Genomic DNA, 97,838 nt, shown 5'->3' with positions numbered 1-97,838 from the left:
GCTTTGATACGTAAGACCGGACTGGCGAGGTCGAGTTTACCAGCGTTCACATCGGTACCGGGTTTTCCCAGTTCGGGTACGCCCGCAAAATTCTCGGCAAACACTTCGTACTTACCCGATGGACGACCGTCTTTTCCAAACGGAATAAATGCGACAAAATAGCCACCCTGTTTGAGAGGAGCGCGGTTCCAGGACCCGTGGAAGCACACAAAGGCCCCATTTTTGTAACGGGCCGGGAAACTGGTACCCGTATAAAACAAGAGATCATTCGGTGCCCAATGGCCCGGAAACGCCATAATGGGTTTGTCCTTCCCGGCGCAACGATCCACTTTCGTACCATCACCACCATATTCAGGAGCTAGTAATTTCTGTTTTTTCTCGTGGTTATTGTAGCAATACGGCCAGCCAAAATCAGCACCCTCCTTTACCATTAGCATTTCTTCAGACGGGAACTCGGCGCTATACTCATCGGTAAATACACCACCCCAGTTGTTCAGGTTATCGCGGCCGTGCTGTAACGCGTAGAGCGTATTGGTTGCCGTATTCCAGTCGAGCGCTACGGCATTCCGGATACCCGTTGCGTAGCGTTTCCCATCAGCCTTATGCTGGTTTAATTTGTTGGCATCGAACTGCCATATCCCTCCATACTCTTCCAGAATTGGACAGGGGTCCATCCCTTTGGAGCCCTTCTGCCGGTCTTTTTCCTGACACGCATTCGATGGGGCACCAAAATTCACGAACAGTTTCCCGTCGGGCGAGATCGCCATTGACTTACTGGCATGCTGACGTTGGAGCGTTAAACCCGAAACAATTGGTTCGGCGGGCGTTGTTTCCAGTACCTTGCCGTTGGTCAGTTTATAGCGGTAAACCGACGTATCCGACGAAGCATAAAGGTAGTTGTTGTAAATAGCCGCCCCCGTGCCCGTATTGGTACTAAACATAACGGTCTGATCGGCGCGTCCGTCGCCATTGCTGTCCGTCAGTTCAGCCAGACCTTTGCCGTCATTAAGTTTTTCCAGCTTCACAAAGACTGTCCCCTCTTTATTAACGGCAATGTGCCGGGCTTTCCCAAGGTTATCAGCGAACACCAATGCGCCAAAGCCATTAGCGAGTTTAAGGCCACCGTTGTCCGGATCTGGTGCTATTGATGAGGCACTAGACTGGGATTTTATAGGTTTTTTAGTGCCAGTAAAGGCGACAGTTACAGCCGTCAGTAAAAGCAGAGCTGCTTTCATAATGAAAATGATTAGGTTTTCGGTACGTGAGCTAAACGGGTGATTTATGTTAAAAGTTTTTTAATGAAATCTACAAACCAGTCTATTTCGGTAATTTTGACGGGTATCTAACTAAGCAGTGCTACTTTTCCCGGCATATGAATAAACTCGTTACATTAATTATCCGCCAAGTAGCGGTTCTATCGCTAGGCTGGCTCTTATCGGTGCCCCTATACGCACAAAGTGATTTACCCCCACTGGCGCTGTCCCAACTGACTAAACCTGCAGGCTGGCAGTTAGTAGGCTCGGTATCCCCGAATGCCGATGGTACATCCATGCAACCGAAACCCGGCAATACTGTGCTGGTAGGTTCCAGTGAGCCCTTAACACTCCTAACGCCCACGGCCGATTTCCGGCTTCGCTTCGATGTACTGATGACGCCCAATGCCGATGTAGTTCTGAACCTACCATCCGGACAGTCGATTAGTCTCGAACACTCACAGGAAATTGCCCGTTTATTAAAAGCACCCGGTCTCTGGCAAACCGTCGATTTATGGTACAAAATCGGTAGTTCAAAAGAGTCAGCCGTCCTCGAAAAGATGGCCATCAATGGCGTAACCGTTCGCGAAGGGCAGATGTTGGCGGGTAAGGCATTAAGCCCCCTTACACTATTGGCCAAATCAGGCAACGTTGCCATTCGTAATGTTGGCTATCGGGTTATGACACCCCGCACCGTAGCGCAATGGGTTGGTCCACTAAGCTATACCATTGTAGAAGGTGGCTATATTCAGAATCCAGACGATGCGGCCAAGAAGAAAGTCTTGAAACAGGACACAACCAGCCTGCTGAATTACGAAGTTTCCTATGGTCAGCCTCGTCAATACACGATCTTTTTTACAGGCAAATTAAACGCCTTACAAGCTGGTGATTACCGCTTCGACCTGAATCAGGGTGGGCTGGCTGCCTTATGGATCGATGGGAAAGAGGTGCTGCCAATCAATCACCTTGAATTGGGCATGCCGAATTCGAATACCATTCCACTAACGGCGGGCCCTCACGACGTGAAGGTGTATTTCTCGCGCTCCTGGTTTCGGCCGGGCCTGGGGCTGTATGTATCGCAGGCGGGTACTCGTCCGCAACCATTGCACGCACCAACGTCGCTTCCCGAACCAGACCCCGTTGCCGTTGTTAGCGTAAATCCCGATTTCAATGACGCTGGTAATCAGATTCAACGCATCCGCTCGTTTGTACAACTGCCCGGCGAGAAAACGAAACGCACCCATAGTATGTCGGTTGGATCGCCGGTTGGTCTCCATTACACCGTAGACCTGAACCAGATGGCGCTGATTCAGGCGTGGAAAGGTGACTTTGCCAACACCACTGAAATGTGGTACGAGCGGGGTGAGCCACAACTCCTCGCACCGCTGGGAGCACCCGTCTATTTGCCTGCTCAAACGCCACTGATGGTATTAACGAATGACGCAACAGCCTGGCCCGATAGCGTAGGTGAAAACGTCCTGCAATACAAAGGCCTGACCATTGACAAACAGGGCGTTCCAACGCTCAGTTATTCTCTGGCCGGAACTACGGTAACAGATGCCACTCGGGCAGAAGGAAATGCGCTGGTTCGGACCTTGACCCTGACAGGTTCGCCCGATGGTACCCCTTATTGCCGGGTAGCGGCAGGAACAGCCTTAGAGGAAGTTGGTAAAGGGTTGTATGCCGTTAATGACCGAAGCTATTTCGTTCGCTTCGATCCGAAAGCTAAAGTGAAACTCCGTCAGAGTAACGGTAAGCAGGAATTGCTTCTACCCGTTGATACGAAAAACGGAGCAGGTTCAGTACAATATTCGATTGTATTTTAAACTGGTCAGTCATTAGTAGCCATTCAGCTAAGACAATTAATGACGATCAATGACCATAATGACTACTAATGACAATCAATAACCAGATCACCTGGCCTGAGTTTGAGAAAGTGGAAATCCGCACGGGGACTATCGTTGCGGCAGAAGCCTTTCCAGAAGCCCGGAAACCAGCCTACAAACTGACAATTGATTTTGGCGAATTGGGCACCAAACGGACCTCGGCCCAGCTCACTAAACTGTATCAGTTGGATGACCTGGTTGGCAAGCAGGTGGTGGCGGTGGTCAATTTCCCGCCGAAACAGATTGCCACCTTTATGAGCGAATGTTTGATTCTGGGTGCCGTTGCTGATGATGGCTCCGTAACCCTGCTCCAAACCGAACGCCCAACCCAAAATGGATTACGAATTGCTTAAAACTAATTGACAATGTATACTGTACAAGGCAGAATGAGCAAACTAGTACGCATAACGATGCTTATATTCGCTCATTCACTCATTTACTCATTCACTCATTTCACCTTCGCCCAGCGACCGGCGAGTGAAGAAGATTACTACCGGATCGTTACCCTGCCGATTCCGGAAGACATTAAACTCGAAGTAGGCGGTCTGGCTCCTTTGCCTGATGGTCGGCTGGCGGTTTGTACGCGCCGGGGCGAGGTCTGGATTATCAGTAACCCTTATATGCAGGGTAGCCGGGTGGCTACCTTCAAAAAATTTGCGTCGGGCCTGCACGAGCCGCTGGGCCTGATGTGGCACCCAAAAGGGTATTTCCTGTGTACACAACGGGGCGAAGTCACGAAACTGGTCGATAAAGATGGCGATGACGTTGCCGACGAATACAGCTCGTTCTATAAATGGCCACTGTCGGGTAATTATCACGAATATAGCTACGGCCCACTGCTGCTCCCCGATGGCGATATGGTTATTACGCTCAACCTCGACTGGATTGGTTACGGTGCCAGCCTGGCTAAATGGCGCGGCTGGATGCTCAAACTGACCGAAAAAGGCGAGATGACGCCCTGGGCAACAGGCCTCCGTTCACCAGCCGGTTTCGGACTTCTGCGCGATGGCAGTATTCTCTATACCGAAAACCAGGGCGACTGGGTTGGCTCAGGCCGGATGACGCATTTGACGAAAGGCGCTTTTGCGGGTAACCCTGCCGGTCTTCGCTGGTCGGGGGAGCCAGGTTCACCGCTGGCACTTAAGCCTGAAAATGTACCAAGCACAGGCAAACCCATGTTTGAGGTGGCCAAAACGATTAAAGAGCTGAAGGTTCCGGCGGTGTGGTTCCCCCATACACTCATGGGTATTTCAACCTCAGACTTTAAACAGGACACGACCAATGGTGCGTTTGGTCCATTTACTGATCAATTATTCGTAGGCGATCAGGGACACAGCAAAATTATGCGGGTAGCACTCGAAAAAGTCAACGGCGAGTGGCAAGGGGCTTGTTTCCCGTTCCGCGAAGGTTTCGAGTCAGGGATTATCCGTACCGTTTGGGGACAGGATGGCTCTATGTTCGTGGGCATGACAAGCCGGGGTTGGGCCGCAACGGGAAAAGAACCGTATGGCATTCAGCGCTTAGTCTGGACCGGCAAAACACCGTTCGAGATGAAAACCATTACCTCTAAACCCGATGGTTTCGAGATAACCTTTACGCTACCCGTTGATCGTAAAACCGCCGAAAACCCCGAAAGCTACAGCCTCAATAGCTTCACCTATCGCTACCACAAAACCTACGGAAGCCCTATTGAAGATGCCAAACCTGTACCCATCCGGGGCGTTGTTGTGGCCCCCGATGGTATGAGTGCCCGCATTGTAGCCGATACCGTTCTTCGCGAAGGCTACATACACGAAGTAAAATTGGAAGGTGTTCGGTCAGCTTCGGGAAGTATGCCGTTGTTGCATGCAACGGGTTACTACACCCTCAACGCCATTGCGCCGGGCGAGAAGCTAACCTTGCCTGCACGGGCCGTTGCTATTGCCAAGCACGAACACGCCGATATGATGGCGATGGAGAAAAAAGCAGCTACGACCGCAAGTAAAAACGTGAAAGCAGTTAGTGCGAAACGCGTTGTTGCCATGCCCGCCAACTGGACCAATGGCCCCGACCAATCCCTGACCATCGGCACCAAACCTGGCCTGAAATTCGATGTCGACAAGCTGGAAGTGAAAGCGGGCAGCAAGATCAAACTTGTGTTCAATAACAACGACGACATGCTCCACAACTGCGTTATTACAAAGCCCGGTGCCGCTAATGCCGTCGGCGATGCAGCCCTTCGGTTGAATTTGAATGGCCCAAAAATGAACTACGTTCCAAATTCGCCAAACGTACTGTATCATACCAACATTCTTCAACCCGAAACGTCCGAAACGATCTATTTCCTGGCTCCTACCGAACCCGGCGATTACCAGTTTGTCTGTTCATTTCCTGGCCACTCCTCGTTGATGCAGGGAACGTTAAAAGTTGTGAAATAGATTAAGATAACTGGCATTTTCGGCCATTGAAGGCTACCTTCCGGTCAGTAAACAATGACGCCCCATATTGGAAGCGTCATTGTTTTTTATGTCACCAACTGCTAAATCGTGTTGTTTTCCCGTTGTATCCATATGCGAACCGCTTCACTACTCACGATACTCTTTTTTATTTCAGTAACCGTCCACGCTCAACGACGACGCGCCGACGACGATACATCCCATTACCGAACTGTGCCCGTTCCGGCCCATCTGCTGCCCATTGAACGAGCTTACGGGTCATCGTCGTTAGGAAGTCTCTATTTTTATGGGGGTAAAAAACTCTCATCACCCTATTCGCTGGAGATCCCGTTCTTCGAACTGAATGATCCGGATGTATCCCACCATTTTCAGGTCTTTCGAACCGTAACTACGTTGAGCCGATTAACAGCTTTAGTCCCGCTGGCCTATATTCTCCTGAGTAACAATCGAACCAATGGCGCATACTGGTCAGTATATGGCGGTTCCATAGCGGCTTCGTTAACACTGTCGATTATCGGTAACAGTCAGGTTAACAAGGCCGTTAAACGCTACAACGAAATGCTTCGGCAACCCCGAATCGGGTTTTCTGCCGACCCTGTCTCCCTAACGGGACGAACCGCCATAGGCGTGGGGATTTCGCTGGGATTCTAGTATAAGCCTCCTGGGTAATTCACAAATTACGTAACTGAATTTTCATAGGGCTACTGCCATTATCTTATTTGGCCCGATCATCAATTTGCAAAATATTAATCGGCTTTGGGCGTAGGCAGAAGCGCAAACTAGGCTGGTTTGCGCTTTTTTGTTAGTTTCGCTGACTCAATCAGCAAACTCATGCAAACGAAATCGTTACCGATCCTTTTTGTCTCATTCTTTCTCCTTTCTCCCCTACTCAACGCCCAAACTATTTTAAACCGAGATCCGCAAATAGCTGACCTGATTAGCCAGGTTTCAGCCGATAGTTTGCGGGCGCACATCAATGGTCTAGTTAGTTTTGGCACCCGTCATACGCTGAGCGTACCTGCCGACGCTTCCGCTCAGGTTGGTAAAAAAGGGCTAGGTGCCGCCCGCCAGTGGATTCTGGGCAAGTTCAATCAATACGCCAAACAATCGGGTGGACGAATGACAGCCACGCTCGATACCTGGACGCTCCAGCCCGATGGCAAACGCGTAGATAAGCCTGCCAACATGGGTAATGTAATGGCTACGCTCAAAGGTACCGACCCCACCGATACCCGCGTTTTCATTGTACAGGGCCATATGGATAGCCGGGTTACAAACGTCATGAACCGAGAATCCGACGCGCCGGGTGCCAATGACGATGGTTCGGGTACAGCCGCCGTTATTGAGCTTTGCCGGGTTATGAGCAAGTCGTCATTTCCGGCTACGGTTATCTTCGTTACACTGACGGGCGAAGAACAGGGACTGTTAGGAGCCGAGCATTTGTCGGAGCGGGCGATCAAGGAAAAATGGAATCTGGAAGCCGTGCTGAACAACGATATTATGGGTAGCAACAATAGCAGCGATACCCGCATCATTGACAACACCCGCCTGCGCGTTTTCAGTGAAGGGCTGCCATCTAGTTTACTCAAAGACACGACTGGTCGTATTGGCCAGATTCAGCGATTTGGGAATGAGAACGACGGTAAAGCCCGTACACTGGCCCGGTATCTGAAAGAAATTGGCGAACGCTACGTCGAAAATCTGGAAGTGGTAATGGTGTATCGCAACGACCGCTACCTGCGTGGGGGCGACCATACACCTTATGTGCAGCGTGGATTTGCCGCCGTGCGCATGACCGAGATGAACGAGAACTACGAACACCAGCACCAGGATCTGCGCACCGAAAACGGTACGGAGTTTGGCGACTATCCGAAGTTCATGGATTTCGAATACCTGCGTAAAAACACAGCGGTCAATCTGGCCACCCTTGCCAATCTGGCCAAATCGCCAACAGTGCCACAAAAAGTAACGGTCGATGTTCGGAACCTGACAAACGCAACGGTTCTTTACTGGCAAGCTCCCCAGGCTGGTAAAGTAAAAGGCTATTACGTACTGATGCGTGAAACCTACTGGCCCTTCTGGCAGAAGAAATTCTTCACGACGAAATTGGGTATGACGTTGCCTTACTCGAAAGACAATTACTACTTCGCCGTACAGGCAGTTAGTGAAGACGGAAACGAAGGCTTGCCCGTGCTACCCGTACCGAATCTGCGGTAAGATTTTTTTAACCACAGAGGCACGGAGATTTAACACAGAGAATAGGGGTGTGAATTCTTTCAAAAACCACTTAAATCTCTATTTTCTCCGTTAAGTCTCTGTATCTCTGTGGTTAAGTATTTCCCTCTAAATCCCTTCTCCTATGTCTCCTCTCTCTAAACGGCAATTTCTAAAATCCCTTGTTGGCACAGCCGCCTTGTCGACCTGGGCAGGTCTGGACGAGACGCTGGCTAAAGTGGCGCATATATCTCCAGCTACGCTGGCACAAAACGAAAGCTTTTGGTCTAATATAAGGTCGGCTTACCCCGTAACAAACGAGTTCATTCAGCTCGAAAATGGCTATTATTCATTGGCTGCTCAACCGGTGATGGATAGCTACCTGAAGCATATTCAGCAGGTAAATACAGTATCGTCCTATTACATGCGGACACGCCAGTTTGCCGACAAACGGGAGTCACAAACGCGACTAGCCAACTTGTTGGGTTGCTCCACGGATGAGTTGATCATTACCCGAAACACCACCGAATCCTTGGATACGGTTATTGGCGGACTGCACTGGCAAGCAGGTGACGAAGCCATTATGGCCCAGCAGGATTATGGCGCTATGCAGGATATGTTCAGGCTTCAGGCCCGGCGACACGGCATTGTGAATAAGACGCTTTCGCTACCCAATCATCCCAAGTCCGATGAGGAAATTGTGAGTCTGTATGAAAAAGCCATCACGCCCAAAACGCGGTTGCTGATGGTTTGCCACATGGTGAATATTACGGGTCAGATTCTGCCCATTCGCCAGATCACCGAGATGGCGCATAAACACGGCGTGGAGGTGTTGGTGGATGGAGCCCATGCATTCGCGCAGTTAAATTTCAAGATGAGTGACCTCGGTGGCTGCGATTACTACGCCAGCAGTTTACATAAATGGCTGGGCACACCGCTTGGCGCGGGTATCCTGTACGTGCGAAAAGACAAAATTGCCCCCCTCTGGCCGCTCTTCGCTGATAGCAGTGTTCCCGACAACGATATCCGCAAGCTGAATCATACCGGCACGCACCCCGTAGCCACCGATCTGGCTATTCAGGACGCGATCAAATTTCACACGGGAATTGGTATTGAGCGAAAGGAAGCCCGGCTTCGGTATCTGCAACATTACTGGACCGATCAGGTACATCATCATCCCAACATCGTCCTGAATACACCCGAAGCACCCGCTCGTTCCTGCGCCATCGCCAACGTAGGCATAGCTGGAAAACCACCCGCTGAACTGGCTAAAATCCTGTTCGACAACTACAAGATATTTACGGTAGCTATTGACTCTCCCCCTGTGCAAGGGGTACGCGTTACGCCCCACGTATACACAACGACAGCAGAGCTGGACCAATTCGTGAACGCATTGAAAGAACTGGCTACCTAATGTACCTACGGGCTTTAGCCCGCGTACTATCAGAATAAAGTACGGGATTATTGATTTGAACTAATTAACCGCCGTTTTGCTAGTCTTCAAAACCCCCAACCCCCTGAAGGGGGCTTTTCTCCCCAGTGAACTAAGCCCCCTTCAGGGGGTTGGGGGTTTTGAAAGCCCAAAAAGGACAAATTTTATGTAGGCAGTTATTTAATACAAATCAATAAGTCCGTAGGTACATAAATACCTTATAACCTTTACTATTCGTCACTATGAACCGCTCAATCCTCTTCATCCTCCTTACTATCTCAACCCTCGCCAGTCTGGCGCAGACGCCAGTTAAAAAGCGGCCGATGACGCCCAAAGACATTTATCGACTCCAAACTGTCAGCGATCCGCAGGTTTCGCCCGATGGCAAGTGGATTACCTATGGTCTATCAACCGTCGATACAACGAAAGATAAACGCAACGCCGATCTCTGGATGGTGAGCTGGGATGGCAAAGAGTCGGTTCAGCTCACCAACAGCCCCGATGGCGAATCCAGAGCGCGGTTCAGCCCGGATGGAAAATATATTTCGTTTGTATCGGCCCGGCAAGGCGCTACTAAAGGCCAGATCTGGTTGATGGATCGCCGGGGTGGTGAAGCTAAAAAACTCACTGAGCTGAAAACCGATCTGGAAGATTACGGCTGGTCGCCAGATGGGAAGAAGATCGCGATGGCGCTACGCGATCCTGACTACGCCGATTCGGCCAAAACCAAGGTTCGGAAACCCTATGTCCTTGACCGGTACCAGTTTAAGGCCGATGTAAAAGGCTATCTGGAAAAAGGCTCTGTTCACTTGTACCTCTATGACGTAGCGACGAAAAAACTCGATACGCTAACCACCGGTCTTTATGATGAAACGTCACCCGTTTGGTCGCCCGATGGGTCGCAACTGGCGTTTGTGAGTAACCGGACGGAAGATCCCGACAAAAACCAGAACACCAATATTTATATGATCGACGCTCGTAAAGGTGCGACTATGAAGCAGTTGACGACCTGGACCGGGGCCGACAATAACCCAGCCTGGAGTCCAGATGGCAAGCACATTGCCTATTTACGCTCGACCGCGTCGAGTAATTTTCTGATGTATGACCAACCGGTGCTGGCGGTACTGGACCTGGAGGGTGGAGAACCCATGCTACTCTCGAAAACGCTGGATCGCCCTGTTCGGAATCCAACCTGGACTAAAGACGGACGAACCATTGGTGTGCTGGTGCAGGACGACCGGCAGTCCTATGTTGGCCAGTATACCTATCCTGAAGGGAAATTCGCCAAATTAACGGGAGGTAACCGGGCCTTCAGTAATCTGGAAGCAGCCCCGGCCGACAACTGGGTAGCTTTATTAAGCGAGCCCCAAACCCCCGGCGAACTGTATGCCATTGAAAACGGGACACCCCGCCGACTTACACACGTACAGGACGATTTTCTGGTCCCCCTTGAACTGGCCACTGTGGAAGGATTTACGTCGAAGAGTAAAGATGGCGCACAGGTGTCGAACGTATTGTATCGGCCCGTCAACAGTCAGGCAGGCAAAAAGATGCCGACCATTTTCTACATTCACGGTGGGCCGGTGTCGCAGGATGAGTTTTCCTTTGATCTGACCCGGCAACTGCTGGCGGCTGGAGGCTATGCGGTTGTAGCCGTCAATTACCGGGGCAGCAATGGCCGGGGCCTCGACTACACCAAAGCGATCTACGCCGATTGGGGAAACAAAGAAGTGCTGGACATTCTGGGAGCCGCCGATTATGTTGTGGAGAAAGGTATTGCCGATCCCGACCGACTGGGTATTGGTGGCTGGAGTTATGGCGGCATTCTGACCAACTACACCATTGCTACCGATACTCGCTTTAAGGCCGCAGCCAGTGGAGCCGGGAGTTCGCTGCAATTGTCCATGTACGGCATCGACCAGTATGCCAATCAGTACGAAAATGAGTTAGGGACGCCCTGGAAAAACACAGATAAATGGTTGAAACTGTCCTATCCATTCCTAAAAGCGGACCGCATCAAAACGCCAACGATGTTTATGGCCAGTGAGAAAGATTTTAATGTACCTGTGGCAGGCAGCGAGCAGATGTTCCAGGCCCTGCGCTCATTGGGCATCCCAACTCAGTTAATCATTTACCCCGGCCAGTTTCACGGCATTACGGTACCTAGTTATCAGAAAGATCGGGTTGATCGGTATTTGCAGTGGTTCGACAAATATTTGAAGCCGAAGACACTCTAACACACCTTAATTAGTACATCACCATCTAGATAAACAATGGTTTTATACACTGATAGTGCATCGAAAAATCAGATTTCAGCGTACTATTGGTATTGTTCTATTCGTTTTTTCTGTAGTTTACGCTTTAATAATCCTTTAATATCCCCAATCGGCTAAAGTTCACCTGGTTATGAAACAGCTTCTATTATTTCTCAGCCTCTTGACGGCATCTGTCGTACTAAATTCCTGCTCAAAAAGTAGTGATCCTGCACCCGACCCAGTTGTGGGTACGTGGAAACTAGATCGGATCCGCACCAGTGGATTTGTAGCCCCTTTCACCACTTTATATCCTAATGCGGACAATGATCCATCAGCTTTTGATTATCAGGATAGTTTTACCACCAAAACCGATAAATCATTTTCGGGAACGGTTCGCACTAGTGGTCAAGTGATTGATTATACTGGCAACTGGGAGTCTACCAGTACTACGCTGACCTTGAAAGATACGCAGGGAAACACGGATACGTATACACTGGATGCCACTAAAACACCAAATCAGCTTCTTGGTGTGGTTATCGCTGCCAGCGATTCGCTAACCAATCCAACTACGAAAAAATTAGAATTGGTTAAGTATAACCTTCAACTTATTTACACAAGGCAGTAGTACAAACTCCGATTTATACGAAAAAGGCCACTGAGTACTCAGTGGCCTTTTTCGTGTCAACCTGCCCCACCGTTCACTAAATAGCTGATCAAACTCGGCTCAGAAAATAATCAGCATTTTTTATTTGGCAATTATCATATTTTACTCACATAAATTTTGATTACTATATAATAGTCAAAATTATTTGCATACAATTTCAACTTGAAGACTCTTTTTTGTGGGCATTAATTCGTACTTTCACAAAACCCTATCTACTAAGGACTTATATTTGTCTTTACTCTTATTTAATCCAGTATTAATACAAAAAACACATGTCATCACAACTATCTCGCCGGGACTGGCTACGCGCCAGCGGCCTTATCACAGCCGGTTTTGGTTTGAGTAGATTTACCCCTGCCGAAGCCAGCGTTCCTAATGCCCCATTGGTTTCTGGGTTTACCAATGAGTTCGCCTTCGCTGATGACCCATTCGACAAGATGCCTAAGCTTCGGGCACGGTTGTTCGCGAATGAGAACCCGCTTGGCATTTCACAGAATGCAAAAGATGCTCTTATAAAAGCCACTGAACTGGGCAACCGCTACGCCTGGATGGAATTCGGGCAATTGAAAACGCTTATTGCTACCGACGATGGTGTGAAACCGGCCAATATTATGATGTCGCCCGGCTCGTCGGATATCCTGATGGCCGCTGCTGATCACTTTGCGAAAAGCGGTGGTACGATCCTGACCAGCACCATGACGTATGACGACCTGCTCCAGCGGGCCGAGAAGTTCGGCGCAAAAATCAAGGCGCTGCCGATGACGAAAGAGTACAAATTTGACCTCAACGCAATCAAGGCGAACATTACGCCCGATGTGAAGATGGTCTATATCGTCAACCCGAATAACCCAACCGGCACCATCATTCCAACCCCAGAGCTGGAAGCGTTTATTCGCGAGGTGTCTCCTAAAGTACCGGTGTTCATCGACGAAGCCTATATCGACTTCTACGAACCTGCCGACCGCCCTAAACTGGGCAAACTGGTGGCCGAGGGCATGAACGTGATTCTGGCGCGTACCTTTTCGAAAATTCATGGTTTTGCCGGCTTGCGTCTGGGGTATGCCATCGCACAGCCCGACATGCTGAAAACACTAAAATCCTATACCAACGGTGATTTTGCGGTAAGCATTACTACGCTTATGGCCGGTATCGCCAGCTACAAAGACATCGAGTGGCAGAATCATTGCCGCGCCGAAAACGCGAAAGCCCGCGCCTATACCTCAAAAGCGCTGGCCGATCTGGGCTATGAAGTGATTCCCTCGTCCACAAACTTCATCCTGTTCCCAATCCGGATGAAAACCAAAGCCTTTGAGGGGCAAATGTTCGGGCAGGGAATCGGTATCCAGACCCGCGATTTCAACGGTCAGCCGTATTGCCGCGTTAGCGTAGGCACCATGGACGAAATGGCCATCTTCATGGATGGATTTAAAAAAGTAGTAGGGTAAACGGAAAGAGAGGGAATAAAGGGAGAAAGGGGAAGAGAGGGAATAAGGAGGAGAGAGATTAAAGGAAATATAGCTTTTCCCCCTCCTCCTTCCTCCCACTCCTCCCTTTATTCCCCCTCCTCCCTCTCCTCCCTTCTTTTTCTATGACAAGACGCGACTTCATCAATTCAACGAGTGCCAGTTATGCCAGCATGCTGGCGTGGGGAATGCTTCAGCCCGCGCCAGCATCGGCAATTGATTTACCTGCCAATGGGCTGAAAGCAGATGGCAAAGGGCGAAAAGTTATTGTGTTAGGAGCTGGTCTGGCTGGTATGACCACCGCTTACGAACTCGGCAAATTGGGCTATGATTGCACGGTTATTGAAGCCCGGTCTCGCTCAGGTGGGCGTGTCTGGACCGTTCGGGGTGGCACCAAGGAAACCGAATTAAATGGGGGTACGGCACAGACCTGCTCGTTTGAAGACGGCCTGTATTTCAACGGGGGAGCCGCCCGGATTCCGCACCACCACCAGATTACGCTGCACTACTGCCGGGAATTGGGCGTACCTCTTCAGATTTTTAACGGGGCAAACGAATCCGCTTACCTGTATAACGATGGTGGAACCGGCGACTTTGCGAACCGACGAATGCGGATCAGTGATTACCATCACGACATGCGCGGCTACACCTCCGAGTTGCTCGCCAAGGCGCTCGATCAATCGTCGCTGGATCATCAATTGACGAAGGAAGATGTTGAAAAGCTGATCGATTTTCTGAAAAACGAAGGTGATCTGAACACGGCTCACCTTTATAAAGGCACCAATCGCCGGGGGTATAAAGCCAAAAGCGATCCGGGTGCAGGCCACACCCCAGGCACGCTAACAGACCCCTACGGCCTTACCGATTTGCTACGGTCGGGCTTTATGCAACCGGTTTTCTACAACGTGGGCGATTATGCCTACGAACAGCAGTCTACATTACTGCAACCCGTTGGCGGCATGGATGCCATTCCGAAAGCGTTGGAGAAAAAACTACTGGGTAAAATTATCTTCAATGCGCCCGTTAGTGAACTCCGCAAAACCGAAAATGGCGTTCGGGTTGTGTATAAGAAGGACGGCAAGCCCGTTGAGCTAACGGGCGAATTCTGCGTATGTACGCTCCCGTTACCCATGCTCAAAAACCTCGAATCCGACCTGTTGGGAACGGTAAAGCGAGCCGCTGACTTTGTGCCCTACATGAAGACAGGCAAAATTGGCTTACAATTCAAACGGCGATTCTGGGAAGAAGACGATGGTATTTACGGCGGCATTTCGCGCACCAATATGGACATCAACCAGATCTGGTACCCGTCATTTGGGCTACAGGGCAAAAAAGGTGTACTGATCGGCTACTACAACTTTTATAGCCGGGCAGAAGCGGTGGGAGCCATGCCGGTTGCTGAACGCGAAAAAATTGCACTCGCCCAGGGAAGTAAAATCCACCCGCAATACCCGGCCGAATTCGACAATTCGTTTTCGCTAGCCTGGCACCGTTTACCCTACAGCGGAGGAGGCTGGGCCGTGTACGACGACAATACACGCAAGAAATATTATCCTTCCCTGCTGGAACCCGATGGTAACATTTATTTTGCTGGTGAACACACAACGTACCTGACCGCCTGGATGGCCGGAGCATTCACGTCTGCCCGCCGAACGGTTGAAGCACTCCACGCCCGAGTGGGCGAATACACGAAGAAGTGAAATTATAAATACCATGAAAAACAACCTGCTTTCTCTCCTAATTTTCCTCGTTTGCGCCATTACGACCCAGTTACTCAGTCAGCGCGTTTGGGCTCAATCAGCCTCAGCCAGCATGACGGTTGAGCAACTGAAAGCCGTGAAGGCCATTAAAATTGCGAACCTCGACAAAGACACCTATTTCAAATCGGGTGGGTTTATTCTGGATCGCTACGAGGAACGGCCTGCGTATGTGTTCACCTACAGCGATGGCATTACCCGGAAAATCTATCTCTATAAAGTGTTCACTGCCGAAGACACCAAAGAACTTGGTTTACTAGCTATTTACCAGAACACCAAAACCAATGAGGTAAAACCCTTCGTCATTCCCGGTGCCTCGGCCGACCGTAAAGCCTGGGACGCTTATATCGATGACCTCAAATATGTCGGGGAAAAAGAACCCGGTCTGATGTCGACCCTCACGTTTGTACTGTCGCGCGAGATGGCGAGCCTGATGTCGGGTGGTGGTGCCAAAACCGAGGAAGGTAGTGGCAAGAAAAAAGAAGAATACAACTTCTGCTTTTCGGCCGATGCCCCCGTAACCATGGCCGACGGTTCCTCGAAGACCATCAGCACGGTAGCTGTAGGCGACGTTGTACTAGGTTATGAGGCAACAACGAAAACCCTTGTCCCAACGCACGTTACCCGTGTAGACACCCACGCAGGTGACTTCGCGTTAGCTGGTGTTTGGCTGACGCCCGTAAACGAACTTACGGCTGACAATCGTAGCGCCATGACAGCCCCAACGCTGCTCGAAGCAACGGCGAATCACCCTGTTCTGACCGCCACGGGCCGTAAGGCGCTGGGCGACGTAAACGCAGGTGAGGTTCTGTATCGTTACGATGCTTCTTCAACTACAGTTTCGACCTATAAAGTTGTCCGGACAGAGAAAGCTGTTCGGTCGGTGAAGTCAGTGTATAATCTGGTGACTGAATCGGGAGCTTACCTGGTTGGCGAGACAGTCGTATTAGACAAGTAATCGCGGTCTCAACGAACTTTTTTTATCCTAACAGCGCCCTCTCGATCTTATCAGTAAGATCGAGAGGGCGCTGTTGTTTCTGCATGTTAGCGCATTTAGTACCCGGCATTTTGCGCACCAGCCCTATTGTCCCATTCCACTTTTGCCCGTACTTTTGTTTGACAGAATACTGTATGCTTGCATACTAATTTTTCAGCAAAATTATGGCCGAAGCCTTCATTTATGATGCCGTCAGAACACCTCGCGGACGAGGCAAAAGTGACGGTTCGCTGCATGATGTGCAGCCCATTCAACTTCTCACCAGCGTTCTGCGCGAACTCCGCGATCGTAACCAGCTCGATACATCACTCGTCGATGATGTAATTATGGGTTGCGTAACACCCATTGGTGAACAAGGTGCCGACATTGCTCGCACAGCCGCTCTTGAAGCGGGCTACGATGAGTCGGTGGCGGGGGTGCAACTGAACCGTTTCTGCTCGTCGGGGCTGGAGGCTATCAATATGGCAGCCGCTTATGTGATGTCGGGGCAGGTCGATGCGATTGTAGCAGGTGGCGTCGAGTCGATGTCGCGCGTACCGATGGGCTCGGACGGGGGCGCGTTGTTTATGAATCCGCAGATTGTAGCTCGCCATAACATTGTACCACAAGGAATTTCAGCCGATTTGATCGCGACTAAATACGGCTACTCCCGGAACGATGTCGATAGTTTTGCCGCCGAATCGTACCGCCGGGCCGTTGAAGCACAAGCAAACAATCGATTCGCCAGAACGCTCGTACCGCTCAAAGATGAAATTGGTGTAACCCTGCTTAACCACGACGAAGGTGTTCGACCCGGCACAACAACCGAGAGTTTGGGCAAACTCAAACCCGCTTTTGAAGCGATGGGACAGATGGGTCTCGATGCACTTGCCCTACTTAAATATGCCGAGTTCGATAAAATCAACCATGTTCATCACGCGGGTAACTCTTCGCAGATTGTTGATGGTGCCGCTGGTGTATTAGTTGGTAGCAGGGAGTTCGGAGAAAAAACTGGTTTGAAGCCCCGAGCTCGTATTAAAGCCTTCGCTATTGTGGGTTCTGAACCGACGATTATGCTTACGGGGCCGGTTCCGGCAACCCGCAAAGTGCTCAAACGGGCAGGCATGAGCATCAGCGATATTGATCTATTCGAAGTTAACGAAGCGTTCGCAGCCATACCCATGCTTTTTATGGATGAGTTTGGCGTAGATCATAACAAACTGAATGTTAATGGAGGAGCTATTGCCCTCGGCCATCCGTTAGGTGCAACGGGTGCTATCATTTCGGCCACCCTTATCGACGAACTCGAACGCTCGGGCAAACAATTCGGCCTCTCAACGCTCTGCATCGGGGGCGGTATGGGTATCGCAACGATTTTTGAACGGGTGAATTAAGCTAAATCACTGATTTGCTGCACAAGCTGGATTCTCTCACCTAAACAGGCGGGCGCAAAATCGGTATCGTAACTAGCTAATTGGGTAATCCCGCTAAGTTTGCAGGTAGCTAAAATGAGCGCGTCGTTAGGGAGTAAATTGTAGTGCTCCATATAGCGCAAATAAAGTGGGATGACGGCAGAGCCAGGCTCAAGAAAAATCATTTCACTTAAAAAGTCGGCTGGGTTATGCTGCTCAATTATAGCAGGAATCGTTTTGTCCCGCTTCAGCGTCACAGGAGCTTTACCACCTTCAATAATAAGTAAGTAAAATGTATATTCACTTAGAACGATCTGATTGATACACATCTCATACGTGTCGTTCTCAATTAGGTATTCGAATAATTCTGTCTGCGTTCCTTTAGTGCTTTCAACCAGAATAGAACTGTCGAGGAAGATTCTACTGCTCATAAACATTGTAATCTTCTTCCCTGAAGTCAGTCTTAACCCGATTAAGCTTCGCAAAGAATGCCTGGGAAGCCTCCGCCAATGTTCTTCCCTTGGGTTGCGACGACTCTTCTTTGGCCGGCCGAAACTCGATGATAATAGGTTCATCACGCATTTCATCAGGTACCTTAAATGTAATCTGCCCGTTCTGCGGTTTTTGAATAAGTCTTATAGCGCCCATAGCAACTTCGTTTTTGGTAAAAATACAACAATCTTTTCAAGCATGATAAACTACACCGTAGACCAAAACATAGCCATCATTTCGTGGGAGATGACCTCCGCTCCCATGAATGTTCTTAACGACGAATCCATTCCGCAATTTGAAGCTGCTCTGCAACGTGCCTTTGCCGATGAGTCGGTTAAAGGATTGATCATCACCTCAGCAAAACCGGAGTTTGTTGCCGGAGCCGATCTGAAAATGATTCTGCGCAATAACGATAAAGACCCAGCCGAGATGTTGAAGGTTTCATCGGAGTTGAACCGGGTATTTCGAAGCATCGAAACATCGGGAAAGCCAACCGTAGCCGCCATTAACGGTACGGCGCTTGGGGGTGGATACGAAATCTGTTTAGCCTGCCATTATCGGGTCGCCCTAAACAATCCGAAAACCGTACTGGGCCTGGTTGAGGTAACCATTGGCTTGCTGCCCGGTGCGGGCGGTACCCAACGGTTGCCGCGTATGATTGGCATACAAGCTGCCTTACCCCTGATTCTGGAAGGCAAAAAAGTGGGTGTTCAGGAAGCAAAAAACCTGGGTATGATTGATGACATTGCCGATAGCCCTGCCGAAATGATGGACAAAGCGCGTGCCTGGATTAACGCCAACGGAACGTCCGCCCGGCCAAAGCCACTCAAGCCCTGGGATGAAATAGATCGAAAAACCGGCAAGATTGTTGGGAAAGATAATTTCAAGATACCAGGCGGCAACATTCAGAGTGTTGTAGGGGCACAAACGTTTGGAGCTGGAACGGCAATGCTCATGGATAAAACCAAAGGTAATTACCCCGCCCCGCTCGAAATTATGGCTTGCGTGTACGAAGGTTTACAGGTTAACATTGATCGGGGATTAGTCATCGAAGCCCGGCATTTCGCGAAAGTAGCAACCTCGAAAGTGGCCAAAAATCTGATCCAGACTATGTTTCTGGGCATGAACGAAGCCAACAAAGGAGCCAGCCGCCCAAAGGACCAATCCGGACTCGGAACCGCTAAAACCGATGTGAAGAGACTCGGCATTCTGGGCGCAGGATTGATGGGTGCGGGCATTGCTTACGTGTCAGCACAGGCAGGTATTGAGGTTGTTTTAAAAGATGTATCGGTCGAGGCCGCCGAAAAAGGAAAAGACTATTCCCGACAACTGCTCCAGAAAGGGGTTGAGCGCGGTAAGGTAGACCCGCAAAAAGTAGGTGGGATTCTTAACCTGATCAAGCCCACTGCCGATGTTCAGGAGTTGCAGGGCTGCGACCTCATCATTGAAGCCGTTTTCGAAAACCGCGACCTAAAAGCGCAGGTAACCCGGGAAGCCGAGCCGATGCTGGCACCGGATGGCCTCCTTGTTTTCGGTTCTAATACCTCTACCCTACCCATCAGCGGACTGGCACAGGCATCGACAAATTCGGAAAACTTTATTGGCATTCACTTCTTCTCGCCTGTCGATAAGATGATGCTTGTGGAAATTATCATGGGGAAACAAACGTCGGATTATGCCCTGGCAGTCGCGATGGATTTCGCCCGAAAGATTCGCAAAACGCCCATTGTTGTCAACGACTCACGCGGCTTCTATACCTCTCGTTGTTTCGGCACTTATTCATCGGAGGGAATGGAGTTGCTGAAAGACGGCGTGAATCCCATTCTGATTGAAAACGGTGGAAAAGACGCCGGAATGCCTGTCGGACCGTTGGCCGTAACGGACGAAGTTGCACTGGACCTGGTCTATAAAATTGCGGGGCAGGGCATTAAAGACGGTGCTATTCGTGAAGACGATACCAGCTATCAGGTTGCCAAACAATTTGTTGACCTTGGGCGGTTGGGCAAGAAATCGAAAGCCGGTTTCTATGAATACGCCGACGATCGAAGTAAGAAACTTTGGCCGGGCTTACAAGACCTGTTTCCTAGGGCCAGCCAGCAACCCACACTTGATGAAGTGAAAACGCGCCTGCTGTATCGGCAAGCCATTGAAGCCGTTCGGTGTTTTGAGGAAAACGTAGTCCGTACCCGATTAGACGCCGACCTCGGTTCTATTCTGGGTTGGGGATTCCCGGCCTACACTGGCGGGGCTTTGTCATTTGTTGAGTTCGTAGGCATCGAAACCTTCGTTAACACCTGCGACCGATTAGCCGACCAATATGGCGAACGTTTCCGACCGACGGAAAAATTGCGCGGGCAAACAGGGGCAAAGACATTGGTATAGCCAGTTAAAATCACAAAGTATCATTTTGTGATTTTGAGTCTGCCTGGTATCCTCGGTCCATGTCCTCACCATAGCTGTCAGTCGTTACCAGGTGGGAGTTTTTCACGCCTTTCAGACGCAATTATAACCATCTACGAAAGTTTGGTTAGGGAATTCGCGTACTTTTATCATATTCGTCTTTTCATCTCTTGAACCAAATAGTTCATTCCTTTCCCTATGCAACTCGAAATAAAAGACCTGTCTAAGACTTACTCCAATGGCGTTCGGGCGTTGAAAGGCGTTTCACTGACGATCAAGCAGGGCATGTTTGGCCTGCTGGGGCCAAATGGCGCGGGTAAGTCTTCCCTGATGCGAACCATTGCTACTCTTCAGGAAGCGGATAGCGGTAGCGCACAACTCATAGGCTTGCCTGAGGGAGACCTGAATGTGCTTACTCAAAAAGATGCGGTTCGTCGGGTACTGGGCTATTTGCCGCAGGAATTTGGCGTGTATCCGCGCGTAACGGCAGAGGCCATGCTCGATCACATTGCGTCGCTTAAGGGTATTGCCAATGGGCGTGAGCGGAAAGAGATTGTGCAGGGATTGTTGCAGAAAGTGAATCTCTATGACGTTCGGAAGAAGAACCTTGGCACGTACTCGGGTGGGATGAAACAGCGCTTTGGCATTGCTCAGGCCCTTATTGGCACCCCAAGATTGATTATTGTTGATGAACCTACGGCCGGACTTGACCCTGCCGAGCGTAACCGATTCCATAATCTACTTTCCGAAATCGGTGAAAACACGATCGTTATTCTGTCTACGCACATTGTGGAAGACGTTACGAATCTCTGTTCCGACATGGCTATTATTTGCCTAGGCGAAGTGGTGGCAACAGGTAATCCGAACGATCTGGTGAAAGACCTGAACGGCAAGGTCTGGCAGAAGTTTATCGATAAATCAGAGATTGCTACCTATCGTCAAACGCATCGCGTGATTTCGACCCAGCTTAAAGGTGGTAAAACCCGGATTCATGCGTATAGTGATTTGCCGCTGGCTGATTTCGACGCAGTAACGCCCGATCTGGAAGACTTGTACTTTGCCAAGATTACCGAAAAAATGGAAGTGACAACCGTCTAATAAATAGTATTAGGAGTGAGGAGCGAGTAGTAGGAGTTGCTCACTAGTCATTAGATACCCACCTTTTAAACGTGCATTCACATGGAAAAATCTAAACATTTTCGGGAGTTAATTGTCTGGCAGAAAGCTCATCAACTTGTGTTGGCTGTTTATAATTTGACTAAAAATTTCCCAAAAGAAGAATTATTTGGGCTTACATCGCAACTACGAAGGAGTGCAGTTTCTGTTCCTGCTAATATTGCTGAAGGTTATCGCAAACGGACTATTCCTGATAAGTCAAAATTCTTAAATATTGCACAGGGTTCGCTGGACGAAACACACTATTACCTCATTCTAGCACAAGACCTGGGTTATGTGAAGACAGACGTACTTCAGAATAACCTTGAAGACGTTGCCCGGCTTTTAACAGCCTATTATAACGCTGTCGAAGCCAAGCGGTAGCTTTTCTCCTAATACTCGCTCCTCACTCCTATTACTTTATTACTAAAGCCATGTTTGGAGAAATTTTCAAATTCGAGCTAGCCTACCGGTTGAAACGACCCGCTACCTATCTCTACGCCCTTATCTTATTCCTCTTTACGTTTCTCTTCGTCATTTACGGCAGTGGCCCAGCCTCGGAGAAAACGAATATCAACTCGCCCTACGCCATTAGCCAGTTTGTGGTTGTACTGACCATTTTTGGGATGTTGGTCGCGTCAGCTATCATGGGTGTACCTGTTTACCGCGACATTGAGCATAATACCAAAAACTACTATTTCAGCTTTCCCATCACCGAACGAGGTTATTTACTGGGCCGATATTTCGGGTCGTTTGTGGTACTACTTGGGATTATGGCGGTTGGGATGCTGGGTATCGTTATCGGTTCGTTACTAGGGCCAATCTTTAACCTAGCCGACAATACCGAGCGCTTTGGGCCGATTCGTTTTCGCGATTATGCCTATCCGTTCCTCGTGTTTGTGGTGCCAAACATGTTTCTGGTCGGCAGTATTTTCTTTGGGTTAGTCGCCTTCTCGAAACAGGTATTTACGACCTATGCTGGTAGTATCCTACTGTTTATTGCCTATCTGCTGGGCTCTACGCTCTCGCAGGATCTGGAGAATAAGCAACTCGTTAATCTGCTCGACCCCTTTGGCTCCTACGCCTACGATACGGCAACTAAATACTGGTCGCCGGTGGAACAAAATACGCTGCTGGCCCCTTTGGAAGGTGATTTGCTGATTAATCGACTCATCTGGTTTGGTGTAGCGTTACTGGTTTTTGCCTTTACTGTGCTTCGGTTTAGTTTTCCTCGCTTTCTGGCGATTAAGTTGGGCAAGAAAGCCAAAGACGAGGCCGAATCTGAAAAGGCTCCATCGTTGGCGAGCTTACCAACGCCCACGCCTGTGTTTCAGGTCGGTACGTATATTCGGCAGATGTTTCAGCAAGCCAGTCTGGAATTTCGGAGTATCGTTCGCGATCCCTATTTCATCGCTATTCTGCTGGGCGCGGTATTGTTCCTGTTTTTAGATGGCTGGTTCGGGTCAGAAACCTACGGTACGCCTTCGTTGCCAACGACTTATGCCATGCTCGAAGCCCGTAATGGTACGTTTTTCTTCTTCGTACTCATTGTCGTGATCTTCTACACCGGCGAAGTGGTTCACCGTGATAAGGTCGTTCACTATGATACCATTGCCGATGCGTTGCCCGTTCCCGATTGGATGAACTACGGGGCTAAACTGCTGTCAATGACCTACGTTTGTCTATTGCTGAGTACGTTGATTATGGTATCGGGGGTGTTGAATCAGACCGTCAAGGGCTATTTCAATTATGAATTTCCGCTCTACTTCCGCGATATCTATGGCATTGCCTTTACACAGTATTTCCAACTGGTGATGCTGGCGTTTTTTGTGCATACGATGGTCAACCAGAAGTTTGTAGGGCACATTGTTACACTGGCCGTTTACATCGTCATTTGGGCAGTTCCTCAGTTTGCCGAGTTCAACTACCGACTGGCCATTCCTTTTTCGGGCGGAACAGTTCAGATTTCCGATATGAACGGATTCGGTCATTATCTGGCTGCCCTGGCCTCGTTTCGAATCTATTGGTACGCCTTTGGTGGCATGTTGCTGGTACTGGCTCTTTGGTTCTGGAATCGGGGTGCCGATACGGCCTTTAAAGCCCGCTGGCAATTGGCCCGGCAGCGGATGGGCCGATTGTCGATGGTTTTGTTTGCGCTTGCCTTGGTTGTGTTTGTGAGTATGGGTGCCTGGATTTACACCAATGTCAGCGTGAAAAACCGCTACCTGTCTGCCGATCAACAACGCGAACTACGATCAGCCTTTGAGAAGACATATCACAAATATGTCAATGTACTACAGCCCAAAATCACGAGCGCAAAACTCAATGTCGATGTGTTCCCGGATGAGTTCAAGGCTGTAGCATCAGGTGTGTTTATGATCGTCAATAAAGGACACCAGCCCATCGACTCGCTGCACATGACGATGCCCGCTGATAATTTCCATCGGCAACTGACTAAATTCATGATCGGTGGCGAAGCGCCGAAAATGATTCTTAAGGACGAGAACCTGGGCTACTATATCTACCGATTGCCCAAACGACTGAACCCCGGCGATTCGGCGCGGATGGATATGACCGTGACGGGACAATACGTTGGCTTCAGCAATGCGGGCGATAATCGGGATGTAGTAGCCAACGGCACTTTTTTCAATGTGGGCATTTTCCCTGGTTTCGGCTATGATGCTGGCCAGGAATTAGATAGCGATAAATACCGTAAGAAGTATGGCTTGCCCATCAAAGAATGGACGGCTCCGGCCCAAAACGATTCACTGGGTCTTCGCGACTTTCTGTTTACCGATGATGCCGATTGGGTAACTTTCGAAGGAACTATTTCGACCACTCCCGACCAGACAGCCATTATGCCCGGTGAATTGGTAAAAACCTGGACGGCAAATGGTCCAGACGGAAAACCCCGCAAGTATTTTCAATACAAACTCCCCGGATTCTCCGATTATTTTTTCAGTATGTGTTCGGCTAAGTACGGTGTGAAACGCGATAAATGGACAGGACCTGACGGAAAAACGGTAGCGTTGGAAGTCTATCATCATCCCGGTCATGACCGCAACCTGGATCGGTTTATGGCGAGTATGAAAGCGTCGCTAAGCTACTATACCAAGAACTATGCGCCGTTTCCCTACCCAGTCTTGCGGGTGCTGGAGTTCCCGCGTTATGCCGCTTTCGCGCAGTCGTTCCCCACAACGGTGCCGTATTCGGAGGAGTTTGGCTGGGTTGGCGATTTTCATGATCCAAACAAAACCGATTACGCCTATTACGTGACGGCTCACGAGGTGGCACACCAGTGGTGGGGCCACCAAATTATGCCCAGCCGGACGCGGGGTTCGAATCAGATTTCGGAGACAATGGCGGAATACTCAGCGCTGATGGTACTCAAACAACGGTACGGGGCCGACGCCATGCCGAAGTTTTTGAAGTATAGTCTTGATCGCTACCTGCGTGGCCGGGCCAATGAAGATAAGTTCGAAGCCAACATGCTCGACAACGATACGCGGTCCTATGTCTGGTATCAGAAAGGCTCGATGCTGATGTATGCCTTGCAGGATTATATTGGCGAGACTCGCGTCAATCAGGCGATGAACGACTATATGAAGGCAGCGCGCTTCCGGCAAAAAGCACCATTTACGACTTCGCTTGAATGGTACAGTTTCCTGAAAGCCGCCACACCAGATTCGCTCAAACCCTGGCTGACTGATAATTTCGAGAAACTAACGCTGTACGATAACCGCATCACCAAAGCCGAAGCGAAATCGATTGGCAACGGGAAATACAGCGTGAAGCTATATGTCCGAACTGCCACTGAGTATTACGACAAAACCGGAAAGGAGCTGGCAAAAGGAAAAGGTCCGGTCATTGCCGACATCGCCGTACTAACCGATGATGGTAAAAATAAAGATGGCCTAACCACCAAAGTACCACTATTGATGCAAAAACGCAGCCTGACACCCGGCGAACACGTGATTGAGGTAACCGTAAAAGGCAAGCCCGTTAGAGCGGGTATTGATCCGTACAACAAGTTGATCGACCGCGTTTCAGATGATAATCTGGTGAAAGTTGATATGCTCTAGATTATGAAAAAAAATCTGTTTAATCACCTCTTTCGGGCGTTTCACCTCACCCCAGGCCCCTCCCGCAACGGCGGACCGCCTAAAACTAGGAGAGGGGGGCAATCTCGCCCATTTTTTAGCCCCTCTCCTGGTTTTCAGGAGAGGGGTTGGGGTGAGGTGAAATGCCGAGGAGTACTCAATCGAGCCATTTCTTTCACTTGCCTAATCTGCCTAGCTACCTTACTCGCGTTAACACCGCCAACCTACTGGCGCCCACCCGCCGACAGTCGAATTCCGGCCGGTGAGCTTGGCAAGCAAATTCGCTATGGCCGTGAGTTAATTGCTCATACGGCCAAATACCTTGGGCCCAAGGGCTCCGTAAAGCAATTATCCAATGGCATGAATTGCCAGAATTGCCACCTCGATGCGGGTACGAAAGTGCTGGGCAACAATTACTCCGGCGTATTTTCCACCTATCCCAAGTTTCGGGAACGTTCCGGAGCGGTCGAAACCATTGTGAAGCGCGTGTCCGATTGCTTCGAACGCAGTCTGGCGGGAAAAGCACCCGATAGTGCAAGTCGCGAGATGAAGGCCATCGTAGCGTATATGCAATGGCTGGGCACCGACGTTCCTAAAGGTGAGCGACCCGAGGGCGTAGGCCTTGTCAAACTAGCCTACCTGGATCGTGCAGCCGACTCGACAAAAGGCCGTATGGTCTATGTAGCTAAATGCCAGGTCTGCCACGGTGTAAAAGGCGAGGGTATGAAAGTAGCTGGCACCAAAGAATATACGTATCCGCCCATGTGGGGGCCGAATAGCTACAACGATGGGGCTGGGTTATTCAGATTATCGGGCTTTGCGGGCTACGTAAAAAACAACATGCCGTTTGGAGCGACCTACGCCAGCCCGCAACTGAGCGATGAGGAAGCATGGGATCTGGCGGCTTTTGTCAATTCCATGCCGCGTCCGCATAAAGATCAAAGCAGCGACTGGCCCAAGATTGCCAGCAAACCCGTTGATTTTCCCTTTGGTCCCTACGCCGATTCGTTTAGTGAGCAACAACACAAATTTGGGCCGTATCAGCCAATTGCCGATGCGCGAAAAGCGAAGTAACTTTACTCAAAATCAAAAACTAAAAACATGAAGAAGTTCATCTATCTGTTCGTTCTGGCTTTCCTGGCCGCTTTAGTACCAGCTATAGCACAAACAAGTGAGACGGGTTCGTTTCATGGCGCACAACCCACCAAAGAACGATACCACGCCGTTTATCAACTTAATACTGGTGATACAGCCGTTATTCGGCATGCGCTGGCCAATATTCAGAACTCGCTGAACGACCCACGTTTGAAAGGCAAACTTGACATTGAATTGGTCGTGTATAGCGGTGCATTTGTCGCCTACCAAAAAGGGAAAGCTTATTTCGAGAAAGAACTTCAGAGCCTTCAGAAACAGGGTGTTATTCTGGCCATGTGCGAAAACACCATGAAGATGCGGAAGCTCAGCCGCGATGAAATGTACCCTTTCGTGAGCTACGTACCCACCGCCAACGGTGAACTCATCATCCGCCAACAGGAAGGATGGGCCATTATTCGTCCGTAACTAAAACAGGATTTTTGGGAGAAGCCGTGCCACGGTTCGAACCGTGGCACGGCTTCTCCCAAAAATCCTGTTTTTAACCAAAACTGCCCGCTGCTGCAATTGCCGTAGCGGGCAGTTTTGGTTAATGCAGGTATAAACTCGTATTTTGGCATACGTTTACTAAAAGCAATTATGTTACGCTCGCTCGAAATCAAAAACTACCGCAACCTTCGCCACCTGACTATTGAGAAGTTAGGCCGGGTGAATTTGCTGGTTGGGAAAAATAACACGGGAAAGACATCGGTGCTGGAAGCGGTGATAATAATTATCAATGAGGGAAGTTTGTCGACATTTCAAGATCTAGTTGAAGAGAGGGGATATAGTATAAGAAATGGGACTTGGGAAGATGTTATTAAGTCTTATTCTTCTCTGTTTACAGATCGCCCATTCCCTCTTCATTCAAACCATGTTTTAGAGTTCAAAGCAAGCAAAACGATTGAAAATGATAGTATTGACATTAAAGTTAATATTGTTAGCTACACTAATCGCTTTGAAAAAAACTCAGAGAATCAGTATACGAAAGCTGCTATCCAAGTTAGCGACTTGGCCGAAATGTATAACCAAGAAATTGATGCACAATTAGGGCTTGAGATAAATATTAATGGTACATCACAAATAGCTCATCTATTCAGCTATGCAAGACCCATCAAAGGGAATATAAAGTCAGATAGTATAAATGTGAACTACCAATTTGTCAAGACAAGCAATAATCAACCTAATAATGATTCTTTGTGGGATACTATAACACTGACAGACAATGAAGATTACGTTATGCAAGCCCTACGAATTTTAGATGAAAATATATCTAGACTTGCATTTATTGATGATGATCAATATTCTTCTTTTAATTCTTCCCATGAAAGGAAACCTATTGTTAGATTAAAATCAACAAAGAATATAATTCCACTCCGCTCAATGGGTGACGGTATCAATCGAATCCTCACAATCATTCTCGCAATGGTTAACTGCGAGAATGGCTATCTGCTCATTGATGAATTTGAAAATGGCCTCCATTATTCTGTTCAGGAAAAACTCTGGGAAATTATCTTTTATCTCTCGGAACGGCTTAATATTCAAGTGTTTGCGACAACGCACAGCCTTGACTGTGTAGAAGCGTTTTCAGCTATACTCAATAATGGGAAACAGGATAAAGAGGCTGGCGCCATGATCCGACTCGAAAATTACGAAGGTAATATTGAAGCGACGGTGTATGACGCCGACGAAATCCAGTCTACCACCCGCGTTCATGTTGACCCCCGATGAGTAAGCAGATTGATCGTACTAAGTTTCCATTTAAATTATTGGTCGAAGGGCAAGACGACATGTACGTAGCGGCCAGTATTCGAGACAAGCATCAATTAGCCGATAATTTTGAGATTATAAATTGTCATGGCGTTGAGAAAATGCCTGACCAAATTGTCGCCCGAATTAAACTCAAACGGTCTACGATTAACGCAATTGGTATTGTGATAGACGCTGACCAAGACTTAAACGCACGTTGGAATAGCATCCGTGATCTTCTCCGTAAAGAAGGCTATACGGTTCCACCATCACCTGCAAAGGAAGGAACTGTTATTGAAGGTATTAATCGTAATCCTACCATCGGGATATGGCTTATGCCTGATAATGAAACAGAGCCTGGGATGTTAGAACATTTTGTGGAAAGCTTGATTCCAGATAATGATAGTTTACATCCCAAAGTGATACAGATACTCGCTGAAATTGAGCATGAGGGTTTGAATCGCTATACCTTGATTCACCATAAGAAGGCACTCATTCATTCATGGTTAGCCTGGCAGGAGGAACCCGGAAAACCTATGGGGACTGCTATTACCGCTACCTACCTCGATCACAACGCCGATCTCTGTCTCCGCTTCGTCAACTGGCTAAATTTGCTCTTTAACGCTTAATAGCCATGCTCGATTTTCGTCTGAATGTATTCTACACCGTTGCCAAGCGACTTAGCTTTACCAAAGCCGCGGCTGAATTGTATGTAACACAACCGGCTATCACGAAGCACATTCAGGAACTTGAACACCGGTTCGGTACGGCCCTCTTCGACCGGCGCGGGAATCAAATTAGCCTGACAGCCGCTGGCAATTTGCTGCTCAGTCATGCCGAAACCATTATGGCGACCTATCGTCAACTGGAATTCGACATGAATGCGCTCAAGGGCAAACCTGCGGGCGCGCTTCGGGTGGGTGCCAGTACGACCGTGGCCCAATACGTGATTCCGCCGGTATTGGCTCGGTTTCATGAGCAATCTGCCGATGTGGCTATTTCGCTCCTGAGCGGTAATACCGAACAAATTGAGCAGGCACTTCTCAACAGCGATATTGATTTAGGACTGGTTGAAGGCCGAACGCATCACAGCGATATTCGCTACACCTCCTTCGTAAAAGACGAACTCGTACTCATCTGCCGTGCCGACCATCCGCTGGCCAACCGCGACGAGATTACACTCGATGAACTACGCGCAGTTCCTATTGTTTTGCGGGAACGGGGCTCTGGTTCGCTGGAAGTGATTGAACATGCGCTCCGGGGCGTTGGTGTGAGGCTCACCGATTTAACCGTCGAAATGCAGTTAGGGAGTACCGAAAGTATCAAATCCTATCTCGGAAGTTCGCGCTGTATGGCCTTTGTATCGGTCTTTGCCGTGCAACATGAACTACAGGCCGGAACGTTAAAAATCCTTGATGTACAGAATCTTTCTATCCAGCGAGATTTGTATTCAATTCAATTGCAAGGTGTTAGCGAAGGACTGGCCGACACATTCATGCGCTTCGCCCGACAACATTATAAACGGGGCTAGTTAGTGGAGTAGGTGTAATGAGTGAAGTGGGTGTACTAGGTGGAGTGCGTGTAATGAGTACGTAATTGAGCCACTTACTACACTCACTCCACCTACTCCACTACTGCACCCTATAAAGCCAGACCCGCCAATAGCTTTCTGATTCGTCAAACACTTTTTCCAGATGTAGCCGATTTTCGGTTGCGTTATGGATGGGTACGGCAGATATAACATATTGGCCATTTAGTGCCACCAGCGCGTCGGTATTAATTTGAAGATGATCGACGGCTTGATTTTGGGTTTTCCCAAATAGGTAATTCATCCCCAACTCCGCCGTGTAGAGATAGACCCGACAAGCGTAGGCATCATAATAAACCCGCATTTGACGGGTACCTTTGGCCAGCTCGGTCGCAATGATTTTTCGGAACGCGTATTTGTAAGGAAGCGGGTAATTATTTTGATAGCTATCCAGCGTGTAGAAACCATTGAACTGGGCAACGGATGGATGCATACCCAGACAAATGACCCGGTACTCGGCTTGTGGTCGGCCAATGTAATCGCGGATTTGTGCAAACTGTTTTTCGGCAAAAAATGCGCGGAACGATGGCTGTCTAGCCTCGGTAATAGTGCCTGCCATTTTGCCAATATTGATTCGCCACTCTTTATTGGCAAAAATCAGTAAGGTCAGTTGCACGGCCAGAAACAGTCGATTCCAGCGATCATTGGCCCTGAACTGCCGCAACGCCAGCGCGAATAGAAAAAACCAGAGCGTTGGAAGCAGGAAATAGAACCGGTCGAACTGAAAGACCCGGAATTTCAATCCCAACGAACTGTCGCCTAGCCAAACGACGAGGTAATGATAAAGTCCGTGAATCAGGCAAATGACGAGCGTCAGAATTGGTACACCAATGAGCCAGCGGACTGCCCGAAAATCCTGTCGTCGGTAAGCTCGCCAGGCACTCAAGGCAGCAACAATCAAAATGCCCACCGTGAAAAACGCACCCGTGTTGAACATCGGCCAAACGAACAGATCGATACTACGGCGCAGACTGTCGGCGAGTTTCATGGAGCGCAATTGGCTATAATCGAACTCCGTGCGCTGCGAGATATATGTCTGATTAATAAATCCGTAAATCAATTCCCATTCGCTGGCTATATATAGGGCCGCGAGCAGGAGTAAGCCATTGATATAAACCAAATTGAGTTGCCGAAGACGAAGCATCTCCCAGAAACCAATTACGCCCAGCGCGATGCAGATGAACAAGCCTGCCCAAACGAAAAAGGAATAGAATGGAAAGAGTATAATAATGAGCCAGTTCGTCGGAATGCCGCACCACCAGTATGACCGTTTTCGTAATAAGTTGATAAACGCAAACAGCAACAACGGTTGCCCCGTTACCGATGCGCCATGAACGATGTAACAAGGTACCAGTGCGAACAGAAACGCCAGAGCTACGCGAGTGAACGCCCAGTTGGATTCGGGCAAAACATGCTTTTTGAGCAGTAGATACATACCCACAAACCCAATGCCGTGTACAGCCGAGAAGTTGACAACTTGGGCTGCATAAGGAGGCAACAGCCAAAATGAGAGCACTTCAAGGTTCAAGCCGGTCCGAAAGGCTGAGCGTGGAATACCGGTGAAGGGCCCACCACTCATCATGTTCGGAATGACGGTTTTTAAGTCGAAATCGAAAGCGGTTTTGGTCGTCTTTAGTAAGTAGAGATATAGAAAATCGCTGTCTAAGTTATCATGAATCGTCAGGTGCGCGCCTTCGCCAAGCCAGATATAGGGGAAAACGTAAAGTGCCAATAGGCCACAGGCAAGCAGCAGATACGTTTTTTCAGAAGAAGAATGGTCAGTTAGCGAATGAGGAGACATAATGAACTAAACCTTACCCATGAGGGGTACCACAAAAGTACTGAAATTCGACCAAATGGCCGGATGGTGGGCGAGCCGCCGGGTTTTTCGTACTTTTACAAACAGAACCCCAATCACCATGCAAACTTCGTCTACATTACTGGTAGCAGCCTCAATCGTTCTGGCAACTACCTCCATACAGGCTCAAACCCGGCCCGCCAAAGCTGCTACTAAAAAAGAAATCAATACGCCCAGACTGCCCGAATATACTATTTCTCGTGCTGAGGTTGAAGCGCATACCCGTTTCCTGGCCTCAGATGAGTTGCAGGGTCGGCGGACAGGCGAGCCGGGCAACTGGACGGCCGCCCGCTACATTGCTGAGCAATTTCGCCAACTCGGCCTTAAGCCTGCCGTAACGACGGGCACTCAGTTTGATTATTTCCAGCGCATTAACTTCGAAAAATCGAAAGCCGCTACCTCAGCTACGTTGGTTATCGGGAAAGACACCCTTCGGCTCGGAAAAGAACTCGTGCTGATGGCGGGTAACCCAACCGATATTTCGGGCGAAGTTCTGTACGTTGGGTACGGCCTGACGGATGGAGAAGATGGCTACAAAGGCCGCGATGTGAAAGGCCGGATTCTGGTAGCGCAGGGAGGCTCGCCCGAAGCAAAGAGCCCCGGCGAAATTTTTCGGGCATCCGTAGAAAAACGCAAACTGGCTACCGAAAAAGGAGCGGCTGCCCTGCTTGAACTCTATAGTGAATCCGTTCCCTGGGGCCTCGTGAATCAGTATTTCACCCGTGAGCAATTGACGGTGGCTGCTAACTCCGACACGAAAGCACCAGTAGCTCATTTGTGGGTGAACAATACGAATAATCAGTACAAACAACTGAAAGAAGCTAATCCAACCATCACACTACATACGTCGGGACGGCAACGAATTGCGATTGCCTCGGCAAATGTGGCCGGAATTATTGAGGGTACGGACCCGAAGTTAAAGGATGAATATCTGGTCTTATCGGCTCACTTCGATCATATTGGCGTTGGCAAACAAGGTGGCAGTGCGTATCAGCCGAGCGACAGTATTTTCAACGGAGCGCGCGATAATGCCATTGGTGTAGTTGCCTTGCTGGAATCAGCTAAAGTCCTGATGCAGCAACGCCCCAAACGGTCGGTACTGGTACTTGCCCTTACGGGCGAAGAAGTGGGTACGCTTGGGAGCCGGTATTATACAGAACACCCACTGGTCCCCTTGAAACAAACCGTGTTTGATCTTAACTCGGATGGTGCTGGCTACAACGATACGACGGTTGTATCAGTTATAGGGTTGGAACGGACAGGGGCTAAATCTGAAATCGAAACAGCTGCCAAAGCATTCGGCCTGGGTGTGTTTGCCGAACCCGCACCTGAACAAGGGCTTTTTGATCGTTCGGACAATGTTCATTTTGCAGCAAAGGGCGTACCGGCTCCAACTTTTTCGGCCGGGTTTAAAGCGTTCGATGCAGCCATTGGGAAATACTATCATCAGGCCATCGACAATCCCGAATCGCTGGACTTTAACTACGTTCAACATTTTTGTCAGGCTTATGCCTATGCTGCCCGTCTGATTGCCGACCGGGCCACCCGTCCGCAGTGGTCGGCGGGAGATAAATACGAAGCGGCTGCAAAAGCGTTGTATGGGTATTAGTAGAGTTTTTCAGAAGGTGCTTTTTACTACATAAGTGGGTTTCCGATCAACCCGGATAAAAACCGTCTGACAAAAGAGAAAACTAAACCTCGAAAGTCAACGTTTATTGACTACTAACGATACGCTGATATGTTGCTTAAATATTTGTTTATCATCACCCTCATTATTCTGTTTGTACCACCGGTACGACGATTTGTCTTTTACCTGTTGGTTGGCCGACAATTAGTGAAGCAGCAGAAACAGCAGGCAGCTGGCCGGGGAGGTCGTCGTGAAGGCGAGATACGTGTGGAAAACCGCCCTGAAAAAGAAACGAATTCCCGCTTTAAGGGAGGTGATTATGTTGATTATGAAGAAGTTAAATGATTGTTTGACTATATAATAAAAATGCCCGCCAACCGTAATGCTAGCGGGCATTTTTAATGTACGGTCGTTTCTTCTTCTTTTTTATACTTTACGGCTAAACCCGTCATCACGTACCCATTATCGGTAGTGGAGGTGTAGTAGGTATACTTAACCGACACCAGGGCATCAGCACCGAGTTTCTTGGCTTGCATGGTCAGGCGGGCCAGCATCAATTCTTTCTGCTGCATATCATTTCCCCGACTAAGCATGCGTTGGTTTCCCGATTGCCGTTGGGTGAGCGGAACTTCGCCTTTTACTTCCAGATCCTGCAAGGGTGCAAACGGGCGTTCGGGGCGCTGCGTGTCATAAAATACATCAACCGGATAATGTGTCTTGTGCTGTAGGTAAACAAGGGGTTGAAAGCAACCCGTTACACCCAGCATACTAAGTATGACCAAAAGCCTTCCCATGATTATTTGTTTTGTATAATCATTCATTATTCATCAATAGTACTTCGCTTACTACTCTCGGGTAATGTTCATGCTCAAGCACCTGAACTTTCCGGGCTACGTCATCGGGTGTATCAGTAGGGGTAACCGGGCAATGCGCCTGGAAAATAATCTGACCTTCGTCGTAATGCTCGTTCACGTAGTGAATGGTTATACCAGATTCCGTCTCGTTGGCCGCCACAACGGCTTCATGAACGAAGTGCCCGTACATTCCCTTCCCTCCAAATTTAGGTAATAAAGCCGGGTGAATGTTAATAATTTTATTCGGAAACGCCTGTACCAGCCCACCCGGCATAAGCCACATAAACCCGGCTAATACAATCAAATCAATTCGTTGATCGATAAGGAGTTGGGCAATACGGTTTGTATCGTAAAACGTTGTTCGGTCGAAAAGTAAAACCGGAATATGTAGCCGCCTGGCTCTCTCGATCACACCCGCCTTCGGGTTGTTTGAGACAATCAGCGAAATCTCAACCTCAGGGTTACTTGTGAAATACTCAGCAATTTTTTCGGCGTTTGAGCCGGAGCCGGAAGCAAACAGAGCAATGCGTTTCAAGGAGTGTTTGATCATTAATGTGGTGTCGGGTTCTCAAACCCGACATTTCGCGTCAGCTATTGTGTCGGGTTTGAGAACCCGACACCACAGAACAGAGTCAAAATTACAACTTTTGCCTATTTTTGTGGATACTCGCCTGAATCTGATGCTGGCAACGAACCAACTCACGTTTGAATACGGCCCCGCGAAACAGTTTACGTTTCCGGATGTCCAATGCGCTAATCGCGAAGCCCTTCTGATTTTAGGAAGGTCTGGTACTGGCAAAACTACCTTCCTGCATTTACTGGCTCTGTTGCTGAAACCGAAGAGTGGCTCTGTTGTTATTGATAAAACCGACCTGACAAAACTCAGCGTGGCCGATACAGCTGCGTTTCGGGCTAAACACCTGGGTATTGTTTATCAGAAGCCTCACTTTGTCAGTGCGTTATCAGTGATGGATAACCTACTGATGGCAAATTATTTAGCCAATAAACCGCAGGATAAAAACCGCGCCCGCGAATTGGCCAGCCAGTTGGGATTTGTAGAGCAACTTAACAAGAAAACCAACCAACTCAGCCAGGGCGAACAGCAGCGAGTTAGTATAGCACGCGCCGTTATGAATCAGCCTGATGTGATTCTGGCCGACGAACCAACGTCCAGTCTCGACGATGAAAATACCAGTCGGGTAGTGCAACTCCTGCGTGAACAGTCGGAGCAAATCGGAGCCAGCCTGATTGTTGTTACCCACGATCAACGCCTAAAAGATGCGTTTCAGAATCGGGTTGTTCTTTAAGGGTATTCATTATAGTTTCACTATGCGCAAAATTCTATTACTGCTGTTCTTGATCCCCGCTCTTTCGTTGGCCCAAAATCGGAAGAAGAAAGATTACCTTGTTTCGCTCAATACAACCTATGGCACCATGCGGCTTGTGCTGTATGACCAAACCCCGAAACACAAAGAAAACTTCATTAAACTCGTCAATGAGAAGTTTTACGACAGTCTGCTGTTTCACCGGATCATTCCCCTATTTATGATTCAGGGGGGCGATCCAAATTCTCGAAAAGCCAAGGCAGATCAGCCACTTGGGAACGGCGATGTGGGCTATACGATCCCGGCAGAATTTGTGCCATCGCTCTTTCATAAAAAAGGTGCACTAGCCGCTGCCCGCGATGGTAATCCAGCAAAAGCATCAAGCGGTTGTCAGTTTTATATCGTACAGGGGCGCGTTTGGGACGATGCAGGTTTGCAAAAGCAACTGGAGCGTATTCAAACCATGAAAGGGCATATGCCCACTGATGAGCAGAAACAAGTTTATAAAACGCTTGGTGGCGCTCCACATTTAGATGGAAACTACACCGTTTTCGGCGAAGTGGTTGATGGCCTGGCCATCGTAGACAGTATTGCCAAACAGCCTCGTAATGAAATGGATCGACCGAATCAGAGTATTCGTATGACGATGACTGGCGAGTGGATAAAGAAAAAGAAAATTACAAAGCAGTATCATTATCCGTATGTAGTAGCAAGGACCGAGAAGTGAGAAATTGCTGCGTGAAATCATCTTCTCACGTTAGTGCTCCTCACTTCTCGTTCCTCACTCCTCACTCCTATTTATGAAAAAAATTCTTATTACCGGTGCCAACGGGTTGCTGGGCCAGAAATTAGTTGATCTGCTGACGAAGCAACCGGACGTTGACTTAATTGCCACGGCCCGGGGCGATAACCGGCTACCGTTTTCGGAAGGATATACCTATCGGTCAATGGACATCACCGACCGGCAACAGGTACTGGATGTGATTTCGGAAGCTCAGCCCGATGTAGTTATCCACGGAGCGGCTATGACCGATGTGGATAAGTGCGAAATTCAGAAAGATGCTTGTTGGGCACAGAACGTACATGCTGTTGAGTATATCGTTGAAGCCTGCCGTAAGGTAAACGCGTTCCTGGTTCATGTATCGACCGACTTCATTTTCGATGGTGCGGATGGACCTTACGCCGAAACCGCTGAAGCGAATCCAATTAGCTTTTATGGCTGGAGTAAGCAGGCTGGTGAGTCGGTTGTGAAGCATGCGGATCGGTCCGGCGCTCCGGTACGCTGGGCCATTGCCCGCACTGTGCTCGTATATGGTATTGCTCATGACATGAGCCGTAGCAATATTATTTTGTGGGTGAAGAAATCCCTGGAAGAGGGTAAAACAATTAAAGTTGTAACCGATCAGTGGCGCAGTCCAACCCTGGCCGAAGATTTGGCGATGGGGTGTTATCTCATTGCCGATCAGGAAGCTGAAGGAATCTTTAATATCTCGGGGAAAGAAGTGCTTACTCCCTACGAGATGGCCATTAAAACCGCCGATTATTTTAACCTCGACAAGTCGCTGATTACCCAGGCCGATGCATCGACATTTACACAGGTGGCTCGGCGGCCTCCCCGTACGGGTTTTGTTTTAGACAAAGCTCGTACCGTACTTGGCTATGACCCGCACACATTCGAGGAAGGCATTGCCGTGCTGGCGAGCCAGCTCAACTCATAGAACTATGAGTCAGGTTAAAATCTATGGTGTTCGAGAGCATCTGCTACCCATTCGAAATCAGCTTTCCGATGTAATTCACTCCTGTGTGGTAGAAGCTCTTCAGTTTCCCGTCAACAAGCGGGCGCACCGATTTTTCTATCTGGACAACGAGGATTTTTTCAGGCCCGCCACGGCTTCAGAACGTTATGTTATTCTGGAGTTTATGATGATTGAAGGGCGTACGGTGGAGACCAAAAAGAAGTTGATTCATTTGCTTTACAAGCGTATTCGCGATCAGCTTGGTCTGGCGCTTACAGACCTTGAAATCTGCATACTGGAAAGCCCCGCACATAATTGGGGCTTCCGGGGCATGACAGGCGATGAGATCAAGCTGAGCTATACCATCAACGTCTGATTCATGACGCTTCATGTAAAAGTGAAACCTGGCAGCAAAGTAGATCAATTGTTCTACGATGCTGCCGGTTTGCTTACCGCCAAGATCAAAGCGCCCGCGCAGGACGGGAAAGCTAACGCCTATCTAATTGAATTTTTGGCCAAACGGGTTGGTATTGCCAAGTCCAGAGTAACAATTGTGGCTGGGTTTACTAACCCACATAAGCGGATTGAGATTGATGCAACGCAAGAAGTTTACGAGCGATTTTTAGCCGAAATAGTATAGGAAAAATACGTCCAAATCCATGCTAAGGTACTCATGAACGGTAGCTTAGCATGTGCATTGGTTGCACAGTTAAGCTAACTAGTACGTATTAAAACGCTCCTTGTTTCTACTAAAAGTAGAATAAGCTTGTAAAGTGGTTTTATAGATTGCTCATACGTTCATGATCTATCCAAACCGCACTCATGCGCACAATCCTTATCCGTTTACTGGTTTATGCAACAACATTCGTTCTGCCATCGGCTTGCATTGACCCAGCGGATATTCTTTTGTATGGTACAAATGATATCTTAGTTGTAGAAGGAACAATTACCAACCTGGCCGAACCCCAGCTTATTAAACTCAAGCGTGCCTATGCCGATCGACTGACGGGCCAATTTAGTACGGTGCCATTAACGAAAGCAACGGTGGAGGTCGTGGTAGATTCTGCAGCCGTAATTGCCTGTCACGAGACAATAGATGGCAGTTACCAGCTACCCAGCGATTTTAAAGGGCAGGTGGGCCATGCTTATCAACTCCGCTTTACGCTTCAGGATGGAAATCGGTATGTATCTACCCAACAGCTGATGGCTGCGGTTTCTCCAATTGATAAGCTAAGCGCCCGATTTAACCCAACCAGTTTACCTGTTCAACAGCTAAAAGGGTATCAGGCGGCCCACGACCTGTTTATTGACAGTCAGGACCCGGCAAATCAACACAATTATTACCGGTGGGAATGGAAGCTTTGGGAACGCCAATACTGGTGCCATACATGCAGACAGGGCGTTTATGCCATCTACAAGGTGCTGCCCGGGGTCTACAAAGACAGAGACTACTTCGTGACAGGCACCGAGCCCTTCGAAGACTGTTTTAGCCCTCGTCCCGGCAAGGCTGGCGAAGAAGCGCCCGAGGTGCCTGCAGAAGACTGGACGTATGATTACGGGTGCCGAACAGCCTGCTGGCAAATCATTTACGGCTATGATATTGTGGTGTTGGACGATAAATTTATCAATGGTGGACTGATTAGCCAGCAACGGGTGGCTCAGGTTCCTTTTTATGATACGCAACCCGCTTTGGTCGATGTTCGCCAGCTCTCGCTAACCCCCGATGCATACCGCTATTTTAAGCTGTTTGAGGAGCAGACTCAGCATACGGGTGGCTTGTCTGATACGCCACCTACTGCTTTGGCGGGGAATGTTCGTCAGGTAGATCATCCTCAGGCTACGATTGTCGGGTATTTCTCGGCTTCCGCTGTTTCGCAGGTGCATTATTGGCTGGATCGGAAAGATACCCAGGGCCTTTCCTATGGGGCAACCAGCCCCGTGGATACACTCCGGCCAAAAGGCGCTTATGGAAAAGGGGCAGATCAGTTGTTTTACGCCCTCAATTCGCGTCAGCCTAACCCAGAACCGTCACCGCCTTATGTGAAGGATCGGGATAAAGCCAAGGTTCGCTTATGGCCCAATGCCGACCGGCCTCCTCTTGCCCCCTGCCTGCTAAGCGACAATCAAACACCGTTTAAACCGGAAGGCTGGAGAGAGTAATGGCTATCTAGCTGTAGTGTATCAATGACAAGTAAAGTGCCTCTAAAATTGACCTATAAGTTACCATATAGTCTGTCTTCTTATGTCCAATCCCTAATTAGTATGAAAATAATAACGACGCTGCTAGTGGCTAGTCTGGGGGCTCTTATTCTGGCCTGCCAGCAACAAGATGACCTTACGAACGACAGACCAGCGATTAAAGCTATTTCATTCGTCGGGATACCGACACAAAATGTCCGTTTCGATGCTCCTAACGCCCGGATCACGGTCCAGTTACCAGCCGTTGTGAACGGAGGATTGCAACCTGTTTTTGAGTTGACCAAGGGAACAAAACTACTGGATGGGGTCATGGCTGATAATACCATAGACTTGTCTGCTTTCTGTGCCTGTAACCCCAGTACCACTACCGAATCTAAAAAAGTAATTTTACGAGTAGGTAATCAGAAAACAACTGCTGTTTATGAATTAGTAGTGGTTGCTACTGGCCCCTTAAAGGCCCAGAATACAACGGATCAATTCACGTTTTCGCGTAAGACAAAACGGTTGGATCTACGGCTACCAGTCGAAAACTTATACAGCAATCCGCATGTAGATATGCTCCTGTTTACGAATGTGGTTACGGGGAATGTGACACGCGTTAGTGCGGACGCGACTTGCTTAAATAGCTGTATTGGCAATGCCCCTAATCAGCTCGTTTTTTCACTGGGTTCACCTATTGAGCGTGTGTTACTTCCAGGCACCTACACAGTTGGCCTGAATACTATAACGTTTCCTCAACGTCTAGTGGTTACTGATTAAACAAACGTGATTAGTAGCTAATTGATCCTGGTTTACACTCCAATCGGCTCCTCCACTTTCTTTGCAGCTTCCCGGCGGGGAATATAGTGCCGGAAGAAGCTGCTGATTTTCATCTGTAGCACGCCAAAGACCGCTTCTTTGAAAATCTTGGATGACATTTTAGAGACGCCCCGCGTGCGGTCGGTGAAAATGATGGGGACTTCCTGAATTCGGAAGCCATATTTCCAGCAGGTAAATTTCATTTCGATCTGGAACGCGTAGCCCACGAATTTAATGGGATTATGCAAAATCACTTCCAGTACTTCGGCCCGGTAACAGACGAACCCTGCTGTTGGGTCCATGATGGACATACCTGTAATAAACCGCACATAGACACCCGCAAAGTACGACATCAATACCCGCCCCATTGGCCAGTTTACTACGTTGACACCGCGGATATAGCGGGAACCAACCGCCACATCAGCCCGCTCAGGGCCTTCAGTAGCACAGGCACGGTACAGTTTGATCAGATCGTCGGGGTTGTGCGAAAAATCGGCATCCATTTCGAATAGATACTGATACCCTCTGGATAAGGCCCACTTAAACCCATCGATATAGGCAGTGCCTAATCCTAACTTACCCCGCCGTTCGAGCAAATGTAACCTGGGTAGTGAACCCCGTACAGAAGGGCCTGTAGCCGGGAATTCTTCCTGTAAATCGCGAACACGCTGAGCGGTACCGTCAGGTGACCCATCGTCCACAATGAGTACATCGAATGGCTCCGGCAGGCTAAACACCTTCCGAATAATTGCTTCGATGTTCTCGATTTCATTATATGTTGGAATAACGACCAGGCGCTCTTTCACGGTACGAGTAGGTTAGTAAGTTGGGGGTTATCAGTACAACACCAAAACGAGCTGTTTTTGTACAAGATATTCATTAAAAATTGTTAATCTTCTAAGCATTAGTCAATTGTCGGGCCAACTTCTGCGCTTTCTGAATACAGTCAGACAAAGACACTCCTCCGTACCAGTTGGCACACACAAATAACTGATCAACTTCTATTTCTTTAATAGGGCTTTTAATAGACAGAATAGTTGCATTGTATTGAGGAATTGATCGCTCCCAGCGTTGAATACGTTGAAAAACGGGTTCAATTGCCTTAATACCGAAGTTGGTGGCTAGCTCCCGATGTACATTTTCTGACAGTACGCTGTCGGTATGACGGGCGTTGCTAACACCCATTTGTCCACCCACTAGCGTTGTAACCAGAACTTCATCGGGGGGGCAGCGACCGTCAAATATAGAACTACTCCAAATATGACCCGCCGAATACTGATTTTCAATCTTTGGGTTTAATGCCCCAAATCCATTGAGCGGATGCTCCACATCCGTGCGTTTATAGGCTGAATGGACGACAGTCATAGGTGGATAGGTAACAGCACGAAGTGCATTAGCCAATTTCTTGTAATGAAAATCTATCAACTGCGCGGCCGTGTTTGTACCAACTGCCAGCACTAATTTATCAACGGTTTGGGTGCCACTTTTGGCTGTTACCTGCCAACCGTTTGCGAGTTTCCGAATGTGATTAACAGGGTTGTTAAGCGAAAGATTTATTAGCGTAGCCGCCAGCGTATTAGGTAGGGTTTGCATACCATTCCGAAAGCTAAACGATTGTCGCCGACCCATGCCTGATTGGTTCTGTATTAGGCCACGTACTACTGAACCGTATTCTTTTTCATATTGAAGGAGTATTGGAAACGTTTCAGAAACAAGCAGTTGCTCCGGGTCGCCAGCGTAAATGCCTGCAACAAATGGACCTAGTGCATAATCAATGATCTCCTGACAGAAACGACGTCGAAAAAAATTGGACAATGTTTCGCCATCTGGAGGTATCGTTTTATTCGTGCGTTCGCGGAAAATGGCCAGTTTAGCTTTCCAGCTAAAGAAGTTTCCGAACAAAAGCGAAGGTGGGTCAGAAGGCAGTTTCTTGTACATACCGTCGCGAAAAATATAGCGAGCTTTGCTAACGGGTTTGCTCAACGATAGCTCAGGAGTGAGTCCCAGCGTATCTATCCAATGTAAAAGGTTGGCGTCACCCAATAGTGAGTTAGGTCCCAATTCGCACAAATAAGGTCCATTGATAATACCCGCTGGTGTTTTATATGATTCCCATCGCGACTGAATATAGCCCCCTGGTTGGCTGCTGGCTTCCCAGAGATGATACGCTATACCGAGTTGCTGTAGTTCATAAGCCAGTGTCAATCCAGAAATACCAGCCCCAATAATTCCGACCGTCATTAGCCTTTGGGCTGTTTTGCATTTTTCGCGCTAATCTTCTTCTGTAAATTATCTGTAACCCGCTTATAAATCAACTCCATATCCTGGGGGTGAGAAGAATAGAAAATATAACTCGTCCGATAGGTAGCGGTATCCACCCCAAATTTCTTGAAGATGTTGGCTTCCAGATGTTTATACGCAATATTCGATGAGTCAATTGAGGCTAACCCCAGGCGACTTATACGGGCTTCGGTCATATGGACTTCGGTCAGAATATCCGCCATTTTATCTGTTGCAATCAGCCCATCTGGTTTTTCATCTTCTGGAGCGGTGCAGGCCACAACCAGCCAGCCACCCAGCAGCACACTCCAGAGGTAAGCACAAAATCGGTTTCGATGCATACGTTTAAATGAATAGCTTTGTAAGCTATTCCCTATTGGCAAAGTTCGGTATTGGTTGTTAAAATAGTATAACGCCTGTTTCGTATGGACGAGTTCTTGGCCAGGCTTCGTAATTTCGATATTCGTATCCGCAAGGCGGTTAACTCGCAGATGCGCGGAAGTTTTCGCTCTATTTTTAAAGGTACTGGTCTAGAGTTCAGTGACTTGCGCACGTATCAGTACGGAGATGACGTGCGCGCTATTGACTGGAACGTGTCATCTAAAGGACATGGTACGTTTGTAAAAGTATTTCGCGAGGAGAAGGATCAGACGGTTTTTTTCGTTGTCGATGTCAGTGCATCGCAGCAGGTTGGTCCGCGTTACCGCGATAAATTGGCGGCAACAAAAGAAGTGTGTGGGGTACTGGCACTGTCGGCCATCCGCGAGGCCAGCCATGTAGGTATGTACTGTTTTTCGGATCAGAAGGAGCGGTACATAAAACCTGCCAATGGGATGAAAACAGGTTATCAACTGATTATGAGCCTGTATAAACTACAGCCAGAGTCGGGTCGGACGAGTATTGCCGATGCGTTGTTATTTACGCTCAATGCGTTGAAGCGTCGGAGTGTGGTGATTCTGCTCTCCGATTTTATTGACCTGAACTATGAACATAACCTCAAGGCGTTGGCTAAAAAGCATGACTTAGTTGTTATTCATTTATACGACCAGCGAGAGGTCAATCTTCCCCGGTTAGGTATTATTCCCGTGCATGATACCGAGTCGGGGCGCACGGTATGGGTTAATACGTCGTCCCTATCGTTTCGAAACGGATTGCACGATACGTTTCGCCAGAACCAGGTTCGACTGGAACGACTTTGTAAACAATATAACGCCAACTACCTCGCGCTCGATTCGCAGGAGGACTTTGTGCCAAAACTTGTTGAATTATTTAGAGTGAGAAAGTAACGCAGTTGTGACGTACGCCATACGACCTATACTTTTCCTGTTGGTATTGTCCCAGTCAGTTTGGGCGAATGAACCGGTACGACCTACCGTAAAACAACCGCCCAAACAACAGTCTGTCTTGCAGCCATCTCCATCACGGCAACTTTCGTTGCAGGGTCATTTTCTGACGGATAGTATCGAAATAGGGCGCCCATTTCAGTATGCGTTGACCTATCGACATTCGCCAATAATTGATGTTCTTTTCCCGGATAACGCCCGGCATTTCGCGCCGTATCGGGTAAAGAGCGTTGCCGTTTTTGCTACGCAAACCACCGGTGTTGGATTTGAGGCAATTAGCCGTGATAGTGCTGTATATACACTGGTTTCGTTTGAAACGGATCCTATACAGTTAGTACGTGTACCCATTCGGGTTATTAACGAGGCAGACTGCACAGCTCAATGGACACAGACCGATACGGTATTTCTGCGATCCAAACTAGCGCAGGCTATGCTGGATTCATCGGGATCAGTGAAGTCGAAACTAGCTACAAATACGAACCTGGCTACGCTTCAACAACAGTTTAATTATTTAGCACTGGCATTAGGACTTGTATCAATCGCCCTTGTTTCTTTTGCCATGTATGGATTATTTGGTCGCGCTATCCGGCGACAATGGCGATTATATCAGCTAAAAAGGCGCCATCTTACTTTCTTGAACGATTATAATCGACTGACCCGAACGATTAATTCATATACGGCTGCCGAAATTGCAAACCAGGCCGTTATTATGTGGAAACTCTATTTAGAGCAGCTTGATAAACAGCCGTATACGTCCCTGACTACTCCAGAATTGGCTGCGCGAATAGACGATGAACGCATCACGAATGCATTACGTGAAGCCGATTTGATGATTTATGGTGGTGCATATTCTCCCGACTCCTTGCCTGCTTTAAGATTATTGGGCGAAGTGGCCACAAATACATACCACCGTAGCCGCGCCAGAATGCAAGTGCCGGAAAATCCGGATTCCTCAACGATAAGCCAGTCGGCCGAAACTCCTTCTATCTCCTGACCTAAATGGAACCCTGGTATTCACTTCACTGGTTAAATCCGGCGCAATGGCAGCAGTTTCATATTGTATACCCGTTGGCTTTATCATTGATCCCGGCCGTTCCGGTTTTGTTTTTAGTGCGTTATTATCTGAATAGAAAGGCGCAGCAACGACTTAATATCTCTCTTGGGCAGCTTCGTTCTGGTGTGGTTCGCCTTCAAACGCGCCGGTCGTGGCTTGGTTTACTTCGCTATTTAGTACCTGTAAGTGTCTTTATAGGAACAGGGTTTCTGTTAGCAGCTTTGGCTCGTCCGCAAATTGTGCGGGAATTGCGTGATGAACAATCGGAAGGTATTGATATTATGCTGGCGATGGATGTATCGGAGTCGATGACTGAAACCGATTTGCCACCCAATCGGTTAGCGGCTGCCCGTCGGGTGGCCCAGTTATTTGTGAATAGTCGCAAAAATGACCGGATCGGCTTAGTGGTTTTTGCAGGCGAAGCTTTCTCGCTTTGCCCTCTCACAACGGACTATGGACTACTGAAACAATACCTAAGTGAGTTAAATAGCCAAATGATTCGTACCTCTGGTACAGCCATTGGCGATGCCCTGGCCCGATGTATCAATCGAATGCGGGAGCGGGTGCCCTCACCAACAGATACGGCCCAGGTTGAAACAAATCCATGGAAACCGGAACGGAGCAAGCTGATTATTCTATTGAGTGATGGCGATAATACCGCAGGTAATCTTGACCCGATTACCGCTGCCAAGCTGGCTAAAGCGTTTAATATTAAACTCTATACAATTGCTGTTGGCCGTCCGGTTTCGTCCACGTCTCAGGCCGTTACAGTGGATGAAGGCATTCTAAAAACGATTGCCACCATTGGCAACGGGAGCTTCTTCCGGGCTACGGACACGCGCCGACTACAATCCGTATTTGCCCAGATTAACCGCCTGGAAAAGTCGCCGATACGGGTTCGGATTTATGAGGACGTACAGGATTTTTATCGCATTTATCTGTACTGGGGCATTACATTCCTCCTGTGTGCGATGCTGTTAAAGAACACGATTTTTGGTAATGTGCTGGAGGATTGAACTGTTGCGAGTTAGTGAAGGCAGGTTCTTAAACCTGCCTAGTGAGGTTTCTCAAAACCGAATTGCATGAACCATTCGGTTTTGAGAAACCTCACTAGGGTCAGATTTGAGAATCTGACCCCACGGGAGACATGGAACATTAAGCCTGGAACCAGAAATAAGAAATGATGCTAAAATCCTATTACAACGCCGAGGCTATTGAAGCCGGTTTAGACGAAGTGGGCCGTGGTTGTCTGGCTGGGCCCGTAGTAGCGGCCGCGGTTATTCTGCCAAAAAACTACACGCACCCCATTCTGAACGATTCGAAACAGTTGTCGCACCGCCAGCGTGAGAGCCTGAAAAAAGACATCGAGCGGGATGCACTGGCCTGGGCCGTTGCCGAAGTATCGCACACGGATATTGATCAGATCAATATTCTGAAAGCCAGCTTTCTGGCCATGCACCGGGCGGTAGATGCGTTAATAATCAGGCCAGAGCATCTGCTAGTGGATGGAAATCGGTTTGTGCCGTACCCCATGATTCCGCATACCTGCATCATTAAAGGCGACGCTCATTACTTGTCCATTGCAGCCGCATCGGTATTGGCTAAAACCTATCGGGATGACCTGATGGCACAACTCGGACAGGAATTTCCGGCCTATGGATGGGCGCAGAATGTAGGCTATCCAACGCCCATTCATCGGGAAGCCCTCCGGCAATTCGGCCCTACGAAATACCATCGAATGAGTTTTCGACTACTGTAAGTTCGTCCTCAGGTTATTCAGGCTGCTTATTTGCTATCGTTATAAGTGATTACCAGGTGATATTCGTAATTATGTGAAACTTGTCATATGTGAGAAATTCCCGGCAGCGTTCTTTAATTGATCGGGATACTTTTATGGCTTACAGGCTGTATACCCGCCGTTACTTCAACCAGAAATTATCTTCCTGTGCTACATCGGCCGAGTACACTTTGGCTTTCACAATCTGGCCGTTCTCAACGGTATATACGTCAATGTTATCGACATCGAGTATACCCCCATTTGGTTGTACGGCTTTCCAGTGAACCAGACAGGCCACGCTGTTACCGTTGGCCGTTAGGACGTTGATGTCGGTTAGGGCCAGGCTATTATCGGTGGCCTGAAACATGCCGCCTACCATTTGAAAAACTTCCGTACTTGACTTTTTAATTCCAGAAAACCGATTGTTTCCCGGCTGGTTCCACTCAATAGCCGGGTGAATGAGCGATGCTAGTTTTGCCTGATCGCCTTTCTGAACAGCGGTTAAAAAGTTGTGAACGACTTGCATTGATTGTGTTTCCATCGTGTTTGTTTTGGATTGATTATGAACTTGTTGACGTGATGATGTAGGCTGGCCCAGAGCCAGCATGAGGGCGACTATGATTGTTTCCATGGCGTTTTTTTGACAAAAGTACAGGTCACTCGACGGCTGGGTTTTACCATCAGCCGCCAGCTAATTACCAGTTGACGCCACCAGGAAGGTTTATTTGATGCTGTTTGTGCCGAATGCCGTTTGATACAACGGTTTATGGTAGCCTGGACGTCCAGGCTACTCTTACTTAAACAATCAACTTATAGCCGATACCCCGAATGTTGATGATCTGAATTTGTGCATCTTCTCGTAGGTGCCGCCGAAGCTTGGTAATAAACACATCCAGACTGCGGCCATTGAAAAATGAGTCTTCGCCCCAAAGCTCCGTCAACACGGTACTGCGTTCGAGGACCTGATTTCGTTGCTCGTACAACCGCCGGAGCAGTTCGGCTTCGCGGTGCGATAGGAGAACTGTCTGACCGCCCAGCATGAGTTTTTGTTTCGAAGGGTCGAATTGATAACGCCCGATGGTTAGCTCCAACGTTGACGATGGCAGAGAAGCTGGCTTTCGGCGCAACAGCGCATTGATCCGAACGATCAGTTCGTCCAGACTAAAGGGTTTTTTGAGGTAATCGTTGCCGCCCAATTCAAAACCGCGTACTACGTCGGCAGTTTGCGAGCGGGCGGTCAGAAATATGATTGGTACATCGGAGTTTTCCTGACGAATGTGTTCGGCCAGGGTAAAACCGTCCATTTGGGGCATCATGACATCGGCCACCACAATATCGGGCTGATGCTGTCGGAAGAGGGTTAGTCCCTCATTGCCTTCGCTGGCGTATAACACCGTGAAGCCACGGACTTCGAGGCTATCCCGAACAATCATGCCCAGAGCGGGCTCATCTTCAATCAGTAAAACGGTCGGCATAACTCAAAAGTCTAGAATAAACGCACTGCCCTTGCCAGGTTCGCTCTGCACCCGGATTCGCCCGCCATGTCGTTCGATCACCTGCTGAACATAGGCCAGCCCCAAACCAAACCCCTTTACCGGATGAAGATCGCCGGTGGGTACCCGGAAAAAACGGTCGAAAATGGCAGACTGATAGGCTTTCGGGATGCCAATGCCATTATCGGCCACGATCAGTTGCCAACCGCTGGCCTGCTGTTGATACGTCAGACTAATGTCGACCTGCTCATGGGAATAGTTAATGGCATTGTCGATCAGGTTATTCAGGGCATTGCTAAAGTGAACCCGATCAACTGAAACGGTAGTGTCGGCAGGAATCGCCAGCGTCACGTGAATTGGTTTCGGCGCACGAAGTTGGTGATTGGTAATCAGCTCATTGGCCAGATTCGCCAGATTAACAGGTTCGGGCTGAAGCTCCAGATCACGCTTCTCTTCGATGGCCAGATTCAATGCTTTCTCGACCAGGTCCGACAATCGTTGCAGGTTATTTTGGGAGATGGCTAAGTAGGTCTGGGTTTTCTTGGGGTCATTCAACGCACCGAAATTCTGGAGTGCTTCAATGGCCGCCGTCACCGTTGCGATGGGTGTTTTTAACTCATGCGTCATGTTGTTGATGAAGTCGTTTTTCACTTCCGACAACTTCTTCTGGCGAAGAATCGTGGCCAGCATAAACAGAAAGCAACCCGTGGTCAGGATTAATAAAAACACGGAGCTGCCCAGCAACCAGCCCATTCGCCGAAGCAGGTAAAACGTTGGTGTACCAAATGAAGCCTGTACAAACAGATTTTTTATGGGATTCAATGGCTCCGGTGTTGTTCTTAAAACGTTATCATTTTTTGTCACCTGAGGTGTCGATAGCCTGCGAACGATAAAGACATTATCCTGGGATTGCTGCTGAGTTTGTTGCGATCGGATGGTAAGTGTGTCGAGCTTAAAATCGGCGTCAATCGCACGACGGCGGAGTTCTTTTGCATAGGCTACTGTCAATTTGCTCAGGTTGACATCGACACCAGCCGCCCAATCGAGCAAAACCAGCTTAGAGATTCTGCGGGCGAGGGTATCGGCGCGAAATGAAACGGATTTAGTAGCTGGCCGACCTGCATTGTAGGTGACGACAAGTCGCTCAGACGATTTGGTTGCGTGCAAACTATCATTCCGCCTGCGGACAAAAACCTGAGCCTTGTCGCCACCGGAAGCTTCGCCTGGTCTATCGAAACGACGTACAATAATTTGCGTCTCCGAACCGGTCGACATACGAGCTTCTGTCAGAGTACCCGGAGGCCGTTTACGCATCAATTGCTTCGCGGAGTCTACCTGTTGACGTTCCAATACCTGAAACAGCGCGTCCTGAACCGTATGGGCAAATTGCTCTCGGTTGAGCTGGTAGGTCGTCCAGAGCCAATAGCCCTGAAAGGTATTGATCCCCACAATGCAGGTAGTCATTAACCAGAAAATTGAACGTATGCGCCGGTTCATGAACAAATCTACGTTGTCAGGCTCGCCTTTGCGTACCCGTTAACACTGTTTAACACTATATAGCAGTGCGTTACAAAGCATCGCCTGACCTTTGACTCATTAAATCAAATCAAGCGATTGTGTATGAAAACGCATAGTATGTTAACCATTCTCCTCTCACTGCTTCTGGCAGCCGCCCGCCCGATGCTGGCGCAAACATCCGGGCACATCAATTATGAAGTTGTTAGGAAAGTAGATCTCTCCGCGACGCGTATCGTCATCAACGGCGAACAGATCAAACCCGGCGATCCTAACTTCCCAACCGACATTCCAGATACCCGCACCTTTGGCCAGAAGGTGACATTCGATGATAAATACGCCAAAGAGAGCCGGGATGCGCAAACTATTTCTATCAGAATGGATAGTAGGCCGGGGCCGGGCGGTGGCGGTGGTTTGCCCCGAAATACAAATTTCAGTCCGCCATTCGAAGAGAAGATATTTGTCGATCTGGCTAATCAGAAAACCGTTACGTTGCTGACTATTGGCAAAGATAAAGACGCTAAACTTTACCGCGCTGAAACACCCATTCAGCGCACGGGCGACTGGCAAATCACCGATCAAACCAAAAAAATTGCGGGCTATACCTGCCGTAAAGCGACTGTACCGTTCAAGAAAGAAACCTACACCGTTTGGTTCACCACCGAGCTACCCATTACGTACTCGCCCATTCGTGAGCTAACTCCCGAATCGGGTGTGGTGTTGTTGGTTGAAAGTAGCCGCGAGCAATTCCGGGCCACGAAGGTCAATCTATCAGCTATCGACGCTAACGAGGTTCAGCCATCTGCCCAGGCGCAAACTGTCACTACGGAGCAACTAGCCGATCTCCGCCAAAAAGCCATGGCGGATTTTCAGCAGCAAATGATGATGGGCGAACGCAACTGATCGGCTTTTTTCGACAGGATTAACAGGATTTGTAGTATTTTTTCTTCTCCTCAATCTTGTAAATCCTGTTAATCCTGTCAAAAAAAACCTTCTTCATCCTGAATACAACATGAAATTCTTCTCTCTTTTTATCCTCCTGCTGGTATCCAGGAGCAGTCATTTACTTGCCCAAAAAGCGACGGGGAAATCTGAAGTTGTAGGCTCCGTAGTCGATTCGGTGAGCGGCAAACCACTGCGCCTAGCCTCCGTTTCGCTACTCACCGACCAGGACTCTACGTATATAGATGCTACGATCACGAATGGAGATGGGCAGTTTCGGCTACGCAATGTAGGCACAGGTCGGTTTCGATTATTGGTGACGTTCCTGGGCTATCGAAATGCTTCTTCCCAGGTAATAGTCGGTCGCGAAACGTCGGTTGATGTTGGCGTATTGCGGATGACTGAGCAAGCCAATACACTCAGCGAAGTGGTTGTTAAGCAGGAGCGGGCTCCTGTTGCCGTGAAGGGAGATACGGTGGAATTCAACGCGGGTTCGTTTAAAACTCAACCCAATGCACAGGTGGAAGAGTTGCTTCGCAAATTGCCCGGTGTGGAAGTGGCGCGTGATGGTACGATAAAAGCACAGGGGCAGGCAGTTAGTCGGGTGCTGGTGGATGGAAAACCCTTTTTCGGCAATGACCCCAAGATGGCCACCCGCAATCTCCCCGCCGACATTGTCGATAAGGTACAACTCTATGATCAGTCGTCGGATCAGTCACAGTTTTCGGGTATCGACGACGGTAACCGCGAACGCACCATCAATCTCACCATTAAGCGAGATAAGCGGAAAGGTTATTTTGGACAGAATTCTGTTGGTGCCGGTACTGATGCACGCTATCAGAGCCGCTTGAACGTGAATCGCTTCAATAATGGCCGTCAGCTTTCGCTTATAGGACAGGCGAACAACCTTAATCAACAGAACTTTACGCTGGGTGGTGGTGCGGGTGGGCCCGTGATTGTTGGTGGGCCAGGTGGTCCAGAACCCGGAGCGAATCAATCCCCTACCAACATCATCGAGATTAAAGCGGGTGGTTTAAATTACCGGGATAAGCTGGGAAAACGTGCCGAACTATCATCGAGCTATTTCATCAATCAGGCCATCACAACGACCGACCAGCAAAGCCGACGCGAGAATGTATTACCCGACCGGTCGTTCCTCACCGATCAGCATAATTATTCGCAGAATCGGCAGACGACCCATCGCTTCAATGCCCGTCTCGACTGGCAACTCGACTCGATGACCAGCCTGCGTATAACCCCGAACGTGTCGTGGCAAACCACGGGTTACGACAGCCGAACAACCAGCCGATCATATTTGCCAGCAGGACAGTCCCTCAACGATGGTGATACCCGCTATGGCTCAACCGGCGATGGTTTAAACGGCTACAACAACCTGTTGCTCATGCGAAAATTTCGTCGGGAAGGGCGGACGTTATCGGCGAATCTGAATACGGTGCTGACAAATGGGATGACCAATGCGCTCAATCAGTCTACTAATCTGTTTTATGATTCAACTGGTACAAATCCCCTCACTACCACCCGGCTCAATCAGCGCAACCGGCAGAATAGCTACGCACTCCAGAATACGCTGACACTATCGTTCACCGAACCGCTTTCGCTCACCCAAAAGCTGGAGCTTCGGTACGCATACGCAACGAATAGGAACCGGGCCGAGCGCGATGTGGTCGATGCTAACGACGTGAACGGGCAGTACGACCGCCCAAATGCCGCCCTGAGTAATCATTTTGGTAGCCTCTTCGCCACGCACCGTCTGGGCTCAACTCTCCAAACGCGACGGCTTCGGTACAGCTACGCCTTAGGTTTTGATCTACAGCAGTCGGAATTACGGGTCGATAACCGATCGGTCGATACGACGAATAGCCGAAGATACCTGAATTTGATGCCTAATGCGCTCTTTAGCTATACGTTTTCCAGGAATCGCAGCCTGCGACTACAATACCGAACGAGGTTGAGTCCGCCCTCGATAACGCAGTTGCAGCCCGTTGTGGATAACACCAATCCGCTGAACATTCGCCTTGGAAACCCCGCACTTCGGCCTGAATATTACAATAATCTTACGTTGACCTTCAACGGCTCTAGTGGGATGGGTGGCAAAAGTCTGTTTTTGTTTGCCAGTCTGAACCATAGCGACAACCGAATCAGCACAATGACAACTGTTAACAGTGCTGGGGTACAGACAACCCAACCAATAAATACCGGCGGGTATTTGTCCGCGAATGGCTCCCTGTCGATAGGGCGGACGCTTCAGCCAAGCAAGCTGGGTATCAGCCTGATGACCAATGCCAGTTTTACTCGGGCTGTGAGTTTAATCAATGACCAATCGAACGAGTCCAGAAACGTTAGTCTGGGCCAGGGGTTTCGACTGCAATCTGCTTATAACGGTAAGGTAGACTACGGCATTAGCGGAACGGTTAGCTACCAGACAGCCACTTATTCGCTCCTGTCAAAGCAGAATACGGCCTACTGGTCGCAATACGCAACTGCCGATGTGCATTGGCAGCTCCCGTTCAATTTCGTCCTCACCAGCGATCTAACCTATACCGCAACTACCGGTCGGGCGGCAGGCTACAATCAGCAGTTTACGCTTTGGAATGCCGCTCTCGCCTGGCAGTTTCTGAAAGCAAAACAGGGTGAATTTCGTGTTCAGGGTTTCGATTTGCTGAACCAGAATCGGAGTGTGATTCGGAACACGGGCGATTCCTACGTAGAGGATGTACAAAGCCGGGTGCTGACGCGCTATTTCCTGGTGAGTTTTGTTTATAACCTTCGAAAGTTTGGCGTGTAAGTGTGCCAAGTTTGTCTTCAGACGCCAACTCATTACCAGTTCACGCCAGGGGAAAAACACGATGCGCTATTTCTGTAGCTTTGTGTTATGCAAGACTATCAGAAACGCCTGTCGCTGAACGTACTGGCCTATGCTGTCCAGAAAAATACCGACCCGGCACAGTTATGCCATCTTTCAGGTATTGAGTTAGATACGTTGAAAAGTGAATCGAGTCCCAGCCTGACCGTGCAACAAATCAATGCATTATGGTTGAATGCGACTGAATTAAGCAGGGATTCATTCTTCGGGCTTCATTTTGGTGAGTCGTTGCAGGTGGCCGCGTTAGGGGTGGTGGGTGAGTTGATCCGTCATAGCCAAACGATTGGCGAAGCGCTGACACAGGCTGCGGCCTTTTCTCACCTGATTACAGATCTGCTCACTATGGCGGTAAACCGCTCCGGGCAATCCTTCACGATTCAATTCATTCCTTCGGCTGAGAATCAGGCGAGTTCTCCTCTGGTATTTCGCCAGATGATGGACTTTTTCATGGCCTTTACCCTGCACGAGGTCGATGGTTTGATTCTGCAAAAAATACGGCCCATTTCGGTCAGGATGCCGGTCGAACTAGCAGACCTGCCCGAATACATACGCGTGCTGCGTTGCCAGTCTATTCAGAATGCTACGGATTATGCACTGGAGTTCGACAGTCGGTTTTGGGATGAACCTATTCTAACCGCAGATTATGAATTACAGGCGGTGTTGTTACGGAAGGTAAGCGCACTCGATGAAGCGCACACGACCAAAACGTCGTTAAGCGAACGGATTAACAATTTCCTGCTAGCCAACGCGTATCTGGGCGTCCCAACGCTCGATGCCATTGCGGCCAATCTGAACGTGAGCAGCCGTAGTTTGCAACGGAAGTTGCAGGAAGAGGGCGTAACGTATCAACAACTGACTGATTCCATCCGAAAATCCCTGGCCTTGCATTACCTGCAAACGGGCCAGCACCCCGTAAAAGAAGTCTCCTATATTCTCGGATACAATGAGTTGAGCGCCTTTAATCGGGCCTTTCGGCGATGGACTGGTACCACGCCGGTGAGTTATCAAAAAGGGCAGCTTTTATAACTACTCAACTAGAAGCAGCAAAATATCATCAGTATATAGAATCAGCTTGGTATCCTCCATCTGTGAGGATACCTTATTCATCAGGATAAGACGTTGATTAGGTGCAATACCAGACGAACCCGACGGGGAAGCCACGTCTACCCCTTCGGGCGTTTATACAAAGGCACGGTGCTACATGGCTCACCAAAAAGCAGGCTTTGCACCACAGGACGCAACAGGCGTGTGATCTCGACATAAGCCGCTGTTGGCACCGGAACTTTCGAACAGCCTTTTACCACGACGCGGGCATCCCGATACTCCTCGGGTTTGATTTGGGCGATTGCGTCGAAATAGAGTTTCTCTTCAAGATCTGTTCGATTGCCGAACACAACCGTATTCGCATAAGGTTGTAGCTGAATTGTTAGCAGCATATAGGCCCAGGTTGGCACAATAGCATCTTCAGTGCAGGTAATAGCTACGTTTTTACCCGCGTACTGGCTCCAGTCGTGTTCTTTCAAAAAAGCCCGAAAGTCCTTTTCTTTTAGGATTAGCCCCATAAAGAGGTTGTCTTTCAAGTCGTAAACGACCCGCTCACCGGGATGATAATAATCTTCCAGATCCAGCGTCATAAGGCCGCTATTGGCAACGCGATTGATGATTTCAGCTTCCATATTTTTAATGGGTAATGGAGAATGAATAATTGATAATGCAGCCAGAATCGCCATTGATTACATTCTCCATCATCCATTATTCATTCGTTACTACAACGGCCATTTACCCCCGAAAGGTTCTGATAATACATGCGCAGGCTGTCGGCTTTTTTTGCTACTTTTGTTCTCATATACATTAATGAACGCCTTAGACGCTTGGCCCATGAAATTTATAGTTTCCTCATCTGTCCTGCTTAAAAACCTTCAGCATATAAACGGGGTGGTTGCCACCAACCCAATCGTACCGATTCTCGAAAATTTCCTGTTTCGCATTGACGATGGGACCCTTACGGTAACCGCGTCGGATCTGCAAACAACCATGACAACGCAGATTCCAGTCGATGCCAGCGATAATGGAGCGATTGCCATTCCAGCTAAATTATTGCTGGATACGCTTCGTAGTTTACCTGAACAACCCGTTACCGTCAACATCGACACCGAAACATTCGGCACCGAAATTCTGACGGACAACGGTCGCTATAAACTCTCCGGTGAAAACCCGATTGACTTTCCAAAACTGCCGACCGTTAACAAAAATATGTCGGTCGAAATGACGTCCGACGTATTGCTGAGCGCGATCAACAACACGGTATTCGCCACCAGCACCGACGACCTTCGCCCAGCGATGACGGGTGTGCTTTTACAGATAAATGACGAGAATGCCACCTTCGTAGCTACCGACGGTCACCGGCTTATTCGCTACCGCCGTACCGATCTCGGTTCATCGGCCAGCACGTCGATCATTATTCCACGGAAAGCGCTGCAATTACTGAAGGCATCGTTGCCCGAAAATGTAGCTGTCGTTGCAGAATTCAGTCAGGCCAATGCTTCATTCACGTTTGGCCCAACGCAGTTGATTTGCCGCCTGATCGACGAGCGTTTCCCTGACTACGAAAACGCCATTCCAACCAACAATCCGAACGTGATGACCATTGGCCGGACTGACCTGCTGAACTCGCTGAAGCGGATCATGATCTACGCCAACCGCACCACGCACCAAATTCGGCTGTCGCTCAAGGCGAACTCGCTGACTATTTCGGCCGAAGATTTAGACTACTCTAACGAAGCCAACGAAAAGCTCCTCTGCGACTACGACGGCGACCCAATGGAGATTGGTTTTAATGCCAAGCTGATGTCTGAAGTGTTGAGCAACCTGAGCGCCAAAATGATTTCGCTCGAAATGTCAGCTCCAAACCGGGCTGGCCTGCTCATTCCTGCAGATAAAGAAGAAAACGAAGACATCCTGATGCTGGTGATGCCTGTGATGTTGAATACATACGCTTAATTTTTAGGGAGGAGGGGGAGGAGAGGGAAGAAGGGGAAGAGAGGGTATGTACCAACTCCCCCCCTTTTTCCCTCTCCTCCCCCTCCTCCCTTTTCTCCTCTTCATGAAAAACCGTACCGCTCCGGCCTTAGTTTTCATTTTCATAACCTTGCTGATTGACGTAACGGGGCTGGGTATCATTATTCCGGTTTTCCCGAAACTGATTGAACAACTCATTCATGGCAATATCAGCCAGGCGGCTAGTTGGGGGGGGTGGCTATCGTTCTCGTATGCTGGGATGCAGTTTCTGTTCTCTCCTATATTGGGCGGGTTGAGTGATCGCTTCGGCCGTCGGCCGGTGCTGCTGTTTTCGCTATTTGGGTTTGGCGTTGATTACATATTTCAGGGATTTGCCCCAACAATCGAATGGCTGTTTATCGGGCGACTGATTGCAGGAATTACGGGAGCCAGCTTTACCACCGCAACCGCTTATATTGCCGACATTAGTACCCCCGAAAAACGAGCGCAGAATTTTGGATTAGTCGGAGCTGCCTTTGGCGTTGGGTTTATTCTTGGGCCCGCTGTCGGTGGATTTCTGGGCCAATATGGCCCGCGTGTGCCGTTTTTTGTAGCGGCAGGACTAACCATGATTAACTTCCTGTACGGCTTTTTTATCCTGCCCGAATCGCTCGCTCCCGAACATCGTCGTCCCTTCGACTGGCGACGTGCCAATCCGATTGGTTCATTGATGCGGTTGGGAAAGTACCCGGTTATTTTAGGACTGGTGGCCTCATTGGTACTGGTTTATATTGCCGGATTTGCCGTGCAGGGAACGTGGACGTTCTATACGATGGAGAAATTCAAGTGGGATGAAAAGACGGTAGGCTTGTCGTTGGCGACCATTGGCTTATCCTTTGCCATTGTACAGGGGGGCCTCAGCCGGGTGCTTATTCCAAAATTAGGGCAGGAGAAATCAGTCTATGTCGGCATGATGTTCAGCGCCATTGGGTTCGCCTTATTTGGCTTCGCTAACCAAAGCTGGATGATGTTTGCGTTCATGGCTGTGTACGCATTGGGCGGTATTGCCGGGCCATCCATTCAGGGTATTATCTCAAACCAGGTTCCAGCCAATGAACAGGGCGAGTTGCAGGGTGCTTTAACCAGCTTAACCAGCACGACGTCTATTTTCGGGCCGCTGATCATGACAAACCTTTTTTCGTTTTTCACGTCGCCAGCAGCACCAGTTTATTTACCTGGAGCACCCTTCTTTCTAGCTTCTCTACTGATCATCATTAGCGCGACACTGGTTGGACGTGGATTGAAACGGCAGACGGTGGTCAGTTGATTTTATATCTAGCCAGCCTAAGCCAATCCCAACGATATTTATAGTGGTGTCCGTTTCTTAAAACGGACAAGCGAGGTTTCTAAAAACCTTGTGTAATCGGTAGGTTTTGAGAAACCTCCTAAGTCGGGTTGAAGAACCCGACTTCACTGGTATAACGAACTCTTTACAATTCCTTTTTAAACTCCAGACCATCAAAAATCAGTGTATCGACTTTACCCGATGCACCAAGAATGAAACGCCCTCTGGCCTTTCCATACCAGGCTTTTTTGTAAGGACCGTAAAACAGGTCATAATGCCAGTGGGATAAATTAGCGTTCAGGCTATTATCATTCACATTGACGACTAATTGGCTCCCTTGCACACTTACCTCCGCCTGCCCATATAAGGGGCTGGTGTATTTTCCGGCGTAAGCTGCCAGGGGCAAGGAAGGCAATGTATTCGGTACTCGTTTGTCAATAAATGCTTTTTCGGCTTTTTTGCCTTGCTCTTTTAAGCCGTCGTATAGCTTCTTAAATTCCGTACTCCAGTCGCGGGTACCGCCCAGGGCAAACCAATCGAAGGTCTTATACACAAGGGCATGACGAACTTCGGCATGGTCATAATTGCCGAATACGTAAACACCCAATTTCTCATCAGGCAATTGGGCAGTGATGGCCGTAAGACCCGACAGACTACCCGTATGAAAATTCACTTTATGTCCCTTATAATCGTGCTGATACCAGGCTAGGCCATAGGTGCGCCAGTTGGGCTTCAGAATTTGCATAGTTGGGTATTCGTCTTCCGGGAAAAACGTTTGTGGGGTAAACATCTCAGCCCAGGTTTCGGGCTTTAGTAAACGCCCACCATTGTATTTGCTGCTGTCGAGCATACAGATTACCCATTTGCTGATATCATCTGCCGATGACCAGACGGCACCCGCAGAGCCAATTTCGCTATCAGCACCGTATTCAATGACCCGAATGGTATCGTTGATGTTGTAGTGGGGTTTGGTTAGATTATCATCCTTAATGTAGCCGCGCTTAGGGGCAGTCCGGTCCATTCCCAGGGGCGTAAAGATTCGTTCTTTCAGAAATTCAGCCCAAGTCTTTCCGGCAATCCGTTCGATTATACGCCCGGCAGCGGAATAAAACGTATTCTGATAAGCAAACCCGGCCCGAAACGGGTAACTCGGCTTTACCATAACCATCCGTCGAAACATCTCATTAGCGGGAATGGTCATGGCCCCTGTCATAAAATCGGTGCTGCCGATACCGGTGTCATGAATGAGTAAATCACGAATTTTTAGCTCCCGGGTTACGTAGGGGTCATACAGTTGTAGTTCGGGCAAATATTTGGAAACGGGATCATTCCAGGCGAGCTTCCCTTCATCCACCAGCATACCCATCAGAGCAACAGTCATGGCTTTTGTTGTCGAAGCACAGGCAAATAACGTCTGGGTATCAACGAGATCAGGCTTGCCCAATTCACGAACTCCATAGCCTTTCTTGAAAAGTACTTTATTGTCTTTAACGACGGTGATCGATAAACCAGGAACCTCCCATTGTTTACGAACAGCCTCTACGTAGGCATCGAATTCCTGAATCTGTTTGGAAGAAAATTGCTTTTGAGCAGTGGCTGGAATAGATACTAGAGCAAGAAGAAGTACAACTATTTTTCTCATGTAGGCGTATGGTATCATGTGTTAGGTTCAATGTACGAACAAGTCAACCTCGCTCAGAAACGAGTACAGGATTTACTGGACATCTCCTAGAAAATATCCTGTAAATCCTGTACTCTTTCAAAAAAAGTTTGACTTGCTCTACATTGATTTTAACCTCTCGTCCGACAGATAGCCACGCCAATTGAGATTAACTCACTTTGTGGTCCCAATGGGGTCATACCCTATATCATTCAATATAATTCTGCTTACTTGTTTAACTACAGCCCAAAAACCACATCAAACTTAAGCACCATAGCATCTTCGGTTTTCATACCCATTAACGATGGCCGCTCAATATTATGATCGCTCATATTAACGGGGAACTCACCTGTTAGGGTCATTTTTCTACCCGCGTCTTTGCGAGTTGCCTGGAGTGTAGCCGGTTTAGCTACACCATGAAAGGTTAATGTACCTTTCACGGTCAAGGCACCATTTTCTCCCGCTTTAATATCCGAACTAACAAAGGTGACGTTGGGGTATTTGAGCCCTTCAAGTACTTCCATCGCGTGCGAATCGCGGTTGTTATTGTCGCTATCGAATGACGCTACTTTTATGGAAACCGCTACATTTTCGGGCTGTTTCGTATCATCATTATAGATGATTGCACAGTTTACATCTTTACTCACGCCATCCCACTTATGGAGTGGATGCTTGGCCGAATACGTGACCGTCGACAAGGCTTTATCAGCCATTATCTTACGCTTGGCCATCGGTACCGAAGTAAAGGCAAAGAGAATCCCGATGGCTATCCAGAAGCCATACTTCCCTGTGTATTTCATGGTCTTAGAATGTTAAAGAAACTATCGAAGCTGCGTATGCGCCAAATGTGGTGTAAGCAGCCGCCCGATGGATTGGTTTCAGGTCTGGATTATTCTCAATCATATGGGCCAGAATATTCGTCGCCACCATACCTGTCAAATGCACAACAGCCAGATACTTATGCAGCTTGATCGACGTGAATCCCTTTTTAGCTCCCACCACAGGTGGAGGTGCTGTGAGCGACAACGCCAGGGTAGTTCCGTAGGTAACGTTGATAAACGTAGCCGACCGTTCGTGCCATTTCTTTATATCGACGTAATCCTGTCCTTTGGCATTATAGAGTTTCGCCCCCAGTAATCCCTGAGCTACAAAGCCTGCTAACGTTATAAATCCACCAATCTGGTGCGCCACGAGCATTGTACGTCGAACTTTCAGTTCATGCACACGCCCTTCCGATGTTAACGGAGCGATCTTCATGGTTCGTAGCAAGCCTTTGGGGCCCCAAAACGCCCGCTGCGTAAAAATCATTTTATGGGGCAATAGGGCCTGCGTTTCAGTCGAGTCTGTCAGACCAGCCAGTAGGTCGTTAGCGGATGCGTCTGTTGTCGGCGCAATAACGGTATCCCGACGAACGGCCGTCGAATCCTGGGCTCGGGCTAAACCGATCCCGAGCCACAGGAGCACGGCAAAATGAATGTACTTCATCGAGCAAAATTTAGTTGTTAGGCAGTCACTGTTAGGGTATTCCCATCTGCACTGAGGGATGTTTTGTATTGCGTCAATGCCTTCGTAGCCGGACCAACGTCCACAGCCCCCGTTAGGCTATATTCAGAGCCATGATTAGAGCAATAGATATCGTCCTGCGCGGCCCGATACTGAACTTCTGTCCCTTCATGCGTACATGTTTTCGAAAGTGCAACGAATGAGCCACTCTTGCTTTTAGCCACAATCAGGCTCCCAATTATAGCGTACTGCCCTGCTGTTTTTAGCTTGCTGTAATTTGAGTTGGTCAGGTCAACCGTAAAGCTAATGGCCCCTTTGGAGGCATCTGCATTACCGGTTACCCCAGCCGCCGGCGTTACTACCGTACCGCCCGGCGTAACATCATCACTACTTTTTGAGCAGGCGGTTAGTCCGGTTCCCATGCAGTAAAATGCCATAAGCGCTGCGCTACTCATACCAAGACTACGAATAAACTCTCCGCGGTTCATCTGCTCGGCTGTTGGATTGCTTTTCATTTGGTTGTTCGTTTTCATGTAGGTACATTAATTAATAGCCTCCCGTAGACTATCATACGTAAACGTGTTACTCATAATTTATAGCGGAGAGAGAAAAATGCGCCGGTACTTAGTAAGTTAACTTTAAAAAAGCCTACTCCCTTGAGGGGTGCCTTCATAAACGGCTCCACCTGCCATGATAATCGTCGGCTAAAGGACCGTTCATAACCAAATGACAGGTTCAGATTGCTGAAGCGATAGCCACCTGTATTACCACCAGAAGGGCTATACTCAGTTGGCTGGTTATATGTATGAGCCGGATATGTGTAATAGTATTCCTCTTGCTTCATGATATAGCTTGTTACGCCACTGCTCACAAACCAGCGGTCAGGTAACCGCCCATCTGATCGAGGCTTTATAACAACATCATAGCGAATATTGATCGGGATATCGAACATGTTACAACGACCATCAACCAGATCTGGCGACTTCATTGGCGGCTGCCACCAAGTCGTTGGTGCATTGTATTCGCTTGGAAGCGCCTTATATACTTTCGTACTCTTAATCACCCCCACCTGAATACTCCAGCGAGACGCCAGCCGATACTCCAGCAATAGGCCCACATTTGTACCAGGACGGGTAAAGTTTTTTAAGCCAATAGTACTTAAATCCGGCGCTACTACAAACCGAACACTCAGTCCACGTTGTACGGGTATTGATGCGTTGGAAACCACTCGCTGTGCGGTTGTATCGGTATAAGGCTCAACAAGCCGACCGGTGAAGGCCAGATTTTTAGGCCAACGTGCCGGGCGGACTGATAACTCATTTACAGTTGGCAACAGCACAGAAGTAGCTTCTTCTGACCCAGGCGATAATGGACTACCGGTTAACATCAACCCAGTAGATTGGGCGACTTTCGGTCTGTCTATACCTGATCGCTTTGTAAACGATGGCATTGGCGAACCAGTATAGCCCGTTGCCGAAAGCACCACTAGGTCCTGGCTGGCATTTCGCTGCTTCCGAAGTTTTCGAATAGAGGTTCTGCTTCTAGCCAGCGGTACGCTACTTAGGCGGTTCGTTTTTTCTTCAGAGTTCATTGCCCCTACTAGCTCCGAATCAGATCGCATTCGCTTGGTCCGGTTCCGGCCAGATGCCAACTTATACGACGATGGTATGGATTTCGTTGCAACTACAGTCTTAGTCAACTTCCTAGCCAGTGCCGTTCTAGTAGACTTGCTTAGCCCAGTCGGCTTCGACATCTCCGATTTTTCAACACTAGTTTCCAGGCTACCCGGTTTATTGGCTGACCTCTCAACGTTGCGAAGAGGATTTTTAGCTGACTCCCCTACTTCGCGAGTAGTCTCCTTAGCCGATTCCGCCCGATTAGCCGACGGCCCAACTTCGCTAACCATAGGTTCGGGAGAACTGGTTGTTAGTTCTGTGGGTCGCTGCGTTTCGGCTAATTGGGGCGTTGCGGACTGATGCACTCCTTTAGCTATAGTAGTTTCTTTTGCCCTGGCTTCTGCTACTTTTTGCACTGAGGTAGTGGCCGTACCAGGATTCGCTTTTCGGTAAATAAACCAACCGCCACCTGTCAACAGCATAAGCAGTGCAACAGGCAGGCCCCAACGGAGCAGATTTTTCCAAATCAATGCACTGCTGGGCGTGGTGCGGTCGTTGGCATCCAGGCGGGCTTTCATATCCTGCCAGGCTGCCGGATCGAACGGGGTATCGAACTCTTCAACCGACTTTCTGAAGAGCCCGTCCAATTGGTCATCGGTTAGCTCTGGCATACTCATCGTAGTTTATGTGTTTCAATAGTTGGCGCAGATTTTCGCGCGCCCGAGCCAGGTTCGATTTCGACGCACCTACCGAAATACCGAGTTGACCGGCGATTTCTTCGTGCGTAAATCCATCCATAACATATAAATTAAAGACCAGCCGATAGGCCGGAGATAAACGTTGAACGTAGCCTAGTAATTCTTCGTAAGACAGCTGGCTTAAGGCATCCGCCGATTCCGAAGCAACTACTTGTTCGGCTTTTTCAACATCGTCGTGCTGATGACGCACCTCCTGTCGATAATGGTCGATAGCCGCATTGATCAGAATACGTCGAAGCCAGCCTTTAAACGGTTGCGCAGAATCATACTGATCCAGTCGTGTAAAGACTTTTAGGAAACCATCATTCAACACTTCCAGCGCCCCATCACGAGTAGGTGCATAACGCAGACAAACGCTCATGGCATACCCGTAGAACTGCCGGTAAAGCATTTCCTGACTTTGCCGGTGGTTGCGCAGACAACCCGCCAAAATGTCGGTTAAAGCCGGTATGTTAGGAGCGTTGGACAAAGTAATTCAGTCTATGGGTTCTCGGTTTCGGGTTAGCCCCAAGGGTCGTCTGTCAGGTGCTGAACCTTACCCAAAAAGATAACCCGTTCACTAATTCGGAGCATTCACCGACGTAGCATTTACGACCGGCCATACTCCTGGTTTTGGGAAACTCACTCCTTTGGTACTGCCTCTCTGTCCGTTATCGGAACCAAAATAATAGAGCGGCCAGCCTTTATACGTGAGTTGTGTTTTACCAAAAACTGTAATCGTTGCAAAATCCGTTTTCTTAAGCGCAGAAGGAATCTCTCCTAACGTGGATGATGTTACGAAAATTGGCCAGGTTCCGTCATTACTAAAATCGGCTTTGGTATAGTTATTTTTATTGTTTTTGTCGAAAGCGAATGCATACAGCGTACGTCCAACGCTATCCGTCAAAAACAGCGAATTCCCAGTACCCTCTTTTGTGTCAAATGTATAACTTTTGCCGTCACTACCAACTAGTTGTCGGGATGCAAGCTGCACCGTATAGTTTGGCTTGGCTACCATCCACACGTTGCCTACATTCTCGCCTGCTATATCCCCTGCTTTCGCGTCATTTTTAAAGTAATAAAGTGGCCACCCTTTGTAGGTCGTCTGTTTAGCTCCATCAGCGCGGGTAATTGTCGCAAAGTCCGCAGCTTTCAGATTTTTACCCAGTGTCAGGGTTTCCTGGTAAAATATGGGCCAGTTGTCCTTGCAGGTACCGGAGCAATTCGCATCACCAGACACATCAGGCGCAAAAAAGTACAACGTTTTACCACCTTCGCCGGTCAGCACGTTTCCAAGGGGGGTTGTTCCTATCGCTACCGAAGATACCGTAGTCGGATTTTCCTCGTCTTTGCAGCTCAGCAATGTCACTACAACTAAAGTAGTCAGCAAGGCCAGGCGATTCATGTACACGTAAGGCTTCATTCTATCAACTGTGTTTAAAATGAGAAAAAGAACAGTTGAACCGGTTCAGTTGGCAATACGGGCTATCGTAAAAAAGGGTTGCGTGAAGAAGTAAAAGTTTTGAATAAATGGTCATGAGTAATCAGGATTATGCCTGACCAGTAGTATCTGCCCGTCGGTCGGCCCGGATTTCGGGAATGGTATCGGGGTCGATCAATCCCAGCGAGGCTGCGTGTTCAGCAGCCGCTACCGTGTCAGACACCAGCAGCATAGGAACATGGTAGGCTTCTGTGGTTTGGATGAGTGCCCGAACGGTTTCGTCGCGTCGGTCTTCCGATACATCGCGAATATAGATAGCCCGAATTCTGCCTGGGTTTTCGCGTACAATCTGTGTATAAATTTCGGGGTCCTGCTGACCACTATCGCCAATGAGCACAAACGGCAACTGCGGGTTCACGTCCAATACTTTCCGAATCATGGCTAGCTTATGCACATGATGCCCCTCTGGCAATAAAAACGTGGGCGATATGCTAAAATCGCGGAGCAAAATTGGTCCTTTCGGAATCCCCTGAATCCGAAAAAAATCAACTAGCAAATCATATAAATTCCAGGGACTGCTCGATACATAATAAATCGGATTGAACAACGTGGTAACAGGACCACTTTGTAATGCCCGATAAAACGCGGCTATTCCCGCAAAGGGCAAGCGGGTGTAAGCGTTTCCTAAAAACGTAAGTCGTGCCGTTTGGAGTAAGTTTGTAGCATCGGTCACGAGCACGGTGTCGTCGATGTCGGAGATAATACCAAACTGACTAAATGGTGGGGAAATCATCAGATAACCATCTTTAACAACAGATTGATTCTCTGACGTTTCCTTCGTATCAGGCTGTAAAACGCCCTCCAGCGAATAACGAACGGGAAACCATACCCGACCGGCCGGTAAATCATTTGGAGGGTTAATAGTCACCTCAAAGTAGCCTTCCTTATCCGTTATGGTCGTGTGTGCCAGACCAAAAGCTTCAACTCGCACGGTAACACCTTCCACTTCATCACTTCCGAAGCGTTGATAGGTAGCCAGTAGATTTTGCCAGAACGTATCCCGATCGCTGGGCGTACTTAAATCGCGCTGACGTAAAACGCGGCCTTTCAGAAAAACTTCCGACGGGCTCCCAAAGCCACGATAGTAAATAATTCGGTAGGGCTTTTCGGCATCGAGCCGCCCAAAGAGCCGGGTTTTGAGTCGATCGAACTGGGTTTCAACATCAGTTGATGCAGATACTAAAAAATCTTTCCAGGAGGACATAAGTAGTAAGCGGCTGGTTTACGCAGGTCAGCCATCGTTTTTTCGTGAAGATAATGGCGTAATTTTCGACCATCCGGGGTTTAGTGGTAACTTTGGCAGTCAATACTACAAACCATGAGCAAACAAATTGTTTATAGCGAACAAGCCCCTGAACCCATTGGTCCCTACAGTCAGGCGGTTAAAGTAAATGTAGCCGCCGGCACGGGAATCCTGTTCGTTTCGGGCCAAGTTGCCATCGACCTGGCCCCCAAAGGCGATATTAAGGCTGAAACACAAAAGGTCATGGAGAACATCGGGGCTATTTTGAAGGCCGCTGGTCTGGATTATACCAACGTGGTTAAATCCACCATTTTCGTGAAGGACATGAATAACTTCGCTGCTATTAACGAAGTCTATGGTCAGTTCTTCACCAGCGAACCACCTGCTCGCGAAACGGTTGAAGTAGCCCGCCTACCTAAAGATGTCAATGTTGAAATTTCGGTAATTGCTGTTTAATAAAAAAGGAGGAAAGGGAGGAGGGGTAGAAAAGGGAAGAAAAAGAGAAAAGGGTTATAGTTGTATTCCCTTTCGTCCTTTTCTCCTCTTCCTGCCTTTCCTCCCCTCACAAAATTATGTCAAAACCCGTTCGCGTTCGTTTCGCGCCCAGCCCAACCGGCCCGCTGCATATTGGCGGGGTGCGTACTGCGCTTTATAATTACCTGTTCGCCCGAAAAATGGGCGGCAAGATGCTTCTTCGTATTGAGGATACCGACCAGAACCGTTTTGTGCCGGGAGCCGAAGATTATATTCTCGAATCGCTACGCTGGGTAGGCATTCAAATCGATGAAGGTCAGGGCGTAGGAGGTCCAGATGGCCCCTACCGCCAATCGGAGCGTCGGGAAATTTACCAGAAAGAAGCCCAGCGATTGATTAACGAAGGTAAAGCCTATTACGCTTTCGATACAGCCGAAGAGCTGGACGCCATGCGCAAACGGCTGGAAGAAGCTAACGCACCAGCCGCACAATACAATGCCATTACCCGCATGCAAATGCGTAACTCCCTGACCTTAAAGCCTGAGGACGTTCGTGCTCGTATGGATGCTGGTGAGCCATACGTGATTCGGCTAAAAACACCCCGGAAAGAAGAAGTCCGGCTGAACGATATCATTCGGGGTTGGGTCAATGTTCACTCGTCGGCTATCGACGATAAAGTGCTGTTGAAATCCGACGGGTTGCCAACCTATCACTTAGCCAATATCGTAGACGACCATCTGATGGGCATTACGCACGTCATTCGGGGTGAAGAGTGGTTACCCTCGGCTCCGCTCCATGTGTTGCTATACCGGTATTTAGGTTGGGAAGATACAATGCCCCAGTTTGCCCACTTACCGTTGTTGCTCAAACCAGAAGGCAACGGTAAACTCAGCAAGCGCGATGCTGATCTCGGTGGTTTTCCGATTTTTCCCCTACAATGGACTGATCCATTTACCGGAACAGTAGCGCGGGGTTTCCGCGAAGATGGCTACTTACCCGAAGCGACCATTAATTTTCTAGCCCTACTCGGCTGGAACCCAGGCACCGAGCAGGAGTTGTTTTCGATGGACGAACTCGTTGCCAGCTTCGACCTGAGCCAGGTTCACAAAGCAGGCGCTCGTTTCGATATTCAGAAAGCGCAGTGGTTCAACCATCAGTACATTCGTCAGCAGTCAGATACTGACCTGGCACCTACTGTTCAGCAACAGGCCGAAAAAGCCGGATTTGTCTGCTCAATAGAAAAAGCAGAGAAAATTGCGGCTTTATTGAAAGGTCGGGTCAATTTTGCCCACGAAATATTTACTGAGGCCGGGACGATATTCAATGCGCCAATAGCCTATGACGAAGCTATTGTAACGGCCAAATGGAATGCTGATGCCGTAAAAGCCGTAACTGTTTTTCGCGATGCATTACAGTCATTTGACGGTGAATTCTTGGCTGATACGATCAAACACACATTGTCTGATACAATGCAGCAGGCAGGTATCAAACAGGGAAAAATTATGCAGGCCATGCGGTTGGCCCTTACGGGCTCCGGCGCAGGCCCCGATCTGATGCTAACCATGGAAATCATCGGCAAAGACGAAACAATTGGACGCTTAGAGAAAGCGCTGGAGACGTTGAAAATGCCAGCCTAAATGTCGCATAGCGACGAGATGTTTGTAGTATTACAACGTTCTGAAGTGGCACTGGTCGCGTAGCGATCAAACACATCTCGAAATTTGATCGCTACGCGACCACTCGCAATTGGTTTTTACGAATACTACAAACATTTCGTCGCTAACGCGACTTAACGCATAATTCTAAACGCATACGACCGATGGCAAAGAAAAAAACGAATCCCGATGAAAACGACAAGCCACGCGTTCACAAGGAACTTGAAGGCTTCGATATTCAGATTAACTCATTCGGCGAAATCACGACGAGTTTTGATATTGATCGAATCAACCAGTTTCTGAACAAAACGGTAGATGATAAAAAACTTCGCCATCGTACCGACCTGAATCTGAAAGGTGATCCCGAACCTGACGAGAAAGACGATGATGCGGATGACGATCAACTCTTTGACGAGTCAGACAATGATTTGCCAGACGACATCAATCAACGCTAAAAGCCCGACCCGTTAAAATGCCCGGTCGGGCTTTTTTTGTACCGTTTGTCAGAAAAACTATTTATGGAATGGTCGAGTTTCCGTAGTTTTCGTTCACTAATAATCGCTCCAACCAACTAGCGATATTTAACCGATAACCACTAACGACGCTCAGCATGTATTCTCACGAAATTGACTACAAAATCATTGGTGAAGACATCCAGATTGTAGAAATCGAACTAGACCCCAACGAAACCGTTATTGCCGAAGCGGGCTCCATGCTGTTTATGGAAGATGGCATCACCTTCGAAACCAAAATGGGCGATGGCTCACAACCCGACCAGGGTTTTCTGGGCAAACTGCTTCAAGCGGGTTCGCGTATGGTTATGGGTGAGTCCTTATTTATGACCCACTTCACAAACCGGGGTGTTGGCAAAAAGAAAGTAGCCTTTGCCGCTCCCTATCCGGGTACGATCATGGCTGTCAATCTGGCGAACATTTATGGCAATACCCTCATTGTTCAGAAAGATGCCTTTTTATGCGCAGCTCTGGGCACGAAGCTAAGTATTCAGTTCAACCAACGTTTAGGAGCTGGCTTCTTTGGCGGAGAGGGATTCATTCTCGAAAAAGTGCAGGGTGATGGGATGGCCTTCATTCATTCTGGGGGTGTGGTTATAGAGCGAACACTTAATAATGAAACCTTACGGGTAGACACTGGCTGCGTAGTTGGTTTTGAACCCAGTATCAATTTTGACATTCAACGGGCGGGTGGCCTTCGGAGCATGGTGTTTGGTGGGGAAGGATTGTTTCTGGCTACATTGCGTGGCTCGGGTAAAGTCTGGATTCAGTCGATGCCAATTTCTAAACTGGTACAACGACTAGCCCCTTATAGTGCACAAGGCCATAAGGAAGGCGGTTCCGTACTGGGGCAGTTGGGGAATTTGTTTGAAGGTTAGTCTGAACCACACGGGCGGCCCCGCCGGGATTTTCAGGATTTAGATGATTTTCTTGATTGTCTGGTAACCAAATAATATTTGAATGATTTAAGACATTTTTGTCAATAATCATGTTAATCAGTCAAATCAAATAAATCCCGGTTTAAATGGAAGTTATTTGCACGAACGACAATTTTCCGGCACCCGTACTGGCGTTTTACGCGGAGTTTGGTGTGCAAACGCCCAAGCGCGACAAAATGTACACGGTTCGACAGGTGAAACGTCATACCACTGGCGAAACGGGCATTTTATTGAACGAGATCAAGAATCCCGACGTGCCAGTGAAGCATCCGGTTATGGGAGAAGTCTGGTTTGAACCTACATTCAATGTCAATCGATTCGCAACGTTGATGGGCGAACCAGTTCTGAAGGAAGAACTAGAAGATGTAAACGCCTAGTTGAAATTGCCGAATACCTAAAAAGCCTGGCACCAAAACGCTGGGCTTTTTCGTTTTCTTTTTTGTCATGCTGACGAAGGAAGCATCTTCGGCAGCTTTGTTTTCTGTTTATAGCTACCGAAGATGCTTCCTTCGTCAGCATGACAAAAAACGCTGGTGCAGAAGTATTCACTCGCTCTTATAATTGGTTTGCTGCTTACTGCCTGTGGTAGCAGTTCATCCGACAACTATGTTCCAAAACCTAAGGGTTTTCCACGTTTGGACTTACCTACGCCGAGCTACACACTCATCGCCCCCACGCATCCATATCAGTTCGAGTACAACAAAATCGCCCGGATTTTACCGGATACATTCGCCAGAGCAGAACGTGACTGGATTTTTATCAATTACCCAACCTTTCATGCCAGTGTTCAACTAACCTATAAGCCGATTCACAACGATGTGAACCGACTGCGGGCCATGCTCGAAGACTCCTACAAACTGGCTGCCCGTCATAATATAAAAGCCTATGCAATTGAACAGCGGAAACTCCGCTTAAAGTCGGGTCTGGAAGCGAGTGTTATTGATTTATCGGGCGAAGTACCCAGCCAGGTTCAGTTTATCACGACCGACTCAACAACCCATTTTCTACGCGGAGCACTGTATTTTAACACGGCGACTGAAAATGACTCGTTGCAACCGGTTATTCAATACATTCGCAAAGACATTCTGCATTTGTTGAATACCCTAAAATGGAAAAAGTAAATAAATTGATGATGAACGAATTACGGTTTACGATTTATTGGACAATCCTTCTGGCTTTGTTTACGCTTTCAACTGCTAACGCACAGACCAAAAAGCCTGCGGTTAAGCCAGTACCCAAACCGGCGGCTGTAGCTATCAAAGCGCCTGGTCAGCTTATTTATGAACAAAATTGCCTAACCTGTCATCAGGCAAACGGCTCTGGCGTACCCAACCTGAACCCGCCCTTACGCGGTACAGACTGGGTATTGGGCGATAAAATCCGGCTTATTAATGTAGTGCTGAAAGGATTGCAGGGGCAGGAAATTGAAGGAGATATGTATGACAACGCCATGCCCGCCCACGATTTTCTGACAGACATACAAATCGCGGATGTGCTGACTTACATACGAAGCAATTTTGGCAACAAAGCCGATGCCATTACAACCGATGAGGTAAAAAGCGCTCGTGGGAAATAGAATTTTCAGTTGAATTTAAAAATTATGTTTGAATGACACCCACCGAAAACGGCTTTGTGATTGGTGCGTGGTTAGCAGCAGCAATTCCTTCCGAAAGAATTTGTCGGGTTTGAAGCGGGTCTATAATGGCATCGACCCAGAGCCGGGCGGCTGCATAATAAGGAGATAGCTGTGCGTTGTATTGATCCGTGATTTTGGTCAATTGGGCTTGTTCCTCCTCCAACGTCATAGGTTGGCCCTTCGCTTTTTGAGCCGCCACCTGAATCTGAAGCAATGTTTTAGCTGCAGATGCCCCACTCATTACGGCCATTTGTGCAGTAGGCCAGGCTAGCATCAAGCGTGGATCATAGGCTTTTCCACACATAGCGTAATTACCTGCGCCATAACTATTTCCTACAACGACGGTAAATTTCGGAACGACGGAATTGGCCATTGCACTAACCATTTTGGCACCATCCTTAATAATACCGCCCTGTTCAGCACGGCTACCTACCATAAAGCCCGAGACATCCTGTAAAAACACGAGCGGAATCCGTTTCTGATTGCAGTTCATAATAAACCGGGCGGCTTTATCGGCGGCATCGCCGTAAATGACTCCGCCCATTTGCATCTCGCTTGGCTGGCCTGTCCGGCCTTTGGCCTTCACCACTTTGCGCTGATTAGCTACAATCCCCACAGCCCACCCATCGATTCGGGCATAGCCGCACAGGAGTGACTGGCCATAACCAGGCTTATAGGCATCGAACGCGGAGTTGTCCACAAGTCTATCCACAATTTCCTGCATGTCGTAAGGTTTAACACGGTCGGCGGGCAGGATTTGGTAGATTTCATTGGGATTTTTAACAGGAGGGGTTTGCTCGATACGGTCGAAGCCAGCCGTTTCATGATGGCCGAGTTTATCAAAAATACGCTTGATAGCGTCTAAACAGCTTTTATCATCGGGATATTTATTGTCCACAACACCCGAAATGTCGGTATGCGTGTTGGCTCCGCCAAGCGTTTCGGCGTCTACATCTTCCCCAATGGACGCTTTTACCAAATAAGGCCCGGCCAGAAAAATAGAACCCGTTCCTTCCACAATCAGGGCTTCGTCAGACATGATGGGCAAATAAGCGCCACCCGCTACACAACTGCCCATAATAGCCGCAACCTGCAAAATACCCATTGCGGATAAATGGGCGTTGTTACGAAACGTCCGGCCAAAATGTTCTTTATCAGCGAAAACTTCATCCTGCAAGGGTAGATACACGCCCGCGCTATCAACGAGATAAATAATTGGCAGGCGATTCTCCATCGCAATTTCCTGCGCACGGAGGTTCTTTTTAGCCGTGATCGGAAACCAGGCTCCAGCTTTCACTGTGGCATCGTTAGCCACAATGACACACTGCCGACCTGACACATACCCAATACCCACAACCACTCCCCCCGACGGACAACCACCATGTTCGGCATACATGCCTTCGCCGGAGAACAAACCAATTTCAACAAACGGCTTATCTGAGTCAGTGAGGTAGGCAATACGTTCGCGAGCGGTTAGTTTACCCTTCCGATGCTGGTCGTCAATTTTTTTCGGTCCGCCACCCAATTGGGTTTGGGCAGTTCGTTGGGCGAGTTCGTCGAGAAGGGATTGGATAGAGTTCATTGTAAAACGCAAAGGGCCAAGCTAGTGCTTGGCCCAGACATTATTTTTTCGTCGAATCGGCTGGAATAACGGTTGTAATCGTTGTGCTGGCTGCAGGTGCTACGTAAGGCTTTTCTTTCCGGCCAAAGAGCGAAAACTGAACGTACCGTTTCGGATTCTCACGTAGGTCGGTTAATAACTTTTCGAGACTGGCAGCCGTATTATTCACATTGCTGTAGAGCGCTTCATCGGAGGTCAGTTTTCCTAACGAACCACGTCCGTTGTTGACATCCGTTAGTATTCGCTGTAAGCCTTCAACTGTTTTATTGACCGTTGCCAAGGTTTGTTTCAACTGCAAACCCTGTAGCGAATCGGCAAATGTATCGGCTTTAGCCAGAATCGGTTTAAGTTGCTTTTCGGTTTCCACTAAAGAGGCTGCCAAATGACTTACACTGGCAAGCGTCGCTTTTAAACCAGCCCGGTTTTCGGCAATAGTTAAATCCAGGGTTTTTACGCCAGCATCGGCACTTCGGAGCGTCTGGTTCAGCATAACACCTGTTTGATCAAACTGCTTCACAACGCGGTTAAGTTGATACGTCAGCGAATCTACATTGTTAAGAACGGGTAGCGTTTTTTCTTTAATCAGCGCCGAAAGGCCCGTTTCTTTAGCCGCCACCAGCATACCTCCATCCTCAAGGTCGGGTGCTCCAGAATTTACGGTAAGCTGAATCAATTTCCCCCCCAACAGCCCATCGTCGACCAGGCTAGCTCTTGATCCTTTCGTAACACGAATGTCTTTTTTTAGCTCTACCGTAACTAACAGCTTATTACCCTGATTTTGTAAAATCTCAATACTTTTAACCCGACCTACCGATAATCCATTGATCCTAACTGGATTAGAGGCAACCAGTCCATCAATATTATCGTAAATAACCTGGTATTTATTCGTTGAGTTAAAGAAATCGGATCCTTTCAGAAATCGAAACCCAAAGTAGAACATCGTTAGGGAAACGACAGCCAATAAACCTACTTTTACTTCCTGCGAAACTTTCATGTGTTGTGTGAAGGTGACCGCCCAACGGGCCGTGCCAACCGATCTGGTTGGAGGTATAACCAACTTTCGGGCCTGTTTGTCCCGAGAAGCTAGGGAATTTCGTGGAGTGGTAAATTAAGTGGAATGAGTGGAGTAGGTGGAGTGAGTTCCGATTATTGGACTCACTCCACCTACTCCACTCATTTTACTATCTACCTACCCACCCGCTTCAATTTCCTGTTTGTATCGTTCAAATGCTTTATAAATCGCATCGGTCATTTCATCCTGCCCCTCTTCTGAGCGTAAGTAGTCTTCCTCTTCTCGATTAGTGAGGTAACCGCTTTCGATCAGTACACTGGGCATCGTGGTTTTCCAGAGAACAATAAAACCGGCCTGCTTTACCCCATTGCTTTTACGATTGGCATTGGAGCGGAAACTACGTTCCAGTTTTTCAGCAAAACTAATACTGCTGGCAATGAACGCATGCTGGTAATTGGCCAGCATGATTGTCGCTAAAGGTGAGTTTGGGTTAAAGCCTTTATAGGTCTGCTCGTAATTCTTTTCCTGTAAAATAACCGCATTTTCGCGTCGGGCTACATCCAGGTTGCTTTGGGTCCTGTGGAGCCCCAGTGTGTAAGTTTCGGTACCATAGACCCGGCTGCTTGACGGGCTGGCGTTACAATGAATGGAGATGAACAGATCGGCCCGGTTCCGGTTAGCAATAGCCCCCCGTTCATATAAATCAACAAAATGATCGGATGAACGCGTATAAATAACCCGAACATTTGGATGGTTCTCCTTAATTTTCCGCCCTAATTGCAGAATTAACTCCAGATTAATCGTTTTTTCTTTGGCGTAACGACCATGCGTACCAGGATCTTTGCCGCCGTGGCCCGCATCGAGTACAATCGTACGGAGTTGATTAGGAGCATTTTCAGCCGGTGCGGTTGTTTCAGTATCTTGCGATCCACCCCGACGCACGGTGTCCTGCGTTAGATCAGACAATAGCAAATTCGGTGTGGTTAAGGCCAGTAAAGGAACTACTGCCAAAACCAAAGTTGTCATTATTCCGGGAGCCGGCAGGTTCATGGGTTTAATAATTTTTAACAGCCTAAATCGTTTCAAACCGGTAGTAGGATAACTTGTTCGTGGATACCTTTGTATGCCATAGACTTAACGGACTTTTGGCAAATATAATTTTTTTAATAACCCTGAAAAAAGCATACTTTATTTTGTGGTTCTCACGCACACGACCAATATGTATAAAGGCTGCTCTCAGCCTTGTCTGCCTATTCTGGACGTTTAATGCGTTGGGGCAGGCTAAACCGTCAACCCGGAAGAGAACTAAACCATCAGTAACAACCGCTCCAAGTTCACAAACCACCCCTGCGGCAGTTCCTCAGGAAAGTGACCTGGAACGCGAGCTTAATCAAAAATATTCAGCCCCTAACCGCCTTAGCCCTACTCCATACAATCGGAATACGGTACCAACTGCTATTGGAAACGACACAACACGACGTCAACAGGCCATTTCTTCCGGTGATTCCGTTCGATTCTCGCCCCTAAAGTTGATTCAGGTTTCGGAATTGACTCCCAAGGGTATTCAGTCGGTTCAGGTACAATGGCCTATGCTATTAAGCAATATAGTTCAGCCTCCTACCCCGTTATTTATCAATGTCGATTCGTTACGAGTCGTTCTGGCCGATTCCATGCAACGGGAATCCACCCAAACAATTCAGGCCACACAATTACAGCCTAAGCGAATAAAGGTTACTTCTACACCATCACGCCCACTATCAACAGCACTTGTTCATTCCCCAAAGCCGATCCTAATTCGCCCGAATCCGATACGAATTGCAGCCCGGGATTCAGTACAAAAGGCACCTGTCGCTCCGGTCAAAAAGCCTGCTATTACCCAGTTAGCGCCAAAATCAATTCCATCGGGTAAAGTGCAACCAGGTCTTGTTTCTCCCAACATAGTCCGGGCGGAAAGTGTAGTACGGCAGAACCAATCCAAAGTAAACTCGACCAGACGAAGCCAAGCCAAACCAACCCGCCCAGCCAGTCTTACCGCGGGCAAACCAGCCATTCCGGCCGATTCGGCTCAGGTTGCCAGTAATGACACTGTCCGGACCGATTCTCTACAGGCACCCGATGCTTTTAAAACAACCGTCAACTATCAGGCCAAAGACTCAACTATTTACGCTGCTGATGGACAGACCGTTGAATTGTTCGGTGATGCCAGTGTGATCTATGGCGATATTTCACTCAAAGCTGACTATATCCGGCTGAATTACCTAACGAATGAGGTCTACGCGAAAGGTCGCTACGATTCAACAGCCAAAAAACTGATTGGTCGGCCTGTTTTTCAGGATGGCGAAGGGAAGTATGATGCCAAGGAGATTCGGTATAATTTCCAGTCCAGAAAAGGTCGGATTCAGGGCGTTGTTACGCAACAGGGCGAGGGTAATATACGAGGCACCACAGTCAAGAAAGATGCTGAGGATAATCTCTATATTGGCAAAGCGATTTATACAACCTGTAATCTGGCAACACCCCACTTCCATATCAATGCCAGTAAACTAAAAGTCATTCATAATAAGCAGGTTGTAGCCGGCCCATTTAATCTGGTCATTAATCAGATTCCGTTACCTATTGGATTGCCCTTTGGTTTCTTTCCGTTTCCCAAACGTAAGGAAATTGGTGTATCCGGTATCATTGTTCCACAATACGGTGAAGAACCCAATGGACGGGGCTTCTATCTGCGCGATGGTGGGTATTACTGGGCGGTGAGTGAAAATCTCGGTCTGCAGTTTAAAGGACAAATATATTCCCGCGGTAGCTGGGGTCTAGGCGTTTCATCAGCTTATAACAAACGGTATCGGTATAGCGGAGGTGTCAATCTTCAGTTCAACCGAAACCGCTCCGGCGACCGTGTTGATACCACCCAAACGCCCCGTAATGACTTTTCATTTACCTGGTCGCACTCGCCGGTACCACGCGGGCGGGGTAGTTTCTCGGCCAACGTCAACGTCAGCAGCAACAGTTATAATCAGTTTAACTCCTATAGCACCCAGTCCTATATTTCCAACGTAGCGGGCTCATCGGTGCAATACAGCCGAACGTTTGGGCAATACGTGCGGGCAGGTGCTAACGTGCGTGTGAACCAGCAGTTTGGGCAAGTGAATCAGGTAACGGGCGTTCGGGCAAATGGCAAGACCGATGTATCGTCGGATTTCAACCTGGGCATCAATCAGATTTCTCCCTTTGCGCTCAAAGGAGGCTCAGGCCGGTGGTACGAAAGCTTTCGGGTGGGGTTAGATCTTAGCGGATCTATTGCTGTGAGCAATACAATTAAGCAGCAGCTCGATACAACAGGCTTAGGCTTCCCGGTGGTTACCAATTTAACAACGATTAACTCTATTCAACGTTATCAGGACAGTATCAGACGTGCACAAAATCTCCGTCTAGGTATTGTTGAAACTGATCCTAATTTAATTGCCTTCAGTCTGGCGAATTCAAATCGAATCTGGCAAAACCGCGTGGTGCAGGCCCGGTATAGCATTCCCATTTCGCTACCAAACTTAAAGTTGTTGCGGTACATAAACCTGACTCCCGGCTTCTCGCTACAAGGGAATATTTATAGTAAAAAGCTACAACCCAATTTAATCTACAATGCCAGCCACGACTCAATAAAGATTGATACAGTACGCGGCTTTTATCCATCATATAATTTTTCGGTCAGCGCTAGCATGAATACCCGCTTCTATGGCACTTACTTTATTCGGGGTAAGCGTATTGAGGCTATTCGTCACACAGTTGCGCCTTCTATATCGTTCAACTATGTACCCGATTTTACCAACCCCTCCTTTGGGCAGTTTTTTGTGCTGGATGCCAAAGGATCACTTGCCAATTTACCTCTCTATCGACGGACAATTTCTGTATTCCGGGGTATCGACGGAAATAGCAGCAGCGGTGCATCAAGTACACAGGCAGCCTTTGTTTCGTTTGGGATTGTGAACCAGTTGGAAATGAAGGTACGTACCCGTAGTGACTCATCCGGGCAGGACTTCAAGAAAATTCCGATTTTCGATAACCTGAGTATCAATGGAAGCTATAACTTTCTGGCTCCTGATTATAAGCTGTCGCCACTTTCAGTCAGCGCCAACACGCAGATTTTCAAGAATATAAGTTTCAACTTTTCATCAACATTCGATCCCTACGCTTATCGGGCGTATGGCGGAACAGCGCAGTATTATTTCCCAACAACAGCCACCACGCTAACCCCCCTCGCCTACTCGCCTTCAATTCAGGCCTTAAATGCGGACCAACCTTATATCAATCAGCAGTATATCCGGGTGCCTAATCTCTATGCATTTCAGGCTGGGCAGGGGCTGTTACGGCTAACAAACTTACAGGCCTATGTTAGCGCACGATTTGCCCCTAAGCAGGCCGACAAAAAGAAGACCAGCCCGAATGCGTCCGATGCGACGATGAAGGCCATCAACAGTAATCCGGAATTGTATGTAGACTTCAACGTCCCCTGGTCGATGAACGTCAGCTATACGTTTGGTCTGACCAAATTAACGCCTGAGATTTCGCAGGTAGTGCAAGCGCTGACCCTCACGGGAGATCTAAGTCTGACACCCAAATGGAAAATAACCATTAATACGGGCTATGATTTCCAATTCAATAGCCCAACCCTAACAACCATCGGTATTAACCGCGACCTACACTGTTGGGAAATGGCCTTCAACTGGACGCCCTATTCTGGCAACAACTTCCGTTCAGGCAACTACTCCTTCGATTTGCGGGCACGGTCGTCTATTTTACAAGAGCTTAAGCTGAGTCGTCGCCGGAGCTTTTACGACCGTGGCGGATTTTAAGGCGACCCATTTTCCTTAAAAACTCTCACGCTAAAGAGTCTTTTTTGAAGAAAAAGTACCCTAATGAAATCAGCTAGTAAATCAAGATAGTAAAAAACACTAACTTGCCTTCACAACGCTTTTTTCAGATCGACTCCGATGACTGAACGGGACAAACAACGCCTTGACGAACTAGAAGTAAAAACGGCTTATTTGCTGGCTCGGCAAGATGAGCAGGATGCTCGAATGAGCCAAATTATGGCTCGGCTAACCTACATTGAAGCCCGTCAGCATCGGCTTATGAAAGAGCTTGGTATTAAGCCCGAAAAAATCGATACCCCTCAAACCGCTCAGGATGATGCCAGGGCAATCAACCTGACGAGTATTCCTGAACAACGATTGAATTAATGAAAACTGACCTAATAAATATATGGGTCATGTTGTTCCGTCGTTATAGTCCGTATGAAATCTGCAGTATCACGCACACTTCTTGTCGTTGCGGCATTAATTGCCGTCAATTTGCTATCGGCATTCGTATTTTTCCGACTCGATTTAACCCAGGAGAAACGCTACACGCTTTCAGAAGCCACACAGACGCTCCTAGCCAGCTTACCAGACGACATTCACGTCGATGTCTATTTAACAGGTGATTTACCGCCCGGCTTCAAACGGCTTGAAAATGCGGTTCGTGAGACGTTGGATGGGTTTCAAGCTGAAGCTGGTAAACGAGTCACCTATCGATTTATCAATCCAGATGCAGTTTCCACTCCTGACGAAAAAAATAAACTGATCGACAAACTACAACAGAAGGGTCTGTTGCCCACTAATCTGTACGCCAGTGAAGGCGGGAAACGAACAGAGAAATTAGTCTTTCCAGGCGCTATTATTTCCTATAAAGGTAAAGAATCGGCGGTTGAGCTATTGAAAGGTAATAAAGCAGCTTCGCCAGAAGAGCAGTTAAACCAGTCATATGAGGGAGTTGAGTTTCAGCTGGCTTCGGCCATTCGAAAGCTGACACAGACTGAAGAAAATCGTAAGCGGATAGGCTTGTTGTACGGGCATACTCAGGTACCTCCCTCCCGTTTCTCCGATCTGCTGGCATCTGTACAGCAGAACTATGAATTGTATTTTATTGACATGACCAAACCCGGCCCTATTGAAAATCTCGATCTGGTATTGGTACCGAAACCCGACAGGGTCTTTTCGGAAGATGAAATTTTCAAGCTGGATCAATTTGTCGTTCATGGTGGCCGGGCATTATTTTTTGTAGATGGTCAGCGTGTCGACAGTGTTAGCAACGAAGGCACCTATGCGCAACCCCTGAGCTTAAATCTGGACGATCTATTTTTTCGCTGGGGTGTTCGTATCAACCGCGATGTTGTGAAGGATTTATACTGTGCCACCATTCCGCTCAATGTGGGTAATCTTGGCGATAAACCTAATATCCAACTGGTTCCTTGGCGGTTTTATCCGCGACTCAACAACTTTGGCACGTCTGATAATCCGATTGTACGAAACCTGGATGCGGTGCTGGGCCGGTTCGTGAGTACACTCGATACGGTTCGATCAGTGGGTATTCAGAAAACGCCCCTGCTCTTAACGTCACCTTATACCAATCTCCTGAAAACACCAGCGCTGATTTCTTATAACGAAGCTCGTCAGCAGCCAGACCCACAAACGTATACAGGCGGAACCCGACTAATCGGTTGTTTGCTGGAAGGGAAATTCCAATCCCTGTTTGCCAACCGAATTCTACCCGGCGACCCACGTGCCACTGGCTTTAAAGCAGAAGGTGTAGCCTCCCGAATTTTGATCTGCTCTGACGGCGACCTGATTGTAAACGATGTCGATTACAAACGCCAAACGCCCTACCCACTTGGCTTTGACCGCTACACCCGCACCACCTATGCCAACAAAGACTTTGCGTTAAACGCCATTGATTATCTCGTTGACCCAACCGGGGTCATTGCCGCCCGCAACCGAACCGTAACGTTGCGCCCCCTGGATAAAATTCGCGTAGATAGCAGTCGTACAAGCTGGCAGTTGCTGAATCTGTTAGGACCAATCGCCTTACTGGGTATTGTAGGCGTAGTTTGGCAGATGGCTCGACGCCGACAATTTGGGCGTTGAACGAAGCTGGCCTTCTAACCGTTTTCAAGTTGTTTAGTCTATCTTTATCTGAAAACTAAGCCATTACGGATGGAAACCAACCCGCATCAACCTATTCCTGAGCGTACTGCTCATGAACGTGCCGTGGCCATTATGAAGCGGCTTGTGGCTGATAAGCAACAGGCCGAGAAAGACATCGTTGAAAACTTTCACACAGACCCCCTGATTCAGGCAGCAGTGGCCGAACTAAAACGAAGACGTGACGAACGTGGAACAGCAGCCATCTAAGTATGATTTTCTGTTCGTTGGTGGCGAACGAAATACCTACACGTTCCTTACAGATTTATTAATCACTTACGAAATTCAATTTAAGCCAACGCCTTATTTATTTGGCGAAGACTTTGTATTGTCAGAAGAAATTGTCGAATTAGTTATCAAAGTAGCCGATAACCCAATAGGGAAACGGCCACCATTTGATTCGCTCATTGCCCCAACGGTAGCAGCTATCATCAATGATTTTTATCAAAAAAGTAGCTTAACAATTACCATATTTATTTGCGATACGGCTGATCGGAAACACGAAGCTCGCTGGCGAAAATTCAACCGCTGGTACGATCATTTTGCGGCTACAGATTATATACGTATCGACGACGCTTTTCGCGACACAAAAGAGCAATTGCTTTACCACTGTGCCTTGATTGCCAAAAACGAGAACCCGTATCTTCGTGAGGTTAGCTTAGCTTTTCTTGGCCTGATGGCTGATTTTAAAGCAGGTAAATAGCCAATTTTTCTTTACTCCACCGCAAACATCAGTAACCATTGTCCTACCGTTGCGCTGGAAAGATTAAAAATCAGGTTCGGAAATAAGCCTAGTAATAACGCTAAAACGCCCAGCGGAATCAGCATTAGCTTTTCGTGAATAGTCAAATCAGCGAGTACGGATGTTGGGCCAGCCTGTATCTCGAAAGGCCGAACCCAGGTAGAGCCAAAAAACATACGTTGGAGTGTCCAGAGGAAATAGGCGGCTGCCAGCAAAATACCCGTAGTGGCAATGGCCGTCATCCAGCCTGGCAGCCAATCTGACTGAAAACTGCCCATAAGCGTGAACAATTCGCCCACAAAACCCGAAAAGCCCGGCAAACCCAGCGAAGCAAAAAATGCAATGGCGGTTATGGTCGTATACTGGGGCATGGGCTGCATCAATCCCCGATACGAGTCAATCTGACGGTCATGGGTACGATCATAAAGAACGCCGACAATCAGGAACAGCATAGCCGACAGTACACCATGGCTCACCATCTGGTAGACGGCCCCGTTGATACCTTCAGCCGTGAGTGAAGACACACCCAATAGAACAAAGCCCATGTGCGATACGGACGAGTAGGCGATCATCTTTTTAAGATCGGTTTGTGCCAGCGCATTTAATCCCCCGTATACAATTGATAGCACGCCTAAACCGCCCAGTGTTTGCGCATATTCGGCGGCACCATCGGGAAAGAAATCCCAAACAATCCGCAAGAAACCATACCCCCCTATTTTCAGCAATACACCTGCCAGAACCACCGATACGGGCGTAGGGGCTTCAACGTGGGCATCGGGTAACCAGGTATGCACGGGTACAATCGGCAACTTAATTGCAAAGCCAATAAACACAGCCCAAAACGCCAGCATCCGGGCAGGCAATCCAAATATTATTGGTTCAGCGGCAGGATTCAGAAACGCGTTGGGCAGGTAATTGCTACCATCAGCCAGGTAACGCATATCGAACGTATGGACGATCTGCGATGAATTGAGTTGTCCGTTTTGTAGGTAGGTCTGTAACGTACGAACGATATCATCGGTCACTGCCGATGGGTCGGCTGCTAACCCAGCCACTACTGCTGTACTCACCGGATCCATGACGGACAGATACAATCCAATCATAACCAGCAGAATCAACAGCGACCCCAGTAAGGTGTAAAGAAAAAACTTGATTGACGCATATTCCCGGCGTGGGCCACCCCAAAGGCCGATCAGGAAGTACATCGGCAGGAGCATGAACTCAAAAAACAGGAAGAACAGAAAGAAATCGAGGGCCACAAAGCACCCCATGATCGTGCCCGTAAGCAAAAGATAAAGCGAATAATAAGCTCTATGCCGAGTTTTAATAGTTGTCCAGGAGGAAAGCACACCCACCAGCATAACCACTGCCGATAGCACGACTAATGGTAAACTTATACCGTCTACCCCAACTAAATAGTCAATTGACGCAATTCCAAGACTGCCAAGTGGCAGTGTAATCCAATTAGCCTGTTCAAGAAGTTGATAACCCGTAACGGACGTGTTGAATGTTACATATGCTGCGCCCGCCAAAAATACCTCGGCAAGTGTGATCACCAGGGCAATCCAATGGAACGGTTTCGTTTGCTGACCGGGCAGCAAAGCCACGATGAGCGAACCGAGTAACGGAAGAAAAATAAGTAGCGAAAGAATCATAAAGACGTTACAGAATCCACCAAAGTACCAATAGTAAACCAACCACGGCCGCCGTAATGTACGATTGTATCTGACCATTCTGTACAGATCGCGTTAGTCGGCCCAATTGGCTAGCCAGCCAGGCCATCCCATTCACCAGCCCATCGACAAACGATCGGTCAACAACACGGGACAAATGAGCCAGAACAACCGTTGATACACCCGCGCCATTCACTAATCCATCAATAATACGCTTATCCATTCGGTTCAGAAGTGACGCCAGCTTACGCGTTGGATTAATCACTATATAATGGTAACCTACATCCAGAAAACCATACGAGAGCGAAAGTTGGACAAATATAGAATTGGCATTGGGTTCAGCGATTCGGAAACCAATCCAGCCACCCAGTATGACCAGTCCAATAGAAACCGGCACCAACCACCAAAAGGAGATTACTTCAACGGTTGGAAATAGGCCAAAGAACCAACTACCATGTGCTGAAAGTGGATTTATTGAAAACCAGATTCCAATTGATAAAGCCGCCAACAGAACTACTGGCCCACGCATGAGCCAGTCCGGCTCGTGTGCACGAGTTAGGGGTATATCCCCATTACGGTACGTGCCAAAGAAAATGAGTCGCCACTGACGTGCCATATAGAGTGCTGTCAGTCCTGATGACAACAAAAGCAAGACCGGAATAAAATAGGATAGTTTAGCCTCCTGATCCGCTGCCCAACCGAATGCGCCACCCAAAATCACCTCCTTCGACAGAAAGCCAGAAAACAAGGGTAGGCCCGCTAATGCGGCAGCACAGATCGTATAGCCAATAAACGTAGTCGATAAAACTCGTCGTAAGCCCCCCATTTGTCGCATATCCTGGGTATGCACGGCGTGAATAACTGCCCCTGCACTCAGAAATAGTCCGGCTTTAAAAAATGCATGGGTCAACAAATGAAACATGGCTCCGCTTACGTTTCCGGTTCCCATAGCCGCAACCATGAGCCCCAATTGTGATACCGTAGAGAAGGCTAGTACTTTCTTAATATCCGTCTGAAAAAGGGCAGAATACCCGCCCCAAATTGTCGTAATCGTGCCAATCAAGGCAACTACGACTAAGGCATCGGGGGAGAGTAATGGGTGAATTCGGGCGAGCAGAAAAATTCCTGCTGCTACCATGGTAGCGGCATGTAACAGGGCTGACACAGGCGTAGGTCCTTCCATAGCATCAGGAAGCCAGGTCAGTAATGGAAACTGCGCTGATTTACCAATGCAACCCATAAAGAGACAGAGTCCCAGCGCAGTAGGCAAAACTACCCCTTCACTTTTAAGTGCCAGGGCAGAGAAATCAAGCGTACCGAAGTAATTGTAGGTTAGAAAAATGCCAACCAGGAACCCAATATCTCCAACCCGATTCATCAGGAATGCTTTTTTAGCTGCTTTCGATGCTGCCTGACGTTCGGCATAAAAACCGATTAGCAGATAGGAAGCCAGGCCAACTAGCTCCCAAAAGGCATACATGACGAGTAGATTACCCGCCAGAACAATGCCTAACATAGCCCCAATGAACAATTGCAGATACCCAAAATAACGGCGCAATTTCGGCTCATCGTGCAAGTAGGAGAGGGAATAAATCTCTACTAACAAGGCCACAAAATGCACCAGGACTAACATCATGGCAGCCATTGCATCGACCCGGAGCGTCATTGGGAACGATATACCCGACAAAATCGCCCAATCTGCCTGAATCGTTAAGGATTGATTTGGCAATTGTAAAGCCAGGGCAACCGATAAAATCAGCCCTAGGCCAGTCAGTACAATAGCCAATAAGCCCGCTGTCCGTCGACTTGCTCCTGTTAGTATTAGAAACCCGGCAAAAGGCAAGCCTAGCAAGAGAGCAGGTAGCAAATGAATCAGTTGGGGAGTATCGACGGGCATTCGTTGTCAGTCAGAATTGGCCGCAAATATCCCCATTATCCTGTGGGGAAGCAAACTGTTCTAAATACAACTATCCAGCTTTAGCAGAATTTACCAAAATGTCTTTTCTGATTAATCTTTTATATGGATTAATCACTTCCTCATTCCTTTACCCCCCGACGTTGCCTAGTTTATGAAAAGTTATTAAGCTCAGATTTTACAAGTCAAATAATTGGTAAAAAAAAGGGTTAATTTTCTAAAATTATATCTTTATATATTTAATTGTCACTTATTAGCAATATATCATGATAAAATCACTACCAACTAACCTTCCCTAGGTCGAATCCCCATTCTTCAACCAGGAATTGAAACGATCTAGCCTTAATGCAGAACAGGAAAAGCAGGCTCAACAGTATGCTGAGTATGGATATCTGATTTTTGATCCTGAAATTGATGAGTCTATACTTGATGCTGCTCGGCAGGAAGTACAGCCATTTTATGGTAATGAACTTCGCAAACAAGATGCCTGGCTTACGGTTCCTGCAGTACGTCAGATAGCAGCAGCTCCAAAAATTCTGGAGATGTTAAATCTACTCTACAGACGCGAGCCGATACCTTTTCAAACACTTAATTTCCCGGTCGGGACGCAACAACGTACTCACTCTGATTCTATTCATTTCAATTCCATCCCGCAACGATTTATGTGTGGTGTATGGGTAGCTCTTGAAGATGTACATGATAACAATGGTCCTCTTCATTATTATCCAGGCAGTCATAAATTACCTTTCTATGATCTGATTGACCTAGGATTGAAAGGATCGGATGCCAAAACAGTAGACGAGATATATGGTGGGACCTATAAACAATACGAAGAACGACTTAGTGAGGTTATTCAGGCCCACGGATTGAAAAAAGCAATCCTAAATATGCCTAAAGGCAAGGCCATTATCTGGGCTGCGAATCTGCTACACGGAGGTGAAAAAATTCTAACCCCGGGTTCATCGCGTCATAGCCAGGTAACCCATTATTTCTTTGAAAATTGCGTTTATTATACACCTCTACGTTCTGATGCAGCCATAGATAAGCTTTATGTCCGTAAGATTACGAATATCGCGACTGGACAACCAGTTCCTAATACATATTTCGACCAAACTTTAGCGTATGAAGGTGAGGGATATGCCAAACGATTTACGATTCCTGCGTCAATTCTGATGTTAGGGCAATATATACCTAAGTTTATGCTTCGAATGTTGAAACGGTAAACCAACCCTTTGTCAAAAATTAGCCAGTTTTCAGCCAGCCAGTTATACTTAGTCGTTCACGAGTGGCGGGCAGCACCTCGTGTTCGAGTCGTCCACTTTCAAAACACACCAGCCGTCCAGCGGTTGGGGCAATTGTCAGTTGTCGCTCGGAGTTGCTATCGGAATCCGGCAGATAGAGCGCTAATTGCCCCCCGTCGGTTTCTTTCCAATCTATATTAAGATAACAGATAACAGATAGTTTTCGGCGCGAATCGCTTCGAAACTGGTCTAGATGGCGTTTGTAAAACGTGCCAGCCGGGTAGCGAGCGTAGTGAAACTCGAACTCCCGTAAACCCAGATAACAAGTCTGATTGGCGTACTGAACAAACTCACCAATACGTTGCAAAAAAGCAGTTTCGTCCGGAGTGGCTGTAGCTTCGTCGATCCATAAGATCTCATCACCCCGAATTGCATTTTCAACTAGTACCTGCTGATTACCGATACCGGCCGCCCGAAACTGTCCAGCAATATGGCGCTCGTGTAGTCGATTAGCCAGTGCTTTGACTTCGCCCAAACTCAGGAAATCGTCTACGATTCCGTAACCGTGCGTAACTATGCCATCAATGATAGGTTCAAAAAGTGGATTCATTGTTTCAGTTCATTCAACTCATCCAACTGCGCCGTTCGGAAATGACGGTATACCTGTAAGACAATGGCCAGAGCAACTGCTGACTCCGCTGCTGCTACGACCATAACGAATAAGGCTAGCATTTGCCCTTGTAAGCGGTCAGGGTCATATTGGCTAAATGCAACAAGATTAATATTTACGCCATTGAGCATTAGCTCAATACCCATAAGTACGACGATTACATGGCGTTTTACGAGCACAACCGCGAGCCCAATACTGAACAAAGCCGCGCCTACGATCAAAAATAAATGACTATCAACGGGTTCCATTACGAGCTAATTTTGCCAGTGGAGAAGCCAGGTAAGTAGCCCCCACGAGAGCGGCTAATAGTAGAATACCTGCCAGTTCAAACGGAACGACATATTCGGTCATAAGTTGCTTACCAATCGTGTTCACTGTGCTCTGCCAGCCAACGGGTTGATTTAATAGAGCAAAATTTGCCCGAACCAGTAGCGTAAACAAAGCAACAAACAAGCTGCCTGCTACCAATACCGCTAGTACCCATCCTGACCAACTCCCAGAGCGATTCAACGATGCAATCCGGTTGGGTTGCTGGCTAGTTACATCCCCCGGAGGCTCAGGTTTGTGCGTGAGCATAACCCCAAAGATCACCAATACCAACACGCCCCCCACATAAATCATAATCTGGGCAATGGCCAGAAAATCAGCACTTGCTAATACGAACAATCCGGCTACACCAAGCAATGTTAGCAGCAAAAAAAAGGCTGCATAAAGCACATTACGAGTGAATAAAACTGCCAATGCCCCCACAATACTCAGACTAGCAAAGGCATAAAACGCAAGTTGGATCACAAATTTGTCGATTTTGTTTAGTTACTCTGCCTGTTCACTGTCAGGCTTAGCCTTGGGTTTCATCGTTGGCCGAAAGGCCGGTTTCGGCTTAGGCGGTTGTTCAACCATCGGAACATCAACTATATCACCAGCACCTTCAGTTGTAGCCACAATGTTTTCTACGTTAGGCTCTACTGCGTCAGTTTTAGGCGCTACCTTCGGTTTCATGGTTGGCCGAAAGGCCGCTGGTTTTGCCACTGGCGCATCCGATGGTGTCACGTTCAACGATTCATCTATTGGCTCCTCCACTGGCTTTACGGGCTTCATGGTTGGCCGGAAAGCAACTGGCTTGGGTTTTGCTTCGGAGACTACAGGAGGCTCTAGTTTCGGCTCTTCCTGTTTTGTTACTGTCGACTTCATCGTTGGCCGAAATGCCGGTTTCGGTTTGGGCGGTTCTGAGGTTGACAAAGGCTCTGGCTCTTTTACCGGCGGTTTCATTGTCGGCCGGAAGCCTGCTGGCTTCACACTCGGCTTGGGTGTTACTGGCTCCGCTTCTAATGGAGATTCAGCACTCGCGTTAGCCTCAGGTGTGGGTGGTTGAGGTGCTCCTCCAGCCGTACCAGGTTTCATCGTTGGCCGAAAAGCGGGCTTTGATACAACTGGCTTTTCGGGCGCTGTTTCCCCTGGTGACACATCGGCAGGCACGTCCGTAACCTTCGTTACAGGCTTTTGAGTCGGTTTAAACACTGGGCGTTTGGTAGTTTCTAGGCCACCCTGTGCAATTTGTTGCATTTCCTGGGGAGTAGCATCCGTCAATGGATGCTCAATGGACGACCCTTCGGAGTTGGCTGGTTCTTTAGGCTCCGCTTTAGGAGCAGGTTTTGCAGTTGGACGAAATACAGGCCGGGCTGGACTGGCTTTAGGAAGTACCGGTTCATCTGGAGCCTGAATTTGTGTTGCTTTTGCAGCTATCTGGGCCGCTTTGGCGGCTTCTTTCTCCACTAAGAACTGTTCGTACAAGGATCGTTTTTCGGTAGCCTGCTCTTCAGTCAGGTTCGAAAAGTTGTAGGTCAGTTTGCCTAGCTCAAATTCACTATAATCGAACTTTTTGTCCATTGTCAGGCACTCAGTAGGACAAACTACCGTACAAAGGCCGCAGTAGCAGCACTTCGCCATGTCAATGTCAAACTTGGCAGCATATAAGCGTATAGGAGACCCATCGGATGCGCGCCCAACTTCTTCAGTGGCTTTTATGGCATCAATTGTTATACAGTCGACCGGGCAAACTTTCGCGCATTTATCACAGACGATACAATCGTCGATTTCATTGCGGAGCCGATAGCGCCCATTATCAGGAATAGGTAGTTGCTCATGCGGATACTGAAGCGTGACCAGCCCATTTTGCAGATCAAAATAGTTATTACTGGCAATGCCCTCTGGTGTTCGGCGATGGGTAGCATTACGGAGATGACGCAACGTTAAACTTAATCCCTTAAGCGTTGTTCGTATACCCGATTGTATGTCCTTAAAGTATGACATGTAGGAATGGTGAACGAGCGAATGATAGAATGACCGAGCCGCCGGTGCGGTGAATAGTTAATGTGAACGTATTCACTCATCCTATCATTCAAAATTAAATTGGGGGAAACCGATCTGGCTCGGCTTCGCTCATCAGTGCATATACGGTTTCAATTACATCATCCACGTTTGGTTTCGAGAAATAATCCCCATCGGAGCCGTAAGGTGGTCGATGCGGTTTTGCCGATAAAGTACGCGGTGCCGAATCTAGGTAACGATACGCATTTTGGCACTCTACAACCTGCTGCATCATATAAGCCGATGCGCCACCAGGAACATCTTCATCAGCAAAAAGTACACGACTCGTTTTTTTAATAGAATCAATGATGCTGTGGTGAACATCAAATGGTAGCAACGTCTGTACATCAATGACTTCAACACCGATACCCATCTGTGCCAATTGACCCGCAGCTTCCATCACAATCCGGCACATCGACCCATAGGTAACTACCGTTACATCAGAACCGGGGCGCAGTATATCAGGAACACCTAGAGGTACGCAAAAGTCGTTTAAGTTATTGGGCAACAGTTCTTTCAGACGATAGCCATTCAAGGATTCAATCAGTAGAGCCGGGTCATCGCCTTTAATGAGTGTATTGTAAAAACCGGCGGCCTGAACCATATTTCGTGGCACGAGTATGTGTAAACCACGCAGGCTACTCAGCATGGTACCCATAGGCGAACCCGAATGCCAGATGCCTTCCAGTCGGTGGCCACGTGTACGTATAATAAGCGGTGCCTTCTGCCCCCCTTTGGTTCGATATAGCAAGGTTGCTAAATCATCGGTCAGCGTTGCTAATGTGTAATACACATAATCGAAATATTGAATCTCGACTATAGGCCGCAGGCCTCGCATAGACATCCCAATACCCTGCCCAATAATAGTTGTTTCACGAATGCCGGTATCGGTAATACGTATTTCACCAAATTTTTCCTGCAAGCCCGCAAAACCCTGATTAACGTCACCAATTTTTCCTACATCTTCGCCCAATGCCACTACGCGCGGGTCGCGGGTAAACAAGCTATCAAAATACCGCTGTAGGATCAGATAACCATCCAGAGCCGGACTATCGTCTGAAAACGTAGGCGATACGGCCTCCACCCGCATGGGTGAATCGGGCGACTCGCTATATAGATGCGAGCTAAACCGGTCATTATTTTCAGCATTCGTACGCTCGAGCCAGGCCTTTAAGCGTTGGCGGGTTGGACCAGCATCGGTTCGTATCAGGCGAAGTGCTTTCCGTATGGCAGCTACTGAATCCCTGCGGATGGGCGTAACCGTTTTTCGGAGCTCCTCCCGAATCGCCATCAATTCGGCTGACTTTGGATTATGTCGGGCGGCTTGTTGAAGTAAATCAAGGGATTCCTCAAAATCAACTTTCATCGAAGCCTGATACGCACTCCAGGCCTCAATACGCGCTTGCTTGGCTGATTTTTTGGCGTCAGTTTCAATCGATTCCAGTTCGTCATCGGAAGCGTATCCGTTTTCCAGGATCCACTGGCGGAACATCCGGTTACAGTCATGTTCCGTCTCCCAATCCAGACGGTCTTTCGACTTATACCGCTCATGAGAACCCGACGATGAATGGCCTTGGGGCTGGGTCAGTTCCTGCACATGAACCAGCACTGGCACATGTTCTTCACGGCAGATATGGGCAGCTTGTTGATAGGTTTCAAACAACCCAACGTAATCCCAGCCTTTTACAGTAAAAATTTCAATGCCTTTATCATTGCCATCTCGCTGAAAACCTGCCAATGCTTTTGATATACTTCCTTTAACCGTCTGATATTCAACAGGAACAGAAATACCATATCCATCATCCCAAACTGACATAAGTAACGGTACCTGCAATACACCGGCTGCGTTCATAGTCTCCCAGAACATACCCTGCGAAGTAGATGCATCGCCAATGGTCGCAAAAACGATTTCATTTCCGTTATGCGAAAAATTTGTCAGATCGGCTAAATCAGGATTATTTCGAAACAGTTTAGACGCATAAGCCAATCCCAGCGAACGAGGGATTTGCCCCGCTGTGGGCGCAATATCGCAGACAGAGTTGTAGAGTTCAGTTTGATTCCGCCATAGCCCTTGTTCATCGAGCCAGCGAGTAGCAAAGTGGCCATTCATAGACCGACCGGCGGTATTAGGTTCTGCCTCCAGATCGGTATGCGCATAGAGCTGGGCAAAAAACTCCGTCCAGCGCAGCTCGCCTAAAGCAGCCACAAAGGTCTGGTCTCGGTAATAGCCAGAGCGAAAATCCCCGCGATTAAATGCACGAGCAGCCGCCAGTTGAGCGAGTTCTTTGCCATCGCCAAAAATGCCGAATTTAGCGCGGCCTCCCATTACATCACGTCTCCCCAACAAACTAACCTGACGACTTTCATACGCCAACCGATAGTCCGATAGGATTTTTTCACGACTTAAAATATCAGTCGAGCGGAGTTGTTCGTTTGCTATCACAACAGAGCTACGGATTGAAATCGTCTAACAATCAATTTATCGATGAAGTGGCTGGCACCGTATACATCGATTACCAAGCGAAAGTAAAAGTAAGATAAAACAAGTCAGCTTTCAAAAAAACGATTTTTTCAGTTTCTTTGTTAACCGAACAACAACCTGCAAGAATTGGCAAAGTGTTTGCTATGATTGAGGTTTGTAAGGGTTAAGCATCTTAACAACCAAATCATAATTCCGTTTAGTCCAATGAAAAAGATTTTTTCACTTTTCGTAGCTTTATTTGTGTTGGTCGCAGTTAGCTACGCCCAAAAAGGAGTTCTGAAATTTGCGAAAGAAACGCACGATTTCGGCAAAGTTGAGCAGGGAAAACCAGTAACGTACGTATTTGAGTTCAAGAATACAGGTACCGATCCGGTTGTTATCAATGATGCACAGGCCTCCTGCGGCTGCACGAAGCCAAGTTGGACTCGCGAACCAGTTATGCCAGGCAAAACGGGTACTGTTTCGGCTACCTTTAATGCTGCTGCTGCCGGCCCATTCAACAAGTCGGTTACGGTAACGAGCAATGCAGAAGCTGGTCAAACAGTTCTGTACCTAAAAGGTGAAGTAGTATCAGCAGCCGCTGCCGCAGAAACTGCCGCTGCTCCTGCTGCCGCTCCTGCTGCTAAAGACAAGAAAAAAGGTACAAAAACTTCACGCTAATCTACTGAAGGGTTAATAGTGTGGTTAAGAAAGGCATCTGGTAGTTTACCGGATGCCTTTTTTTTATGCTCTATCGTCTATTATCAGGCCTTGTAACCGACTGGCTAAGCCAGCATCCGTTCTTCCTATATCAGTTTTTTAAGCACTGATTTTCAGCTACATTTAGGATGTCTTCTGAACAAAAACCGTTTATGACACCGCCCCAACGCCAGTAATGCTGGCCATTTTTTGCCCCTACCCGTATCAGTTCTTAACCATCTAGTTCACTAGTAGTCGTTTGATAGAACGGCTCATCTCCATTTACACTATGTTTTTTATTGTTCTTGGCACTCTAGCGTTAATCGCTGGGTTTGCTATAAATACCCCTGCGCTGACTTTTTCTCGCTTTTCACGGCCAGCTAAAGTGGCTGGCATTATTTTAATTATACTGGGAGCCCTCACGGCCAGCGTCCGACAAATTGATGCCGGACAGGTTGGAATTATTTCGTTGTTCGGTAATGTCAGCGACCGTACGTTAAACTCTGGATTGAACTTCGTTAATCCTCTGGCCAGTGTAACCGAATTTAATTTGCAAACGCAAAATTACACGATGTCGGCAGCCCACGATGAGGGTCAGAAGCAAGGAGACGATGCTATTCGGGTACTCACTGCCGATGGGCTGGAAGTTGTAATCGACCTAACTGTGCTATATCGAGTGGTTGCGGCCGATGCTCCCAGGATCTACCGGGAAATTGGGGAAGATTATACGGACAAAGTTGTTCGCCCAATTACCCGTACGCGTATCCGGGACAACGCGGTTTACTATGATGCTGTGGCTCTTTACTCGACTCGTCGTGATGAGTTCCAAACTCGAATCTATAAAACTATCGAAGCCGACTTCCAGAAACGAGGTCTTCTGCTGGAACAATTGCTGATTCGTAACATAGACCTGCCCGCTTCGGTTAAAAAGTCCATTGAATCAAAAATTAACGCTGAGCAGGATGCCCAAAAAATGCAGTTTGTTCTGCAAAAAGAACGGCAGGAAGCAGAACGGAAACGAGTTGAAGCACAGGGCATTGCTGATTATCAAAAGATCATCTCCACTGGTCTGAGCGATAAACAACTACAATACGAACAAATCAAAGCTCAACGTGAACTGGCAGCGTCACCGAACGCTAAGATCGTGATTATGGGCGCACGTGGGAATGTACCTTTGATACTAAACGATAATTAACACACCGTTTGAGTGAGCTATAGTAAGAAACCCATCTCTCAAGTTTAAGCGCTTGACAGATGGGTTTCTTATTGAATTGATACTCTTATGGTTTCGGAGTTGTCAAGGCTGTCAACCAGGCCTTACAGGCATCTGGCCAGGTATTGAGCGATCCAAATTTTGCTGTGCGCATGCCAAAACCGTGCCCTCCCGTAGGATACAAGTGCATTTCGGCAGGTACTTCGTTTTTCAAGCAAGCTAGGTAAAAGCTTATACTATTTTCGACTGGAACACCTTTATCATTTTCAGCATGCACCAGAAATGTAGGTGGTGTTTGGGGGGTTACCTGCAGCTCATTTGAATAATAAGCAATCAGTTCAGGCGAAGTATTCAGTTTCCCTAATAGTTTATCCCGGGAGCCAGTATGTGCTTTTTCGCCGAATGTAATTACGGGATAAAGTAAAATTGCAAAGTTCGGTTTAGCCAGTTCACTAGCTTTGGGGCCACGATTGTAATGCGTTGCAAGAGTAGCTGCCAGGTGTCCACCCGCCGAGAAGCCCATCACCCCAATTTTAGCAGGGTCAATACCGTAACGACCAGCGCTCTGCCGGATTAGGGTCATACCCTGCATAGCATCCAGTAAGGGCACTTCATGCTGATTGGTCATTATTTCGGGGTTGGGCAATCGGTATTTTAGTACGAAAGCCGCTACACCCATTTCATTGAACCAACGAGCTATATCAGAACCTTCATGACTGGCAGCCAGTATTCCGTATCCTCCACCAGGACAAATCATAACGGCCGCTCCAGTCCCTTTTCCCTTAGCAGGTATGTAGGCCGTTAGGGTTGGCACAGATACATTGCTAATCCGAAGAATACCATTTGCATCTGTTTCTGACTTTTCAGTAATCTTAGCTCCAGCGATTGAATTCGGAATGGCGTCATCTGGCCAAAGCTTAATCACTTCCTGCGATAAGGCAATTTGAGGTAATACAGTGCCAAGAAGCATACTCAATAGAACGAAACGCATAAATAATAACGGCTTAGGAGCCACCATCAAAGTTAATAACTAAAAAAGCCGACCATCAGGCCGGCTCTACTCATATTTCTACCTCAGTATCGGAATCAGATTGTGTAGTATTCGCCCCCCCATGCAATACATCTATTAGTTCCTTCACCCGATAAACGGTCGTGTTATAACGATTTCCGAGGATTATAATCACATATTCATCTTTGGGACTAAACCAAAACATCGAATTATAGCCCTTCCACCAGCCCGAATGATAAATATATTCGGGTTGGTTCGTATCATTTAGCATCATACGGAACCCATACCCATAATTTTTAGCGCCTTTTCGCTCAAAACTACGCGGGATAAAGGCTTCCGCCAGCATTTTTTTCGGTAATAAGCAGTCACCATTCAATGCCCGATACCATCGAAACAAATCGCCGGTGGTGGAATAAATACCCTTATCACCAACAACATCGTCGTAATAATCTTTCGGAATCCGGCGGTTCCGCTGATAGCCTGCGGTTCGATGATGATTAATTGAATCGTTTTTAGTCGTTGCCACAAAGGTCTGGTGCATACCCAGTGGTTCGAAGATTGTCTTATGAATAAATGCCTCGTAGCTCTGACCGGTTACTTTTTCAATGATTGAGGCCAGCACCATATAGTTCGTGTTACTATAACTAAAGCTACGGCCAGGAATATTGTAGGCTTTAGGCGTTGGTTTTACCGTAGCAAACCAGTGCATAATGGTTGCATTGGAGGGATAGGGTTTTTCTTTCTTGTAAAAATTAACCTTCATACTGTCGTCGAAGGCATACTGATAATTAGGCAATCCGCTGCGGTGGCTCAACAACTCGCGAATCGTGATACCATGATAGGGGAAATTTGGATAGAATTTCTGAATCGTATCTTCAAACTTCAGTTTCCCGGCTTCAATCAGTTTCAGCGTACCAACTGCCGTGAATGTCTTCGAGAGCGATGCCAGTTGAAATTTCGAATCGTCGACTAATGTATCACGCTGGTTGCGCTCAAAATGGCCCAGCCCAAAACAATTCTTGTAGAGCACAATACCCTTTTGAGCGACCAACACATTCCCATTCAGCCCCCCCCTTACTTTTTGCTGAAATATTTCATCGATCTGCTGGGTTTTCTTCTCAGCGTTAATCTGCTGACGAATAGCCATTTCTTCGTTTGATGTCAGAGCTTGTCCGTCGGCGCAAGTCCGCATGTCCCGCACCGACCGATTGAGGTTTTTCTGGGAATCCTGTCCACAGGACACGCCCATTCCAACCATGACTAAAACACTTAACCAACTCCACATTTTATTCGTCCACACCATCCCCACGCCCGTTATTCATAGTTATTATATCGACCAAGTTACAGTAAAAATAGGACTGATTTGAGATACTAATCCGTATTTTCCGTTAAAATCATGTGAAAGTTTGTTAATGGTCTCAGGTGTAACGCATTACTTAGAAGCCCCGTCGAGGTGAAATAATCACCGGACGTTTACCGCTCAACAGTCCTGTTTTTCGCAAGCCTATATAAGCCCCTATACTATTGGGCAGCAACTCACCTGCATCTACGGCAAACGAGCCATTCAATATCGTTCCACCAAACAGGTTTAGCGGTACTGAAGCTGTAAACAAGCCAGAGAACTGTGCAGGAATACCAACATAAGGCACTGGGTAAGTTCCAGCATTTCGACTAAATGAAAAGCGTGCTACTATGTCTACCTTATTAAAAACCAAAGCGCTTAAGCCAACGTGAAAGACGCTAACCCGATTGTTAACAATTCCATATCGGAGTTGCAGAGATGAACTTACTTCTTGTTGCGGGGTCAGGAATGGAGTCCCAATCGTACGTCCAAAGTATGTCCAGCCATCAATAAACTGGCTATGATTAAAATAATCATCCCTTCCTCTACGCTTAGGGTCATCAATAATGAAGACATCTCCCCCCTGACTACCCGTAAATAGGTACTCAATTGTGATTTGCCGTAAAAAAAAATTAGCTCCAGTCGAATTCTGACGATTCTTAAGCCGTAGTCCATTAAGGCCATCTTCAATATTTGTACCGTAAAACAATGACCCATCATCATATGGAAATTGTCTGTATACAAAAAGATTCCAATTAGCTAGGTTTATATCTGCCGCTACGTCAAGAGAGCCTAAGTGATTACCAATCCGATTATCTTCAATAGAAGTTAAGTTTTTATCATTTACATAATCAGCTCCTCGCGTTCCTAACACCACTGCCGGAAAGTAGCGAAGAGATGACGGCAATTTTCCATTAACAGATACGACCGGCCCCAAATAACTGGAGTAACCAGCCCAGATAACTTCATGGTTAAAACCGCCATATAACCTGAATT

At 48.1% G+C, this 97,838-nt stretch carries 87 protein-coding genes and 1 pseudogene; 54 read left to right on the top strand and 34 right to left on the bottom strand.

Translation table 11 applies throughout. The features are described 5' to 3' along the window. On the bottom strand, positions 1–1,235 hold a 1,235-nt coding region (locus ACYVGO_RS06705; protein ID WP_460968507.1), incomplete at its 3' end, for a PQQ-dependent sugar dehydrogenase. Positions 1,236–1,372: 137 nt separating this feature from the next. Here ACYVGO_RS06705 and ACYVGO_RS06700 point away from each other — a divergent pair. From ACYVGO_RS06700 to ACYVGO_RS06645, 12 genes are all read left to right on the top strand, one after another. After that, positions 1,373–3,079: a PA14 domain-containing protein gene (locus ACYVGO_RS06700; protein WP_460968506.1), complete on the top strand. Its 1,707-nt coding sequence runs from the start codon at positions 1,373–1,375 to the stop codon at positions 3,077–3,079. Between the two features lie 68 nt (positions 3,080–3,147). Then, complete coding sequence (locus ACYVGO_RS06695; protein ID WP_460968504.1) at positions 3,148–3,492, top strand: tRNA-binding protein; 345 nt, start codon at positions 3,148–3,150, stop codon at positions 3,490–3,492. A 33-nt stretch (positions 3,493–3,525) separates the two neighbouring features. Then, positions 3,526–5,556, top strand: a complete 2,031-nt coding sequence (locus ACYVGO_RS06690; RefSeq protein WP_460968502.1) for a plastocyanin/azurin family copper-binding protein — start codon at positions 3,526–3,528, stop codon at positions 5,554–5,556. Between the two features lie 132 nt (positions 5,557–5,688). Then, positions 5,689–6,225 carry a hypothetical protein gene (locus ACYVGO_RS06685; RefSeq protein ID WP_460968501.1) on the top strand — a complete coding sequence of 179 codons (537 nt, stop codon included), beginning with the start codon at positions 5,689–5,691 and terminating at the stop codon, positions 6,223–6,225. A 180-nt stretch (positions 6,226–6,405) separates the two neighbouring features. Next, positions 6,406–7,791, top strand: coding sequence for a M28 family metallopeptidase (locus ACYVGO_RS06680; RefSeq protein WP_460968499.1), 1,386 nt, complete (start codon positions 6,406–6,408; stop codon positions 7,789–7,791). Between the two features lie 142 nt (positions 7,792–7,933). After that, positions 7,934–9,202: an aminotransferase class V-fold PLP-dependent enzyme gene (locus ACYVGO_RS06675; RefSeq protein WP_460968497.1), complete on the top strand. Its 1,269-nt coding sequence runs from the start codon at positions 7,934–7,936 to the stop codon at positions 9,200–9,202. A gap of 260 nt (positions 9,203–9,462) precedes the next feature. Beyond that, the gene (locus ACYVGO_RS06670; protein ID WP_460968496.1) at positions 9,463–11,457 is read left to right on the top strand and encodes an alpha/beta fold hydrolase; all 1,995 of its coding nucleotides are present in this window, start codon (positions 9,463–9,465) and stop codon (positions 11,455–11,457) included. A 169-nt stretch (positions 11,458–11,626) separates the two neighbouring features. Beyond that, entirely contained in the window at positions 11,627–12,100 is a 474-nt protein-coding gene (locus ACYVGO_RS06665) for a hypothetical protein (protein WP_142776006.1), read from the top strand. A 311-nt stretch (positions 12,101–12,411) separates the two neighbouring features. Beyond that, entirely contained in the window at positions 12,412–13,584 is a 1,173-nt protein-coding gene (locus ACYVGO_RS06660; protein ID WP_142776007.1) for a pyridoxal phosphate-dependent aminotransferase, read from the top strand. Positions 13,585–13,727: 143 nt separating this feature from the next. Continuing rightward, positions 13,728–15,302, top strand: a complete 1,575-nt coding sequence (locus ACYVGO_RS06655; protein WP_460968494.1) for a flavin monoamine oxidase family protein — start codon at positions 13,728–13,730, stop codon at positions 15,300–15,302. Positions 15,303–15,315: 13 nt separating this feature from the next. Further along, on the top strand, positions 15,316–16,317 hold the full coding sequence (locus ACYVGO_RS06650; protein ID WP_460968492.1) for a Hint domain-containing protein: 1,002 nt from the start codon (positions 15,316–15,318) through the stop codon (positions 16,315–16,317). A 203-nt stretch (positions 16,318–16,520) separates the two neighbouring features. Beyond that, positions 16,521–17,729: an acetyl-CoA C-acetyltransferase gene (locus ACYVGO_RS06645; protein WP_460968491.1), complete on the top strand. Its 1,209-nt coding sequence runs from the start codon at positions 16,521–16,523 to the stop codon at positions 17,727–17,729. Here the strand turns inward: ACYVGO_RS06645 and ACYVGO_RS06640 are convergent. Together ACYVGO_RS06640 and ACYVGO_RS06635 are read right to left on the bottom strand one after the other, a co-directional pair. Continuing rightward, positions 17,726–18,178: a type II toxin-antitoxin system VapC family toxin gene (locus tag ACYVGO_RS06640; RefSeq protein WP_460968490.1), complete on the bottom strand. Its 453-nt coding sequence runs from the start codon at positions 18,176–18,178 to the stop codon at positions 17,726–17,728. The genes ACYVGO_RS06645 and ACYVGO_RS06640 overlap by 4 nt on opposite strands. Further along, positions 18,168–18,395 (bottom strand): hypothetical protein, encoded by a 228-nt coding sequence (locus ACYVGO_RS06635; RefSeq protein ID WP_460968488.1) that lies wholly within the window; start codon positions 18,393–18,395, stop codon positions 18,168–18,170. Before ACYVGO_RS06635 ends, ACYVGO_RS06640 begins: the two co-directional genes overlap by 11 nt. A gap of 42 nt (positions 18,396–18,437) precedes the next feature. Here ACYVGO_RS06635 and ACYVGO_RS06630 point away from each other — a divergent pair, with 42 nt between their 5' ends. From ACYVGO_RS06630 to ACYVGO_RS06590, 9 genes are all read left to right on the top strand, one after another. After that, positions 18,438–20,621, top strand: a complete 2,184-nt coding sequence (locus ACYVGO_RS06630; RefSeq protein ID WP_460968486.1) for a 3-hydroxyacyl-CoA dehydrogenase NAD-binding domain-containing protein — start codon at positions 18,438–18,440, stop codon at positions 20,619–20,621. Between the two features lie 216 nt (positions 20,622–20,837). Next, the gene (locus tag ACYVGO_RS06625; RefSeq protein ID WP_460968484.1) at positions 20,838–21,737 is read left to right on the top strand and encodes an ABC transporter ATP-binding protein; all 900 of its coding nucleotides are present in this window, start codon (positions 20,838–20,840) and stop codon (positions 21,735–21,737) included. 81 nt (positions 21,738–21,818) lie between these two features. Then, positions 21,819–22,178: a four helix bundle protein gene (locus ACYVGO_RS06620; RefSeq protein ID WP_460968481.1), complete on the top strand. Its 360-nt coding sequence runs from the start codon at positions 21,819–21,821 to the stop codon at positions 22,176–22,178. A 50-nt stretch (positions 22,179–22,228) separates the two neighbouring features. Continuing rightward, positions 22,229–25,876 carry an ABC transporter permease/M1 family aminopeptidase gene (locus tag ACYVGO_RS06615; protein WP_460968480.1) on the top strand — a complete coding sequence of 1,216 codons (3,648 nt, stop codon included), beginning with the start codon at positions 22,229–22,231 and terminating at the stop codon, positions 25,874–25,876. 3 nt (positions 25,877–25,879) lie between these two features. Continuing rightward, the gene (locus tag ACYVGO_RS06610) at positions 25,880–26,968 is read left to right on the top strand and encodes a c-type cytochrome (RefSeq protein WP_460968478.1); all 1,089 of its coding nucleotides are present in this window, start codon (positions 25,880–25,882) and stop codon (positions 26,966–26,968) included. Between the two features lie 27 nt (positions 26,969–26,995). Then, positions 26,996–27,454, top strand: a complete 459-nt coding sequence (locus ACYVGO_RS06605) for a DsrE family protein (protein WP_460968477.1) — start codon at positions 26,996–26,998, stop codon at positions 27,452–27,454. Positions 27,455–27,625: 171 nt separating this feature from the next. Beyond that, on the top strand, positions 27,626–28,756 hold the full coding sequence (locus ACYVGO_RS06600) for an AAA family ATPase (protein ID WP_460968475.1): 1,131 nt from the start codon (positions 27,626–27,628) through the stop codon (positions 28,754–28,756). Beyond that, a complete protein-coding gene (locus ACYVGO_RS06595) occupies positions 28,753–29,403 on the top strand; it encodes a DUF3226 domain-containing protein (protein WP_460968473.1) in 651 nt (216 codons plus the stop codon). Before ACYVGO_RS06600 ends, ACYVGO_RS06595 begins: the two co-directional genes overlap by 4 nt. 5 nt (positions 29,404–29,408) lie before the next feature. Continuing rightward, positions 29,409–30,305, top strand: a complete 897-nt coding sequence (locus ACYVGO_RS06590; RefSeq protein ID WP_460968471.1) for a LysR family transcriptional regulator — start codon at positions 29,409–29,411, stop codon at positions 30,303–30,305. Positions 30,306–30,405: 100 nt separating this feature from the next. Here the strand turns inward: ACYVGO_RS06590 and ACYVGO_RS06585 are convergent, their stop codons facing one another. Next, entirely contained in the window at positions 30,406–32,163 is a 1,758-nt protein-coding gene (locus ACYVGO_RS06585) for a DUF6044 family protein (protein WP_460968470.1), read from the bottom strand. A 118-nt stretch (positions 32,164–32,281) separates the two neighbouring features. Between ACYVGO_RS06585 and ACYVGO_RS06580 the strand changes: the two genes are divergently transcribed. After that, positions 32,282–33,829, top strand: a complete 1,548-nt coding sequence (locus tag ACYVGO_RS06580) for a M28 family peptidase (protein ID WP_460968468.1) — start codon at positions 32,282–32,284, stop codon at positions 33,827–33,829. Positions 33,830–33,958: 129 nt separating this feature from the next. Further along, positions 33,959–34,192, top strand: a complete 234-nt coding sequence (locus ACYVGO_RS06575; protein WP_460968467.1) for a DUF4834 domain-containing protein — start codon at positions 33,959–33,961, stop codon at positions 34,190–34,192. A 53-nt stretch (positions 34,193–34,245) separates the two neighbouring features. Here the strand turns inward: ACYVGO_RS06575 and ACYVGO_RS06570 are convergent, their stop codons facing one another. Beyond that, positions 34,246–34,641, bottom strand: a complete 396-nt coding sequence (locus ACYVGO_RS06570) for a hypothetical protein (protein WP_460968465.1) — start codon at positions 34,639–34,641, stop codon at positions 34,246–34,248. Between the two features lie 19 nt (positions 34,642–34,660). Beyond that, entirely contained in the window at positions 34,661–35,251 is a 591-nt protein-coding gene (gene purN / locus ACYVGO_RS06565; RefSeq protein ID WP_460968463.1) for a phosphoribosylglycinamide formyltransferase, read from the bottom strand. A 130-nt stretch (positions 35,252–35,381) separates the two neighbouring features. Between purN and ACYVGO_RS06560 the strand changes: the two genes are divergently transcribed. The 7 genes from ACYVGO_RS06560 (at position 35,382) to ACYVGO_RS06530 (ending at position 40,720) form a co-directional block, all read left to right on the top strand. After that, on the top strand, positions 35,382–36,008 hold the full coding sequence (locus tag ACYVGO_RS06560; RefSeq protein ID WP_142776914.1) for an ATP-binding cassette domain-containing protein: 627 nt from the start codon (positions 35,382–35,384) through the stop codon (positions 36,006–36,008). A 22-nt stretch (positions 36,009–36,030) separates the two neighbouring features. Further along, positions 36,031–36,753 (top strand): peptidylprolyl isomerase, encoded by a 723-nt coding sequence (locus ACYVGO_RS06555; RefSeq protein ID WP_460968462.1) that lies wholly within the window; start codon positions 36,031–36,033, stop codon positions 36,751–36,753. A gap of 73 nt (positions 36,754–36,826) precedes the next feature. Beyond that, complete coding sequence (locus tag ACYVGO_RS06550; protein WP_142776019.1) at positions 36,827–37,744, top strand: SDR family oxidoreductase; 918 nt, start codon at positions 36,827–36,829, stop codon at positions 37,742–37,744. A 4-nt stretch (positions 37,745–37,748) separates the two neighbouring features. Then, entirely contained in the window at positions 37,749–38,138 is a 390-nt protein-coding gene (locus ACYVGO_RS06545; RefSeq protein ID WP_460968460.1) for a tautomerase family protein, read from the top strand. 3 nt (positions 38,139–38,141) lie between these two features. Then, positions 38,142–38,402 (top strand): DUF167 domain-containing protein, encoded by a 261-nt coding sequence (locus tag ACYVGO_RS06540; RefSeq protein ID WP_460968458.1) that lies wholly within the window; start codon positions 38,142–38,144, stop codon positions 38,400–38,402. Positions 38,403–38,584: 182 nt separating this feature from the next. Then, complete coding sequence (locus ACYVGO_RS06535; RefSeq protein ID WP_142776022.1) at positions 38,585–39,922, top strand: DUF4249 domain-containing protein; 1,338 nt, start codon at positions 38,585–38,587, stop codon at positions 39,920–39,922. Positions 39,923–40,024: 102 nt separating this feature from the next. Continuing rightward, positions 40,025–40,720: a hypothetical protein gene (locus ACYVGO_RS06530; RefSeq protein ID WP_460968456.1), complete on the top strand. Its 696-nt coding sequence runs from the start codon at positions 40,025–40,027 to the stop codon at positions 40,718–40,720. 32 nt (positions 40,721–40,752) lie between these two features. Here the strand turns inward: ACYVGO_RS06530 and ACYVGO_RS06525 are convergent, their stop codons facing one another. The 3 genes from ACYVGO_RS06525 to ACYVGO_RS06515 all read right to left on the bottom strand — a co-directional run bounded on the left by ACYVGO_RS06525 (position 40,753) and on the right by ACYVGO_RS06515 (position 43,380). Continuing rightward, complete coding sequence (locus tag ACYVGO_RS06525; RefSeq protein ID WP_142776024.1) at positions 40,753–41,565, bottom strand: polyprenol monophosphomannose synthase; 813 nt, start codon at positions 41,563–41,565, stop codon at positions 40,753–40,755. A 91-nt stretch (positions 41,566–41,656) separates the two neighbouring features. Then, complete coding sequence (gene hemG, locus ACYVGO_RS06520) at positions 41,657–43,000, bottom strand: protoporphyrinogen oxidase (protein ID WP_460968454.1); 1,344 nt, start codon at positions 42,998–43,000, stop codon at positions 41,657–41,659. Next, a complete protein-coding gene (locus tag ACYVGO_RS06515; RefSeq protein WP_142776026.1) occupies positions 43,000–43,380 on the bottom strand; it encodes a DUF4296 domain-containing protein in 381 nt (126 codons plus the stop codon). The genes hemG and ACYVGO_RS06515 overlap by 1 nt, the downstream gene beginning before the upstream one ends. An 84-nt stretch (positions 43,381–43,464) precedes the next feature. Between ACYVGO_RS06515 and ACYVGO_RS06510 the strand changes: the two genes are divergently transcribed. From ACYVGO_RS06510 to ACYVGO_RS06495, 4 genes are all read left to right on the top strand, one after another. Beyond that, positions 43,465–44,325, top strand: a complete 861-nt coding sequence (locus ACYVGO_RS06510; RefSeq protein ID WP_142776027.1) for a DUF58 domain-containing protein — start codon at positions 43,465–43,467, stop codon at positions 44,323–44,325. A 7-nt stretch (positions 44,326–44,332) separates the two neighbouring features. Continuing rightward, positions 44,333–45,376, top strand: a complete 1,044-nt coding sequence (locus tag ACYVGO_RS06505; RefSeq protein WP_460968452.1) for a hypothetical protein — start codon at positions 44,333–44,335, stop codon at positions 45,374–45,376. Positions 45,377–45,381: 5 nt separating this feature from the next. After that, positions 45,382–46,452: a VWA domain-containing protein gene (locus ACYVGO_RS06500; protein WP_460968450.1), complete on the top strand. Its 1,071-nt coding sequence runs from the start codon at positions 45,382–45,384 to the stop codon at positions 46,450–46,452. A 167-nt stretch (positions 46,453–46,619) separates the two neighbouring features. Next, positions 46,620–47,195, top strand: a complete 576-nt coding sequence (locus tag ACYVGO_RS06495; protein WP_460968850.1) for a ribonuclease HII — start codon at positions 46,620–46,622, stop codon at positions 47,193–47,195. A 160-nt stretch (positions 47,196–47,355) separates the two neighbouring features. Here the strand turns inward: ACYVGO_RS06495 and ACYVGO_RS06490 are convergent, their stop codons facing one another. The 3 genes from ACYVGO_RS06490 to ACYVGO_RS06480 form a co-directional block, all read right to left on the bottom strand. Continuing rightward, positions 47,356–47,844, bottom strand: coding sequence for a nuclear transport factor 2 family protein (locus tag ACYVGO_RS06490; RefSeq protein ID WP_460968448.1), 489 nt, complete (start codon positions 47,842–47,844; stop codon positions 47,356–47,358). A gap of 166 nt (positions 47,845–48,010) precedes the next feature. Beyond that, on the bottom strand, positions 48,011–48,688 hold the full coding sequence (locus ACYVGO_RS06485) for a response regulator transcription factor (RefSeq protein WP_460968446.1): 678 nt from the start codon (positions 48,686–48,688) through the stop codon (positions 48,011–48,013). A 3-nt stretch (positions 48,689–48,691) separates the two neighbouring features. Beyond that, on the bottom strand, positions 48,692–50,170 hold the full coding sequence (locus ACYVGO_RS06480) for a sensor histidine kinase (protein ID WP_460968445.1): 1,479 nt from the start codon (positions 50,168–50,170) through the stop codon (positions 48,692–48,694). Positions 50,171–50,326: 156 nt separating this feature from the next. Between ACYVGO_RS06480 and ACYVGO_RS06475 the strand changes: the two genes are divergently transcribed. The 3 genes from ACYVGO_RS06475 (at position 50,327) to ACYVGO_RS06465 (ending at position 55,073) form a co-directional block, all read left to right on the top strand. After that, a complete protein-coding gene (locus ACYVGO_RS06475; RefSeq protein WP_460968443.1) occupies positions 50,327–51,124 on the top strand; it encodes a GLPGLI family protein in 798 nt (265 codons plus the stop codon). 109 nt (positions 51,125–51,233) lie between these two features. Continuing rightward, positions 51,234–53,969: an outer membrane beta-barrel protein gene (locus ACYVGO_RS06470; protein WP_460968441.1), complete on the top strand. Its 2,736-nt coding sequence runs from the start codon at positions 51,234–51,236 to the stop codon at positions 53,967–53,969. An 87-nt stretch (positions 53,970–54,056) separates the two neighbouring features. Further along, on the top strand, positions 54,057–55,073 hold the full coding sequence (locus ACYVGO_RS06465) for an AraC family transcriptional regulator (RefSeq protein ID WP_460968439.1): 1,017 nt from the start codon (positions 54,057–54,059) through the stop codon (positions 55,071–55,073). A 137-nt stretch (positions 55,074–55,210) separates the two neighbouring features. Here ACYVGO_RS06465 and ACYVGO_RS06460 read toward each other — a convergent pair whose 3' ends face one another. Next, positions 55,211–55,723 (bottom strand): DUF2480 family protein, encoded by a 513-nt coding sequence (locus ACYVGO_RS06460; protein ID WP_142776036.1) that lies wholly within the window; start codon positions 55,721–55,723, stop codon positions 55,211–55,213. A 202-nt stretch (positions 55,724–55,925) separates the two neighbouring features. On the opposite strand from ACYVGO_RS06460, the gene dnaN reads away from it, so the two are divergent. After that, positions 55,926–57,047 (top strand): DNA polymerase III subunit beta, encoded by a 1,122-nt coding sequence (dnaN, locus tag ACYVGO_RS06455; protein WP_142776037.1) that lies wholly within the window; start codon positions 55,926–55,928, stop codon positions 57,045–57,047. Positions 57,048–57,150: 103 nt separating this feature from the next. Beyond that, positions 57,151–58,371 carry a TCR/Tet family MFS transporter gene (locus ACYVGO_RS06450; RefSeq protein WP_142776038.1) on the top strand — a complete coding sequence of 407 codons (1,221 nt, stop codon included), beginning with the start codon at positions 57,151–57,153 and terminating at the stop codon, positions 58,369–58,371. Positions 58,372–58,534: 163 nt separating this feature from the next. Here ACYVGO_RS06450 and ACYVGO_RS06445 read toward each other — a convergent pair whose 3' ends face one another. The 8 genes from ACYVGO_RS06445 to ACYVGO_RS06410 all read right to left on the bottom strand — a co-directional run bounded on the left by ACYVGO_RS06445 (position 58,535) and on the right by ACYVGO_RS06410 (position 66,610). After that, the gene (locus ACYVGO_RS06445; RefSeq protein WP_460968435.1) at positions 58,535–60,031 is read right to left on the bottom strand and encodes a serine hydrolase; all 1,497 of its coding nucleotides are present in this window, start codon (positions 60,029–60,031) and stop codon (positions 58,535–58,537) included. Positions 60,032–60,288: 257 nt separating this feature from the next. After that, positions 60,289–60,849 (bottom strand): YceI family protein, encoded by a 561-nt coding sequence (locus ACYVGO_RS06440; protein ID WP_460968433.1) that lies wholly within the window; start codon positions 60,847–60,849, stop codon positions 60,289–60,291. 4 nt (positions 60,850–60,853) lie between these two features. Continuing rightward, positions 60,854–61,534: a hypothetical protein gene (locus tag ACYVGO_RS06435; RefSeq protein WP_142776041.1), complete on the bottom strand. Its 681-nt coding sequence runs from the start codon at positions 61,532–61,534 to the stop codon at positions 60,854–60,856. A 17-nt stretch (positions 61,535–61,551) separates the two neighbouring features. Beyond that, complete coding sequence (locus ACYVGO_RS06430; RefSeq protein WP_246859343.1) at positions 61,552–62,085, bottom strand: QcrA and Rieske domain-containing protein; 534 nt, start codon at positions 62,083–62,085, stop codon at positions 61,552–61,554. Positions 62,086–62,138: 53 nt separating this feature from the next. After that, positions 62,139–63,839 carry a porin family protein gene (locus ACYVGO_RS06425; RefSeq protein WP_460968431.1) on the bottom strand — a complete coding sequence of 567 codons (1,701 nt, stop codon included), beginning with the start codon at positions 63,837–63,839 and terminating at the stop codon, positions 62,139–62,141. Then, positions 63,820–64,395 (bottom strand): RNA polymerase sigma factor, encoded by a 576-nt coding sequence (locus ACYVGO_RS06420; RefSeq protein WP_142776043.1) that lies wholly within the window; start codon positions 64,393–64,395, stop codon positions 63,820–63,822. Before ACYVGO_RS06420 ends, ACYVGO_RS06425 begins: the two co-directional genes overlap by 20 nt. Before the next feature lie 90 nt (positions 64,396–64,485). Then, positions 64,486–65,328: a hypothetical protein gene (locus ACYVGO_RS06415; protein WP_460968429.1), complete on the bottom strand. Its 843-nt coding sequence runs from the start codon at positions 65,326–65,328 to the stop codon at positions 64,486–64,488. 127 nt (positions 65,329–65,455) lie between these two features. Beyond that, on the bottom strand, positions 65,456–66,610 hold the full coding sequence (locus tag ACYVGO_RS06410) for an App1 family protein (protein ID WP_460968427.1): 1,155 nt from the start codon (positions 66,608–66,610) through the stop codon (positions 65,456–65,458). Between the two features lie 114 nt (positions 66,611–66,724). Between ACYVGO_RS06410 and ACYVGO_RS06405 the strand changes: the two genes are divergently transcribed. The 7 genes from ACYVGO_RS06405 to ACYVGO_RS06375 all read left to right on the top strand — a co-directional run bounded on the left by ACYVGO_RS06405 (position 66,725) and on the right by ACYVGO_RS06375 (position 71,804). Further along, complete coding sequence (locus tag ACYVGO_RS06405) at positions 66,725–67,105, top strand: Rid family detoxifying hydrolase (RefSeq protein WP_142776046.1); 381 nt, start codon at positions 66,725–66,727, stop codon at positions 67,103–67,105. Positions 67,106–67,221: 116 nt separating this feature from the next. Then, the gene (gene gltX, locus ACYVGO_RS06400; protein WP_460968425.1) at positions 67,222–68,760 is read left to right on the top strand and encodes a glutamate--tRNA ligase; all 1,539 of its coding nucleotides are present in this window, start codon (positions 67,222–67,224) and stop codon (positions 68,758–68,760) included. Positions 68,761–68,942: 182 nt separating this feature from the next. Next, a complete protein-coding gene (locus ACYVGO_RS06395; protein ID WP_460968423.1) occupies positions 68,943–69,233 on the top strand; it encodes a hypothetical protein in 291 nt (96 codons plus the stop codon). A gap of 155 nt (positions 69,234–69,388) precedes the next feature. Beyond that, complete coding sequence (locus ACYVGO_RS06390) at positions 69,389–70,168, top strand: TIGR00266 family protein (protein WP_142776049.1); 780 nt, start codon at positions 69,389–69,391, stop codon at positions 70,166–70,168. 146 nt (positions 70,169–70,314) lie between these two features. Further along, positions 70,315–70,605: a hypothetical protein gene (locus ACYVGO_RS06385; protein WP_460968421.1), complete on the top strand. Its 291-nt coding sequence runs from the start codon at positions 70,315–70,317 to the stop codon at positions 70,603–70,605. A 156-nt stretch (positions 70,606–70,761) separates the two neighbouring features. Then, a complete protein-coding gene (gene gldD, locus ACYVGO_RS06380; protein WP_460968419.1) occupies positions 70,762–71,349 on the top strand; it encodes a gliding motility lipoprotein GldD in 588 nt (195 codons plus the stop codon). After that, positions 71,337–71,804, top strand: a complete 468-nt coding sequence (locus ACYVGO_RS06375) for a c-type cytochrome (RefSeq protein ID WP_460968417.1) — start codon at positions 71,337–71,339, stop codon at positions 71,802–71,804. The genes gldD and ACYVGO_RS06375 overlap by 13 nt, the downstream gene beginning before the upstream one ends. 22 nt (positions 71,805–71,826) lie before the next feature. On the opposite strand, the gene ACYVGO_RS06370 is transcribed toward ACYVGO_RS06375, so the two are convergent. The 3 genes from ACYVGO_RS06370 to ACYVGO_RS06360 all read right to left on the bottom strand — a co-directional run bounded on the left by ACYVGO_RS06370 (position 71,827) and on the right by ACYVGO_RS06360 (position 75,523). Continuing rightward, positions 71,827–73,437 (bottom strand): acyl-CoA carboxylase subunit beta, encoded by a 1,611-nt coding sequence (locus tag ACYVGO_RS06370; protein WP_460968849.1) that lies wholly within the window; start codon positions 73,435–73,437, stop codon positions 71,827–71,829. A 49-nt stretch (positions 73,438–73,486) separates the two neighbouring features. Continuing rightward, positions 73,487–74,479 (bottom strand): MlaD family protein, encoded by a 993-nt coding sequence (locus ACYVGO_RS06365; RefSeq protein ID WP_142776053.1) that lies wholly within the window; start codon positions 74,477–74,479, stop codon positions 73,487–73,489. A 195-nt stretch (positions 74,480–74,674) separates the two neighbouring features. Continuing rightward, entirely contained in the window at positions 74,675–75,523 is an 849-nt protein-coding gene (locus ACYVGO_RS06360; protein ID WP_142776054.1) for an N-acetylmuramoyl-L-alanine amidase family protein, read from the bottom strand. Between the two features lie 167 nt (positions 75,524–75,690). Between ACYVGO_RS06360 and ACYVGO_RS06355 the strand changes: the two genes are divergently transcribed. From ACYVGO_RS06355 to ACYVGO_RS06335, 5 genes are all read left to right on the top strand, one after another. Next, the gene (locus tag ACYVGO_RS06355; RefSeq protein WP_460968414.1) at positions 75,691–79,344 is read left to right on the top strand and encodes a putative LPS assembly protein LptD; all 3,654 of its coding nucleotides are present in this window, start codon (positions 75,691–75,693) and stop codon (positions 79,342–79,344) included. Between the two features lie 138 nt (positions 79,345–79,482). Next, positions 79,483–79,731 (top strand): hypothetical protein, encoded by a 249-nt coding sequence (locus ACYVGO_RS06350; RefSeq protein WP_142776055.1) that lies wholly within the window; start codon positions 79,483–79,485, stop codon positions 79,729–79,731. 54 nt (positions 79,732–79,785) lie between these two features. Continuing rightward, the gene (gene gldG, locus ACYVGO_RS06345; protein ID WP_460968412.1) at positions 79,786–81,453 is read left to right on the top strand and encodes a gliding motility-associated ABC transporter substrate-binding protein GldG; all 1,668 of its coding nucleotides are present in this window, start codon (positions 79,786–79,788) and stop codon (positions 81,451–81,453) included. A 69-nt stretch (positions 81,454–81,522) separates the two neighbouring features. Further along, positions 81,523–81,720: a hypothetical protein gene (locus ACYVGO_RS06340; protein WP_460968410.1), complete on the top strand. Its 198-nt coding sequence runs from the start codon at positions 81,523–81,525 to the stop codon at positions 81,718–81,720. Beyond that, the gene (locus ACYVGO_RS06335; protein ID WP_460968408.1) at positions 81,692–82,213 is read left to right on the top strand and encodes a DUF6169 family protein; all 522 of its coding nucleotides are present in this window, start codon (positions 81,692–81,694) and stop codon (positions 82,211–82,213) included. Before ACYVGO_RS06340 ends, ACYVGO_RS06335 begins: the two co-directional genes overlap by 29 nt. Positions 82,214–82,224: 11 nt before the next feature. On the opposite strand, the gene ACYVGO_RS06330 is transcribed toward ACYVGO_RS06335, so the two are convergent. Both ACYVGO_RS06330 and ACYVGO_RS06325 read right to left on the bottom strand, forming a co-directional pair. Further along, entirely contained in the window at positions 82,225–83,907 is a 1,683-nt protein-coding gene (locus ACYVGO_RS06330; protein ID WP_460968405.1) for a complex I subunit 4 family protein, read from the bottom strand. A 7-nt stretch (positions 83,908–83,914) separates the two neighbouring features. Beyond that, the gene (locus ACYVGO_RS06325; protein ID WP_460968403.1) at positions 83,915–85,822 is read right to left on the bottom strand and encodes an NADH-quinone oxidoreductase subunit 5 family protein; all 1,908 of its coding nucleotides are present in this window, start codon (positions 85,820–85,822) and stop codon (positions 83,915–83,917) included. Between the two features lie 344 nt (positions 85,823–86,166). Between ACYVGO_RS06325 and ACYVGO_RS06320 the strand changes: the two genes are divergently transcribed. Then, complete coding sequence (locus ACYVGO_RS06320; protein WP_460968401.1) at positions 86,167–87,063, top strand: phytanoyl-CoA dioxygenase family protein; 897 nt, start codon at positions 86,167–86,169, stop codon at positions 87,061–87,063. A gap of 19 nt (positions 87,064–87,082) precedes the next feature. On the opposite strand, the gene ACYVGO_RS06315 is transcribed toward ACYVGO_RS06320, so the two are convergent. From ACYVGO_RS06315 to ACYVGO_RS06295, 5 genes are all read right to left on the bottom strand, one after another. Next, positions 87,083–87,691 (bottom strand): 2OG-Fe(II) oxygenase, encoded by a 609-nt coding sequence (locus tag ACYVGO_RS06315; protein WP_460968399.1) that lies wholly within the window; start codon positions 87,689–87,691, stop codon positions 87,083–87,085. Continuing rightward, complete coding sequence (nuoK, locus tag ACYVGO_RS06310; RefSeq protein ID WP_142776060.1) at positions 87,688–87,999, bottom strand: NADH-quinone oxidoreductase subunit NuoK; 312 nt, start codon at positions 87,997–87,999, stop codon at positions 87,688–87,690. Before nuoK ends, ACYVGO_RS06315 begins: the two co-directional genes overlap by 4 nt. After that, positions 87,986–88,543 (bottom strand): NADH-quinone oxidoreductase subunit J family protein, encoded by a 558-nt coding sequence (locus ACYVGO_RS06305; protein ID WP_142776061.1) that lies wholly within the window; start codon positions 88,541–88,543, stop codon positions 87,986–87,988. Before ACYVGO_RS06305 ends, nuoK begins: the two co-directional genes overlap by 14 nt. 21 nt (positions 88,544–88,564) lie before the next feature. Further along, positions 88,565–90,061: a 4Fe-4S dicluster domain-containing protein gene (locus ACYVGO_RS06300; RefSeq protein ID WP_460968397.1), complete on the bottom strand. Its 1,497-nt coding sequence runs from the start codon at positions 90,059–90,061 to the stop codon at positions 88,565–88,567. 94 nt (positions 90,062–90,155) lie between these two features. Next, on the bottom strand, positions 90,156–92,561 hold the full coding sequence (locus ACYVGO_RS06295) for an alpha-ketoacid dehydrogenase subunit alpha/beta (RefSeq protein WP_460968395.1): 2,406 nt from the start codon (positions 92,559–92,561) through the stop codon (positions 90,156–90,158). Between the two features lie 243 nt (positions 92,562–92,804). On the opposite strand from ACYVGO_RS06295, the gene ACYVGO_RS06290 reads away from it, so the two are divergent. Both ACYVGO_RS06290 and ACYVGO_RS06285 read left to right on the top strand, forming a co-directional pair. After that, positions 92,805–93,260 (top strand): DUF1573 domain-containing protein, encoded by a 456-nt coding sequence (locus ACYVGO_RS06290; RefSeq protein ID WP_142776064.1) that lies wholly within the window; start codon positions 92,805–92,807, stop codon positions 93,258–93,260. A gap of 307 nt (positions 93,261–93,567) precedes the next feature. Then, positions 93,568–94,473, top strand: coding sequence for a prohibitin family protein (locus ACYVGO_RS06285; RefSeq protein WP_460968392.1), 906 nt, complete (start codon positions 93,568–93,570; stop codon positions 94,471–94,473). Between the two features lie 85 nt (positions 94,474–94,558). On the opposite strand, the gene ACYVGO_RS06280 is transcribed toward ACYVGO_RS06285, so the two are convergent. The 3 genes and pseudogenes from ACYVGO_RS06280 to ACYVGO_RS06270 form a co-directional block, all read right to left on the bottom strand. Then, positions 94,559–95,482 (bottom strand): alpha/beta hydrolase, encoded by a 924-nt coding sequence (locus ACYVGO_RS06280; protein ID WP_460968390.1) that lies wholly within the window; start codon positions 95,480–95,482, stop codon positions 94,559–94,561. Between the two features lie 70 nt (positions 95,483–95,552). Continuing rightward, positions 95,553–96,803 (bottom strand): serine hydrolase domain-containing protein, encoded by a 1,251-nt coding sequence (locus tag ACYVGO_RS06275; RefSeq protein WP_460968388.1) that lies wholly within the window; start codon positions 96,801–96,803, stop codon positions 95,553–95,555. Positions 96,804–96,936: 133 nt separating this feature from the next. After that, positions 96,937–97,838 (bottom strand): annotated as a pseudogene (locus ACYVGO_RS06270) (capsule assembly Wzi family protein); the annotation flags it as partial.

This window comes from Spirosoma migulaei (assembly GCF_054776855.1).
This window is presented reverse-complemented; position numbering and strand designations above follow the sequence as displayed.

Excerpts from the sequence above, each read along its gene's own strand:
- ACYVGO_RS06330 (WP_460968405.1), bottom strand. The coding sequence starts at position 83,907 with ATGATTCTTTCGCTACTTATTTTTCTTCCGTTACTCGGTTCGCTCATC.
- ACYVGO_RS06415 (WP_460968429.1), bottom strand. The coding sequence starts at position 65,328 with ATGAAGCCTTACGTGTACATGAATCGCCTGGCCTTGCTGACTACTTTA.
- ACYVGO_RS06395 (WP_460968423.1), top strand. The coding sequence starts at position 68,943 with ATGGCAAAGAAAAAAACGAATCCCGATGAAAACGACAAGCCACGCGTT.
- ACYVGO_RS06640 (WP_460968490.1), bottom strand. The coding sequence starts at position 18,178 with ATGAGCAGTAGAATCTTCCTCGACAGTTCTATTCTGGTTGAAAGCACT.
- ACYVGO_RS06435 (WP_142776041.1), bottom strand. The coding sequence starts at position 61,534 with ATGAAGTACATTCATTTTGCCGTGCTCCTGTGGCTCGGGATCGGTTTA.
- ACYVGO_RS06570 (WP_460968465.1), bottom strand. The coding sequence starts at position 34,641 with ATGGGAAGGCTTTTGGTCATACTTAGTATGCTGGGTGTAACGGGTTGC.
- ACYVGO_RS06485 (WP_460968446.1), bottom strand. The coding sequence starts at position 48,688 with ATGCCGACCGTTTTACTGATTGAAGATGAGCCCGCTCTGGGCATGATT.
- ACYVGO_RS06530 (WP_460968456.1), top strand. The coding sequence starts at position 40,025 with ATGAAAATAATAACGACGCTGCTAGTGGCTAGTCTGGGGGCTCTTATT.
- ACYVGO_RS06550 (WP_142776019.1), top strand. The coding sequence starts at position 36,827 with ATGAAAAAAATTCTTATTACCGGTGCCAACGGGTTGCTGGGCCAGAAA.
- ACYVGO_RS06360 (WP_142776054.1), bottom strand. The coding sequence starts at position 75,523 with ATGACAACTTTGGTTTTGGCAGTAGTTCCTTTACTGGCCTTAACCACA.
- ACYVGO_RS06670 (WP_460968496.1), top strand. The coding sequence starts at position 9,463 with ATGAACCGCTCAATCCTCTTCATCCTCCTTACTATCTCAACCCTCGCC.
- gldG (WP_460968412.1), top strand. The coding sequence starts at position 79,786 with ATGAAATCTGCAGTATCACGCACACTTCTTGTCGTTGCGGCATTAATT.
- ACYVGO_RS06425 (WP_460968431.1), bottom strand. The coding sequence starts at position 63,839 with ATGCCAGAGCTAACCGATGACCAATTGGACGGGCTCTTCAGAAAGTCG.
- ACYVGO_RS06555 (WP_460968462.1), top strand. The coding sequence starts at position 36,031 with ATGCGCAAAATTCTATTACTGCTGTTCTTGATCCCCGCTCTTTCGTTG.
- ACYVGO_RS06465 (WP_460968439.1), top strand. The coding sequence starts at position 54,057 with ATGCAAGACTATCAGAAACGCCTGTCGCTGAACGTACTGGCCTATGCT.
- ACYVGO_RS06695 (WP_460968504.1), top strand. The coding sequence starts at position 3,148 with ATGACAATCAATAACCAGATCACCTGGCCTGAGTTTGAGAAAGTGGAA.
- ACYVGO_RS06300 (WP_460968397.1), bottom strand. The coding sequence starts at position 90,061 with ATGTCATACTTTAAGGACATACAATCGGGTATACGAACAACGCTTAAG.
- ACYVGO_RS06475 (WP_460968443.1), top strand. The coding sequence starts at position 50,327 with ATGAAAACGCATAGTATGTTAACCATTCTCCTCTCACTGCTTCTGGCA.
- ACYVGO_RS06385 (WP_460968421.1), top strand. The coding sequence starts at position 70,315 with ATGGAAGTTATTTGCACGAACGACAATTTTCCGGCACCCGTACTGGCG.
- ACYVGO_RS06560 (WP_142776914.1), top strand. The coding sequence starts at position 35,382 with ATGCTGGCAACGAACCAACTCACGTTTGAATACGGCCCCGCGAAACAG.
- ACYVGO_RS06515 (WP_142776026.1), bottom strand. The coding sequence starts at position 43,380 with ATGCATCGAAACCGATTTTGTGCTTACCTCTGGAGTGTGCTGCTGGGT.
- ACYVGO_RS06350 (WP_142776055.1), top strand. The coding sequence starts at position 79,483 with ATGACTGAACGGGACAAACAACGCCTTGACGAACTAGAAGTAAAAACG.
- ACYVGO_RS06430 (WP_246859343.1), bottom strand. The coding sequence starts at position 62,085 with ATGAAAACGAACAACCAAATGAAAAGCAATCCAACAGCCGAGCAGATG.
- ACYVGO_RS06545 (WP_460968460.1), top strand. The coding sequence starts at position 37,749 with ATGAGTCAGGTTAAAATCTATGGTGTTCGAGAGCATCTGCTACCCATT.
- ACYVGO_RS06630 (WP_460968486.1), top strand. The coding sequence starts at position 18,438 with ATGATAAACTACACCGTAGACCAAAACATAGCCATCATTTCGTGGGAG.
- ACYVGO_RS06635 (WP_460968488.1), bottom strand. The coding sequence starts at position 18,395 with ATGGGCGCTATAAGACTTATTCAAAAACCGCAGAACGGGCAGATTACA.
- ACYVGO_RS06580 (WP_460968468.1), top strand. The coding sequence starts at position 32,282 with ATGCAAACTTCGTCTACATTACTGGTAGCAGCCTCAATCGTTCTGGCA.
- ACYVGO_RS06655 (WP_460968494.1), top strand. The coding sequence starts at position 13,728 with ATGACAAGACGCGACTTCATCAATTCAACGAGTGCCAGTTATGCCAGC.
- ACYVGO_RS06605 (WP_460968477.1), top strand. The coding sequence starts at position 26,996 with ATGAAGAAGTTCATCTATCTGTTCGTTCTGGCTTTCCTGGCCGCTTTA.
- ACYVGO_RS06615 (WP_460968480.1), top strand. The coding sequence starts at position 22,229 with ATGTTTGGAGAAATTTTCAAATTCGAGCTAGCCTACCGGTTGAAACGA.
- ACYVGO_RS06685 (WP_460968501.1), top strand. The coding sequence starts at position 5,689 with ATGCGAACCGCTTCACTACTCACGATACTCTTTTTTATTTCAGTAACC.
- ACYVGO_RS06410 (WP_460968427.1), bottom strand. The coding sequence starts at position 66,610 with ATGTCCTCCTGGAAAGATTTTTTAGTATCTGCATCAACTGATGTTGAA.
- gltX (WP_460968425.1), top strand. The coding sequence starts at position 67,222 with ATGTCAAAACCCGTTCGCGTTCGTTTCGCGCCCAGCCCAACCGGCCCG.
- ACYVGO_RS06490 (WP_460968448.1), bottom strand. The coding sequence starts at position 47,844 with ATGGAAACAATCATAGTCGCCCTCATGCTGGCTCTGGGCCAGCCTACA.
- ACYVGO_RS06500 (WP_460968450.1), top strand. The coding sequence starts at position 45,382 with ATGGAACCCTGGTATTCACTTCACTGGTTAAATCCGGCGCAATGGCAG.
- ACYVGO_RS06680 (WP_460968499.1), top strand. The coding sequence starts at position 6,406 with ATGCAAACGAAATCGTTACCGATCCTTTTTGTCTCATTCTTTCTCCTT.
- ACYVGO_RS06690 (WP_460968502.1), top strand. The coding sequence starts at position 3,526 with ATGAGCAAACTAGTACGCATAACGATGCTTATATTCGCTCATTCACTC.
- ACYVGO_RS06595 (WP_460968473.1), top strand. The coding sequence starts at position 28,753 with ATGAGTAAGCAGATTGATCGTACTAAGTTTCCATTTAAATTATTGGTC.
- ACYVGO_RS06625 (WP_460968484.1), top strand. The coding sequence starts at position 20,838 with ATGCAACTCGAAATAAAAGACCTGTCTAAGACTTACTCCAATGGCGTT.
- ACYVGO_RS06575 (WP_460968467.1), top strand. The coding sequence starts at position 33,959 with ATGTTGCTTAAATATTTGTTTATCATCACCCTCATTATTCTGTTTGTA.
- ACYVGO_RS06450 (WP_142776038.1), top strand. The coding sequence starts at position 57,151 with ATGAAAAACCGTACCGCTCCGGCCTTAGTTTTCATTTTCATAACCTTG.
- ACYVGO_RS06645 (WP_460968491.1), top strand. The coding sequence starts at position 16,521 with ATGGCCGAAGCCTTCATTTATGATGCCGTCAGAACACCTCGCGGACGA.
- ACYVGO_RS06325 (WP_460968403.1), bottom strand. The coding sequence starts at position 85,822 with ATGCCCGTCGATACTCCCCAACTGATTCATTTGCTACCTGCTCTCTTG.
- ACYVGO_RS06665 (WP_142776006.1), top strand. The coding sequence starts at position 11,627 with ATGAAACAGCTTCTATTATTTCTCAGCCTCTTGACGGCATCTGTCGTA.
- hemG (WP_460968454.1), bottom strand. The coding sequence starts at position 43,000 with ATGACGGTCGGAATTATTGGGGCTGGTATTTCTGGATTGACACTGGCT.
- ACYVGO_RS06480 (WP_460968445.1), bottom strand. The coding sequence starts at position 50,170 with ATGACTACCTGCATTGTGGGGATCAATACCTTTCAGGGCTATTGGCTC.
- ACYVGO_RS06535 (WP_142776022.1), top strand. The coding sequence starts at position 38,585 with ATGCGCACAATCCTTATCCGTTTACTGGTTTATGCAACAACATTCGTT.
- ACYVGO_RS06365 (WP_142776053.1), bottom strand. The coding sequence starts at position 74,479 with ATGAAAGTTTCGCAGGAAGTAAAAGTAGGTTTATTGGCTGTCGTTTCC.
- ACYVGO_RS06275 (WP_460968388.1), bottom strand. The coding sequence starts at position 96,803 with ATGGTGTGGACGAATAAAATGTGGAGTTGGTTAAGTGTTTTAGTCATG.
- ACYVGO_RS06650 (WP_460968492.1), top strand. The coding sequence starts at position 15,316 with ATGAAAAACAACCTGCTTTCTCTCCTAATTTTCCTCGTTTGCGCCATT.
- ACYVGO_RS06585 (WP_460968470.1), bottom strand. The coding sequence starts at position 32,163 with ATGTCTCCTCATTCGCTAACTGACCATTCTTCTTCTGAAAAAACGTAT.
- ACYVGO_RS06290 (WP_142776064.1), top strand. The coding sequence starts at position 92,805 with ATGAAAAAGATTTTTTCACTTTTCGTAGCTTTATTTGTGTTGGTCGCA.
- ACYVGO_RS06620 (WP_460968481.1), top strand. The coding sequence starts at position 21,819 with ATGGAAAAATCTAAACATTTTCGGGAGTTAATTGTCTGGCAGAAAGCT.
- ACYVGO_RS06285 (WP_460968392.1), top strand. The coding sequence starts at position 93,568 with ATGTTTTTTATTGTTCTTGGCACTCTAGCGTTAATCGCTGGGTTTGCT.
- ACYVGO_RS06280 (WP_460968390.1), bottom strand. The coding sequence starts at position 95,482 with ATGCGTTTCGTTCTATTGAGTATGCTTCTTGGCACTGTATTACCTCAA.
- ACYVGO_RS06315 (WP_460968399.1), bottom strand. The coding sequence starts at position 87,691 with ATGAATCCACTTTTTGAACCTATCATTGATGGCATAGTTACGCACGGT.
- ACYVGO_RS06510 (WP_142776027.1), top strand. The coding sequence starts at position 43,465 with ATGGACGAGTTCTTGGCCAGGCTTCGTAATTTCGATATTCGTATCCGC.
- ACYVGO_RS06610 (WP_460968478.1), top strand. The coding sequence starts at position 25,880 with ATGAAAAAAAATCTGTTTAATCACCTCTTTCGGGCGTTTCACCTCACC.
- ACYVGO_RS06590 (WP_460968471.1), top strand. The coding sequence starts at position 29,409 with ATGCTCGATTTTCGTCTGAATGTATTCTACACCGTTGCCAAGCGACTT.
- ACYVGO_RS06675 (WP_460968497.1), top strand. The coding sequence starts at position 7,934 with ATGTCTCCTCTCTCTAAACGGCAATTTCTAAAATCCCTTGTTGGCACA.
- ACYVGO_RS06470 (WP_460968441.1), top strand. The coding sequence starts at position 51,234 with ATGAAATTCTTCTCTCTTTTTATCCTCCTGCTGGTATCCAGGAGCAGT.
- ACYVGO_RS06390 (WP_142776049.1), top strand. The coding sequence starts at position 69,389 with ATGTATTCTCACGAAATTGACTACAAAATCATTGGTGAAGACATCCAG.
- nuoK (WP_142776060.1), bottom strand. The coding sequence starts at position 87,999 with ATGGAACCCGTTGATAGTCATTTATTTTTGATCGTAGGCGCGGCTTTG.
- ACYVGO_RS06405 (WP_142776046.1), top strand. The coding sequence starts at position 66,725 with ATGAGCAAACAAATTGTTTATAGCGAACAAGCCCCTGAACCCATTGGT.
- ACYVGO_RS06660 (WP_142776007.1), top strand. The coding sequence starts at position 12,412 with ATGTCATCACAACTATCTCGCCGGGACTGGCTACGCGCCAGCGGCCTT.
- ACYVGO_RS06340 (WP_460968410.1), top strand. The coding sequence starts at position 81,523 with ATGGAAACCAACCCGCATCAACCTATTCCTGAGCGTACTGCTCATGAA.
- ACYVGO_RS06375 (WP_460968417.1), top strand. The coding sequence starts at position 71,337 with ATGGAAAAAGTAAATAAATTGATGATGAACGAATTACGGTTTACGATT.
- dnaN (WP_142776037.1), top strand. The coding sequence starts at position 55,926 with ATGAAATTTATAGTTTCCTCATCTGTCCTGCTTAAAAACCTTCAGCAT.
- purN (WP_460968463.1), bottom strand. The coding sequence starts at position 35,251 with ATGATCAAACACTCCTTGAAACGCATTGCTCTGTTTGCTTCCGGCTCC.
- ACYVGO_RS06600 (WP_460968475.1), top strand. The coding sequence starts at position 27,626 with ATGTTACGCTCGCTCGAAATCAAAAACTACCGCAACCTTCGCCACCTG.
- ACYVGO_RS06495 (WP_460968850.1), top strand. The coding sequence starts at position 46,620 with ATGCTAAAATCCTATTACAACGCCGAGGCTATTGAAGCCGGTTTAGAC.
- ACYVGO_RS06700 (WP_460968506.1), top strand. The coding sequence starts at position 1,373 with ATGAATAAACTCGTTACATTAATTATCCGCCAAGTAGCGGTTCTATCG.
- ACYVGO_RS06440 (WP_460968433.1), bottom strand. The coding sequence starts at position 60,849 with ATGAAATACACAGGGAAGTATGGCTTCTGGATAGCCATCGGGATTCTC.
- ACYVGO_RS06445 (WP_460968435.1), bottom strand. The coding sequence starts at position 60,031 with ATGAGAAAAATAGTTGTACTTCTTCTTGCTCTAGTATCTATTCCAGCC.
- ACYVGO_RS06540 (WP_460968458.1), top strand. The coding sequence starts at position 38,142 with ATGACGCTTCATGTAAAAGTGAAACCTGGCAGCAAAGTAGATCAATTG.
- ACYVGO_RS06460 (WP_142776036.1), bottom strand. The coding sequence starts at position 55,723 with ATGGAAGCTGAAATCATCAATCGCGTTGCCAATAGCGGCCTTATGACG.